The sequence below is a fragment of the Enterobacter sp. 148H3 genome (assembly GCF_034107425.1).
Classification (GTDB): domain Bacteria; phylum Pseudomonadota; class Gammaproteobacteria; order Enterobacterales; family Enterobacteriaceae; genus Enterobacter; species Enterobacter vonholyi.
The window spans coordinates 1-114266 of sequence record NZ_JAWNEI010000006.1; the positions used below are offsets into that span (position 1 = coordinate 1).

110 protein-coding genes, 2 tRNA genes, 1 other RNA gene and 1 pseudogene (1 of these 114 running past the window's edge) are annotated in these 114266 nt (G+C 55.6%); 69 read left to right on the forward strand and 45 right to left on the reverse strand.

Annotation, left to right across the window (positions count from 1 at the left end; genetic code table 11):
* Positions 1-268 precede the first annotated feature (268 nt).
* Positions 269-1180 carry a LysR family transcriptional regulator gene (locus USH94_RS10125; RefSeq protein ID WP_111965698.1) on the reverse strand — a complete coding sequence of 304 codons (912 nt, stop codon included), beginning with the start codon at positions 1178-1180 and terminating at the stop codon, positions 269-271.
* 175 nt (positions 1181-1355) lie between these two features.
* On the opposite strand from USH94_RS10125, the gene USH94_RS10130 reads away from it, so the two are divergent.
* From USH94_RS10130 to USH94_RS10165, 8 genes and pseudogenes are all read left to right on the forward strand, one after another.
* On the forward strand, positions 1356-2666 hold the full coding sequence (locus USH94_RS10130; protein ID WP_111965697.1) for a M20 family metallo-hydrolase: 1311 nt from the start codon (positions 1356-1358) through the stop codon (positions 2664-2666).
* Entirely contained in the window at positions 2666-4111 is a 1446-nt protein-coding gene (locus tag USH94_RS10135; protein WP_111965696.1) for a M20 family metallopeptidase, read from the forward strand. The genes USH94_RS10130 and USH94_RS10135 overlap by 1 nt, the downstream gene beginning before the upstream one ends.
* A gap of 41 nt (positions 4112-4152) precedes the next feature.
* On the forward strand, positions 4153-5679 hold the full coding sequence (gene abgT, locus USH94_RS10140; RefSeq protein ID WP_111965695.1) for a p-aminobenzoyl-glutamate transporter: 1527 nt from the start codon (positions 4153-4155) through the stop codon (positions 5677-5679).
* Between the two features lie 10 nt (positions 5680-5689).
* Entirely contained in the window at positions 5690-6205 is a 516-nt protein-coding gene (gene ogt, locus USH94_RS10145) for a methylated-DNA--[protein]-cysteine S-methyltransferase (RefSeq protein ID WP_111965694.1), read from the forward strand.
* 183 nt (positions 6206-6388) lie between these two features.
* The gene (fnr, locus tag USH94_RS10150; protein ID WP_006174991.1) at positions 6389-7141 is read left to right on the forward strand and encodes a fumarate/nitrate reduction transcriptional regulator Fnr; all 753 of its coding nucleotides are present in this window, start codon (positions 6389-6391) and stop codon (positions 7139-7141) included.
* 146 nt (positions 7142-7287) lie between these two features.
* Positions 7288-7470: a hypothetical protein gene (locus tag USH94_RS10155; protein ID WP_014883604.1), complete on the forward strand. Its 183-nt coding sequence runs from the start codon at positions 7288-7290 to the stop codon at positions 7468-7470.
* 321 nt (positions 7471-7791) lie between these two features.
* A pseudogene (locus tag USH94_RS10160) lies at positions 7792-8464 on the forward strand (SOS response-associated peptidase).
* A 275-nt stretch (positions 8465-8739) separates the two neighbouring features.
* A complete protein-coding gene (locus USH94_RS10165; RefSeq protein WP_111965693.1) occupies positions 8740-9045 on the forward strand; it encodes a transposase in 306 nt (101 codons plus the stop codon).
* A gap of 431 nt (positions 9046-9476) precedes the next feature.
* Here USH94_RS10165 and USH94_RS10170 read toward each other — a convergent pair whose 3' ends face one another.
* Complete coding sequence (locus USH94_RS10170) at positions 9477-9815, reverse strand: hypothetical protein (RefSeq protein WP_111965692.1); 339 nt, start codon at positions 9813-9815, stop codon at positions 9477-9479.
* Between the two features lie 819 nt (positions 9816-10634).
* Here USH94_RS10170 and uspE point away from each other — a divergent pair.
* The gene (uspE, locus tag USH94_RS10175; protein WP_032640084.1) at positions 10635-11585 is read left to right on the forward strand and encodes a universal stress protein UspE; all 951 of its coding nucleotides are present in this window, start codon (positions 10635-10637) and stop codon (positions 11583-11585) included.
* Positions 11586-11649: 64 nt separating this feature from the next.
* Here the strand turns inward: uspE and pntB are convergent, their stop codons facing one another.
* Both pntB and pntA read right to left on the reverse strand, forming a co-directional pair.
* Positions 11650-13038 carry a Re/Si-specific NAD(P)(+) transhydrogenase subunit beta gene (gene pntB / locus USH94_RS10180; protein WP_032668239.1) on the reverse strand — a complete coding sequence of 463 codons (1389 nt, stop codon included), beginning with the start codon at positions 13036-13038 and terminating at the stop codon, positions 11650-11652.
* 10 nt (positions 13039-13048) lie between these two features.
* Positions 13049-14578, reverse strand: coding sequence for a Re/Si-specific NAD(P)(+) transhydrogenase subunit alpha (gene pntA, locus USH94_RS10185; protein WP_111965690.1), 1530 nt, complete (start codon positions 14576-14578; stop codon positions 13049-13051).
* A 536-nt stretch (positions 14579-15114) separates the two neighbouring features.
* On the opposite strand from pntA, the gene ydgH reads away from it, so the two are divergent.
* The 7 genes from ydgH to tus all read left to right on the forward strand — a co-directional run bounded on the left by ydgH (position 15115) and on the right by tus (position 22091).
* Complete coding sequence (gene ydgH, locus USH94_RS10190; protein ID WP_111965689.1) at positions 15115-16059, forward strand: DUF1471 family protein YdgH; 945 nt, start codon at positions 15115-15117, stop codon at positions 16057-16059.
* A 185-nt stretch (positions 16060-16244) separates the two neighbouring features.
* Positions 16245-17627, forward strand: a complete 1383-nt coding sequence (locus USH94_RS10195) for an amino acid permease (RefSeq protein ID WP_111965688.1) — start codon at positions 16245-16247, stop codon at positions 17625-17627.
* 39 nt (positions 17628-17666) lie between these two features.
* Positions 17667-18389 (forward strand): dihydromonapterin reductase, encoded by a 723-nt coding sequence (folM, locus tag USH94_RS10200; RefSeq protein ID WP_111965687.1) that lies wholly within the window; start codon positions 17667-17669, stop codon positions 18387-18389.
* A 110-nt stretch (positions 18390-18499) separates the two neighbouring features.
* Positions 18500-19216 carry a two-component system response regulator RstA gene (gene rstA / locus USH94_RS10205; protein ID WP_111965768.1) on the forward strand — a complete coding sequence of 239 codons (717 nt, stop codon included), beginning with the start codon at positions 18500-18502 and terminating at the stop codon, positions 19214-19216.
* A 237-nt stretch (positions 19217-19453) separates the two neighbouring features.
* Complete coding sequence (locus USH94_RS10210) at positions 19454-19714, forward strand: hypothetical protein (protein ID WP_111965686.1); 261 nt, start codon at positions 19454-19456, stop codon at positions 19712-19714.
* Positions 19715-19789: 75 nt separating this feature from the next.
* Positions 19790-21088 carry a two-component system sensor histidine kinase RstB gene (gene rstB / locus USH94_RS10215; protein ID WP_111965685.1) on the forward strand — a complete coding sequence of 433 codons (1299 nt, stop codon included), beginning with the start codon at positions 19790-19792 and terminating at the stop codon, positions 21086-21088.
* A gap of 73 nt (positions 21089-21161) precedes the next feature.
* Positions 21162-22091 (forward strand): DNA replication terminus site-binding protein, encoded by a 930-nt coding sequence (gene tus / locus USH94_RS10220; protein ID WP_111965684.1) that lies wholly within the window; start codon positions 21162-21164, stop codon positions 22089-22091.
* On the opposite strand, the gene fumC is transcribed toward tus, so the two are convergent.
* Both fumC and fumA read right to left on the reverse strand, forming a co-directional pair.
* Complete coding sequence (gene fumC, locus USH94_RS10225) at positions 22092-23486, reverse strand: class II fumarate hydratase (RefSeq protein WP_111965683.1); 1395 nt, start codon at positions 23484-23486, stop codon at positions 22092-22094.
* Between the two features lie 137 nt (positions 23487-23623).
* Positions 23624-25270, reverse strand: a complete 1647-nt coding sequence (gene fumA / locus USH94_RS10230) for a class I fumarate hydratase FumA (protein ID WP_111965682.1) — start codon at positions 25268-25270, stop codon at positions 23624-23626.
* A gap of 199 nt (positions 25271-25469) precedes the next feature.
* Between fumA and manA the strand changes: the two genes are divergently transcribed.
* Both manA and USH94_RS10240 read left to right on the forward strand, forming a co-directional pair.
* Positions 25470-26645, forward strand: coding sequence for a mannose-6-phosphate isomerase (gene manA / locus USH94_RS10235; protein WP_111965681.1), 1176 nt, complete (start codon positions 25470-25472; stop codon positions 26643-26645).
* Positions 26646-26744: 99 nt separating this feature from the next.
* Positions 26745-28277, forward strand: coding sequence for a YdgA family protein (locus USH94_RS10240; RefSeq protein WP_111965680.1), 1533 nt, complete (start codon positions 26745-26747; stop codon positions 28275-28277).
* Between the two features lie 38 nt (positions 28278-28315).
* Here USH94_RS10240 and USH94_RS10245 read toward each other — a convergent pair whose 3' ends face one another.
* Together USH94_RS10245 and USH94_RS10250 are read right to left on the reverse strand one after the other, a co-directional pair.
* The gene (locus USH94_RS10245; protein ID WP_111965679.1) at positions 28316-29170 is read right to left on the reverse strand and encodes an alpha/beta fold hydrolase; all 855 of its coding nucleotides are present in this window, start codon (positions 29168-29170) and stop codon (positions 28316-28318) included.
* 15 nt (positions 29171-29185) lie between these two features.
* The gene (locus USH94_RS10250; protein WP_111965678.1) at positions 29186-30166 is read right to left on the reverse strand and encodes an MBL fold metallo-hydrolase; all 981 of its coding nucleotides are present in this window, start codon (positions 30164-30166) and stop codon (positions 29186-29188) included.
* Between the two features lie 108 nt (positions 30167-30274).
* Between USH94_RS10250 and USH94_RS10255 the strand changes: the two genes are divergently transcribed.
* Complete coding sequence (locus USH94_RS10255) at positions 30275-31171, forward strand: LysR family transcriptional regulator (protein ID WP_111965677.1); 897 nt, start codon at positions 30275-30277, stop codon at positions 31169-31171.
* Positions 31172-31173: 2 nt separating this feature from the next.
* Here USH94_RS10255 and USH94_RS10260 read toward each other — a convergent pair whose 3' ends face one another.
* Positions 31174-32202: a Mal regulon transcriptional regulator MalI gene (locus USH94_RS10260; RefSeq protein WP_111965676.1), complete on the reverse strand. Its 1029-nt coding sequence runs from the start codon at positions 32200-32202 to the stop codon at positions 31174-31176.
* Between the two features lie 178 nt (positions 32203-32380).
* On the opposite strand from USH94_RS10260, the gene malX reads away from it, so the two are divergent.
* From malX to add, 3 genes are all read left to right on the forward strand, one after another.
* Positions 32381-33973 (forward strand): maltose/glucose-specific PTS transporter subunit IIBC, encoded by a 1593-nt coding sequence (malX, locus tag USH94_RS10265; protein ID WP_111965675.1) that lies wholly within the window; start codon positions 32381-32383, stop codon positions 33971-33973.
* A gap of 48 nt (positions 33974-34021) precedes the next feature.
* Positions 34022-35194, forward strand: coding sequence for a MalY/PatB family protein (locus USH94_RS10270; RefSeq protein WP_111965674.1), 1173 nt, complete (start codon positions 34022-34024; stop codon positions 35192-35194).
* A gap of 96 nt (positions 35195-35290) precedes the next feature.
* Positions 35291-36292 carry an adenosine deaminase gene (gene add / locus USH94_RS10275; protein ID WP_111965673.1) on the forward strand — a complete coding sequence of 334 codons (1002 nt, stop codon included), beginning with the start codon at positions 35291-35293 and terminating at the stop codon, positions 36290-36292.
* 52 nt (positions 36293-36344) lie between these two features.
* Here the strand turns inward: add and USH94_RS10280 are convergent, their stop codons facing one another.
* The gene (locus USH94_RS10280; protein ID WP_111965672.1) at positions 36345-37385 is read right to left on the reverse strand and encodes an oxidoreductase; all 1041 of its coding nucleotides are present in this window, start codon (positions 37383-37385) and stop codon (positions 36345-36347) included.
* A 243-nt stretch (positions 37386-37628) separates the two neighbouring features.
* On the opposite strand from USH94_RS10280, the gene blr reads away from it, so the two are divergent.
* The 12 genes from blr to gstA all read left to right on the forward strand — a co-directional run bounded on the left by blr (position 37629) and on the right by gstA (position 47794).
* Positions 37629-37754: a division septum protein Blr gene (gene blr, locus USH94_RS10285; RefSeq protein ID WP_168112406.1), complete on the forward strand. Its 126-nt coding sequence runs from the start codon at positions 37629-37631 to the stop codon at positions 37752-37754.
* Between the two features lie 231 nt (positions 37755-37985).
* Entirely contained in the window at positions 37986-38201 is a 216-nt protein-coding gene (gene ydgT / locus USH94_RS10290; RefSeq protein ID WP_013096896.1) for a transcription modulator YdgT, read from the forward strand.
* Positions 38202-38287: 86 nt separating this feature from the next.
* A complete protein-coding gene (locus USH94_RS10295; RefSeq protein ID WP_111965671.1) occupies positions 38288-38728 on the forward strand; it encodes a DUF2569 domain-containing protein in 441 nt (146 codons plus the stop codon).
* Between the two features lie 76 nt (positions 38729-38804).
* A complete protein-coding gene (rsxA, locus tag USH94_RS10300) occupies positions 38805-39386 on the forward strand; it encodes an electron transport complex subunit RsxA (protein WP_063438368.1) in 582 nt (193 codons plus the stop codon).
* Entirely contained in the window at positions 39386-39964 is a 579-nt protein-coding gene (gene rsxB, locus USH94_RS10305; protein ID WP_032640037.1) for an electron transport complex subunit RsxB, read from the forward strand. Before rsxA ends, rsxB begins: the two co-directional genes overlap by 1 nt.
* On the forward strand, positions 39957-41978 hold the full coding sequence (rsxC, locus tag USH94_RS10310; RefSeq protein ID WP_111965670.1) for an electron transport complex subunit RsxC: 2022 nt from the start codon (positions 39957-39959) through the stop codon (positions 41976-41978). Before rsxB ends, rsxC begins: the two co-directional genes overlap by 8 nt.
* Positions 41979-43031 carry an electron transport complex subunit RsxD gene (gene rsxD / locus USH94_RS10315; RefSeq protein ID WP_111965669.1) on the forward strand — a complete coding sequence of 351 codons (1053 nt, stop codon included), beginning with the start codon at positions 41979-41981 and terminating at the stop codon, positions 43029-43031.
* Between the two features lie 10 nt (positions 43032-43041).
* Entirely contained in the window at positions 43042-43662 is a 621-nt protein-coding gene (gene rsxG / locus USH94_RS10320) for an electron transport complex subunit RsxG (protein WP_111965668.1), read from the forward strand.
* 2 nt (positions 43663-43664) lie between these two features.
* Positions 43665-44351: an electron transport complex subunit E gene (locus tag USH94_RS10325; RefSeq protein ID WP_023617347.1), complete on the forward strand. Its 687-nt coding sequence runs from the start codon at positions 43665-43667 to the stop codon at positions 44349-44351.
* Entirely contained in the window at positions 44348-44983 is a 636-nt protein-coding gene (gene nth / locus USH94_RS10330; RefSeq protein WP_008500570.1) for an endonuclease III, read from the forward strand. The genes USH94_RS10325 and nth overlap by 4 nt, the downstream gene beginning before the upstream one ends.
* A 591-nt stretch (positions 44984-45574) precedes the next feature.
* Positions 45575-47083, forward strand: a complete 1509-nt coding sequence (dtpA, locus tag USH94_RS10335; RefSeq protein ID WP_063409046.1) for a dipeptide/tripeptide permease DtpA — start codon at positions 45575-45577, stop codon at positions 47081-47083.
* Positions 47084-47188: 105 nt separating this feature from the next.
* Entirely contained in the window at positions 47189-47794 is a 606-nt protein-coding gene (gene gstA, locus USH94_RS10340; protein WP_111965666.1) for a glutathione transferase GstA, read from the forward strand.
* A gap of 87 nt (positions 47795-47881) precedes the next feature.
* Here gstA and pdxY read toward each other — a convergent pair whose 3' ends face one another.
* From pdxY to anmK, 5 genes are all read right to left on the reverse strand, one after another.
* Complete coding sequence (gene pdxY, locus USH94_RS10345; RefSeq protein WP_111965665.1) at positions 47882-48742, reverse strand: pyridoxal kinase PdxY; 861 nt, start codon at positions 48740-48742, stop codon at positions 47882-47884.
* Between the two features lie 66 nt (positions 48743-48808).
* On the reverse strand, positions 48809-50083 hold the full coding sequence (gene tyrS, locus USH94_RS10350; RefSeq protein ID WP_080327312.1) for a tyrosine--tRNA ligase: 1275 nt from the start codon (positions 50081-50083) through the stop codon (positions 48809-48811).
* Positions 50084-50209: 126 nt separating this feature from the next.
* The gene (pdxH, locus tag USH94_RS10355; protein WP_111965664.1) at positions 50210-50866 is read right to left on the reverse strand and encodes a pyridoxamine 5'-phosphate oxidase; all 657 of its coding nucleotides are present in this window, start codon (positions 50864-50866) and stop codon (positions 50210-50212) included.
* Between the two features lie 57 nt (positions 50867-50923).
* Positions 50924-51247: a C-type lysozyme inhibitor gene (mliC, locus tag USH94_RS10360; RefSeq protein WP_008500576.1), complete on the reverse strand. Its 324-nt coding sequence runs from the start codon at positions 51245-51247 to the stop codon at positions 50924-50926.
* A gap of 93 nt (positions 51248-51340) precedes the next feature.
* Positions 51341-52465 (reverse strand): anhydro-N-acetylmuramic acid kinase, encoded by a 1125-nt coding sequence (anmK, locus tag USH94_RS10365; protein ID WP_111965663.1) that lies wholly within the window; start codon positions 52463-52465, stop codon positions 51341-51343.
* 254 nt (positions 52466-52719) lie between these two features.
* Between anmK and slyB the strand changes: the two genes are divergently transcribed.
* Together slyB and USH94_RS10375 are read left to right on the forward strand one after the other, a co-directional pair.
* Positions 52720-53187, forward strand: a complete 468-nt coding sequence (slyB, locus tag USH94_RS10370; RefSeq protein ID WP_047348789.1) for an outer membrane lipoprotein SlyB — start codon at positions 52720-52722, stop codon at positions 53185-53187.
* A 198-nt stretch (positions 53188-53385) separates the two neighbouring features.
* On the forward strand, positions 53386-54747 hold the full coding sequence (locus tag USH94_RS10375) for a GGDEF domain-containing protein (protein WP_111965662.1): 1362 nt from the start codon (positions 53386-53388) through the stop codon (positions 54745-54747).
* A gap of 35 nt (positions 54748-54782) precedes the next feature.
* Here USH94_RS10375 and slyA read toward each other — a convergent pair whose 3' ends face one another.
* On the reverse strand, positions 54783-55223 hold the full coding sequence (slyA, locus tag USH94_RS10380; RefSeq protein ID WP_111965661.1) for a transcriptional regulator SlyA: 441 nt from the start codon (positions 55221-55223) through the stop codon (positions 54783-54785).
* 186 nt (positions 55224-55409) lie between these two features.
* On the opposite strand from slyA, the gene USH94_RS10385 reads away from it, so the two are divergent.
* The 3 genes from USH94_RS10385 to USH94_RS10395 are packed head-to-tail and all read left to right on the forward strand — an operon-like array spanning position 55410 to position 58542.
* Positions 55410-55646 (forward strand): DUF1656 domain-containing protein, encoded by a 237-nt coding sequence (locus tag USH94_RS10385; RefSeq protein ID WP_111965660.1) that lies wholly within the window; start codon positions 55410-55412, stop codon positions 55644-55646.
* A 2-nt stretch (positions 55647-55648) separates the two neighbouring features.
* Positions 55649-56509 (forward strand): HlyD family secretion protein, encoded by an 861-nt coding sequence (locus USH94_RS10390; RefSeq protein WP_111965659.1) that lies wholly within the window; start codon positions 55649-55651, stop codon positions 56507-56509.
* A complete protein-coding gene (locus USH94_RS10395) occupies positions 56509-58542 on the forward strand; it encodes an FUSC family protein (protein WP_111965658.1) in 2034 nt (677 codons plus the stop codon). The genes USH94_RS10390 and USH94_RS10395 overlap by 1 nt, the downstream gene beginning before the upstream one ends.
* Here the strand turns inward: USH94_RS10395 and sodC are convergent.
* The 3 genes from sodC to USH94_RS10410 all read right to left on the reverse strand — a co-directional run bounded on the left by sodC (position 58521) and on the right by USH94_RS10410 (position 60304).
* Positions 58521-59039 (reverse strand): superoxide dismutase [Cu-Zn] SodC, encoded by a 519-nt coding sequence (gene sodC / locus USH94_RS10400; protein WP_111965657.1) that lies wholly within the window; start codon positions 59037-59039, stop codon positions 58521-58523. The genes USH94_RS10395 and sodC overlap by 22 nt on opposite strands.
* A gap of 80 nt (positions 59040-59119) precedes the next feature.
* The gene (locus USH94_RS10405) at positions 59120-60016 is read right to left on the reverse strand and encodes an aldo/keto reductase (protein ID WP_111965656.1); all 897 of its coding nucleotides are present in this window, start codon (positions 60014-60016) and stop codon (positions 59120-59122) included.
* A 48-nt stretch (positions 60017-60064) separates the two neighbouring features.
* Positions 60065-60304, reverse strand: a complete 240-nt coding sequence (locus tag USH94_RS10410) for a DUF1289 domain-containing protein (protein WP_008500587.1) — start codon at positions 60302-60304, stop codon at positions 60065-60067.
* Between the two features lie 149 nt (positions 60305-60453).
* Between USH94_RS10410 and eptA the strand changes: the two genes are divergently transcribed.
* From eptA to rnt, 5 genes are all read left to right on the forward strand, one after another.
* A complete protein-coding gene (gene eptA, locus USH94_RS10415; protein ID WP_111965655.1) occupies positions 60454-62079 on the forward strand; it encodes a phosphoethanolamine transferase EptA in 1626 nt (541 codons plus the stop codon).
* A 41-nt stretch (positions 62080-62120) separates the two neighbouring features.
* Positions 62121-62720, forward strand: a complete 600-nt coding sequence (locus USH94_RS10420; RefSeq protein ID WP_111965654.1) for a TetR/AcrR family transcriptional regulator — start codon at positions 62121-62123, stop codon at positions 62718-62720.
* Between the two features lie 54 nt (positions 62721-62774).
* Positions 62775-63872: an alkene reductase gene (locus tag USH94_RS10425; protein WP_111965653.1), complete on the forward strand. Its 1098-nt coding sequence runs from the start codon at positions 62775-62777 to the stop codon at positions 63870-63872.
* Between the two features lie 100 nt (positions 63873-63972).
* Positions 63973-64380: a lactoylglutathione lyase gene (gene gloA, locus USH94_RS10430; protein WP_008500591.1), complete on the forward strand. Its 408-nt coding sequence runs from the start codon at positions 63973-63975 to the stop codon at positions 64378-64380.
* 95 nt (positions 64381-64475) lie between these two features.
* Positions 64476-65126, forward strand: a complete 651-nt coding sequence (gene rnt / locus USH94_RS10435; protein ID WP_111965652.1) for a ribonuclease T — start codon at positions 64476-64478, stop codon at positions 65124-65126.
* 44 nt (positions 65127-65170) lie between these two features.
* Here rnt and grxD read toward each other — a convergent pair whose 3' ends face one another.
* A complete protein-coding gene (grxD, locus tag USH94_RS10440) occupies positions 65171-65518 on the reverse strand; it encodes a monothiol glutaredoxin 4 (RefSeq protein ID WP_003832760.1) in 348 nt (115 codons plus the stop codon).
* A 338-nt stretch (positions 65519-65856) separates the two neighbouring features.
* Here grxD and USH94_RS10445 point away from each other — a divergent pair, with 338 nt between their 5' ends.
* Positions 65857-66630, forward strand: coding sequence for a C40 family peptidase (locus USH94_RS10445; protein WP_111965651.1), 774 nt, complete (start codon positions 65857-65859; stop codon positions 66628-66630).
* A gap of 122 nt (positions 66631-66752) precedes the next feature.
* Positions 66753-67334: a superoxide dismutase [Fe] gene (sodB, locus tag USH94_RS10450; protein ID WP_111965650.1), complete on the forward strand. Its 582-nt coding sequence runs from the start codon at positions 66753-66755 to the stop codon at positions 67332-67334.
* A gap of 38 nt (positions 67335-67372) precedes the next feature.
* Here the strand turns inward: sodB and USH94_RS10455 are convergent, their stop codons facing one another.
* Together USH94_RS10455 and USH94_RS10460 are read right to left on the reverse strand one after the other, a co-directional pair.
* Positions 67373-68539, reverse strand: coding sequence for an MFS transporter (locus USH94_RS10455; RefSeq protein WP_111965649.1), 1167 nt, complete (start codon positions 68537-68539; stop codon positions 67373-67375).
* A 163-nt stretch (positions 68540-68702) separates the two neighbouring features.
* On the reverse strand, positions 68703-68792 hold the full coding sequence (locus USH94_RS10460; RefSeq protein WP_008500596.1) for a YnhF family membrane protein: 90 nt from the start codon (positions 68790-68792) through the stop codon (positions 68703-68705).
* Between the two features lie 297 nt (positions 68793-69089).
* On the opposite strand from USH94_RS10460, the gene purR reads away from it, so the two are divergent.
* Complete coding sequence (gene purR / locus USH94_RS10465) at positions 69090-70115, forward strand: HTH-type transcriptional repressor PurR (protein WP_008500597.1); 1026 nt, start codon at positions 69090-69092, stop codon at positions 70113-70115.
* Positions 70116-70132: 17 nt separating this feature from the next.
* On the opposite strand, the gene punR is transcribed toward purR, so the two are convergent.
* Entirely contained in the window at positions 70133-71044 is a 912-nt protein-coding gene (punR, locus tag USH94_RS10470) for a DNA-binding transcriptional activator PunR (protein ID WP_045910323.1), read from the reverse strand.
* 114 nt (positions 71045-71158) lie between these two features.
* Between punR and punC the strand changes: the two genes are divergently transcribed.
* On the forward strand, positions 71159-72358 hold the full coding sequence (punC, locus tag USH94_RS10475; RefSeq protein ID WP_111965648.1) for a purine nucleoside transporter PunC: 1200 nt from the start codon (positions 71159-71161) through the stop codon (positions 72356-72358).
* Between the two features lie 298 nt (positions 72359-72656).
* The gene (cfa, locus tag USH94_RS10480; RefSeq protein ID WP_111965647.1) at positions 72657-73805 is read left to right on the forward strand and encodes a cyclopropane fatty acyl phospholipid synthase; all 1149 of its coding nucleotides are present in this window, start codon (positions 72657-72659) and stop codon (positions 73803-73805) included.
* Positions 73806-73837: 32 nt separating this feature from the next.
* On the opposite strand, the gene USH94_RS10485 is transcribed toward cfa, so the two are convergent.
* Positions 73838-74479, reverse strand: coding sequence for a riboflavin synthase subunit alpha (locus USH94_RS10485; RefSeq protein ID WP_095442481.1), 642 nt, complete (start codon positions 74477-74479; stop codon positions 73838-73840).
* Between the two features lie 225 nt (positions 74480-74704).
* Between USH94_RS10485 and mdtK the strand changes: the two genes are divergently transcribed.
* The 4 genes from mdtK (at position 74705) to USH94_RS10505 (ending at position 78104) form a co-directional block, all read left to right on the forward strand.
* Positions 74705-76078 (forward strand): MdtK family multidrug efflux MATE transporter, encoded by a 1374-nt coding sequence (gene mdtK, locus USH94_RS10490; protein WP_111965646.1) that lies wholly within the window; start codon positions 74705-74707, stop codon positions 76076-76078.
* 153 nt (positions 76079-76231) lie between these two features.
* Positions 76232-76308: transfer RNA gene (locus tag USH94_RS10495), tRNA-Val, on the forward strand.
* A gap of 4 nt (positions 76309-76312) precedes the next feature.
* A tRNA-Val gene (locus USH94_RS10500) sits at positions 76313-76389 on the forward strand.
* A gap of 119 nt (positions 76390-76508) precedes the next feature.
* Positions 76509-78104 (forward strand): FAD-NAD(P)-binding protein, encoded by a 1596-nt coding sequence (locus USH94_RS10505; protein WP_111965645.1) that lies wholly within the window; start codon positions 76509-76511, stop codon positions 78102-78104.
* Between the two features lie 28 nt (positions 78105-78132).
* Here USH94_RS10505 and USH94_RS10510 read toward each other — a convergent pair whose 3' ends face one another.
* Both USH94_RS10510 and USH94_RS10515 read right to left on the reverse strand, forming a co-directional pair.
* Positions 78133-78768 (reverse strand): carbonic anhydrase, encoded by a 636-nt coding sequence (locus USH94_RS10510; RefSeq protein WP_109844381.1) that lies wholly within the window; start codon positions 78766-78768, stop codon positions 78133-78135.
* 72 nt (positions 78769-78840) lie between these two features.
* A complete protein-coding gene (locus USH94_RS10515; protein WP_111965644.1) occupies positions 78841-79623 on the reverse strand; it encodes an MBL fold metallo-hydrolase in 783 nt (260 codons plus the stop codon).
* A gap of 125 nt (positions 79624-79748) precedes the next feature.
* On the opposite strand from USH94_RS10515, the gene USH94_RS10520 reads away from it, so the two are divergent.
* The gene (locus tag USH94_RS10520; RefSeq protein WP_003857665.1) at positions 79749-79889 is read left to right on the forward strand and encodes a hypothetical protein; all 141 of its coding nucleotides are present in this window, start codon (positions 79749-79751) and stop codon (positions 79887-79889) included.
* 92 nt (positions 79890-79981) lie between these two features.
* Here the strand turns inward: USH94_RS10520 and USH94_RS10525 are convergent, their stop codons facing one another.
* Positions 79982-80149 (reverse strand): hypothetical protein, encoded by a 168-nt coding sequence (locus tag USH94_RS10525; RefSeq protein WP_038419198.1) that lies wholly within the window; start codon positions 80147-80149, stop codon positions 79982-79984.
* Positions 80150-80394: 245 nt separating this feature from the next.
* Between USH94_RS10525 and USH94_RS10530 the strand changes: the two genes are divergently transcribed.
* Genes USH94_RS10530 through USH94_RS10545 form a run of 4 tightly spaced genes read left to right on the forward strand, consistent with a single transcriptional unit; the run spans position 80395 to position 83489 of the window.
* Positions 80395-81225, forward strand: coding sequence for an ABC transporter substrate-binding protein (locus tag USH94_RS10530; protein ID WP_181574052.1), 831 nt, complete (start codon positions 80395-80397; stop codon positions 81223-81225).
* A gap of 2 nt (positions 81226-81227) precedes the next feature.
* Complete coding sequence (locus USH94_RS10535; protein WP_111965643.1) at positions 81228-82043, forward strand: amino acid ABC transporter ATP-binding protein; 816 nt, start codon at positions 81228-81230, stop codon at positions 82041-82043.
* The gene (locus USH94_RS10540; protein WP_111965642.1) at positions 82043-82819 is read left to right on the forward strand and encodes an amino acid ABC transporter permease; all 777 of its coding nucleotides are present in this window, start codon (positions 82043-82045) and stop codon (positions 82817-82819) included. The genes USH94_RS10535 and USH94_RS10540 overlap by 1 nt, the downstream gene beginning before the upstream one ends.
* A complete protein-coding gene (locus USH94_RS10545; RefSeq protein WP_111965641.1) occupies positions 82803-83489 on the forward strand; it encodes an amino acid ABC transporter permease in 687 nt (228 codons plus the stop codon). Before USH94_RS10540 ends, USH94_RS10545 begins: the two co-directional genes overlap by 17 nt.
* On the opposite strand, the gene fumD is transcribed toward USH94_RS10545, so the two are convergent.
* From fumD to USH94_RS10565, 4 genes are all read right to left on the reverse strand, one after another.
* The gene (gene fumD, locus USH94_RS10550; protein WP_008500615.1) at positions 83470-83679 is read right to left on the reverse strand and encodes a fumarate hydratase FumD; all 210 of its coding nucleotides are present in this window, start codon (positions 83677-83679) and stop codon (positions 83470-83472) included. The genes USH94_RS10545 and fumD overlap by 20 nt on opposite strands.
* Before the next feature lie 110 nt (positions 83680-83789).
* Positions 83790-84602, reverse strand: a complete 813-nt coding sequence (locus USH94_RS10555) for a MetQ/NlpA family ABC transporter substrate-binding protein (protein ID WP_008500616.1) — start codon at positions 84600-84602, stop codon at positions 83790-83792.
* Between the two features lie 23 nt (positions 84603-84625).
* Positions 84626-85294 (reverse strand): methionine ABC transporter permease, encoded by a 669-nt coding sequence (locus USH94_RS10560; RefSeq protein ID WP_008500617.1) that lies wholly within the window; start codon positions 85292-85294, stop codon positions 84626-84628.
* The gene (locus USH94_RS10565) at positions 85287-86309 is read right to left on the reverse strand and encodes a methionine ABC transporter ATP-binding protein (RefSeq protein WP_045910313.1); all 1023 of its coding nucleotides are present in this window, start codon (positions 86307-86309) and stop codon (positions 85287-85289) included. Before USH94_RS10565 ends, USH94_RS10560 begins: the two co-directional genes overlap by 8 nt.
* A 400-nt stretch (positions 86310-86709) precedes the next feature.
* Here USH94_RS10565 and USH94_RS10570 point away from each other — a divergent pair, with 400 nt between their 5' ends.
* The 4 genes from USH94_RS10570 (at position 86710) to lpp (ending at position 91582) form a co-directional block, all read left to right on the forward strand.
* Positions 86710-88080: a pyridoxal-phosphate dependent enzyme gene (locus tag USH94_RS10570; RefSeq protein ID WP_111965640.1), complete on the forward strand. Its 1371-nt coding sequence runs from the start codon at positions 86710-86712 to the stop codon at positions 88078-88080.
* A gap of 11 nt (positions 88081-88091) precedes the next feature.
* A complete protein-coding gene (locus tag USH94_RS10575) occupies positions 88092-89237 on the forward strand; it encodes a trans-sulfuration enzyme family protein (RefSeq protein WP_111965639.1) in 1146 nt (381 codons plus the stop codon).
* 377 nt (positions 89238-89614) lie between these two features.
* Complete coding sequence (gene pykF, locus USH94_RS10580; RefSeq protein ID WP_029739779.1) at positions 89615-91036, forward strand: pyruvate kinase PykF; 1422 nt, start codon at positions 89615-89617, stop codon at positions 91034-91036.
* A gap of 309 nt (positions 91037-91345) precedes the next feature.
* The gene (lpp, locus tag USH94_RS10585; protein ID WP_010430241.1) at positions 91346-91582 is read left to right on the forward strand and encodes a murein lipoprotein Lpp; all 237 of its coding nucleotides are present in this window, start codon (positions 91346-91348) and stop codon (positions 91580-91582) included.
* A 60-nt stretch (positions 91583-91642) separates the two neighbouring features.
* On the opposite strand, the gene ldtE is transcribed toward lpp, so the two are convergent.
* From ldtE to USH94_RS10630, 9 genes are all read right to left on the reverse strand, one after another.
* A complete protein-coding gene (gene ldtE, locus USH94_RS10590) occupies positions 91643-92656 on the reverse strand; it encodes a L,D-transpeptidase LdtE (protein WP_111965638.1) in 1014 nt (337 codons plus the stop codon).
* 97 nt (positions 92657-92753) lie between these two features.
* Positions 92754-93170, reverse strand: a complete 417-nt coding sequence (gene sufE, locus USH94_RS10595) for a cysteine desulfuration protein SufE (protein ID WP_111965637.1) — start codon at positions 93168-93170, stop codon at positions 92754-92756.
* Between the two features lie 14 nt (positions 93171-93184).
* Positions 93185-94405: a cysteine desulfurase SufS gene (sufS, locus tag USH94_RS10600; RefSeq protein WP_111965636.1), complete on the reverse strand. Its 1221-nt coding sequence runs from the start codon at positions 94403-94405 to the stop codon at positions 93185-93187.
* Complete coding sequence (sufD, locus tag USH94_RS10605; protein WP_111965635.1) at positions 94402-95673, reverse strand: Fe-S cluster assembly protein SufD; 1272 nt, start codon at positions 95671-95673, stop codon at positions 94402-94404. Before sufD ends, sufS begins: the two co-directional genes overlap by 4 nt.
* On the reverse strand, positions 95648-96394 hold the full coding sequence (sufC, locus tag USH94_RS10610) for a Fe-S cluster assembly ATPase SufC (protein WP_014831592.1): 747 nt from the start codon (positions 96392-96394) through the stop codon (positions 95648-95650). Before sufC ends, sufD begins: the two co-directional genes overlap by 26 nt.
* Positions 96395-96403: 9 nt before the next feature.
* Positions 96404-97894 carry a Fe-S cluster assembly protein SufB gene (sufB, locus tag USH94_RS10615; protein WP_111965634.1) on the reverse strand — a complete coding sequence of 497 codons (1491 nt, stop codon included), beginning with the start codon at positions 97892-97894 and terminating at the stop codon, positions 96404-96406.
* Between the two features lie 8 nt (positions 97895-97902).
* Entirely contained in the window at positions 97903-98271 is a 369-nt protein-coding gene (gene sufA, locus USH94_RS10620) for a Fe-S cluster assembly scaffold SufA (protein ID WP_008500631.1), read from the reverse strand.
* A gap of 313 nt (positions 98272-98584) precedes the next feature.
* On the reverse strand, positions 98585-99313 hold the full coding sequence (locus USH94_RS10625; RefSeq protein ID WP_111965632.1) for a MerR family transcriptional regulator: 729 nt from the start codon (positions 99311-99313) through the stop codon (positions 98585-98587).
* Between the two features lie 188 nt (positions 99314-99501).
* On the reverse strand, positions 99502-100722 hold the full coding sequence (locus USH94_RS10630) for a diguanylate phosphodiesterase (RefSeq protein ID WP_111965631.1): 1221 nt from the start codon (positions 100720-100722) through the stop codon (positions 99502-99504).
* A 337-nt stretch (positions 100723-101059) separates the two neighbouring features.
* On the opposite strand from USH94_RS10630, the gene ycgZ reads away from it, so the two are divergent.
* From ycgZ to USH94_RS10655, 5 genes are all read left to right on the forward strand, one after another.
* Positions 101060-101299, forward strand: coding sequence for a regulatory protein YcgZ (ycgZ, locus tag USH94_RS10635; protein WP_029739771.1), 240 nt, complete (start codon positions 101060-101062; stop codon positions 101297-101299).
* Positions 101300-101303: 4 nt separating this feature from the next.
* On the forward strand, positions 101304-101624 hold the full coding sequence (locus USH94_RS10640) for a hypothetical protein (RefSeq protein ID WP_111965630.1): 321 nt from the start codon (positions 101304-101306) through the stop codon (positions 101622-101624).
* A gap of 29 nt (positions 101625-101653) precedes the next feature.
* Positions 101654-101932: a biofilm/acid-resistance regulator YmgB/AriR gene (locus USH94_RS10645; protein ID WP_023311323.1), complete on the forward strand. Its 279-nt coding sequence runs from the start codon at positions 101654-101656 to the stop codon at positions 101930-101932.
* 191 nt (positions 101933-102123) lie between these two features.
* On the forward strand, positions 102124-104274 hold the full coding sequence (gene fdhF, locus USH94_RS10650) for a formate dehydrogenase subunit alpha (RefSeq protein WP_111965629.1): 2151 nt from the start codon (positions 102124-102126) through the stop codon (positions 104272-104274).
* Positions 104275-104492: 218 nt separating this feature from the next.
* Positions 104493-105131, forward strand: a complete 639-nt coding sequence (locus tag USH94_RS10655; RefSeq protein ID WP_111965628.1) for a winged helix-turn-helix transcriptional regulator — start codon at positions 104493-104495, stop codon at positions 105129-105131.
* Positions 105132-105267: 136 nt separating this feature from the next.
* Here the strand turns inward: USH94_RS10655 and USH94_RS10660 are convergent, their stop codons facing one another.
* The 3 genes from USH94_RS10660 to USH94_RS10670 form a co-directional block, all read right to left on the reverse strand.
* Positions 105268-105462 (reverse strand): YdiH family protein, encoded by a 195-nt coding sequence (locus USH94_RS10660; protein ID WP_003857766.1) that lies wholly within the window; start codon positions 105460-105462, stop codon positions 105268-105270.
* Positions 105463-105547: 85 nt separating this feature from the next.
* Positions 105548-105958 (reverse strand): 1,4-dihydroxy-2-naphthoyl-CoA hydrolase, encoded by a 411-nt coding sequence (menI, locus tag USH94_RS10665; protein ID WP_023311321.1) that lies wholly within the window; start codon positions 105956-105958, stop codon positions 105548-105550.
* Complete coding sequence (locus USH94_RS10670) at positions 105955-109011, reverse strand: FAD-binding and (Fe-S)-binding domain-containing protein (RefSeq protein ID WP_111965627.1); 3057 nt, start codon at positions 109009-109011, stop codon at positions 105955-105957. The genes menI and USH94_RS10670 overlap by 4 nt, the downstream gene beginning before the upstream one ends.
* 199 nt (positions 109012-109210) lie before the next feature.
* Here USH94_RS10670 and ydiK point away from each other — a divergent pair, with 199 nt between their 5' ends.
* Together ydiK and rprA are read left to right on the forward strand one after the other, a co-directional pair.
* Positions 109211-110326, forward strand: coding sequence for an AI-2E family transporter YdiK (gene ydiK / locus USH94_RS10675; protein WP_045910283.1), 1116 nt, complete (start codon positions 109211-109213; stop codon positions 110324-110326).
* Positions 110327-110534: 208 nt separating this feature from the next.
* Positions 110535-110642: antisense sRNA RprA (rprA, locus tag USH94_RS10680), an RNA gene on the forward strand.
* A gap of 5 nt (positions 110643-110647) precedes the next feature.
* Here rprA and USH94_RS10685 read toward each other — a convergent pair.
* Together USH94_RS10685 and USH94_RS10690 are read right to left on the reverse strand one after the other, a co-directional pair.
* The gene (locus USH94_RS10685) at positions 110648-113023 is read right to left on the reverse strand and encodes a glycoside hydrolase family 3 N-terminal domain-containing protein (protein WP_111965626.1); all 2376 of its coding nucleotides are present in this window, start codon (positions 113021-113023) and stop codon (positions 110648-110650) included.
* Positions 113024-113026: 3 nt separating this feature from the next.
* Positions 113027-114266, reverse strand: partial view of an MFS transporter gene (locus USH94_RS10690; RefSeq protein ID WP_048977420.1) — the 3' portion only. Its footprint extends 161 nt past the window's final position; the window shows 1240 of its 1401 coding nt (coding positions 162-1401); its start codon lies beyond the right edge, outside the window; the stop codon is at positions 113027-113029.

Here is a 114266-nt window from a genome sequence, read left to right on the forward strand (position 1 = left end):
ATATTAACCTGATGAATATATATAGTATTTATAAAATGGATTTAAATCAGACTTAACTAAAATTTCAGCAAGAATGAAATAAGTGATTTGTGTTAAATTTTCGTAAAATCAAACACTCAACACCCTTCCATTTTGCGGAAAAGGTGTTATACCTAAATATACCTGCTTCATGGATATAATACTCAGGATTGGCGAAAGGACGCACTGCTGTGTGTACTGGAGGATCTGTCTGATGTCGGGCAGATCCTGTTTTTTTATTATCTCACTTTCACGCCACGATTATTTTTCTCGCTTCTCTCCTGAATTGCGTAATTAATGATTCAGCAAGGGGCGTCTGACGTGAATCACGGCGTTGAATTAAATAATATGCTGCTTTGGGAAGCGATTCGACAACCGGTAACATGACCAGGCGGTGCGCCAGAAGCGGGTCACAGCCTAACTCCTGCGGCAAAATGCTTAAGAAATCACTTTGCGCGACCAGGCTAATACAGGAAGAAAATGTTTCGCAGACCACACCAATTCGCGGTATTTGCGAGCGATGGCTAAATACCTCTTCTAACTGCTTATAATAACTTCCCCGCGGCGTCGGCATTGTCCAGTTATAATGCAGAAGTTCATTAATCGACGTTGCCCCCGTTGCCGGATGCCCTTCGCGACAAAATACCGCAAACGGCTTCTCGAAGAGTTTTTCAAACGTAAATTCCTGGTCGTAAGGTCCCTGATAATAGGTGTTAATGGTGAAGTCCAGCTCGCCCTGGCGTAATTCATTGATCATCGACACCAGCTGCCCTTCCATTATCCGCACCTTGACCTGCGGATGCTGCGCATGGAAGCGTGTGATAACGGCGGGCATAAGCGTGCGCGAAACGCTGGCCCCCATTCCGATGTTGATCTGCCCGGCCAGCTCACCCTGCCGCTGACGGATGTCATCCTGCGCGGCACGCAGCTCTTCCAGAATCAACCGGGCGCGCTGGTAAAAGCCCTCACCGCATTCGGTCAACGCGACGCCCTTACTCCTGCGCACGAAAAGCTGCGCCGCCATGCCCTCCTCCAGCTCTTTGATGGATTTGGTCAGCGCCGGTTGCGAAAGATTCAGCGTCCTGCTGGCACCGCGAATGCTGCCCTGACGCGCAACCTCAACAAACGCCCGGATTTGATGAAATTTAATCTGGAATGTCATAGCCCGACCGATAACCGTTGTTTATCAGAGTAAAGAAACTGTCATCTACTTTAATGGAAAGGGATGTGCGAGGGTAATTCCTGATCGGTTAAAACTGTGAAAAATCGGTTAGTGATAAGTAAAAACTATCACAGCGTGAAGCAGTTCACATATTTTAATGATGACAGGAACAGATATGGACACACTGGCGCAGTACATCCAGACGTTAACGCCGCAGCTGAGCGCGTGGCGTCGCGATTTTCACCATTTTGCGGAATCCGGCTGGGTAGAGTTTCGTACCGCCGCGAAAGTCGCGGAAATACTGGACTCGCTGGGTTACGCACTGGCGATGGGCCGCGACGTGGTCGATGCCGAAAGCCGGATGGGGTTACCCGATGACACAACCCTGGCGCGAGAGTTTGCCCGCGCGCGGGCGCAGGGCGCGCCTGAGAAATGGCTGGCGCCGTTTGAAGGCGGGTTCACCGGCATTGTCGCCACCCTGAATACCGGCCGCCCGGGCCCAACCCTGGCATTTCGCGTCGACATGGACGCCCTTGATTTAAGCGAAGCGCTTGACGACAGCCATCGCCCGTTCCGCGACGGGTTTGCCTCCTGCAATCCGGGCATGATGCACGCCTGCGCGCACGACGGCCACACCACGATTGGTCTGGGACTGGCACAGGTGCTTAAGCAGAATGAAGCCCGGCTCAACGGCACCATTAAGCTGATCTTCCAGCCTGCCGAAGAAGGAACGCGCGGCGCGCGCGCCATGGTTGCCGCCGGGGCGCTGGATGACGTGGACTATTTCACAGCCATTCACATTGGCACCGGCATACCTGCCGGGACGGTAATCTGCGGCAGCGATAACTTTATGGCCACCACCAAGTTCGACGTGAGCTTCACCGGCGTGGCCGCGCACGCGGGCGGTAAGCCGGAGGACGGTCGTAACGCCCTGCTCGCCGCCGCGCAGGCCGCCCTCGCCCTGCACAGCATCGCCCCGCACAGCGACGGCGCATCCCGGGTGAACGTCGGGGTGATGCAGGCGGGCAGCGGGCGCAACGTGGTCCCCGCGAATGCGCTGATTAAGGTTGAAACCCGCGGCGAAAGCGAAGCGATTAATCAGTATGTCTTTGAACGCGCGAAGGCGGTGATTACCGGCGCGGCGGCGCTCTACGGCGTGAGCGCGGAGATGCGCCTGATGGGGGCAGCCACCTCCAGCGCGCCGACGCCGGCCTGGGTTGATTATCTGCGCGAACAGGCGAGCCGGGTTTCCGGGGTTGTTCACGCCATCAATAAGGTGAAAGCGCCAGCGGGCTCCGAAGACGCCACGCTGATGATGGCCCGCGTGCAGCAGAACGGCGGCATGGCGTCCTATATGGTGTTTGGCACGGATTTGAGCGCCGGGCATCACAACGAAAAATTCGACTTCGATGAGCAGGTGATGCCTGTCGCCATCGAAACGCTGGCGCGAACTGCGCTTAATTTCCCGTGGACGCGAGGTGTGTAATGCAGGAGAACTACGCTTTTATTGCCGATGCGATCGACACGCGATGTCGGACGTTAGCCGATATTGCCGACGCGATCTGGGATCGTCCCGAAACCCGCTTTGAAGAGTTCTGGTCCGCCGAACGGCTGGCCAGCGAGCTGGAAGCAGAAGGCTTCACGCTGACCCGCGAGGCAGGCGGTATTCCAAATGCCTTTATCGCCAGCTTCGGCAGCGGAAAACCGGTTATCGCCCTGCTGGGCGAGTACGACGCGCTGGCCGGGTTAAGCCAGCAGGCACACTGCGCGACCGCGCAAACCGCCACGCCGGGGGCTAACGGCCACGGCTGCGGGCATAACCTCTTAGGCACCGCGGCGCTTGCGGGCGCGGTGGCGGTGAAAAACTGGCTGGAGCAGCACGGCGGCAGCGGAACGGTGCGTTTTTACGGCTGTCCCGGCGAGGAAGGCGGCTCCGGGAAAACCTTTATGGTGCGCGAAGGGCTATTTGATGACGTCGATGCCGCCGTCACCTGGCACCCGGAAGCCTTTGCCGGGATGTTTAACGTCAGCACGCTGGCGAATATTCAGGCCGCCTGGCGTTTTCACGGCGTGGCGGCGCACGCGGCCAACTCCCCCCATTTGGGACGCAGCGCTCTGGACGCCGTGACGCTGATGACCACCGGCACCAACTTCCTCAACGAACACATCATTGAGAAAGCGCGCGTCCATTACGCCATCACCGACACCGGCGGGATTTCCCCCAACGTGGTACAGGCGCAGGCCGAAGTGCTGTACCTGATCCGCGCCCCGGAGATGGCCGATGCGCAGCAGATCTACGAACGCATCGAGAAAATTGCCCAGGGCGCGGCGATGATGACCGAAACCACCGTCGAGTGTCGCTTTGATAAAGCCTGCTCAAGCTACCTGCCGAACCGCACGCTCGAGGCGGCGATGTATCGCGCCCTGCAGCACTACGGCACGCCGCAGTGGACCGAAGAAGAGCGAAAATTTGCCCGCGAGATCCGCGCCACGCTGACGCCCAACGATCTGCAAAACAGCCTGAAAAATATTGCCGCCACGGGTGGCGACGCGGGTAAAGCCTTTGCCCGTCGTCATCAGGCGACGCTGCTGGTAGATGAAGTCGCGCCTTACGCCGTCACCGACAACGTGCTGGCGGGTTCAACCGACGTGGGCGACGTCAGCTGGAAAATGCCGGTGGCCCAGTGCTTCAGCCCCTGCTTTACCGTCGGCACGCCGCTGCACACCTGGCAGCTGGTGTCTCAGGGGCGAACCTCTATTGCCCACAAAGGCATGCTGCTGGCCGGAAAAGTGATGGGCGCAACCGCGCTCAATCTGCTGCAGGACGCATCGCTGCTGAAAAAATGCCGTGAAGAGTTTGAACAGCAAATACAAGAAAAACCGTACGTGTGTCCGATCCCACGGGGCGTGACACCGTCACCTTTAAAATAAAAAAACATAACACAACACAACAACACTCCCGAGGAACGCCCATGAGTATGTCATCCATACCTTCGCATTCCCCATCCGGTAAGCTCTATGGCTGGGTTGAAAGGATCGGCAATAAAGTGCCGCACCCTTTCCTGCTGTTTATCTATCTGATTGTGATTTTGATGGTCGCCACCGCCGTGCTCTCCGCCTTTGACGTCAGCGTGCGCAGTCCGGCCGACGGCAGCCTGGTGGCGGTGAAAAACCTGCTCAGCGTTGAGGGGCTGCACTGGTTTTTACCCAACGTGATTAAAAACTTCAGCGGCTTCGCCCCGCTGGGCGCCATTCTGGCGCTGGTGCTGGGTGCCGGACTGGCCGAACGCGTGGGCCTGCTGCCCGCATTGATGGTAAAGATGGCTTCTCACGTCAGCGCGCGGTACGCCAGCTACATGGTGCTGTTTATCGCCTTCTTTAGCCATATCTCCTCCGACGCCGCGCTGGTGATCATGCCGCCGATGGGGGCGCTGATCTTTCTCGCCGTCGGGCGCCACCCCGTAGCGGGCCTGCTGTCGGCGATTGCGGGCGTGGGCTGTGGATTCACCGCCAACCTGCTGATCGTCACCACCGACGTGCTGCTCTCGGGCATCAGTACGGAGGCGGCGAAAACCATTGATGCGGCCATGCACGTCAGCGTGATCGACAACTGGTACTTTATGGCAAGCTCGGTCATTGTCCTGACGATTGTCGGCGGGCTGATTACCGATAAGATCGTCGAGCCGCGCCTGGGCAAATGGGAAGGCCGTAGCGATGAAAAGCTGGAGACGCTGAGCGAAACGCAGCGCTTTGGCCTGCGCGTGGCGGGGATTGTCTCGCTGGCTTTTATCGCGCTGGTGGCGCTGATGGTGGTGCCGGAAAACGGCATATTGCGCGATCCGGTTAAACATACGGTCCTGCCTTCGCCGTTTATCCAGGGCATCGTGCCGCTGATTATTCTGTTTTTCTTTGTCGTCTCGCTCGCCTACGGTATCGCCACCGGTAAAATCCGCCGCCAGGGGGATCTGCCGCAGCTGATGATCGAGCCGATGAAGGAGATGGCGGGTTTTATCGTGATGGTGTTCCCGCTGGCCCAGTTTGTGGCGATGTTTAACTGGAGCAACATGGGCAAGTTTATGGCCGTGGGCCTGACCGACGCGCTGGAGGCTGCCGGGCTAAGCGGCGTACCGGCGTTTGTCGGCCTGGCGCTGCTGTCATCCCTGCTGTGCATGTTTATCGCCAGCGGCTCCGCCATCTGGTCGATTCTGGCCCCGATCTTCGTGCCGATGTTTATGATGCTGGGTTTTCACCCGGCGTTTGCCCAGATCCTGTTCCGTATCGCGGACTCCTCGGTGATACCGCTGGCGCCGGTCTCGCCGTTTGTTCCGCTGTTTTTAGGCTTCCTCCAGCGCTATAAACCCGAGGCCAAACTGGGTACCTACTATTCGCTGGTTTTACCCTACCCGCTTATCTTTTTAGGGGTATGGCTGGTGATGCTGGTGGCATGGTATCTTGTCGGCCTGCCGATTGGGCCGGGAATATACCCGAGGCTGAACTGAAGGAATGAGGATGCTGAGATTACTCGAAGATAAGATTGCGACGCCGCTTGGACCGCTGTGGGTTATCGCGGATGAGACGTTCAATCTGCGGGCCGTTGAGTGGGAAGAACACAGCGACCGCATGGAAGAGCTGCTCAATATTCATTACCGCTTGCAGGGGTATGAACGTATCCGCGCCACCAATCCGGGTGGACTGAGCGACAAGCTAGCGGCGTACTTCGAAGGCGATCTCAGCATCATTGATACTCTGCCGACCGCCACGGCTGGCACGCCTTTTCAGCGCGAAGTGTGGCAGGCGCTGCGGTCGATTCCCTGCGGACAGGTCATGCATTACGGCCAGCTCGCGGAGCAGTTAGGTCGCGCAGGCGCTGCACGCGCGGTGGGTGCCGCTAACGGCTCTAACCCGGTCAGCATCGTGGTGCCCTGCCATCGCGTCATTGGCCGCAACGGTACCATGACAGGCTATGCCGGTGGCGTGCAGCGAAAAGAGTGGTTGCTGCGTCACGAAGGGTATCTCTTGCTCTAGTTCCCAGGCTTTTTGTGCTTAATTTTCTACCGGTTAGGCTAAAAATCCATAATCAAGCTGTGGAATTTCAAGAAGATGGCGACGCATTGTCGTCTCTTGTCCTTATTGAGGGGTTGTCAGACTTACGTACTTACCAAAAAGATGTTAAAATTGACCAATATCAATTAAGGCTTGAGCAAACCTATGATCCCGGAAAAGCGAATTATACGACGCATTCAGTCTGGCGGTTGTGCTATCCATTGCCAGGATTGCAGCATCAGCCAGCTCTGTATCCCGTTTACCCTGAATGAGCATGAGCTCGATCAGCTTGATAATATTATCGAGCGTAAGAAGCCTATTCAGAAAGGGCAGACGCTGTTTAAAGCGGGAGACGAACTGAAATCGCTCTATGCTATCCGTTCTGGCACCATCAAGAGCTACACCATCACCGAACAGGGCGATGAGCAGATCACCGGCTTCCATCTGGCGGGTGACCTGGTAGGCTTTGATGCCATCGGTACGGGCCACCACCCGAGCTTTGCTCAGGCACTCGAAACCTCGATGGTTTGCGAAATTCCGTTTGAAACCCTGGACGATTTGTCCGGCAAGATGCCTAACCTGCGTCAGCAGATGATGCGTCTGATGAGCGGTGAGATCAAAGGCGATCAGGACATGATCCTGCTGCTTTCTAAAAAGAATGCCGAAGAGCGCCTGGCCGCGTTTATCTACAACCTCTCCCGCCGCTTCGCCGAGCGTGGCTTCTCGCCGCGTGAATTCCGTCTGACGATGACGCGTGGCGATATCGGCAACTACCTGGGTCTGACCGTGGAAACCATCAGCCGTCTGCTGGGTCGTTTCCAGAAAAGCGGGATGCTGGCCGTTAAGGGTAAATATATCACTATCGAAAACGGTGAAGCGCTGGCCGTTCTTGCCGGGCACGCCCGTAACGTGGCGTAACACTCCGCATATTGATGACCAGACTGATAAATTCTTGTGATTTATTGGTCTGGTGTAATCACTTCCGTTTCAAGATATTTTCACCGTAGTACGTCCCCACACAGCGCCCGAAAGGTTCTCGTTGAGGTTATGAATTGAGAGAAAGTTTGTTTTTCGTTTCAGTCGTGATTGCCTCAGTGACCTTTATCTTCATCTGGATCATGCTTGTCGGCCCAATGAAGGGGGAAGAAAAAACCTACGTCCAGGACTCCACGACCTTTGCGATAGCAGTGATGGTGCTGCTGTTTATTGCGTTTATCGCGGTGACGACCACGGTGCTTTTCCTCTGATAAATTTTCATGACTTATAAATATGGTATGTAGACCCTTCAACATTCAATAAGTTATCAAAGAAAAATGACATTTTGGTTCGTTATCAGACGATAACGGAGAATGTAGGATAATCAAACGCCCTAAAAACTCCCCCCAGCAGCTCATTTCGCCGCCCAACATCCTCCAATTTTGCGTAGCTACTTCCCGTTTCGCAACGTGTCGCTTTACCTTCTCTCCCCTCAAGAGCATATTCGCCACCGATCCGTTTGTAAGACTTTACCAGCGCGCGACTTTTTCTCCCTGCCCTTTACTTTCATTCTGACTGACTGGAGTTTTTTTATGTGTGGAAGTTTTGCACAAGCCCAACCCCGTGAAGAATACCTGCTATATCTTGCCGACGAAGACGACCATGACATCGCATACGACCCGGAGCCGATTGGCCGGTACAACGTCGCGCCCGGTACTAAAATTCTGCTGCTGAGCGAACGCGACGAGCAGCTGCATCTTGACCCGGTCCTCTGATCCTACGCGCCAGGCTGGTGGGACAAAGCACCATTGATAAACGCGCGCGTCGAAACGGTCGCCACCAGCAGAATGTTTAAACCTCTGTGGCAGTATGGCCGGGCAATCTGCTTTGCAGACGGTTGGTTTGAGTGGAAAAAGGAAGGCGACAAGAAGCAGCCCCATTTCATTCATCGGGCAGGTGGCCAGCCGATATTCATGGCAGCGGTCGGCAGCACGCCATTTGAGCGTGGTGATGAATCAGAGGGATTTCTTATCGTGATGTCTGCAGCGGATAAAAGGCCTGGTCGACATTCACGACCGTCGTCCTCTGGTTCTGCGATCAGAAGCTGCCCGCAAGTGGATGCGGCAGGATATAGGCGGGAAAGAAGCTGAAGAGATTGCTGCCAACGGAGCAGTACCCGCCGACGAGTTCATCTGGAACGCCGTGACGCGCACCGCGGATAATATGAAAAATCAGGGGCCGGAGTTAATCGACGTGATCCTATAAAGAAACAAGAGAGCCACATGAATTCCGAAATGAGAGAATAGCAGGTGTTCGGAATGCATACGTACATAACGGTTTCTTGAGTCATAGGGCGCAGGTCACGTCAGCTGGCAATAAGGCTAGTAAACGATTCGATTTTTGCATGCGCTTTATAAGATTACGCAAATAATTCAATGTATTACACGTCATGTTAGGCTATTTTAGATTTCCCTATTTATTTGTATTGTATCTCCTATCTTCGGTTTGTATATTCATGCAGACAAACCAGGAGAATCGCCATGATTTACATTGAACGCCTTGAATTTATTCATAAAAGTGGAGACGTACTGTATCCCGTGAAAATAACCAGAAAATCATCGGGGAAAACAGCCTTCCACCTTGTGCCATTCGGTCTGGATAAGACTGTGGATCTTGTTGAGGTAGAAGATCCTTTAGAAGCCATTAGGCTGGTTATTGATGAGAGTCATTCCATTCGCTGCAGCACCCTAACCGCTACTATTACGGATAAAAATGGCAAGCGGATTAAGCGAACAGGCATATATAGCATTAACGGGGCTAACATTAGAGAATACAACGTCAGGTAATGGCGCAAAACGGGCCAGGGCATTAGCAAATTTTACCGAACTTTTAGCAGATCTGTATATTTTGTCGTATACAGCCGCGACAGCATTTATCGCTTCATCTGCCACTGCAGCTGAATGCCCTGCCCTCCAAAGTGGAGCATTCCTTTTTCTTGCTGCGTTAGTGCACAACCAGATTCCCGTTCTTTTGCAACCAAGATAGCTATCAATGCGGGGATGAAAACAATTGTCATTTGTAGTTTGGCACTGCCATTTCGATGTAATGGGGATCGCTAACTTCGGTAAATTTATCGACGTATCATGATAAAAGTTCAAGTACGTCCAAAAGTTATATGGTACGGCCTGTAAACGTTAGCCTGTCGAGCATCTCGTAAAGATACACACCATACCATTTAAATTTAATTAGCCTGGCTTAAGCTCTGGTCAGTTCGTTTTTAAAGCGGATGTTTTTTACGGTATTTTTCAATGACGTTTGGTTTACACGCGTCAACATTTTTAGGGTCGACTACGATTTTCTCAATCCCCGGATGTTCCTTCACTACTTCCTGATAAGCTTTCAGAACGTCTTCATTGAAAGGAGTAGGATCAGTTGCGTTAATCAATCCTTTTTTAATCTTAAAGTCTGGTTTTGCGGCTTCTTCTCTGAATTTAGGACTGCAAATTAGTTCGGCTTGATATGATAACACCTCATCAGACAAGGATTTCGTGTTATCAGTGGCATGAACTGAAAGGCTTACTGTAGTGATAAATAATGCAAGTACGATCTTTTTCATGAATTTTACTCGATTAAATGTGTCAGATAACTTCTATCATAAAAAGAAACATCAGACTAAGGCTGATCACCCTACTAAAATTTGGTATCATTATGATAATTATTCCTTGCACATCCTGTCCATGCGCCCTCTCCCTGGCTTACTGGACAACGACACCAGGAAATGCCGACGAATAAAAGCGGCTAAATTTATTTCGCTGCCACAAACCTTGGCTCGTAAACGGTTTCTCTTCCCAGCAAGCGATTGCTACATAAAGTGATGCTCTGAAAGAGCAGAACTCTTGTACAACCTATCTAAGATAAAACAGTAACCTGAAAATCGCCGCGAACATAGAAAAACCGAAACGCAGCGCCTCAGGACAGTATTGGTAACCGACCAGCGCTCGACAACAAAGGCAGGTTCTCTGTCCTACGGATGGAAGAATGGATTACGTAGGGCAGGAATCAGAGAACTGTCCCCATCAGTCGAGACACACCATGCCTGCTGGTCACTTTATGCATGTGCACATCCTTCGTTTGTAGCGACACCGAGGGGACATGAGGATTCACGGATGGTTTATGAGGTCGGTGCAAAGTGGAACGGTGATATGGATAGGGACCAGGTTGCTGTTATTAACAGGAGGATTCTTGTCAATATGCCCCTGACGCGCCCACATAACGATTTGAAGCCCAAGAAAATCTTTACATTCATCATGCAGCAGTACGAACCAATAAATTTGCATGATTTATTGATCTGGCAAAACCTCCCCTCTGTTTCATTCAGGATATATAGGTTACTCTTTTAATTACAGACTGTGGTGACAGTAGTAAGGAGACCTGTATGGCCAAGTATCAAAACATGCTGGTAGCTATCGATCCGAACCAGGACGATCAGCCGGCATTACGACGTGCTGTGTATTTACATCAACGGATTGGTGGCAAAATCAAAGCGTTTTTGCCGATCTATGACTTCTCGTATGAGATGACCACCCTTCTGTCGCCTGACGAGCGCACCGCTATGCGTCAGGGCGTCATCAGCCAGCGTACCGCGTGGATCCGAGAACAGGCGAAGTATTACCTGGAGGCGGGTGTTCCCATTGATATTAAAGTGGTCTGGCACAACCGACCTTTCGAAGCCATCATCCAGGAAGTTGTCGCCGGTGGGCACGATCTGCTGCTGAAGATGGCGCACCAGCACGACAAGCTGGAATCCGTGATCTTCACCCCGACCGACTGGCATCTGCTACGCAAATGCCCTTGCCCGGTCTGGATGGTTAAAGACCAGCCGTGGCCTGAAGGCGGGAAAGCCGTTGTGGCGGTAAACCTCGCTAGCGAAGAGGATTACCACAACTCCCTGAACGAGAAGCTGGTGAAGGAGACCATCCAGCTTGCCGACCAGGTCAATCATACCGAAGTGCACCTGGTAGGTGCCTATCCGGTCACCCCTATTAACATTGCCATTGAGCTACCTGAATTTGACCCAAGCGTGTACAACGACGCGATCCGCGGTCAGCATCTGCTGGCCATGAAAGCCCTGCGCCAGAAATTCAGCATTGATGAGAAAATGACCCACGTGGAAAAAGGGTTGCCTGAAGAGGTGATCCCGGACCTGGCGGAACACCTGCAGGCGGGGATTGTGGTGCTGGGTACTATCGGCCGGACCGGTATTTCTGCCGCCTTCCTCGGCAATACCGCCGAACAGGTGATCGACCATCTGCGCTGCGACCTGCTGGTCATTAAGCCGGATGAGTACCAGACGCCGGTTGAGCTGGACGATCCGGAAGACGATTAACACCTGACGCCGCCCGACAATAAAAAAACCGCCAAATTCGGCGGTTTTTTCGTTTCAGCGCAACTTACAGCGCTTTCAGAATCGCATCCACGCTGGCTTTGGCATCGCCAAACAGCATGTGGGTATTCTCTTTGAAGAACAGCGGGTTCTGCACCCCGGCATAACCGGTATTCATAGAACGTTTAAAGACGATTACGTTCTGCGCCTTCCACACTTCCAGAACCGGCATACCGGCGATTGGGCTACCCGGATCGTCCTGTGCAGCAGGGTTAACGGTATCGTTGGCACCAATGACCAGCACGGTGTCGGTGTCGGCGAAATCATCGTTGATCTCATCCATTTCCAGCACGATGTCGTAAGGCACTTTCGCTTCCGCCAGCAGCACGTTCATGTGGCCCGGCAGACGCCCTGCCACCGGGTGAATACCAAAGCGAACCTTGATGCCCCGCGCGCGCAGCTTCTCGGTGATTTCCGCAACCGGATACTGCGCCTGCGCCACCGCCATGCCGTAGCCAGGGGTGATGATAACGGAATGCGAGTTTTTCAGCATGTCTGCGGTATCTTCCGCAGAAATTTCACGGTGCTCACCCACTTCTTCATCAGCACTGGAAGAAGAGCCATCTGTCCCGAAACCACCGGCGATTACGCTAATGAACGAACGGTTCATCGCCTTACACATGATATAAGACAGGATCGCACCGGAAGAACCCACCAGCGCACCGGTGACGATCAGCAGGTCGTTGCTCAGCATAAAGCCTGCCGCCGCTGCCGCCCAACCGGAGTAGGAGTTCAGCATTGAGACAACAACCGGCATATCCGCACCACCGATGGATGCCACCAGGTGCCAGCCGAATGCCAGCGCGATGATGGTCATTACCAGCAACGCCAGCACCTGCAGACCGACGCTTTCGGTACGCACGAAGACCACCAGCAGAACAAATGACACCACCAGCGCCGCCAGGTTCAGCTTATGACGGTTTGGCAGCATCAGCGGTTTAGAGGAGATCTTCCCGCGCAGTTTACCGAACGCGACAATGGAGCCCGTGAAGGTCACCGCACCGATGAAGATACCCAGGAACACTTCAGTCAGGTGGATATTGACCAGAATCGGTTCCAGACCCGGTTCGTGATACAGGTAGCTGTTGAAGCCCACCAGCACCGCGGCCAGACCCACAAAGCTGTGCAGAATGGCAACCAGCTCCGGCATCTCGGTCATTTCAACGCGTTTTGCCAGACGAATACCAATCGCGCCGCCGATGATCATCGCCACCAGGATCCACGCTACGTTGCCGGTATCCGGCCCGAAGATGGTGGCAATCAGCGCAATCGCCATCCCGGCGATACCAAAGTTATTCCCCTGCTGAGACGTTTCGTGTTTGGAAAGCCCCGCCAGACTGAAAATAAACAGGATTGCAGCAACAATGTATGCGGCTGTCACTAATCCTCCAGACATATGCTACCCCTTAGCCTTTACGAAACATTTTCAGCATGCGCTGAGTCACGGTGAAACCACCGAAAATATTGATACTGGCGATCAGCACCGCGATAAAGCTCAGGAAGCTGATCCAGCCGCCGTGACCAATCTGCAGTAACGCCCCCACCACGATGATCCCGGAGATGGCGTTGGTTACCGACATCAGCGGGGTATGCAGCGCATGGGAGACGTTCCACACCACGTAGTAGCCTACGACGCAGGAGAGCGCGAAGACGGTAAAATGGCCGAGGAACTCTTTTGGCGCGACGTCAGCCAGCCAGCCGAACAGAATAATTACCAGCGCCATGATCGCGTATTTACGCCACGGTGAAGCCGGTTTTGCAGGTTCTTTTGGCTCAGGCGCCGCTTTTGGTGCCGCCTGAGGCTGAGCAGAAACCTGAATAGGCGGCGCAGGCCAGGTAATTTCGCCTTCACGGACCACGGTCACACCGCGCACCACCACATCGTCGAAATCAACGGTGACGTTGCCGTCTTTCTCTTTGCAGAGCAGCTTAAGCAGGTTGACGAGGTTGGTGCCGTACAGCTGAGAAGACTGCGTTGGCAGACGGCCCGGCAGATCGGTATAGCCGATCACCTTCACGCCGTTAGCGGTCGTGGTCACCTGATTCGGTACGGTATATTCACAGTTACCGCCGTTTTGGGCGGCCAGGTCGACAATCACGCTGCCCGGCTTCATGGAATCAACCATCTCACGGGTAATCAGCTTCGGCGCAGGTTTACCCGGGATAAGCGCGGTGGTGACAATAATGTCGACATCTTTCGCCTGAGCGGCGAAGAGTTCCATTTCGGCTTTGATAAAGGCTTCGGACATCACCTTCGCGTAACCATCGCCGCTGCCGGCTTCTTCCTTGAAGTCCAGCTCAAGGAATTCGGCTCCCATACTCTGAACCTGTTCCTTTACTTCAGGACGGGTGTCAAAGGCACGTACGATAGCGCCCAGGCTATTTGCCGCACCGATTGCAGCAAGGCCCGCCACGCCCGCGCCAATCACCATGACTTTCGCCGGAGGGACTTTACCCGCGGCGGTGATTTGACCGGTAAAGAAGCGACCAAACTCGTGGGCTGCTTCAACAATGGCGCGGTAGCCAGCGATGTTTGCCATGGAGCTTAAGGCATCCAGCGACTGCGCGCGCGAAATGCGCGGCACGGAGTCCATCGCCATTACGGTCACGCCACGGGCTGCCAGCTTCTCCATCAGCTCCGGGTTTTGTGCAGGCCAGATGAAGCTCACCAGGGTTGTCCCCGGGTTCAACAGCGCAATCTCACCCTCTTCCGGTGCATTGACCTTCAGAATCACCTGAGACTGCCAGACGTCAGCACCGTCGACCACTTCCGCGCCAGCCTTGATAAAGGCCTCGTCATCGAAACTCGCCAGTTTGCCCGCGCCGCTTTCAACCGCGACCGTAAAACCCAGCTTAAGCAGTTGCTCCACCGTTTTCGGTGTTGCCGCTACGCGGGTTTCATTGGCTAACCGTTCTTTTGGTACCCCAATACGCATAGTTTTCCCTTCCATCGGTTCTTGATGATGGTTTATCGATAAATGCCCGCGATTTGTATCAATTTTCACCATCGCACCAGCGACGAGATATGATTAACCCCGGAAAATAAAACAGTAACAAACTGTCTATAACCTACTGAAAATAGCGCCCGTGATCTACCGCCAGAAAACACTATTTCTTACTTTATCTGTGAAAAATAAGCGATCGGCGTCACTGACAGTGATATTTACCTTAAATTCATCGCCGGAACCGATAAATCGCGCAAGCGAAGCGGTAAAAACATGATATAGCGCCGTAAGAGAACAACTTATTAACATTAAATTAACTTGTAAAAGTCATATGCTTTATCAGTTTTACTTGTCAAACGCCTGTTTTTTTCAACATATCACTAAATGTTATCGAATAAGGTGATTTAGTGAGCACAGGCAGTGAAAAATGGCGCAGACAGCGACGGGTTTTAAATGCAATAATCGGGACCGTCTCAAATTAACAACAATACCAGTACATGGTTTGCGCAAGGCGAAGGATCATTTTTATGAAGCTTAAGAACACACTCCTGGCGTCCGCACTTCTTTCCGCGACCGCCCTGTCTGCGAATGCCGCAACAGAGTTAACGCCGGAGCAAGCGGCAGCGTTAAAACCTTTTGACCATACGGTCATTGTGGGTCGTTATAATTCTATTGGCGACGCCGTCGCCGCTGCATCAAAAGCTGCTGATAAAAACGGGGCGGCCTCGTTTTATGTCGTTGACCAGTCCGATTACGGCAACAGCGGTAACCTGCGCGTGACCATCGCGCTATTCAAAGACAATGCGCCAAAAGCTGACGCACCGAAAAACCGCGTGATCAACGGTGTTGTTGAACTGCCGAAAGATCAGGCGATTGAGCTGGAACCCTACGACACCGTCACCGTTCAGGGTTTTTACCGCAGCCAGCCTGAAGTGAACGATGCCATCACCAAAGCCGCGAAAGAGAAAGGGGCCTATTCTTTCTACATCGTGCGTCAGGTCGATGCTAACCAGGGCGGCAACCAGCGCATTACCGCGTTCATCTATAAAAAAGATGCGAAAAAACGTGTTCTGCAAAGCCCGGATGCCATCCCGGCGAATTCAGAAGCGGGTCGCGCGGCGATAGCGAAAGGCGGCGAAGCAGCGAAGAAAGTTGAAATTCCTGGCGTCGCAACGACGGCGGCCCCAAGCGCTGAAGTGGGTCGTTTCTTTGAAACGCAGTCCACGAAAGGTGGCCGTTACTCCGTTACGCTGCCGGACGGTACCAAAATTGAAGAGCTGAACAACGCCACTGCAGCACAGATGGTGCCATTCGACAGCATCAAATTTACCGGCAACTACGGCAACATGACGGAAGTCTCTTACCAGGTCGCGAAGCGTGCGGCGAAGAAAGGGGCGAAGTACTACCACATCACCCGCCAGTGGCAGGAACGTGGTAACAACGTGACCATCAGCGCCGATCTGTACAAGTAACAAAAGTCGTTTACGAAAGGCGGCGCAATGCCGCCTTTTTTGTTACTTTTTTTGAATTTCTGCCTCACGTCATTGCATGCTTTCGTTACACTCCGTAAAATCCCGCGCCTTAGTGTGATCCACCATTTTTATGCGCCTGAGCGAAATAATTATTCTGGATTTTGACCTTTCATAACAGGAAGCCAATGGAAAAGAAACTTGGCCTGAGTGCTCTGACTGCACTCGTTTTAAGCTCAATGCTGGGTGCGGGCGTATTCAGTTTGCCGCAAAATATGGCGGCAGTCGCGAGCCCTTCTGCGCTCATCATTGGCTGGGGCATTACGGGTGTCGGAATATTGCTGCTGGCCTTCGCTATGCTGCTGCTCACCCGCATTCGCCCGGATCTGGACGGCGGAATTTTCACCTATGCGCGTGAAGGTTTCGGCGAGCTGATTGGCTTCTGTTCCGCGTGGGGATACTGGCTGTGTGCCGTTATCGCCAACGTCTCCTATCTGGTAATCGTCTTCTCGGCGCTCAGTTTCTTTACCGATACGCCTGAGCTGCGCCTCTTTGGCGACGGAAATACATGGCAGTCTATTGTGGGCGCCTCGGTGTTATTGTGGTTCGTCCACTGGCTGGTGTTACGTGGCGTACAAACGGCCGCCAGCATCAACCTGGTGGCGACGCTCGCGAAGCTGGTTCCGCTCGGCCTGTTTATCGTTCTGGCCTTCATTGCGTTCCGTATGGACGTGTTTAAGCTTGATTTCAGCGGCGTTGCGCTGGGCGTCCCCGTCTGGGAGCAGGTGAAAAACACGATGCTAATTACCCTGTGGGTGTTCATCGGTGTAGAAGGCGCGGTCGTGGTTTCTGCCCGAGCCCGAAATAAACGCGATGTGGGCCGCGCCACGCTGCTGGCCGTACTCGCTGCGCTCGGGGTCTATCTGCTGGTAACGCTGCTGTCGCTGGGCGTGGTGGCGCGTCCTGAACTGGCTGAAATGCGTAACCCGTCAATGGCAGGGCTGATGGTGAAAATGCTCGGCCCCTGGGGCGACGTGGTGATTGCGGCTGGCCTTATCATATCCGTCTGCGGCGCGTATCTGAGCTGGACCATCATGGCGGCAGAAGTGCCTTTCCTGGCCGCGACGCACAAAGCGTTTCCACGCCTGTTCGCCCGTCAAAACCAAAACAATGCGCCGTCGGCATCACTCTGGCTGACCAACATCAGCGTTCAGGTCTGTCTGGTGCTGATCTGGCTCACAGGTTCAGACTATAACACCCTGCTGACCATCGCCTCGGAGATGATTCTGGTACCCTATTTCTTAGTGGGTGCGTATCTGTTAAAAATTGCCACACGCCCGGCGCATTATGTTGTGGGTGTCGGAGCCTGTATTTACGGCCTGTGGTTGTTGTATGCTTCCGGTCCTATGCATCTGCTGCTGTCGGTGGTGCTGTACGCACCGGGTCTGCTGGTGTTTATCTATGCCCGCCGTACGCATCAGCTGGAGAACGCGCTGAAACGCCGTGAGATGGCATTAATTGGACTACTACTGGTTGCTGCCCTACCGGCAACCTGGATGTTAATGGGATAGCATCGCCTTTCCCATTGTTGAACTGTAGAGGAGAATACGATGGGAAATGCACCGCTTCGCCCAATACTGATTACCGGTGGAGGCCGCCGTATCGGCCTCGCCCTCGCCCATCACTTTCTCAATCTTCGCCATCCGGTCATTGTCAGCTACCGTACGGAATACCCGTCGATTGAAGGGTTACGCAAAGCGGGGGCGGTCTGCATTCAGGCTGATTTTTCAACCGATGAAGGCATTCTGGCTTTCGCGGAAACGGTAAAAGCCACCACGACGGGGCTGCGCGCCGTGATCCATAACGCCAGCGCATGGCGTGCCGAAAAACCCGGTACGTCACTTAGCGAAACGCTCTCCTCCATGCTGCAGATCCACGTCAATGCCCCTTATCTGCTTAACCACGCTCTGCAGGACCTGCTGCGCGGCCACGGGCACGCTGCGGGCGACATCATTCATTTCACCGATTATGTAGTGGAGCGCGGCAGCGACAAGCACATCGCCTACGCGGCCAGTAAAGCCGCGCTGGATAACATGACCCGCTCGTTTGCCCGCAAGCTCGCCCCGGAGGTGAAGGTGAACGCCATCGCCCCGGCGATGATTTTGTTTAACGAAAACGATGATGCAGAGTATCGCCAGCAGGCGCTGAATAAGTCGCTCATGAAAATCGCCCCCGGCGAGAAAGAGGTCATCGACCTCGTGGATTACCTGCTCACCAGCTGCTACGTCACCGGAAGAACCTTTGCCGTGGACGGTGGCCGTCCGCTGCGCTAGTGAAAGCGAACAACAGCCAGAATTACGGAACCGGCGTTAATTTTGAAAGATTAATGGAAGGTTAAGGTTTCGCGGTGTATGTTGGCTTTTTTCACGAAAACAGACGCTGTATGAATAAGATTGTTTATGTTGAAGACGAACCCGAAGTCGGGCAGCTGATCGCCGCCTATCTGGGTAAACATGATATGGACGTCATTGTTGAACCTCGCGGCGATCGTGCCGAAGAGGTGGTCGTCCGTGAAAACCCGGATCTGGTGCTGCTGGATATCATGTTGCCAGGCAAAGACGGCATGACGCTCTGCCGTGACCTGCGCTCCCGTTGGGAGGGCCCTATTGTCCTGCTCACCTCGCTGGACAGCGATATGAACCACATTTTGTCGCTGGAGATGGGTGCCAATGACTACATTCTGAAAACCACACCGCCTGCCGTCCTGCTCGCTCGCCTGCGCCTCCATTTACGCCAGCACGCCAGCATCGAACGCGAAGCACCGGCGCCGTCTCTGACGCCGCACAAAGCGATGCGCTTCGGGACGCTGTCTATTGATCCGATTAATCGTCAGGTGCTGCTCTCTGGCGAACTTATCGCCCTTTCTACCGCAGATTTTGACCTGCTGTGGGAGCTGGCAACGCATGCCGGACAGATTATGGACCGTGACGCGCTGCTGAAAAACCTGCGTGGCGTGAGCTATGACGGAATGGACCGCAGCGTTGACGTGGCGATTTCGCGTCTGCGCAAAAAACTGCAGGATAACGCCACCGAGCCCTACCGCATTAAAACCGTGCGTAATAAGGGTTATCTGTTTGCCCCACATGCATGGGAAACCTGAGAAGATAACCTGACAGAAATGAAGGCATTGCGCGACGATGCCTTCTCTTTCGTACGTTTATTTTTACGTTTGCGCAACAATTTACTTGCTAAGCACGCGAACTATTCCATAATTACCTTCTCGACTCTCCTTTCTTCAGCTCGCCCCGCTCTTGCGATCGTTTTACTCATTTTCGCCGTGAAGCTTTCACGACATCTCTCCAATAAATCTTGAAATGAGGATTTAAGCCCATGACATATGTATAGCTACGGTCAGGTAGAAGCGATAAAAACCAATCTTGAGTGGATTGTTAATCAGGCAACCCTTAACCACGTCACCCCCTCAAGAACCGATCAAAAAGCGCTCTTTGACCTGCTGGAACTCATCCAGTCTTACGAAATACTGCTGGACCTCATCAGCGAATACGGGACGGATGTGATTGATACGCATATTGCTGAAGGACTGGCGATGACCGAAAAACTCATCGCCAAGGTAAAAAACAGCGCGAAAGCCATATAACACGCTCGACAGACGTGAAAAACTCGAAGGGTTTTCATGTATATTCTGCACATAGCGTTTTTGCGGTGAGATCCAATGAAAAAGCTGTTTGTGCAGTTTTATCTTTTACTGTTTGTCTGCTTCCTGGTGATGACCATGCTGGTCGGGCTGGTTTATAAATTTACCGCCGAACGTGCGGGCAGGCAGTCGCTGGACGATCTGATGAAAAGCTCGCTCTATCTGATGCGCAGCGAGCTAAGAGAGATCCCGCCACACGACTGGGCGAAAACCCTGAAAGAGCTGGATCTGAACCTGTCATTCGATTTACGCATCGAGCCGTTGAAAGATTTCGATCTGGACCCGCCTGCCATGCAGCGTCTGCGCGACGGGGACATCGTCGCGCTGGATGAGAAATACACCTTTATCCAGCGTATTCCTCGCAGCCATTACGTGCTTGCCGTCGGGCCGGTGCCCTATCTCTATTATCTGCACCAGATGCGTCTGCTGGACATGGCGCTGATGGCCTTTATCGCCATTTCGCTCGCGTTTCCGGTCTTTATCTGGATGCGCCCCCACTGGCAGGACATGCTGAAACTGGAATCCGCCGCGCAGCGTTTTGGCGAAGGGCATTTCACCGAACGCATTCACTTCGACAGCGGTTCCAGCTTTGAACGCCTTGGCGTGGCCTTTAACCAGATGGCCGATAACATTAATGCCCTGATAGCCAGTAAGAAGCAGCTGATCGACGGGATTGCACATGAGCTGCGCACGCCGCTGGTGCGCCTGCGCTATCGTCTGGAGATGAGCGAGAATCTGACGGAAGCGGAGTCTCAGGCCCTGAACCGCGATATTGGCCAACTCGAAGCGCTGATTGAGGAGCTGCTGACCTATGCGCGCCTCGATCGCCCGCAAAACGAACTGAACCTCAGCACGCCGGATCTGCCCGCTTGGCTGCAAACCCATATTGACGATGTTCAGAGCGTAAACCCGCAGCGCACGCTGTTGACGCGCGTCACGCCGGGTGATTACGGCGCGCTTGATATGCGCCTGATGGAGCGCGTGCTGGACAACCTGATGAACAACGCCATGCGCTACAGCGAAAGTACGCTGCAGATTGGGCTGGATTTGCAGGGAAACCAGGCCAGCCTGACTGTAGAGGATGACGGACCGGGGATTGCCCCGGAAGCACGCGAAACCGTGTTTGAACCGTTTGTCCGCCTCGATCCCAGCCGCGATCGCGCCACCGGAGGATGTGGCCTGGGGCTGGCAATTGTCTACTCTATCGCCCAGGCCATGGGCGGTACGGTGCATTGCGAGGAGAGCGAGCTCGGCGGCGCGCGTTTCTGCTTTAACTGGCCGGTGTACCATAACATCGCCCTTCCCGTCCCTGCCTGACTTCAAGCGCACGCTGGCCTGACCCGGCGTGCTGTGCTATATGATAAGTATGTTGTAACTAATGAGAGTGTATATGGCGACCTACGATCTCATCGAACGGCTGAACAGCACGTTCCGGGAAATAGAACACGAGCTGCTAACCCTGACAGAACGTTTGCAGACCTGCCGCCTGCTGGCCGCGCGCGTCTTCACCCTGCCCGAGGTGGTCAAAGGGGCCGAGCACGATCCGCTGGACACCATCGACGTGAAGCAGCACATCGGCAAGGCCGCACTGGAGCTGGCAATGAAGCACTATCGCCATCTTTTTATCCAGCAGCAGTCTGAACAGCGCAGCAGCAAGGCGGCGGTGCGGCTGCCCGGCGTGATCTGCCTGCAAACCGATGCCGCAGCGAGCGAAGCGCTGGAAAGTCAGATTACCCATATCAACAGCCTGAAAGCGGCATTTGAGAAAATCGTTACCGAAGAGTCGGGCCTGGCCCCCGCCGCCCGGTTTGAGTGGGTGCACCGTCAGCTTCCGGGGTTAATTACCCTGAATGCTTATCGCACGCTGACGGTACTGCGTCATCCCGCCACGCTGCGCTTCGGCTGGGCGAATAAGCACATCATTAAAAACTTCACCCGGGATGAAATTCTGGCGCAGCTGGAAAAGAGCCTGAAGACGCCGCGCACCGTCGCGCCGTGGTCGCGTGAGCAATGGATTGAGCGCCTGGAACAGGAGTACCACAGCATCGCCTCGCTGCCGGCGGATACGCGCCTCAAAATTAAGCGCCCGGTGAAGGTTCAGCCTATCGCCCGCGTCTGGTATTCCGGCCAGCAAAAACAGGTGCAGTATGCCTGCCCAACGCCGCTGATTGCGCTCTATGATGACGATCGGGGGGCCATAGTGCCGGATATTGGTGAATTGCTGAATTATGATGCTGAAAATGTCCAGCACCGTTACCGACCTCAGGCGCAGCCGCTTCAGCTGATTATTCCGCGGCTGCACCTGTACGTAGCGAGGTAATTATTTCAGGCTGCCAACCATCGCCTCGGGACGTACCCAGGCATCGAACTCCGCCTCCGTCAGATAGCCCAGCGCCAGGGCGGAGGCTTTCAGCGTCAGCCCCTCCTTATGCGCTTTTTTGGCGATCTCGGCGGCTTTGTCATAGCCAATATGGGTATTGAGCGCGGTCACCAGCATCAGCGATTCGTTCAACAGCTGGCTGATGCGCTCGCGGTTTGGCTCGATCCCCACCGCGCAGTGTTCGTTAAAGCTCTCCATGCCGTCCGCCAGCAGACGAATCGATTGCAGAACGTTGTGGATCACCATCGGGCGATAGACGTTCAGCTCGAAGTTGCCGGATGCACCGCCCAGGTTAACGGCCACGTCGTTACCCAGTACCTGGCAGCAGAGCATGGTCATGGCTTCGCACTGGGTCGGGTTGACTTTACCCGGCATGATGGAGCTGCCCGGCTCGTTTTCCGGAATGCTGATTTCACCGATGCCGCAGCGCGGGCCCGAGGCCAGCCAGCGCACGTCGTTGGCGATTTTCATCAGCGACGCCGCCAGCCCTTTCAGCGCGCCGTGGATGTGGACCAGCGCATCGCAGGTCGCCAGCGCCTCGAACTTGTTGGGCGCCGTGACGAACGGCTGCCCGGTGATGTTTGCCAGCTCCTCCGCCACGCGCACCGCATACTCCGGATGCGTGTTTAACCCGGTCCCAACCGCCGTCCCGCCGAGCGCCAGCTCCGCCAGATGCGGCAGGCTGTTCTCAATATGCTTAAGGTTGTGTTCCAGCATCGCCACCCAGCCGGAAATCTCCTGGCCGAGCGTCAGCGGCGTGGCGTCCTGCAGGTGCGTACGGCCAATTTTGACGATGTCGCGGAAGGCCTGCGCCTTCTCGTTGAGCGTAGACTTCAGGACGTTGAGCTGCGGGATAAGCTGCTCGCGGATAGCAATCACCGCCGCCACGTGCATGGCCGTCGGGAAGACGTCGTTAGAACTCTGGCTCTTGTTGACGTCATCGTTCGGGTGAACCTTACGCTCCATGCCGCGCACGCCGCCCAGCAGTTCGCTTGCCCGGTTCGCCAGCACTTCGTTCATGTTCATGTTGCTCTGGGTGCCGGAACCGGTCTGCCAGATAGCGAGGGGAAATTCATCGGGATGCTTGCCCGCCAGCACTTCGTCGGCGGCGTTGATGATGGCGGTCGCTTTGTCTGCCGTCAGCAGGCCTAAATCCTGGTTCACTTTCGCGGCCGCGCGTTTGGTGAGCGCCAGCGCCTGAATCAGCGAGACGGGCATTTTTTCAATCGAGATACGGAAATGCTCCAGCGAACGCTGGGTTTGCGCGCCCCATAGCTTGTCGGCCGGGACGTCGATGGCGCCCATCGAGTCTTTCTCATGGCGTACCGTGGTCATTACTTTCTCCTTGATAACAAAAGAGGGATAGCTCACATGCTTAAGGGATAAGTATTGATGACTTCTGAGAAACGGTATGGCGCTTTGTGCGCTCTTTTTGGTGTCGGGTGGCGGCTACGCCACCCGGTTTTTTCAATTTACTTCACACACGCCGAACACTGGGACGACTGGATCTGCTTGAAGAAATCGTTGCCTTTGTCATCCACGAGGATGAACGCCGGGAAATCTTCCACCTCAATTTTCCAGATCGCTTCCATACCCAGTTCCGGGTATTCCACGCACTCCAGGCTCTTGATGCTGCCCTGCGCCAGAACCGCAGCCGGGCCGCCGATGCTGCCGAGGTAGAAGCCGCCGTGCTTGTGGCAGGCGTCCGTCACCTGCTGGCTGCGGTTGCCTTTCGCGAGCATGATCATGCTGCCGCCGTTGGCCTGCAGCTGGTCAACGTACGAGTCCATACGGCCCGCCGTGGTTGGGCCTAACGAGCCAGAGGCGTAGCCTTCAGGCGTTTTCGCCGGGCCGGCGTAGTAGATCGGGTGATCTTTAATGTACTGCGGCAGCCCTTCGCCGTTGTCCAGGCGCTCTTTCAGCTTCGCGTGCGCGATGTCGCGGCCCACGATAATTGTGCCGTTCAGGGAAAGACGGGTCGAGACCGGATACTGCGAAAGCTGCGCCAGAATCTCTTTCATCGGACGGTTCAGGTCAACGCGTACCGCTTCCCCCTCGCCCGCTTTGCGCAGCTCTTCCGGAATATATTTGCCCGGGTTGTTTTCCAGTTTTTCGATCCATACGCCTTCGCGGTTGATCTTCGCCTTGATGTTGCGATCCGCAGAGCAGGAGACGCCCATCCCGACCGGACAGGAAGCACCGTGACGCGGCAGACGGATCACGCGCACGTCGTGGGCAAAGTATTTGCCGCCAAACTGCGCGCCAAGACCCAGGTTACGCGCTTCTTCCAGAAGCTCCTGCTCAAGCTGAACGTCGCGGAACGCCTGGCCGTGCTCGTTACCTTCGGTTGGCAGGCCGTCGTAGTATTTGGTTGAGGCCAGCTTCACGGTCTTCAGCGTGCTTTCAGCCGACGTGCCGCCAATCACAAACGCGATATGGTAAGGCGGGCACGCCGCGGTGCCGAGGGTGCGCATCTTCTCAACCAGGTAGTTCTTCAGCTTACCCGGGGTGAGCAGCGCTTTGGTTTCCTGATAGAGATAGGTTTTGTTGGCCGAACCGCCGCCTTTGGCGATACAGAGGAATTTGTACTCGTCCCCGTCGACGCTGTAGAGGTCAATCTGTGCAGGCAGGTTGGTGCCGGTGTTGACCTCTTTATACATGTCCAGCGCCGCGTTTTGCGAATAGCGCAGGTTATCTTCGGTGTAGGTGTTATAAACGCCGTGTGCCAGCGCCGCTTCGTCACCGCCGCCGGTCCAGACGCGCTGCCCTTTTTTACCGACGATGATCGCCGTGCCGGTATCCTGACAGGTTGGCAGAATGCCTTTCGCCGCGATATCGGAGTTACGCAGAAACTGCAGGGCAACGTACTTATCGTTTTCGCTGGCTTCCGGGTCGCTCAGAATATCGGCCACCTGCTGCTGATGCGCAGGACGGAGCATAAACGAGGCGTCGTGGAAAGCGTGCTGCGCCAGCAGCGTCAGCGCCTGCGGATCCACCTTGAGGATCTCTTGTCCTTCAAATTCAGAGACGGAGACGTGATCGCGGGTTAACAGGTAATACTCGGTCTGATCCTTACTGAGGGGGAAAGGATCCTGATAACGGAAGGGTTTATTCGACATTGGTCTCTCACTTACTGCTTCGGTCTGTTTATTCAGGGCAGATGTTCCGCTGCCCGGCTTAAAAGCGAGTCAGCTTATCCTACACAATTTTTTAACAAAAACTGAGACTAGTACGACTTTTTACATCCACAGGTTACTTCCATGAGGATTATTGCTTTAATACCCGGAGTTAATTCCACAATTGAATCAGGGCTTGATAATGCAAAAACTCATTAACTCAGTGCAAAACTACGCCTGGGGAAGTAAAACTGCGTTAACGGATCTCTACGGTATCGCGAACCCGAACAACCTGCCGATGGCGGAACTGTGGATGGGTGCGCACCCGAAGAGCAGCTCAAAAATTGAAGACGCCAGCGGCCAGGTACGCAGCCTGCGAGACGTAATTGATGCCGATAAAGCCGCGCTGCTAGGTGACAAAGTCGCTCAGCGCTTTGGCGAACTGCCGTTCCTGTTTAAAGTTTTGTGCGCTGACCAGCCGCTCTCCATCCAGGTTCATCCGAACAAGAAAGCCTCAGAAATCGGGTTTGCGAAAGAGAACGCGGCAGGTATTCCGTTAGATGCTGCCGAGCGTAACTACAAAGATCCTAACCACAAGCCGGAACTGGTGTTCGCGCTGACGCCTTTCCTTGCGATGAACGCGTTCCGCGAGTTTTCAGAAATTATCTCCCTGCTGCAGCCGGTCGCGGGTGCCCATAAAGCCATCGCGCATTTCCTTGAAAACCCGAACGCCGATGCGCTGAGCCAGCTGTTTGCCAGCCTGCTGAATATGCAGGATGAAGAGAAAACCCACGCCCTGGCGGTGCTGAAAGCCGCCCTGGACAGCCAGCAAGGTGAACCGTGGGAGACCATCCGCCTTATTGCGCAGTTCTATCCGGACGACAGCGGCCTGTTCTCCCCTCTGCTGCTGAACGTGGTGAAGCTCAATCCGGGCGAAGCGATGTTCCTGTTCGCGGAAACCCCGCACGCCTACCTTCAGGGCGTGGCGCTGGAGGTAATGGCCAACTCCGATAACGTTCTGCGCGCGGGCCTGACGCCGAAATACATCGACATCCCTGAGCTGGTAGCCAACGTGAAGTTCGTGGCGAAACCTGCCGCGGAGCTGCTGACTCAGCCGGTGAAAAACGGCGCAGAGCTGGACTTCCCGATTCCGGTTGAAGATTTTGCCTTTTCCCTGCACGACCTGAGCCAGGCCGAAACCGCCATCGCGCAGGAGAGCGCAGCGATCCTGTTCTGCGTGGAAGGCGAAGCGACGCTGCACAAAGGCGAACAGCGTCTGGTGCTTAAGCCCGGTGAGTCAGCATTCGTTGCAGCCAATGAGTCTCCGGTTAGCGTAAGCGGCACCGGTCGCCTGGCGCGCGTTTTCAATAAGCTTTAACCACTTACTGAATTTTTTAACAACTCTTGCTAAGCTAGTTGCAGGCTTAATATCTCCAGGCGGTTTTTACCGCCTGGTTTCATTTTAGGGATAGTCGCAATGAAAAAATCGGTCGTAGCGGTTGGAGTGATTGTAGCGTTAGGCGTGGTCTGGACGGGTGCTTCCTGGTTTACCGGGAAACAGCTGGAAGGCCGTCTGGCTGAGATGGTGGCGCAGGCTAACGGAGAGATTAAGCGCAGCGCGCCGGAGGCGGGCCTTGAGCTGAGCTACCAGAATTATCATCGCGGCGTGTTTACCAGCCGCATGCAGCTGGTAGTGAAGCCGGTTGCCGGTGCTGCAAACGGCTGGCTGAAACCGGGCCAGAGCGTGGTGCTGGACGAGGTGGTGAGCCACGGTCCCCTGCCGCTGGCGCAGCTGAAGTCCTTTAACCTGATCCCGTCGATGGCGTCCGTCCATACCGTGCTGGTGAATAACGACGTCACCAAACCGCTGTTTGACCTGGCGAAGAATGAATCGCCTTTCGACATTAATACCCGAATTAGCTATTCCGGTGACACGAGTTCCGATATTGCTTTGAAAGCGCTGAACTACGAAAAAGAGAATGAGAAAGTCTCCTTCAGCGGCGGTCACTTCAAACTTGACGCGGACCGCGACGGGAACGTGTTCTCCCTGACGGGTGAAGCGGAAAGCGGCCTGGTCAATGCAGTGAACGAATATAACCAAAAAGTTCAGCTCACCTTCAATAACCTGAAAGCCGACGGCAACAGCCGCATGACCGATTTCCAGGAGCGTATCGGCGATCAGAAACTGTCTCTCGACAAAGTCGCCATTGCTGTTGAAGGAAAAGAGATGGCCGTGCTGGAAGGCATGGACGTCAACGGAAAATCCGACGTTTCTAAAGATGGTAAGAGCATCAATACCCAGCTGGATTACACGCTGAAGAGCCTGAAAGTGCAGAATCAGGATCTGGGCACCGGCAAACTCTCGCTCAAGATCGGCAATATCGACGGTCAGGCGTGGCACGAGTTTAGCCAGAAATACAGCAAAGAGAGCCAGGCGCTGCTGACAGACGCCGCGCTGCAGCAAAACCCGGAAGTCTACCAGCAGCAGGCGATGGCGGTGCTGTTCAACAACCTGCCGATCCTGCTGAAAGGTGAGCCGGTGGTCACCGTTGCGCCGCTGAGCTGGAAAAACAACAAAGGCGAAACCAGCTTCAACCTGTCGCTGTTCCTGAAAGATCCGGCCACCGCAACGGGTGAGCCGCAGACGCTGGCGCAGGAAGTGGATCGCAGCGTGAAGTCGCTCGACAGCAAGCTGACCATTCCGATGGATATGGCAACCGAGTTCATGACCCAGATTGCGAAGCTGGAAGGCTACGGCGATGAAGACGCCGGCAAGCTGGCGAACCAGCAGGTGAAAGGCCTGGCGGCAATGGGCCAGATGTTCCGCATCACGAAGGTGGACAACAACACGATTTCCACCAGCCTGCAGTACGCCAATGGCCAGGTCACGCTCAACGGCGACAAAATGCCGCTGGAAGACTTCGTCGGCATGTTTGGTATGCCTGCTCTGGGAATGCCGGAACCGGCTGAACCGGCAGCGCCAGCCGAACCGGCGGCACCGCAGCAGTAAACAGCAAAACCCCTCGCATGAGGGGTTTTTATTGCCCGCTAGCTTTTCCATCCCGCCAGGAAATCCAGCAGAAGCGCGTTCACTTTCTCTGGCTGCTCCTCCTGCGGAAGGTGGCCGCACTCATCGATACCATGCGCCCGCAGGTTCTCCGCCATTTCGGCCCAGACGCTTTCCATATCGAAAAGCTTGCCGACCGCATGAAAATCATTACCCCACAGCGACATTACCGGGCAGGTGATTTTCACCTCAGCGTCTGCCATATCCTGCGCAATATCCTCTGCGTTGGCGCGATAGTCAGCCATAGCGCCTCGCACGGCCCCCTGTGCCTGATACGCCCGAACATAGGTATCAAACGCCTCGCCGCTGATGGTAGACGGATCGTAGGTCCAGTCCGAGAAAAAGTGGCGCAGCCAGATATGCTCCCGACCCGCAATCAGCGCTTCCGGCAGGTCTGGTACAAGATGAAACAGAAAGAACCAGTATGCACGCGCAATCGACGCATTCAGATCGCGCGCCACAATGCGCGTTGGCACGTTATCCATCACCACCAGTCGATCCACCAGTTCAGGGTAATCTTTTGCAAACCGCGTCGCGACGCGCGCGCCGCGATCGTGCCCCACCAGTACCACTTTCTGTAAGCCAAGCGCACGCATCAGTTCCCGGATGTCCCGCGCCATGTTGCGTTTATCATAGCCAGACGCAGGTTTATCCGTTTCGCCATACCCGCGTAAATCCGGCGCAATCACTCGGTAGTGCCGGGACAATACAGGTATCTGGTAGCGCCAGGCATAGTTTGTTTCAGGGAAACCATGCAGGAGAATAACCGGTGCGCCTTCACCCTCTTCGACCACATACTGACGGATACCGTTTGCCGTTACGGTGTAACTTTTCATGTTCATAACCTCATATTATTTCAGCAGAGGCACGTTGGCCGCACGTTGATAAGGACCGTAATTTACCGGGTTCCAGCTAAAACCCTGCTGCCCGGCGGTAATATGCCCGATACCGGGGAATGGCAGATGCGCTGCCGCCATCCACTCACCGTCTTTCGCCAGCGCGGTAAATTCCTTCGCCCGGGATGAGATGGCTTTTTTCGGATCGACATCGAAGCGAATAGACACTTCAGGGTGCGGGAACTGGACGGCAGGCGCATGGATCAGATCCCCTATGAAGTTGATAGCCGTCCCCTGCGACGCAAAGCGATAAACGGTACTGCCAGGCGTATGACCAGTGGCATAGGTCGTCTGGACTTCCGGGATCGGCGAAGCTGGCGGGACAAAGGTTTTTAGGTGCCCGGTGGCTTTATACGCAGACAGCGCATTCCTGGCGATAGCGAAATACTCCTTCGCGTTAGCCGGAGCGCTCGCTTCTTTTGCAGGGTCAAGCCAGTAGTCGGCCTCCCCCTGCGGTACGTAGACGGTGGCATTGGGGAACAGCGCCTTACCGTCTGCATCGCTCAGGCCGCACACGTGGTCAAGGTGCAGGTGGGTCAGGAAAATGGTATCGACCTGCTCAGGACGATACCCTGATGCGTTTATATTGCTGACCAGCTGGCCGGCCGTTTCCGACATGCAGTGGCCTCCTCCGCTGTCAATCATCACCAGGTGTTTACCGGTATTGACCAAAAACGCGTTGAAGGCGGTAGGCATGCGTTCTGCATCAATTTTGTGTTGAGCCAACAGTTCGCGAACCTTGTCGCCTGAGAGCCCGTGCAGTAGGGAAGGCGAAAGATCGTTATAGCCGTCGAACAGCGCCGTCACCTCATATTCCCCGACAGCCAGACGATAATACCCCGGGACCTGCTGTTTCACCTGCGCGGGGGCATCTGCCCATGATGTGCTTGCAAAGAGCAGGCCGCTGAACGCCAGAACCGTTTTCAACTTTTTCATCTTCACTCCAGACTGATATTTTTTCAGGTTGTGAAGAGACTATGGCAGCGTAACGATTAATAATGTAGACATGTACTTTGATAGGTCAGCATAACGAAAAGCGATACAATGAAGCTGGAAGACGTTGAAGTGTTTGTCGAAGCCGTCAAGGCGGGTAGCCTGGCGGGCGCCGCGCGTCGGCTCTCTGTGAGCCCTATGGCGGCGTCACGGTCTCTTAATAATCTTGAGGCGGAACTGGGGGTCAGGCTGGTGCACCGCACCACGCGTTCCCTCTCACCCACCAGCGATGGGGACGTTTTTTTACCCCATGCGCAGGCGCTGCTGGAAGATAAAAATAATGCGCTGGCCGATCTGTTTCCCGAGGGGACGCATCTTACCGGACGCCTGCGCATTACCGCCTCAGCGGGGTTTGGCCGTAAGATCGTTGCTCCCATGCTGACACGGTTTATGCAGCAACATCCCGCCCTGCAGGTCGATTTACTCGCCACTGACGAACAGGTGGATATTGTCGGAAAAGGCATAGACGTGGCGTTACGCATTGCGCCGCTGCGCGACAACCGATTAGTTGCCCATCGCCTGTGTCACAACCCACGGGATCTCTGCGCCAGCGCGGCGTATCTTGCCGCAAATGGCTATCCAAAATCGTTTAACGATCTGGCGGCACATAGCTGTCTGACCACGTCAGATACCGTCCACTGGTCATTCGAACAGGGCGAACAGCGCTACAGGCAAAAGGTGTCGGGTCGATTCTCCGCGAACTCTGTTGAGGCAATTTTCGAAGCCTGCCTTGGAGGGTTGGGCATCGCCAATTTATCTCGCTGGTACGTAGAACCGGCCTTCAGAGAGGGTAAACTCGAGCGGATCGTCCTTGAAGATGCCCGGCCGGAATCGCTGGCCGTTTGGGCGGTTTATCCGACCTCCAGGCTGATCCCGGCAAAAGTACGAAAATTTGTGGAAGCACTGGAAGCCGAACTGTTGCTCAGTCCGCTAACGCAACTCACCTGATACTATTTTACCGGCACCAGGCGCGCCGCCACAATCTGGTGCCCGGCCTGCACATCCGTATTTTCGATACGCTGCATGATTCTGTCCGCCAGGGTGTAACCCATCTCCCGCGCGGGGGTAGTGGCCCAGACGATCGGCAGATCGTCCAGCGCGTTTTCACCGACGTCGGCGAACGCCCCCAGCGCCACCTGGTGGCCGAAGAAGGTTTCCACCCCGCCCTCGCCGCTCTGACGCCCGGCGCGGATCAGGCCAAACCAGGCGCCCATAGCGATCACATCGTTATAGCAAATCACGGCGCTGATCGTCGGGCTGCTTCGCAGCAGCGCGCCTATCGCTTCCGCCGCCATCTTCTGGCTGGACTCACACTCCACGACCCACTCGCTGTGGAACGGCAGGCCGTATTTAATCAGCGTCGCACAGTAGCCGCCGACCCGCTCGGCGCGGGTCAGGGACGAGCTTTTTCCGCCCAGCCAGGCAATGCGCTGATGACCGCGACGAATAAGATGCTCGGTCAGCATTTGCGCGGCCTGCATGTTATCCGGACGCAGCGTATCGGCTTCGTCGAGGTAGCTGGCGCGCGAGGCAAACACCAGCGGCACGCCCTTTTCGGCGGCACGCTCGCACAGCTCGCTGCCCACGCCCGACGCCCCTGCGACGATCACCCCGTCCACCCCCTGGTTCAACAGCATATCGAGCCGGGAAAGCAGCTGATCGGCTTCGCGGCCGCCGTGAAGCAGAAAGACCATCCGCCCCTGCGCTTCAAGCGCTTCGGTTAACCCGGCCGTCAACTCCGCATAGAAAGGTGACGTCAGGTCACGAACGATCAGGCCAATCACCCCGCTTTGCCCCCCGCGCAGCGCCGACGCCTGGCGGTTACGCACAAAGCCCAACTGTTCAACCGCCTCGTTCACCCGCTGACCGGTCGCGGGAGAGATGCGCCCTTTTCCGCTCAGTACCAGAGAAACGGTGCTGACGGAAACCCCCGCCGCCAACGCGACATCGTTGATGGTGACTTTTTTCACTACGGCCATGTGTTGGCGTGACTCCCTGAAAATGAGATCGGTAAAACGTTTTATCAATACGTTATCTTTATACTACCAGTCAAAGCCTGAGAATGTGATTTAGCGCGCACTAAACTTTGATAAAACGTTTTATCTTCTCGCAGCATTGAGGCAGACAAACTGATTTTAACAATAAAGGAGTCGTTTTATGACGGCGAAAGCAGCACAAAAAATATCGCTGTGGGAATTTTTCCAGCAACTGGGTAAAACCTTTATGCTGCCCGTGGCACTTCTCTCGTTCTGCGGGATCATGCTCGGGATCGGCAGCTCGCTCAGCAGTAAAGATGTCATCACGCTGATCCCGTTCCTCGGTACTCCCGTGCTGCAGGCGATCTTTATCTGGATGAGTAAAGTCGGCTCCTTTGCGTTTAGCTTCCTGCCCGTCATGTTCTGTATCGCTATCCCGCTGGGCCTGGCCCGCGAGAACAAAGGCGTCGCGGCGTTTGCCGGTTTTGTGGGTTACGCGGTGATGAACCTGGCGGTTAACTTCTGGCTGACCGCGAAAGGCATTCTGCCGACCACCGACGCTGCCGTGCTGAAAGCTAACAACATTCAGAGCGTGATCGGTATCCAGTCTATTGATACCGGGATCCTCGGTGCAGTGATCGCGGGCGTGATTATCTGGATGCTGCACGAGCGCTTCCACAATATTCGTCTGCCGGATGCCCTGGCCTTCTTCGGCGGTACCCGCTTTGTGCCGATTGTGACCCTGGTGGTCATGGGTCTGTTTGGTTTGATCATTCCGCTGATCTGGCCGGTCTTTGCGCTGGGCATTAACGGTATTGGCCGCATCATCAACGGCGCGGGAGATTTTGGTCCGATGATCTTCGGCACCGGCGAGCGTCTGCTCCTGCCGTTTGGCCTGCAGCATATCCTGGTGGCTCTGATTCGCTTCACCGAAGCGGGCGGCACCATGGAGGTGTGCGGTCACGATGTGAGCGGCGCGCTGACCATCTTCCAGGCGCAGCTGAGCTGCCCGACCACCCACGGCTTCTCCGAAAGCGCAACCCGCTTCCTGTCTCAGGGTAAAATGCCTGCCTTCCTCGGCGGCCTGCCGGGTGCCGCGCTGGCGATGTACCACTGCGCGCGCCCGGAAAACCGTCATAAAATTAAAGGTCTGCTGATTTCCGGCGTGATCGCCTGCGTCGTGGGCGGTACCACCGAGCCAATCGAATTCCTGTTCCTGTTCGTCGCACCGGTGCTGTACCTCATCCACGCGGTGCTGACCGGTCTGGGCTTTACCGTTATGGCGGTGCTGGGCGTTACCATCGGCAACACCGACGGCAACGTGATTGACTTCGTAGTCTTCGGGATCCTGCACGGCCTCTCCACCAAGTGGTATCTGGTCCCGGTCGTGGCGGCGATCTGGTTCGTGGTGTACTACGGCATCTTCCGCTTCGCCATCACCCGCTTTAACCTGAAAACGCCAGGCCGCGATACCGATACGGCCACCAGCGTTGAGCAGGCGGTAGCCGGTACCGTGGGCAAATCCGGCTATAACACCCCAGCAATTCTGGCAGCGCTGGGCGGTGCGGATAACATTACCTCGCTGGATAACTGCATTACCCGCCTGCGTTTGTCGGTGGCGGATATGTCAAAAGTGGACACCAACGCCCTGAAAGCCAACCGGGCCATCGGCGTGGTACAGTTAAATCAGCACAATTTGCAGGTGGTTATCGGCCCGCAGGTACAGTCAGTGAAAGATGAGCTGGCTACCCTGATGCGAACAGTAGAAGCCTGATGCCTCAGCCCCCTCTCCATGAGGGGGTTTTACGTTAAGGATTAAAGCATGTTTGATTTCTCAACCGTCGTGGATCGACACGGCACCTGGTGTACGCAGTGGGACTACGTCGCCGACCGCTTTGGCGCGGCGGATCTGCTGCCCTTCACCATCTCGGATATGGATTTCGCCACCGCCCCCTGCATTACCGACGCGCTGCATCAGCGCATTCAACACGGCGTGTTCGGTTACAGCCGCTGGAAAAACGACGAATTTCTCGCCGCCGTCGCTCACTGGTTCCAGCAGCGTTTTAACAGCCGGATTGATACCGAAACCGTGGTTTATGGCCCCTCCGTCATCTACATGGTCTCTGAACTGATACGTCTCTGGTCAAACCCCGGCGACGGCGTGGTGGTACACACCCCGGCATACGATGCGTTTTATAAGGCCATAGAGGGTAACGCGCGTCGTGTTGTGGCGGTTGAGATGGAAAAGCAGGCAGCAGGCTGGCAGGGCAATATGGCGGCCCTCGAAGCGGCGCTGGCGAAACCGGAAAACAAAATTTTGCTGCTGTGCAGCCCGCAGAATCCGACCGGCAAGGTCTGGACGCGGGATGAGCTGACGCACATGGCGGAACTGTGCGCACGCTATGACGTGGCGGTGATCAGCGATGAAATTCATATGGATATGGTGTGGGGAGAGCATCGTCACACGCCGTGGATCGCGGTGGCGCGCGGGAAATGGGCGCTTCTCACCTCCGGCTCGAAAAGCTTTAATATTCCAGCGCTGACGGGCGCTTACGGCATGATCGGCGATGATGAGAGCCGTAACGGCTATCTCAGCGCGCTAAAAGGACGGGACGGACTCTCTTCCCCTTCCGTGCTGGCGCTGACGGCGCATATCGCCGCCTATCAGCAGGGGGAGCCGTGGCTGGATGCCCTGCGGGGTTATCTCGAAGCAAATTTGTCGTATATCGCGCAGAAAGTAAACCACGCTTTTCCGAAACTGAACTGGCAGCCGCCGGAAGCGACCTATCTGGCCTGGATCGATCTGCGCCCGCTGAAAATTGACGATCGGGCGCTGCAAAAAGTGCTGATCGAGCAGCAAAAAGTCGCCATCATGCCGGGATATACCTATGGAAAAGAGGGAAATGGCTTCGTACGCCTGAATGCGGGCTGCCCGCGAAGCAAGCTTGAGCAAGGGGTTCAACGCCTGATTGCCGGGATTAATACGCTCCTGTAATCAATTTGCGCAACGGAATATTCCCTTGCGCAAATAGCTTTTTACCCCGTTTTGTTTTTATAATATGGCGCACTTTAACCAGAAAAGAGTGCGACCATGATTGATACACGCCTGCCTTTAACTGATATTCATCGTCACCTTGACGGTAACATTCGTGCCCAAACCATCCTCGATCTTGGCCGCCAGTTCAATTTAACGCTTCCTGCTCAGACCCTTGAGTCCCTGATCCCTCACGTACAGGTGACCTCTAATGAACCGGACCTGGTCAGCTTCCTGAGCAAACTCGACTGGGGTGTGAAGATGCTGGCGTCGCTGGAGGCCTGCCGCCGCGTGGCGTTTGAGAACATCGAAGATGCCGCCCGCAACGGCCTGCACTACGTCGAGCTGCGCTTCTCGCCGGGCTATATGGCAATGACCCACAGCCTGCCCGTTGCAGGCGTCGTGGAAGCCGTCATTGAAGGCGTGCGCGAAGGATGTAAAACCTTCGACGTTCAGGCTCGCCTGATCGGCATCATGAGCCGTACGTTCGGTGAAGCCGCCTGCCTGCAGGAGCTGGAGGCGCTGCTGGCCCATCGCGATGCCATCACCGCCGTAGATCTCGCCGGTGACGAGCTGGGCTTCCCGGGCAGCCTGTTCCTCTCCCACTTCAACCGCGCGCGCGATGCCGGCTGGCACATTACCGTGCATGCGGGCGAAGCGGCTGGCCCCGAAAGCATCTGGCAGGCCATCCGCGAGCTGGGCGCCGAGCGTATCGGTCACGGCGTGAAGGCGGTAGAAGATCGCGCGCTGATGGATTTCCTGGCGGAGCAGCGTATCGGGATTGAGTCGTGCCTGACGTCTAACATTCAGACCAGCACCGTCGCATCGCTGTCGCAGCACCCGCTGAAAACGTTCCTTGAGCACGGCGTGCTGGCCTCTCTGAACACTGACGATCCGGCGGTACAGGGCGTGGATATCATCCATGAGTACAACATCGCCGCACCGCAGGCGGGTCTGAGCCGCGAGCAGATCCGTCAGGCGCAGATCAACGGGCTGGAGAGTGCCTTCCTGACGCCTGCAGAGAAGCAGGCGCTGAAAGATAAAGTGGCTCGCGGTTAACTCCGCTGCCGGGTGGCGCTAACGCTTACCCGGCCTACTAAAATATTTAAAATTATGCCAGACAGAGCGTCGCGCGATGTTTGGCAGATTCAATACCCAGCTCAATCAGCTCCATAATCTGTATCGCCTGGCTGGCCGGAACCGGATTTTCGCCCGTACCGTTCAGCGCATCGCGGATGCCCGCATAATAGGCCGGATAGTTACCCGGTATCGTCAGAAAGGTCTCCTCGACCAGCTCCTCGCCTTCCACCCGCGTCACTACGCCGTCGCGCATATCATAGCCCCAGTCTTCCTGCGGTAAACGTTCACCGCTTTTCAGCCGGTCTTCCTGCGGATCGAGACCAAACTTCACGTAGCTCCCGCGCGTGCCGTGCATAATATAGCGGGCCGACTCTGCGGCCGCGACCATCGTACCGTGGAGCACAATCCGCCGCTGCGGGTAACTCAGCACCGCGTGGAAGTAATCGGTCGTCTGTGCTCCGGGCCTGAGCTGGGCCAGATCGACCGTCATGCTCACCGGCAGACCAAAAAGATTGACGGCCTGATCCAGCAGATGCGGGGCTAAATCGTACCAGATGCCGCTGCCCGGACCGGCCTGCTCGCGCCAGCGGTTTCGTACCTGCGGACGGAAGCGGTCAAAGTGCGATTCAAAAAAGAGGATCTCCCCTAATGTGCCCTCACTGAGAAGCCTTTTTACCGTTAAAAAGTCGCTGTCCCAGCGGCGGTTATGGAACACCGACAGCAACCTGCCCAGACTCTTTGCCAGCGCATCCAACTCGCGCGCCTGAGACAACGTAACGGTAAAGGGCTTATCGACAACCACGTGCTTGCCGGCTTCCAGCGCGGCCTTTGCCAGTGGAAAGTGGGTGTCGTTCGGCGTGGGGATAACGATTAAATCAATATTCGGATCGTTGAAAAGGTGTTTTGGCTCAGAGACAACCGGCACGGAAGGCCAGTCTGTATGGACTTTAGCGGCATCGCTGCTGGATACCGCTGCCAGCGCCATCCCCGGCGTCCCGGCTATCAGAGGCGCATGAAACGTTTTGCTTGCATACCCGTAGCCGATAAGCCCAACGCGGATATTATCACTCATAGTGCCATCCTCTTTTATGACGTTCTTATTTCACACTGGCTAGCCTGGTATTACCACAGATTAATAATGTGCCATATGACTTAAAATAGCAGGTCGTACGGGTTGTTTTTGTTACATAGTATTAACCTACTGATTTTGTTTAAGGGAACCGTTCCCAAAGCGCTTGCGGCCGGGGAAACGTCGCTGTAACATTTGCACCCTGTATTTAAGGATAAAGTACAACTACGAATCATGACGTCAATTATTAATCGAATCATTGAATTAGCGGGATGGATTGTCCTTGGGGTTTCGGTCATTTTGCTGGGCGTTGCCAGCCATATCGATAACTACCAGCCGCCGGAGCCTGTCACAGTCGCCCAACCCAAGTAACCGGTTACCGCAATAAAGAGTGACATAATATGTCAGTTACTTATTGCCAGCCCTGGTGAACACGGTTAACCTTCTCTTCCAGGCATCGTCTGATGCCTGAATTTCAGCAAAGAAAACTCCTAATTTCGTCGCGTTACCTGAGTGGGCTGTTTACGTCTTTATTAATCCGTTTATTATTCGAACGAATTACCTTAACTGGTATTACTCACTTTTATATGGAAACTTATTAATATGACAGTTCAGGACTATTTATTAAAATTTCGCAAGATCAATTCGCTTGAGAGCCTGGAAAAACTGTTTGACCATCTGAACTACACCCTGTCTGATAATCAGGACATCATTAATATGTATCGTGCCGCTGACCATCGCCGTGCGGAGCTGGTTTCCGGCGGTCGTTTGTTCAACGTAGGTGAAGTGCCTAAGTCCGTATGGCGCTACGTTTTATAAGAAAGTAGCCATCCGCGCGAAATGTTATATACTCTCCGCCCTGCCAACTGGCTGTACAACATTTCGCGCAGATTATGGGAGAGTTCATGACCGCAACGCCTGGAGAACGCATTGGAGGCTGGTTAATCGCCCCACTGGCATGGCTGCTGGTTGCCTTATTAAGCGCATCACTTGCGCTGCTGCTTTATACCACCGCACTGATTACCCCTCACGCCATCCAGACCCTGATGTCGCAAAACGTGCTGAATATTGCTTTGTGGTTTGTGTCATTCGTTTTCGCGATCGGGATGTGGTACTACACGCTGTGGCTGACCATCGCCTTCTTTAAGCGCCGTAAGAATGTGCCTAAGCACTACATTATCTGGCTGCTTGTTTCGGTCCTGCTGGCGGTGAAGGCATTTGCTTTTTCGCCCGTTTCAGACGCGCTGGCCGTTCGTCAGCTGCTTTTCCCGTTGCTGGCCGCGGCGCTGCTGGTACCCTACTTCAAGCGTTCGAGACGGGTGAAAAACACCTTCGTGAACCCGTAATAACCCTACAGATAACCTGTTGTCGCCTGCGTGTGTTTGTCCGATAATAGGCGGCTTTTTTATTTCAGGCTAAATAATGACCGATTACTTACTGCTCTTTGTCGGCACCGTGCTGGTTAACAACTTCGTTCTGGTGAAGTTCCTTGGCCTGTGTCCGTTTATGGGCGTTTCCAAAAAGCTGGAAACGGCAATGGGCATGGGGCTGGCGACGACCTTCGTCATGACGCTGGCGTCCATCTGCGCGTGGTGGATTGATACCTGGATCCTCATTCCGCTGGGGTTAACCTATCTCCGTACGCTGGCCTTTATTCTGGTTATCGCGGTGGTAGTGCAATTTACCGAAATGGTGGTGCGCAAAACCAGCCCGGCGCTCTATCGCCTGCTGGGTATCTTCCTGCCGCTGATCACTACCAACTGCGCCGTTCTCGGCGTGGCGCTGCTGAATATCAACCTTGGCCATAACTTTATGCAGTCGGCGCTGTACGGTTTTTCCGCTGCAGTCGGTTTCTCATTTGTTATGGTTCTGTTCGCGTCGATTCGCGAGCGTCTGGCGGCAGCGGATATCCCCGCCCCCTTCCGCGGTAACGCGATTGCGCTGGTGACCGCAGGTTTAATGTCTCTGGCCTTTATGGGCTTTAGTGGTCTGGTGAAGTTGTAATGAGTGCTATCTGGATTGCCATCGCCTCTATTAGCGTTCTGGGGTTGGTGTTTGGCCTTATCCTGGGTTACGCCTCCCGCCGCTTCGCGGTAGAGGACGATCCTGTTGTTGAGAAAATTGATGAACTCCTGCCGCAAAGCCAGTGCGGGCAGTGCGGCTACCCGGGCTGCCGTCCCTACGCGGAAGCGGTAGGCATTCAGGGTGAAAAAATTAACCGCTGTGCGCCCGGCGGCGAAGCGGTGATGTTGAAAATTGCGGCCCTGCTTAACGTTGATCCGCAGCCCGTTGATGGCGATGCGGAGGTGCAGGAACCGGTCCGCGCGCTGGCCGTGATCGACGAAGCGAACTGCATCGGCTGCACCAAATGTATTCAGGCCTGCCCGGTCGACGCCATTGTTGGCGCAACGCGCGCCATGCACACCGTGGTGGCGGACCTGTGCACCGGCTGTAACCTCTGCGTAGCACCCTGCCCGACGCAATGTATCGAGCTGCGCCCGGTTGAAACGACTACCGAAAGCTGGAAGTGGGATCTTCAAACCATTCCGGTTCGCAATATTCCTGTGGAACAACATGCTTAAGTTATTTTCTGCTTTCAGAAAAGAGAAGATTTGGGATTTTGACGGGGGTATTCACCCACCGGAGATGAAAACCCAGTCTAACGGCACGCCGCTGCGTCAAATTCCGCTGGCCACCCGTTTCGTTATGCCGCTCAAGCAGCACATCGGCGCTGAGGGTGAGCTGTGCGTCAAAGAAGGCGATACGGTCCTTCGCGGTCAGCCGCTGACCTTTGGCCGCGGACGTATGCTGCCGGTGCACGCTCCCACCTCCGGTAAGGTGGTCGCCATCGCACCCCATACGGTGGCCCATCCGTCAGCGCTTTCAGAACTGAGCGTGATTATTGAAGCCGACGGTGAAGACCGCTGGATCGACCGTGATGGCTGGAGCGATTACCGCAGCCAGAGCCGCGAAGCACTCATCGAACGTATTCATCAGTTCGGCGTTGCCGGCCTCGGCGGCGCAGGCTTCCCGACAGGCGTCAAGCTGCGCGGCGGTGGCGATAATATTCAGACGCTGATTATCAACGCCGCCGAATGCGAACCGTACATTACCGCTGACGATCGTCTGATGCAGGACTGCGCCGCCCAGGTGGTGGAAGGCATCCGCATCCTGGCGCACATTCTGCAGCCGCGGGAAGTGCTGATCGGTATCGAAGACAATAAACCGCAGGCTATCTCGATGCTGCGCGCCGTGCTGGCCGGTAGCCACGATATCAGCCTGCGCGTCATTCCGACCAAGTACCCCTCTGGCGGTGCTAAACAGCTGACGCAAATTCTCACCGGCAAGCAGGTGCCGCACGGCGGACGCTCTTCGGATATCGGCGTGCTGATGCAGAACGTCGGCACCGCGTATGCCGTGAAGCGCGCGGTGATCGACGGCGAGCCGCTGACCGAGCGCGTGGTAACGCTGACCGGGGAATCGGTCTCTCGTCCGGGCAACGTCTGGGCACGTCTGGGTACGCCGGTGCGTCACCTGCTGGAGCAGGCTGAGTTTTGCCCGGGCAGCGACCAGATGGTGATCATGGGAGGCCCGCTGATGGGCTTTACCCTGCCGTGGCTCGATGTGCCTGTAGTGAAAATTACCAACTGTCTGCTCGCCCCTTCCCCGACCGAGATGGGCGAAGAGCAGGAAGAGAAAGGCTGCATCCGCTGCAGCGCCTGCGCCGATGCCTGCCCGGCGGATCTGCTGCCGCAGCAGCTGTACTGGTACAGCAAAGGGCAACTGCACGACAAGGCAAAAGCCCATAACCTGGCCGACTGCATCGAATGCGGCGCCTGCGCCTGGGTCTGCCCAAGCAACATCCCGCTGGTGCAGTATTTCCGCCAGGAGAAGGCTGAGATTTATGCTATCTCCATGGAAGAAAAACGCGCCGCGGAAGCTAAGGCACGTTTCGAAGCGCGCCAGGCGCGACTGGAGCGCGAAAAAATCGCCCGTCAGGAGCGCCATAAGCAGGCCGCGGTTCAGCCCGGCGAGAAAGATCAGGATGCGATTAACGCCGCACTGGCGCGCGTTCGTGAGAAAAAAGCGACAGCGGCGCAGCCTGTGGTGATCCCGGCCGGCGAGAAGCCTGACAACAGTGAAGCCATCGCGGCGCGTGAAGCTCGCAAAGCCCAGGCTCGCGCCCGTCAGGCTGAAAAAGCGCAAACGGTCCAGACGGATGCAGAGGTTGACCCGCGCAAAGCCGCAGTTGAAGCGGCAATAGCCCGCGCCAAAGCGCGCAAAGCCGGCGAGCAGAACGTGGTGGTTGAGCAGGAAGCGGTCGACCCTCGCAAAGCGGCCGTCGAAGCGGCGATTGCCCGGGCCAAAGCGCGCAAGGCGGCGCAGCAGACGCCAGCTGCAGAAACAGAAGCACCGGTCGACCCGCGTAAAGCCGCCGTCGAAGCGGCGATTGCCCGCGCTAAAGCGCGCAAAGCGGCGCAGCAGGATGAACAACCGCAGGCCGCCAACGATGACCCGCGCAAAGCCGCCGTGGCGGCCGCCATCGCGCGCGTTCAGGCGAAGAAAGCCGCACAGCAAGCAGTTAACGAGGATTAAATGGTTTTCAGAATCGCAAGCTCCCCTTACACCCACAATCAGCGCCAGACGTCGCGCATTATGATGCTGGTCTGCCTGGCGGCGCTGCCGGGCATTGCCGCTCAGTGCTGGTTTTTCGGCTGGGGAACCCTGTTCCAGATAATCCTGGGCTGTGCCAGCGCCTTAGCGGCGGAAGCCCTTGTGCTTAAGCTGCGTAAGGCGGCTGTCTCCCGCATTCTTGCCGATAACTCCGCGCTGCTGACCGGCCTGCTTCTCGCCATCAGTATTCCGCCGTTTGCCCCGTGGTGGATGGTAGTGCTCGGCACCGTGTTTGCCGTGATCATTGCCAAACAGCTGTATGGTGGACTGGGCCATAACCCGTTTAACCCGGCGATGATTGGCTACGTGGTGCTGCTGATCTCCTTCCCGGTGCAGATGACCAGCTGGCTGCCACCGCACGAGATTGCGGCCACGGTTCCGGGTTTTATGGATGCCCTGCACGTCATCTTTACCGGCCATACGGCACTCGGTGCGGATATGAACGCGCTGCGCATGGGCGTGGACGGTATCAGCCAGGCGACGCCTCTCGATACCTTTAAAACATCCCTGCATGCCGGGCACAGCGTTGAGCAGATCATGAAGTCCGCGATCTACAGCGGCATGCTGGCGGGCGCGGGCTGGCAGTGGGTCAACCTGGCGTATCTGCTGGGCGGCCTGTTCCTGCTGCAGCAGAAAGCCATCCGCTGGCATATTCCGGTCAGCTTCCTCGTGACGCTGGCGGTGTGCGCCACGCTGGGATGGGTCTTTTCTCCTGAATCACTGGCCAGCCCGCAGATGCATTTGCTCTCCGGTGCCACTATGTTAGGAGCCTTCTTTATCCTGACGGATCCGGTGACGGCGTCAACGACTAACCGCGGCCGCCTGATCTTCGGCGCGCTGGCGGGCCTGCTGGTCTGGCTCATCCGCAGCTTTGGCGGGTATCCGGACGGTGTGGCCTTTGCCGTCCTGCTTGCCAACATTACCGTTCCGCTCATCGACTACTACACGCGCCCTCGCGTGTATGGCCATCGCTAGGGGTTTCGCCATGTTAAAAACGATGCAAAAACACGGCGTCACGCTGGCTGTCTTCGCCGCGGTCCTGACGGGGCTAACGGCACTGGTTAATGCGCTGACCAAAACGACCATCGAAGAACAGGCCTCGAAGCAGCAAAAGGCGCTGTTCGATCAGGTGATCCCGTCCGATTTCTACGATAATGACCTGCAAAAAAGCTGCTTTGTGGTAGACGCGCCGCAGCTTGGGAAAGGCCCGCACCGCCTCTTTATCGCCCGCAAAGGGGATAAACCGGTCGGCGCGGTGATGGAAGCGACCGCGCCTGACGGCTATTCCGGCGCCATTCAGCTGCTCGTGGGCAGCGATTTCTCCGGTACCATCCTGGGCACCCGCGTGACGGAACATCATGAAACGCCGGGTCTTGGCGACAAAATTGAAACCCGTCTGAGCGACTGGATTTTGCACTTCGCCGGGAAAGTTATCCATGGCGAAGGTGACACCGCGTTTGCGGTGAAGAAAGACGGCGGCGAGTTCGACCAGTTCACCGGCGCGACCATCACGCCGCGCGCCGTGGTAAACGCCGTAAAACGAGCCGGGCTGTACGCTGAAACGCTGCCCGCGCAGATCAACAATCTTCCGGTCTGTGAGGAGTAATCATGAGCCAGGTTAAAGAGGTTATTGTCCAGGGGTTGTGGAAGAACAACTCCGCGCTGGTGCAGCTTCTGGGGATGTGCCCACTGCTGGCGGTAACGTCCACCGCCACCAACGCGCTCGGTCTGGGTCTGGCAACCACCCTGGTATTGACCCTGACCAACCTCTCCATCTCTGCGCTGCGACGCTGGACGCCGTCGGAAATTCGTATTCCGATTTACGTCATGATCATTGCGTCGGTGGTCAGTATTGTTCAGATGCTGATTAATGCCTACGCGTTCGGCCTGTACCAGTCGCTCGGGATCTTTATTCCTCTTATCGTCACCAACTGTATCGTCGTTGGGCGTGCGGAAGCGTTCGCGGTGAAAAATAGCCCCGCCATGTCGGCGCTGGACGGTTTTTCCATAGGCATGGGCGCCACCTGCGCCATGTTCGTGCTGGGCTCCCTGCGCGAAATCCTCGGCAACGGTACGCTGTTCGACGGCGCAGATGCCCTGCTGGGCGGCTGGGCCAAAGCCCTGCGCGTTGAAGTGTTCCACACCGATACGCCGTTCCTGCTGGCGATGCTGCCGCCCGGCGCGTTTATTGGCCTTGGCATGATGCTGGCGATAAAATACCTGATTGATGAGAAACGTAAGCGCCGCGCGGCTGAGCGCAGCGTTCTGGAAGGGACACCCGAGAAGGCTTCATGAATAAAGAAAAGCGGATTGCGATCCTGACCCGTCTGCGGGACGAGAACCCGCACCCGACGACGGAGCTGAATTTTACCTCCCCGTTTGAGCTGCTGATCGCCGTGTTGCTCTCCGCACAGGCTACCGACGTGAGCGTCAATAAAGCCACCGCCCTGCTCTATCCGGTCGCCAATACGCCGAAGGCCATGCTGGAGCTGGGCGTGGAAGGCGTGAAGTCGTATATCAAAACCATCGGCCTGTTTAACAGCAAAGCCGAGAACGTCATTAAGACCTGCCGGATCCTGCTGGAACAGCATGGAGGCGAAGTGCCGGAAGATCGCGCCGCGCTGGAAGCCTTACCGGGCGTGGGGCGTAAGACTGCCAACGTGGTGCTCAACACCGCGTTTGGCTGGCCCACTATTGCCGTAGATACGCATATTTTTCGCGTGTCTAACCGGACCAACTTCGCGCCGGGGAAAAATGTCGAGCAGGTCGAAGAGAAGCTGCTTAAAGTGGTTCCGGCTGAGTTTAAGGTTGATTGCCATCACTGGCTGATTCTGCACGGTCGTTACACGTGTATTGCCCGTAAGCCTCGCTGCGGCTCCTGTATTATTGAAGATCTCTGCGAATACAAAGAAAAAGTGTATCCCTGAATGTCACAATCCCTTACCAAAAGAAGGGCTACCAGAAGCCCTTCTTTTGCCCGCTATTTGTCCGCCTTTCGTTTACCCTCACCTGTCACTTCTTCGGTTGTTTAACGCTCAAACAGGTTAATAGTTTTTTCATAGCCAAAAATTTCTATACATCTGTGATCGCGATCACCCTGATAACTTCATGTTGTATTTTTGTTGTCAAAATCAGCCTAAACCCTTTATCTGACAAGACACTCTTCTTTTTTGGCCGACGATAAGACCATCTATTTTTCAGAATATGGGCTATATCACTGCCAGAAGCAGTAAATAGCAGAACATATCGCCAAACACCGGTCCTGACGGGGCTTTGCCAGTCGAAAAAACTACCTTTATACATCGTATAAAATTTAACGCTGAATAACATTTGCATGAACCGACGATTATACCACTTCAGATATATGTAACAGATTATTACAAACGTATTGCCAGATGGGGCAGGATAGTGAACATTACCCGCCGTTTCTCCTCCCAATATAACTATAAGGCGTATGGACTACGGCCATCACGCTATGAACACCCCCGTTAATATGGGATGTAAAAAAAGAGGTATATGTGTCTACTGCAAACAATAAACCAACAGATGAAAGCGTGAGTCTTAACGCTTTTAAACAACCTAAAGCGTTCTATCTCATCTTCTCTATCGAGTTATGGGAGCGTTTTGGTTATTACGGCCTGCAAGGGATCATGGCGGTTTACCTGGTCAAACAGCTGGGTATGTCTGAAGCTGATTCCATCACGCTGTTCTCCTCCTTCAGTGCCCTTGTCTATGGTCTGGTTGCTATCGGCGGCTGGCTGGGTGATAAAGTTCTGGGTACTAAGCGCGTCATTATGCTGGGCGCTATTGTACTGGCAATTGGCTATGGTCTGGTTGCATGGTCAGGGCACGATGCCGCTGTCGTGTATATGGGCATGGCAACGATCGCCGTGGGTAACGGTCTGTTCAAAGCAAACCCGTCTTCCCTGCTCTCTACCTGCTACAGCAAAGATGACCCGCGTCTGGACGGTGCATTTACCATGTACTACATGTCCATCAACATCGGTTCATTCTTCTCGATGCTGGCAACCCCATGGCTCGCCGCGAAATTCGGCTGGAGCGTGGCGTTTGCGCTGAGCTTCGTGGGTATGCTGATCACCGTTGTGAACTTCCTGTTCTGCCGCAGCTGGGTCAAAGACTACGGTTCAAAACCTGACTTCGAGCCTGTACACATGGGCAAACTGCTGGCCACCATCGTGGGTGTTGTTGTCCTCGCGGCAATCGCCACCTGGCTGCTGCACAACCAGGGTATTGCTCGCGCCGTTCTGGGCGTGGTTGCGCTGGGTATCGTGGTTATCTTTGCGAAAGAAGCGTTCGCCATGCAGGGTGCTGCCCGTCGTAAGATGATTGTGGCGTTCATTCTGATGCTGGAAGCGATTATCTTCTTCGTGCTGTACAGCCAGATGCCAACCTCACTGAACTTCTTCGCCATTCGTAACGTTGAGCACTCTATTCTGGGCATCGCGTTCGAGCCGGAGCAGTATCAGGCGCTGAACCCGTTCTGGATCATGATTGGTAGCCCGATTCTGGCGGCTATCTATAACAAGATGGGTGACCGTCTGCCAATGCCGCACAAGTTCGCAATCGGTATGGTACTGTGCTCAGGCGCGTTCCTGGTGCTGCCGCTGGGTACCAAGTTTGCCACTGACGCAGGCATCGTCTCCGTTAACTGGCTGATCCTGAGCTACGCGCTGCAGTCTATCGGCGAACTGATGATCTCCGGTCTGGGCCTGGCGATGGTTGCACAGCTGGTGCCGCAGCGTCTGATGGGCTTCATTATGGGTAGCTGGTTCTTGACCACTGCCGGTGCGGCAATCATTGCGGGTAAAATTGCGAACCTGATGGCTGTGCCTGAAAACGTCACTGACCCACTGGTCTCCCTGAACGTCTACGGTACCGTATTCATGCAGATTGGTATTGCGACAGCGGTGATTGCGGCGCTGATGCTGCTGACCGCGCCGAAACTGAATCGTATGACTCAGGACGACGACAAGACGGCTGAAGCGACCAAAACCGCTACTGCGTAAGATTATTGAGAAACGACTGAACAGAAGCCGCTAATGCATTAGCGGCTTTTTTTTTGCCCGTTCGCGCACTAACATAGCTGAAACCTCAGCAAAAAGGAGTTACCGATGAAACTGTTCTACAAACCGGGCGCGTGCTCTCTTGCTTCCCATATCACCCTGCGCGAGAGCGGCAAAGATTTCACGCTGGATGGCGTTGATCTGTTGAAAAAGCGCCTGGAAAATGGCGATGACTTTCTTGCCATTAACCCGAAAGGACAAGTTCCGGCGCTCCTGCTGGATGACGGTACTCTGCTGACCGAAGGCGTGGCGATTATGCAGTTCCTGGCCGATAGCGTGCCCGATCGCCAGCTGCTGGCACCGGTCAGTACCATTTCTCGCTATAAAACGCTGGAGTGGCTGAACTACATTGCCACCGAGCTGCACAAAGGCTTTACCCCCCTGTTCCGCCCGGATACGCCGGAAGAGTTTAAGCCTACCCTGCGCGCCCTGCTGGAGAAAAAGCTGCAGTACGTTAACGAATCGCTGAAAGACGAACAGTGGATTGGCGGGTCGCGCTTCACGATTGCCGATGCGTATCTGTTCACCGTGCTGCGCTGGGCTCGTGCGGTTAAGCTGAATCTGGAAGGGTTAGACCACATTGCATCGTATATGAAACGCGTGTCAGAGCGTCCTGCGGTGGCTGCGGCGCTGAAAGCGGAAGGGTTGAACTAACCGAGCGGCCTGTGTTGCCGGGTGGCGCTGCGCTTACCCGGCCTACAAAATCCACAGTCCCCCACGCGCAGCGCCACCCGGCATCTTTTAAAGCCTTGTGGCGCTGAAATAGTGCTCCGGCTTCGCGATACGATCCTGTGCCGCGACCACCTGCAGTTCATATTCCTGCATCTCTTTCGTCGCAATCATAATTTCGTACACTGCAGCAGTCACATGCTCCAGCGCATCGCGCAGCGTTGCACCCTGAAGCAATTTCACCAGCAGCAGGCCGCTGGTCACATCCCCCACGCCCACCGGCTGGCGCAGGCCAAAATCCACCAGCGGACGGCTGATGTGCCAGGCATCATCTTTCGTCACCAGCAGCATCTCAAAGCGATCCTGACTTAGCCCTGCGCGTGCGAGATGTTTTACCAGCACAACCTCAGGCCCCTGCGCGATCAGCTCGCGAGATGCAGTTACTGCCTCTTCTACGCTGTTAACCGGATGCTCGCAGAGGATCTCCAGTTCCACCAGGTTTGGCGCAATGATATCGCTAGCCGGCAGAGCGTGGCGGACGTGGAACTCCGCAACGCCTGGCGCCACGATGCAGCCTTTTTCCGGATGCCCCATAACCGGGTCGCAGAAGTATTTTGCCGACGGATTTGCGGCTTTCACCTGGCGTACGATGCCGAGGATATGCTCCCCCTGCTCCGCTGAACCAAGATAACCGCTCAGTACGGCATCACAGCGCTTGAGCTGGTCGATATCGGCAATGCCCTGCACAACCTCGGTAAGGTGCGAAGGCGGCATCACGCAGCCGGTCCATTTGCCGTACTGCGTGTGATTGGAAAACTGGACGGTATTGAGGGGCCAGACGTTGGCGCCGAGGCGACGCATCGGGAATTCCGCTGCGCTATTGCCAGCATGTCCAAAAACGACGTGGGACTGAATGGCGAGGATGTTCTTCATTATTTTCTTACCAAACCCTGAAAAAACAAAAGGGGCGTGGTTTCCCACGCCCCTGGAGACTGTTAATTACTTCCAGCAGACAAGGCAGTAGTTTTTCTTGCCACGACGCAGCAGCGTGTAGCGGCCATACAGACGATCGCCGTCAACGAAGGTGTATTCCGGGTCGGCCTGTTTCTCACCGTTAATGGTGATCGCGTTAGACGCGATGGTTTTACGCGCCTGACCGCGGGAAGGCTGCAGTTCAGAGTCCACCAGCGCCTGCATCAGGTCAGCCCCTTTCTCCATCTCAACCATTGGCACGCCGTCCTGCGCCAGCTGTTCAAAGTCCGCTTCGCTCAGATCGCTCAGGGTGCCGTTAAACAGGCTAGCGGTAATGCGTTTTGCCGCGGCCAGACCTTCTTCACCGTGAACCAGTTTGGTCACTTCATCCGCCAGCACGTACTGCGCGCGTGGCGCTTTACCGCTGTTCTTGTCTTCTTCTTCCAGCGCGTTGATCTCTGCGATATCCATGAAGGTGAAGAACTTCAGGAAGCGATAAACATCGGCATCCGCCGTGTTGATCCAGAACTGGTAGAATTTGTACGGACTGGTTTTCTTCGGATCAAGCCATACCGCGCCGCCCTCAGTCTTACCAAATTTGGTGCCGTCTGCTTTGGTAATCAGCGGAACGGTCAGACCAAACACCTGGTTCTGGTGCAGGCGACGGGTCAGATCGATACCGGAGGTGATGTTGCCCCACTGGTCAGAACCACCAATCTGCAGGGAAACGCCGTGCAGTTTGTTCAGGCAGGCAAAGTCATACCCCTGCAGCAGGTTGTAGGAGAACTCGGTAAAGGAGATGCCCTGGTCGTCACGGTTCAGACGCTGCTTCACGGCCTCTTTGTTAATCATCTGGTTAACAGAGAAGTGCTTGCCGATGTCACGCAGGAAGGTCAGCACGTTCATGCTGCCAAACCAGTCGTAGTTGTTCGCGGCAATCGCGGCGTTATCGCCACAGTTGAAGTCGAGGAACGGCGCAACCTGTTTGCGGATCTTATCCACCCACTCTTGCACGGTATCTTCGGTGTTCAGTTTACGCTCAGCGGCTTTAAAGCTTGGGTCACCAATCAGACCGGTCGCGCCGCCCACCAGGGCAACAGGCTTATGGCCCGCCATCTGGAAGCGTTTCAGGCATAACAATGGAACAAGATGCCCCAAATGCAAGCTGTCAGCGGTGGGATCGAAGCCGCAATAGAGCGCGATCGGGCCTTGCGCCAGTCGCTCTGCTAACGCTTCCTCGTCCGTCACCTGGGCCACGAGGCCCCGCTCTTGCAATTGTTTAATCAAGTTACTGCTTGCCATCAAATTCTCCATGTATAAACGACTGCACCTTTGCCGGTACACGACTTTTCGCCTGATGCGAAAGGACCCATAGAATAAAGCGCAAGCGCGGCGTGCGCTAGCGCTTAAATCAACAAATTTCGGGGATTACGGTGCCAGTCTGTCGATTTTCCAGCCGCCATTCTCGCGCTGGTATAAAAAGCGGTCGTGCAGGCGATGTTCGCCCCCCTGCCAGAACTCAATCTGATCTATCGGGATGCGGAAACCACCCCAGAAGCTCGGCAGCGGGATTTCACCCTGCTGGAACTTCTGCTTCAGCTCCAGGAATTTACTTTCCAGCACGCCGCGGGCAGAAATGCGGCTCGACTGTTTTGATACCCAGGCGCCAATCTGGCTGTCACGCGGGCGGCTGTGGAAATACTTCACCACTTCCAGCGTCGAAAGACGTTCCGCTTTGCCGGTCACCATGACCTGACGTTCCAGCATGTGCCACGGGAACAGCAGGCTGATACGCGGATTGTTTTCCAGATGGTGCGCTTTGCGGCTGCCAAGGTTGGTGTAGAACACCAGTCCTTTCTCGTCATAATGCTTGAGCAATACGATGCGCTGATAGGGTTGACCGTTTTCATCCACCGTCGCGACAACCATGGCCGTGGGGTCGGCGAGTTTCGCTTCGCAGGCCTGTTTCAGCCAGCGTTCAAAAAGCACGAGGGGTTCAGCGGGAAGATCCTGGCGACGCAGGCCGCCTTTGGTGTATTCACGGCGCAGATGCGCAATTTGCTGCAGTTCGTCGTTATCTGACATGGCGTTAGCTGACATTGAGAGTGGGTGGCGCTATTGTGCGCCGCCCATGTAAAAATCTCAACGCTTCGGATTTTCGAGCTGGCAATTGTTCAGCACAATACGGTCGCGTTTGTAGACCGTGGCGCTGTCGCCTTTCGACCAGAAGACATAGATACCGTCGGTGTAGCGGGCGCCCGAGGCCGAAATGCCCTGCTTCAGCGTCAGCAATTTATTGTCGTAAACAAAACTGGCTTCCTGGCGCGGATTGTTCAGCTTCACGGTCAGCGGTTTTTCGTCGCAGCGATACTCCAGCGTATCGGTCTGCATGCGCTCAACGAGCTGGTTATAGACGCTGCATCCTGACAGCAACAAAGGAGCGGCAATAAGAAGAAGTTTTTTCATGGGCGTATTCCGAAGACTTTCCTGGTCCTGGAGGGCATGGCCACCCTCCTGTTTCATTCCATTCTAACGGCGACGCACCGCGTTGAATTTCAGTTAACTCTGATTATGACGCGGATTTGCCGGGAAAATCGCCCCAAGAACGCTCGCCTCGCGAGCGCCGGTTACCGACGGTAAATTGCCCGGCAGCCCGGCAATGGTGCGCCAGGCAAGCCAGGCGAAGGCCAACGCCTCCATGTCATCCCCGCTGATGCCAGCCTCATCGGTCGTAGACACTTCGGTACCCGGCAGTAGCCCCGCAAGACGCGCCATCACCAGCGGGTTACGGCTTCCCCCGCCGCACACCAGCAGGCGTTCGCATCCGCCGCTGAGGAGCACCTGTTCGGAAATCGACACGGCCGTGAGCTCGGCAAGCGTCGCCTGGACATCCTGCGGTGCAAGCGCCGGGAATGACGCCAGCTGGCGCTCAAGCCAGCCAAAGTTGAAGTATTCACGCCCCGTACTTTTCGGTGCCGGTAAGGCAAAATAAGGGTCGCTCAGCATGGACTGCAGCAGCGGGATAATTACCTTACCCTCGCTCGCCCACTCCGCGTTTTTATCATACGGTTGACCGCACTGACGCCAGATCCAGGCGTCCATCAGCATATTGCCCGGGCCGGTATCGTAGCCGCGCACCGGCTGTCCCGGGATCAGCATTGACAGATTGGCGATCCCACCAATGTTGAGCACCATACGACGTTCTGAAGGGTGTGCCAGTAGCGCCTGATGGAACGCAGGTACCAGCGGCGCGCCCTGTCCGCCAAGGGCGATATCGCGACGACGGAAATCGCCAACCACCGTCACGCCCGTCTTCGCCACAATCTGGTTGTTATCACCGATTTGCAGCGTATGCGGGGCATCTCCTCCGGGCTCATGCCAGACCGTTTGTCCATGACACCCGATGGCCACCACATCCTGCGGGCGAAGATGTTCTTTCTGCATTAATGCCAAAACCGCATCCGCAAACAGCGCCCCCAGGCGCACATCAAGCTGTCCTAGCTGGGAGAGGGTCAGCTGCTGCCCCTGACAAATACTCAGAATATCCTCTTTCAGTGAAATGGGGATTGGCCAGGTCAGGCTCGCCTGCTGTGCCACCATGTTTTCGTCAATAGCGGCCAGAACGACATCTACCCCATCCAGACTGGTGCCTGACATCACACCAATGTAGCGACCCGATTTCATGCGCTTTCCTTACGTTGCGTGGGCTAAGGATACCCACTCAACCATAAACGGCGCAGCATTGCCATCGGGTGATAATATTTTTTAACAATGTCAGACGCCTAACGCGGGCGGCTCCTGTTTATCTCTCGTTAAGTCAAATTCAAGTACAATTTTCTTATTGTTAGTGCAAAGATATGAACTATGGCCCCTTATGCCATATAATTTAGCCATAACGGATGCCCCAATCGGGCGTTTTTGGTGAACAGGAGATTCAAATGATTTTACGTGTACTGGGCGTTTCGCTGATTGGTTTAACTCTGGCTGGCTGTGTGAATGACAGTTCACTCTCTGGCGACGTTTACAGCGCTTCTGAAGCGAAACAGGTTCAGAACGTAACTTACGGTACCGTTGTTAACGCACGCCCTGTACAGATCCAGGGTGGTGATGAAAACAACGTGATGGGCGCAATCGGTGGTGCCGTCCTGGGTGGTTTCCTGGGTAATACCGTCGGCGGTGGCACTGGCCGCTCGCTGGCGACGGCCGCAGGCGCCGTTGCAGGTGGTGTAGCTGGCCAGGGCGTACAGGGTGCGATGAACAAAACTCAGGGCGTAGAGCTGGAAATTCGTAAAGACGATGGCAGCACTATCATGGTTGTCCAGAAACAAGGCAACACTCGCTTCTCTGCAGGCCAGCGCGTCGTTCTGGCAAGCAACGGAAGCCAGGTGACCGTTTCTCCACGTTAATTAAAAATGGATGTGGTCATCGGACCACATCCATTTACAATATATATCACTCCCACAAATATATTTACAAAATAGATTCATCCCGCCAATTTTTAACCACATCATATATTGTTTTTGCGCAAAGTATTTCTCAGGCTAATTGAATAAACTCTCGCAATTACCTCACCCTAATTCATTATAAAGCCATTAAAAACGTATATGTTTTCGAATCATCGTTCTGTAAAGGGTCGTTATACCTCGTTCTGTCTGGGTTGTATTGTTGTGATTGGCATATTACACGCCCTGTTTTCAAAAATTGCCGAATGGGTACCTAGCTTCTCGTCTCATTTGTTCCCTACGCTCACCATTTTTTTGCTGGTGTTTAACCTGTTTATTGCCTTCTTTATGGCAATGAAATACTGGTGCGATCGAAAACGGTTGTATCTGGTAGCGATCGCTTTTGCCTTTGCCGGGTCGGCATCGCTGATGGTCGGGACGTTGTCCTGCTTTCCCGCCTGGCTGGACCTCTATCAGTTCAACGCTGTGAACTATAACGATGCGATGATCTTCTATATGTTCCGCCATCTTTTAATGGCGGTGCTAATAATCGTTTCGGCAATACTCTATACCACGCGCAATTGTCCCCTTTCACGACTGGCGCATATCCTTATTGTGGGCGGCGAGTTTCTCTTTACCGTCTTTGCAGTAGGGTTGGCCTGGATGTATTCCAGTCACTCTTCCTTTTTATCCATTGATCTGGTGGATAATGAAACCCGTGAATTTATGGTTCTCTGGAGCCACTTCATTAATATTGCATTAGTTGCACTCTGGGTGGTGACATTAGGAACGCTGATGTTTATTACGCGCATACGCAATTTATTCTGGGTGGGTGGTAATTTTCTGTGCGTCTGCTATATCGTCACGCTTACAATGCTGTTAGCGGGTGGAAATGTCGAAGATGTCTCCTGGTATCGCGCCCGCTTATTTGAAACTGTCGCCACGCTGCTGATCATTTTTGTTCTGCTCTACGATGTTTTCAGGCTGTATCGCGACTCGCACGTCAAGTATCAGCAGTCCTACCAGAACTCAATTCGCGACCCGCTCACGCGCCTTTATAACCGCAGCTATTTTTATGAAACATTGAAGCAGGCGCTGGATATCGCCAAACCCAGCCGGCCTGTTTCCGTCATCGTAAGCGATCTCGATCGCTTCAAGCGCATCAACGACACCTATGGGCATCTTCAGGGCGACAAAGTCCTGCAGTTTGTCGCTAACCTGCTGATGGATTCCGTACGCCCGCATGACATCGCGGCCCGTATCGGTGGTGAGGAGTTTGTTCTGATGCTGGCCAACACCTCATCAGAAGCAGCGCACCAGGTGGCGGAGCGCATACGGTTAAATCTGAGCAGCTTCGATAACACCAGCAGCGGCGGTCAACTACCGGAGCCAGTCACTATCAGCATGGGGGTGTATACGGCGACGTCACCCGCGATAGCCGCAGAAACGTGCGTGGAAAACGCCGACAAAGCGATGTATGAAGCGAAGGAGACGGGACGTAATCGTGTGGTCGTCTTTAAGTAAAAAAAGGCCTTGCTGCTGCAAGGCCTTGGTGTTTATTAGTCGCGAGAATGCAGCTCATGGATGTTTTGCTCAAGGCGAGCAATAAGGCTGATGAGCATTTCCAGCTCCGCGGGTGAAACGCCTGACAGGATTTCACCGCGCGTCCTGGTGATCACGGCTTCCATTTCCGTGATGATTGGCGCCGCTTTCTCGGTGAGTTTAATCCGCTTGGCGCGACGATCGCTGGCGCAGGTTTGCCGCGAGATCAACCCCTTCTCTTCCAGCTGGTCAAGCGTACGCACCAGCGACGGTTGCTCAATCCCTATCGCTTTTGCCAGCTGAATTTGCGACTGATCGGGCGGCAGCTGATGGATGTTGTGCAGCGTGACCCAATGCGTCTGTGTGAGTTCCAGAGGTTTCAGGCGATGGTCAATCAGAGCACGCCAGACGCGTACCAACCTTGCCAGATCAGAACCTAATGGCGATTCCAATTTCACCTCCTTATAATTAGCTTGCTAAGTTATTATACTGATTTTAGAATAGTGTGCAGCATTTGTATTGCCAAAACAAATGCAATACTGCATTCATCGAACTTAAAAGTATGACTTACACTGAATTGTGATGCTTCATCATACTAAGACAAGCCAACGCGGCATTCTGTTCACTGCAAAGGATTTCTGCCCGTGACGTTTTTTCATCGCTCAGAGGGGTTGCCCCTTCAGGACCTGATCTTCGGTGCGTCAGTCTATTTTCCTCCGCTGTTTAAGGCCGTTCTGGTGGGTTTTCTGCTCTGGCTCATCGCGCATCGTCTGCTTCGCGACTGGATGTACTCCGGTGAAATCTGGCATCCCATGTTGATGGATCTTTCCCTGTTTGCCCTTTCCGTGTGCCTGGGCCTTGCCGTTTTGACTGTGTGGTGAATATGTCCCTGAAAACGCTAAAGTACTTTTCCACCCTGTTTGTCCTTGCCCTCGCGCTGGTTGCGGGGTGGTGGATGTGGAATTTTTATATGCAGTCGCCCTGGACGCGTGACGGCAAAGTTCGCGCTGAACAGGTCAGCATTACTCCTCAGGTTTCGGGAAGTATCACAACGCTTTTAGTTAAGGATAACCAGTTTGTAAAAAAGGGGGACGTTTTATTCCGTATCGACGATACCCCGTACCACATTGCGATTCTGAACGCCCAGGCCCAGCTGGCAAAAGCCCAGTCGGATCTGGCAAAGGCCAACAACGAGGCCAATCGCCGCCGTCACCTGTCGCAAAACTACATCTCAGCGGAAGATTTAGATACCGCCAATATCAACGTGAAGGCAATGCAGGCTAACGTCAACGTGGCGGAGGCGACGCTGAAGCAGGCGCATTGGCAGCTGACCCAAACCGTGATTACAGCACCTGTCGATGGATGGGTGACCAACCTCTCCGCCCGCGTGGGGAATTATGCCACCACGGGACAACCGATATTCGCCCTCGTCGACAGTCACTCCTTCTACGTCGTGGGCTATTTCGAAGAGACCAAGCTTCGGCATATTCGCGAGGGCTCGCCAGCCGCGATAACGCTTTACAGCGGCTCTCAGAGGTTACAGGGTCACGTATCCAGCGTTGGCCGTGCCATTTACGATCAAAGCGTTGAAACGGATTCAGGTCTTGTGCCGGACATTAAGCCAAACGTACCGTGGGTACGTCTGGCCCAGCGCGTTCCGGTTCGCGTGGAGTTTGACCGTTTACCGCAGGACATTACGCTGGTGTCCGGCACCACCTGCACAGTCTCCATCGGAACCCGTTAATGAAGCTGCAGGGGATCGCCTGGCAAAACACGCCGTGGATGAAAGCGACGCGTCCACAGTGGCGCTACGCCCTACGTAACGGCATTGCCATGTGTCTGGCGCTGACCGTTGCCTATTACCTGAACCTGGATGAGCCCTACTGGGCGATGACGTCTGCGGCGGTGGTTAGTTTCCCAACGGTAGGCGGGGTGATCAGTAAAAGCCTTGGCCGTATCGCAGGCAGCCTGCTGGGCGCCACCGCAGCGTTAATTATCGCCGGGCATACGCTGAACGATCCGTGGCTGTTCCTGCTCAGTATGGCGGCATGGCTGGGGGGCTGTACCTGGGCCTGCGCCCATTTTACCAATAACGTCGCCTACGCTTTTCAGCTGGCGGGCTATACCGCCGCCATTATCGCCTTTCCGGTAGTTAACGTGCTCGACACCACCGAACTGTGGAATATCGCCCAGGCGCGCGTCTGTGAAGTGATTGTCGGGATCCTTAGCGGCGGCTTCATGATGATGATCCTCCCCAGCACATCCGACGGCACAACGCTTATCACTGCGCTAAAAACCATGCACACCCGGCTACTGGAACACGCAAGCCTGCTGTGGCAACCGGATAACAGCGACGATATCCGCCTCGCGCATGAAAAGGTTATCGGACAGATTCTGACGATGAATCTGTTGCGTATTCAGGCGTTCTGGAGTCACTACCGCTTTCGCCGCCAGAACACCCTGCTTAACTATTTGCTGCATCAGCAGTTGCGTATGACCAGCGCCATCTCCAGCCTGCGCAGGATGCTGCTCAACTGGCCGACGCCGCCTGAAAATACCCGTGCCGTCATCGAAATGCTGCTCGCGGCACTTTCGCGCCCGGATGCGGACATCTACACCGTTGCGAAGATCATCGCCCCGCTCGCCCCTGTTGATGAGTACGACTACCGCCATCGCGCCTTCTGGCAGCGCCTGAATTACTTCTGCCGTCTGTACCTGCGCAGCAGCCGCTGGATTATGGCCGTCGAGAATGCGACCCCATTGACGGAGTTCAACGTCCCCGGAAGCCCGGCACTTGCACGCCATACCGACTATCTTGAAGCGTTGTGGAGCGGTTTTCGCACCTTCTGCGCGCTGATGCTGGTGGGAGCATGGAGCATTACCACGCAGTGGGAGTCCGGTACGGCGGCCCTGACGCTTGCCGCCATCAGCTGCGTGCTTTACTCCGTCGCGGCCTCGCCGTTCAACTCACTTACTCTCCTGTTGCGCACGCTGGTGCTGCTATCGCTCTTCAGCTTCGTGGTGAAATTTGGCCTGATGGTGCAGATAAGCGATCTTTGGCAGTTCCTGCTGTTCCTGTTTCCCCTGTTGACCACCATGCAGCTTCTGAAGCTGCAGATGCCAAAGCTGGCGGGCCTCTGGGGACAGCTGATTGTCTTTATGGGCTCGTTTATCTCCGTAACGAATCCGCCGGTTTATGATTACGCAGACTTTCTCAATGACAACCTGGCGAAGATCCTTGGCGTGGGGCTGGCGTGGCTGGCTTTCGCGGTGTTACGTCCCGGCTCCGATGCACGCAAGAGCCGCAGGCATATCCGGGAGTTACGCAGAGGGTTTGTCGACCAGCTCAGCCGTAAACCACACATGAGTGAAAACGAATATGAATCGCTGGTTTATCATCACGTCAGCCAGTTGAACAGCAGCCAGGACGCACTTTCCCGGCGCTGGCTGCTGCGCTGGGGCGTAGTGCTGTTGAACTGCTCGCACGTGGTCTGGCAGCTTCGCGGGTGGGAAACACGTTCCGACCCGCTTTCGCAGGTTCGTGATGTTTGCATATCCCTGCTGCGCGATGTGATGAACGAGAGCGGTGTCCAGCAGCGACCGCTGGAAACCATGCTGAATGAACTGCAGCGGATCTGCGATACGCTTGCACAGCATCATCTGCCCGCAGCCCGTGATTTAGCCTCGATAATCTGGCGCCTGCACTGCTCGCTATCGCAGCTGGAACAGGCACCGCCACCGGGAACGATTGGGGATCAGATCACGCCGCATGCATAGCGTGCCCCTCCGCCGCCAAGCGGTTTAGGCTGATCGGACATATTGTCGCCACCGACATGGATCATCAGCGCTTTGCCTTTCACCTCATCCAGCTTTTTCAGACGCGGCGCGACGACGGGTTCGGTAGCTTTACCGTCGTTATTGACCACAAGCACGGGCAGATCGCCTAAATGCCCCATTCCATCCGGGCCTTCATGCTTACCGGAATGCTGGGGATCGAGGTGCCCCCCTGCCGCTTCCGCCGCCGACGGTTTACCTTCTTTTAAAGCGGGCTGACAGCTGCCTTTGGCATGAACATGGAAACCATGCTCACCGGGCGGGAGTGCTTTGAGGCTGGGAGCAAACTCCAGTCCTTTATCGGTTTCCGTGATTTTCACCGTTCCGATGGACTGACCCACACCTTGTGGGGTGACGAGATTCATTTCCACTTCGTCGCTGGCTGCCTGCGCCCCTGCGCAAACAACCAGCGTGATCAGTGCCAGAGCAAAACGCTTCATATGACCTCCGCGGGTTATTTTTTGCCCCTTAAGTGTATACCAGGGGCAAAGATTTCACCGGAAAGTCACCTTCTGGCGGTTTATGGCACGTCGTAACCCAGAGCGGCTTTGCGGATGCGGAACCACTGCTGGCGGGTCATCTGCAGCTCTTCAGCGGCCAGTGCAGAACGCACGCGTTCTATTTTGCCGGATCCGATAATGGGCAGCGGTTTTGACGGCAGGCGCAGGATCCACGCGTAAACCACCTGTTCGATGCTTTCCGCGTTCAGTTCGCGGGCGATCGTCTCAAGCTCGTTGCGCAGCGGCTGGAATTCATCATCATTAAACAGGCGTCCGCCCCCCAGGCAGGACCAGGCCATCGGGCGAATGCGCAGCTGTTGTAGCTGATCGAGGGTACCATCCAGCAGCAGCGGCTGGTGAACCGGGGAGATCTCAACCTGGTTTGTGGCCAGGGTAAACGGCAGACGAGACTGAAGAAGCGCAAACTGCGCCGGGGTAAAGTTAGAAACGCCGAAATGACGCACTTTCCCATTCTGATGCAGGTTCAGGAAAGCTTCGGCCACCTCGTCAGCATCCATCAGCGGGTCGGGGCGGTGGATTAACAGCAGGTCGATACGATCGGTCGCCAGATTGACCAGCGACTGCTCGGCGCTCTTGATGATATGCGCGCTGTCGGTGATGTAATGACCGAGGGCGTGTTCAGGTTTTGCCGTGGTGGCAATCCCACACTTCGTGACAATTTCCATGCGATCGCGCAGTGCCGGAACCAGCTTAAGCGCCTCGCCGAACGCGGCCTCGCACTGGTAGCCACCGTAAATATCAGCATGATCGACCGTGGAGATGCCTAAATCGAGGTGCTCTTCAATAAAGCTCGCCAGCTGGAGCGGAGACATATTCCAGTCCATCAGGCGCCAGTAGCCCATCACAAAACGGGAGAATTCTGGCCCCTGGGGGGCAAGGGTAATTCGCTGAACCATAACATTTTCCTCAAGGACGTGATGTCATGAGTATACGCAATTACCGTGTTAAAAAAGTGAAGGTTGCTGGGGTTCTTCGGTCTCACCCGCTTTGTTTGCGCGTATTTTGCGCAGAAGGCGCTGTCGACAGAGGCGTAGTACCTCCTGCTTTTGCGTGTCGCTAAAGTTTTGCCAGTTGAAACGCTCGTCACGGGTACGCATGCATCCACGGCAATATCCGCGTTCATCAACCTGACAAATACCCCGGCACGGGCTCTGGATGGGGAAAAACTCCAGCTGCTCTGCCACTCTCACCTCCAGATAGCCACTCTCACCTACAGTGAAGACGCTAAACGCGCCACGTGCAAGGCCTATATCACAGATTTGTGGCATTAAGGTTTCACTAATCTTCCCTCTCTATACTCGGCCCATCATGACAATAACAGGTTTACCGATCGATGTGGTCAATCAAAAAGTTACACTGTAACGACATTAAATTTACTCTGGGTTGTGCTCTCTTCTTTACGCTAATCAACGGGCTGTTTATCCAGCGCAGCTGGGCCATTATCGGCCCAGTCCATCTGCACGACTTCCTCTTTGCCGCCTCCGTACCGCTGGTGCTGTTTTGCGGCTGGGTGATTGTTTTTAGCCTGCTTAATATCCCGTATATCCGTAAACCGCTGCTGATTGTTTTAACCATCGGTTGCGCCGCTGCGACGTATTTTATGTACACCTACGGCGCGGTGATCGATCAGAATATGATTGTGAACGTCTTCGAAACCAACTCTCAGGAAGCGACCGCCCTGGTGACCCCGCAGATGATTCTGTGGATTGTTATCGCAGGCCTCGTTCCCTCGGTGGTGCTGGCTCTTACCCGCATTCGTACCGGGAAATGGTGGTATGCCCTGCTGACGCGGGTTGCCGCGATGCTCGGCGCTCTGCTGGTGATTATTCTGGTTGCCGCGCTGTTTTATAAAGATTACGCGTCGCTATTCCGCAATAACAAAAGCATCGTCAAAATGGTCACTCCGGCGAACTATGTCAGCGCCGTGGTGAAGTACAGCAAGATGCGCTGGTTTGCCGGCGATCAGACGCTGGTGCGGATTGGTGAAGATGCCCATAAAGGGCCACTGATTTCCGGTCAACAAAAGAAAACCGTTCTGGTGCTTGTCGTCGGCGAAGCGTCTCGCGCGGCAAACTACTCCCTGAACGGTTACGATCGTGAAACCAACCCGGAGCTAAAAAAGCAGGATGTGATTAACTTCCCGCAGGCCTCCTCATGCGGCACTGAAACCGCGGTTTCCGTTCCGTGCATGTTCTCCGGCATGACGCGCAGCAAGTACGATGCCGACCTTGCACACCATCAGGAAGGTCTGCTCGATGTGCTGAAGCATGCGGGAATCAATCTGCTGTGGCGCGACAACGACGGCGGGTGTAAAGGTGCCTGCGATCGCATCCCCCATACCGATATGACGCAGTGGAATCTGGATCAGTTCTGCAAAGATAAATCCTGTATTGACGACGTGAACTTCTACCGTCTGGACAACGTGCTGGATGGCGTGAAGCAAGATACGGTGCTGGTTATCCACCTGATGGGGAGTCATGGACCGGCGTACTATCGCCGTTACCCGGACAATTTCCGGAAATTCACCCCAACCTGCGACACCAATGAAATTCAGGATTGCGACCATCAGGCGCTGATAAACACCTATGACAACACTATCCTCTATACCGACAGCATGGTCAGCAAAACCATTGATGCGCTGAAAGCGCGACAGGCAAGCATGAACACCGCGCTGATTTATCTCTCAGATCACGGTGAGTCACTTGGTGAAAGCGGCATTTATCTGCACGGTACGCCGTACATGCTGGCGCCGGAGCAGCAAACGCATATTCCGTTTATGTTCTGGCTGTCACCTGATTATGCAAAAAACTTTGGCATCAACGGACAGTGTTTGCGTGACCAGGCAGCAAAAAATGCGGTTTCCCAGGACAATTTATTCTCAACCGTATTGGGTATGATGGACGTGAAATCAACGGTTTATCAACCGCAGCTGGATATACTGAGTGCATGTCGGCAGTAAACTCGCTTGCATTAGACCGAACGGTCTATTAGAGTGCGGCCATGAGCAGAAATACTGAACACGATACCCGCGAACATCTACTGGCAACCGGCGAGCAGCTTTGCATGCATCGCGGGTTTACCGGTATGGGGTTGAGCGAGTTATTAAAAACCGCTGAGGTACCGAAGGGGTCGTTTTATCACTACTTCCGTTCCAAAGAGGCCTTTGGCGTGGCGATGCTGGAGCGTCATTATGCTGGCTACCACCAGCGTCTGGCGACCCACTTTGCGTCGGGTGAGGGGAACTACCGGGATCGTGTTCTGAATTACTATCAGGAAACGCTGAACCAGTTCTGTCAGCAGGGCATTATCAGCGGATGCCTGACGGTCAAACTGTCTGCCGAAGTGTGCGATCTTTCCGAAGATATGCGCTCGGCGATGGATAAGGGTGCCCGCGGCGTAATCGCCCTGCTGGCCCAGGCGCTGGAAAAAGGTCGCGAAGAAAAAACGCTGGCCTTTTCCGGCGACCCCTTAATGCAGTCTCAGGTGCTCTACTCCCTCTGGTTAGGAGCCAACCTGCAGGCAAAAATTTCGCGCAGTGCCCTGCCGCTGGAAAGCGCGCTGGCACATGTGAAAAACAGTATTACTGCGCCAGGCGTATAACGGGCGCTTTTTATTTACCTTATTACTAGTCGACTGGTCTACTCAGGAGTCTTTATGTCAGCTGAAAAACTGTTTACCCCATTGAAAGTGGGTGCCGTCACGGCGCCAAACCGCGTGTTTATGGCTCCGCTGACCCGTCTGCGCAGCATTGAGCCGGGTGACATCCCCACCCCCCTGATGGGCGAATACTATCGTCAGCGCGCAAGCTCTGGCCTGATCATTACGGAAGCCACACAGATTTCTGCTCAGGCGAAGGGTTATGCGGGCGCGCCGGGCCTTCACAGCCCGGAACAGATCGCCGCATGGCAGAAAATTACCGCAGGCGTTCACGCTGAAGAGGGTCGCATTGCGGTCCAGCTGTGGCATACCGGTCGTATCTCTCACAGCAGCATTCAGCCTGGCGGCCAGGCTCCGGTCTCCGCTTCGGCCCTCAGTGCAAATACCCGCACTTCCCTGCGTGATGAAAACGGTAATGCGATCCGCGTGGATACCTCTATGCCACGTGCCCTGGAGCTGGATGAAATCCCGGGTATCGTTAACGACTTCCGCCAGGCAGTGGCCAACGCTCGTGAAGCCGGTTTTGACCTGATTGAGCTGCACTCCGCGCACGGCTACCTGCTGCACCAGTTCCTGTCACCGTCGTCTAACCATCGCACCGACCTGTACGGCGGCAGCGTCGAAAATCGCGCTCGCCTGGTACTGGAAGTGGTTGATGCCGTATGTCAGGAGTGGAGCCCGGATCGTATCGGGATCCGCGTTTCCCCAATCGGTTCTTTCCAGAACGTCGACAACGGTCCGAACGAAGAAGCCGATGCACTGTACCTGATCGAAGAACTGGCTAAACGTGGCATCGCTTATCTGCACATGTCCGAGCCGGACTGGGCCGGCGGCAAGCCATACACTGAGGCTTTCCGTCAGAAAGTGCGCGAACGTTTCCACGGGGTGATCATCGGTGCAGGGGCGTATACGCCGGAGAAAGCCGAAGATCTGATTAATAAAGGGCTGATTGATGCCGTCGCGTTTGGCCGTGACTACATCGCCAACCCGGATCTGGTTGCTCGTCTGCAGAAAAAAGCAGCGCTCAACCCGCAGCGTCCGGAAAGCTTCTACGGCGGCGGCGCGGAAGGCTACACCGACTACCCTTCACTGTAATCTCGCCATTGTTCATTGATAGCGGCGACAGTTCGCCGCTATACTAAAACATCGTTTCTGATCAAAAAGCTTTTTTATTCCATTGGTTAATGAGGAAATTATGCGCCTACTTCACACCATGCTGCGCGTTGGCGACCTGCAACGTTCTATCGATTTCTACACTAACGTCCTGGGCATGAAGCTGCTGCGCACCAGCGAAAACCCGGAATACAAATACTCGCTGGCGTTCGTGGGTTACGGCCCGGAAACGGATGAAGCAGTGATCGAGCTGACCTACAACTGGGGCGTTGACAGCTATGAGCTGGGCACGGCCTACGGCCATATCGCGCTGGAAGTGGATAACGCGGCCGATGCGTGCGAACGCATTCGCAAAAATGGCGGTAACGTCACGCGTGAAGCGGGCCCGGTAAAAGGCGGCACCACCGTGATTGCGTTTGTGGAAGATCCGGACGGTTACAAAATCGAGCTGATTGAAGCCAAAGACGCCGGTCGCGGTCTGGGCAACTGATCCCTCAGGGCGCAACGTGCGCCCGTAGTTTTACTGCATCACCCCGCAAAATTTGCCATAATGCGCTCTGCTTTTTCCCCATGTAAGAGACCCTGATGTCCGATAACGCTCAATTTAGCGGTCTGTGCGACCGTTTTCGTGGTTTTTATCCCGTTGTCATTGATGTAGAAACAGCCGGATTTAACGCTAAAACCGATGCGCTGCTCGAAATTGCCGCCATCACGCTGAAGATGGATGAACAGGGCTGGCTTACACCGGACACCACGCTGCATTTCCACGTTGAACCTTTCGAAGGGGCAAACTTACAGCCGGAAGCGCTGGCGTTTAACGGTATCGATCCGTATAACCCGCTGCGCGGTGCCGTCAGTGAATATGATGCGCTGCACGCCATTTTTAAAATGGTGCGTAAAGGCATGAAAGAGAGCAACTGCAGCCGCGCCATTATGGTGGCCCATAACGCCACCTTCGATCATAGCTTTACCATGGCTGCCGCGGAGCGCGCGTCGCTCAAACGCAACCCCTTCCACCCTTTTGTCACCTTCGACACCGCCGCATTGAGCGGCCTGGCGCTGGGACAAACGGTGTTATCTAAAGCCTGCATTACGGCTGGCATTCCGTTCGACGGAACGCAGGCGCACTCCGCTCTATACGATACGGAGCGCACCGCAGAGCTGTTCTGTGAGATCGTCAACCGCTGGAAGCGTCTTGGCGGCTGGCCGCTGCCGATGGGTGACAGCGAAGAATAAAAAAAAGCGACCTTATCTGGTCGCTTTTTTATTTGCACAGAAAATTACTCTGCGTCCGGCTCTTCCGTTTTGTACTTCGCCGCCGTCTCTTTGATCAGCTGCTGCAGTTCGCCGCGCTGATACATTTCAATCAGGATATCGCAGCCGCCAACCAGTTCGCCGTCAACCCACAGCTGTGGGAAAGTCGGCCAGTTAGCGTACTTAGGCAGCTCAGCGCGGATGTCCGGATTCTGCAGGATATCAACGTAAGCAAAACGCTCACCACAGGCTGACAGCGCCTGAACCGCTTGTGCGGAGAAGCCGCAGCTTGGCAGCTTCGGAGAACCTTTCATATACAGCAGAATCGGGTTTTCAGCGATCTGGCGCTGGATTTTTTCAATAGTGGTGCTCATGTCTTGCTTCCTTTAACTTCTGTTACGGCATTCGTCTGACATTGTAGCGGTTCAGACTGGCATCGGAAAATAACATTTTTGTCACGTTTATACATTCTACCCCGAGTCACGAAAAGTTGCATTGCAAATGGTGTTTACCCCTGCCGCATTCAGGGTTTTGCTTAGGGAGCGGGCAAATGTGCGACAGAACGATGAATTTTTTTGCACTTGCTAACGAAACACGATTGTAGATTGAAAAATGCTATTAACTTTCTGGCTTTTTATAGATTAGAATCGACGGGCTTTGTAAATCACACGCGGGTATTATTGATGACCTGCATTTATCAGGGGACTGCCCAGTGGCGCGGATAAATAAAATCTCGATCACGCTCTGTGCTTTACTGTTTACTTCACTCACTTTCACGCCAGTGGCAAACGCCTCTCAGCAGGCGCGGCATTCTGCTGTACAAAAAAACCATCTGGTGAAAGCCACAGAACGTAAGAAAAAAACCACCGCTAAGAACGACAAGAAAAAAACACCGGCTCAGACGAAACAGACCGCTTCCAGCAAAACAAAAACAAAACCTTCCCGCACTGCCCACTCTGCCAAAAGTAAAGCTTCGCAAACCGCCGCTAACCTCGTTACTGAAAAATGCATCACGCGTAAAGGCCATAAGGCGAAATGCACGAAGGTCACGAAAATTGCGGAAGTGCATAAAGTGCGCGTACAGAAAGCGCAAAAAACCGCAATGCATAAACTGATGGGGCAGATTGGTAAACCTTATCACTGGGGTGGGACTTCGCCGCGTACCGGTTTTGACTGCAGCGGCCTCGTCTATTACGCCTATAAAGATCTGGTCAAGTTCCGCATTCCTCGTACCGCCAATGAGATGTACCACCTCCGCGATGCCTCACCGGTTGACCGCGGTGAGCTGGAAAATGGCGATCTGGTGTTCTTCCGCACCCAGGGTCGCGGCACGGCTGACCACGTCGGCGTCTATGTCGGCAACGGGAAATTCATCCAGTCTCCACGTAGCGGTCAGGATATTCAGATCACCTCTCTCAGTGAAGACTACTGGGTACGCCACTACGTCGGCGCGCGTCGCGTGATGACGCCGAAAACCATTCGCTAACCCCTGCCCTGCCACACCCGTGGCAGGGTAAGTTCCTCTTTTGCATACCCTTTCAATTTGCTATCCTGTCCTTGTTGTCTGTGTGGTTATTGGCAACGCAAAATACAATAAGGAGAGAAGCAATGTCGTTCGAATTACCTGCACTACCGTATGCAAAAGACGCCCTGGCCCCGCACATTTCTGCGGAAACCCTGGAATATCACTACGGCAAACATCACCAGACTTACGTCACCAACCTGAACAACCTGATCAAGGGCACCGATTTTGAAGGCAAAACGCTGGAAGAGATCGTCCGCAGCTCAGAGGGTGGCGTATTCAACAACGCCGCTCAGGTGTGGAACCACACCTTCTACTGGCACTGCCTGGCGCCGAATGCCGGCGGTGAACCTGTCGGTGAACTGGCTAACGCCATCAACGCCGCATTTGGCAGCTTCGCGGACTTCAAGGCGAAATTCACCGATGCCGCCATCAAGAACTTCGGTTCAGGCTGGACGTGGCTGGTTAAAGAGGCGGATGGCAAACTGGCTATCGTATCCACCTCTAACGCGGGCACCCCGCTGACCACCAGCGCGAAGCCGCTGATGACCGTGGACGTATGGGAACACGCTTACTACATCGATTACCGTAACGCGCGCCCGAACTACCTGGAACACTTCTGGGCACTGGTTAACTGGGACTTTGTGGCGAAGAACTTCGCCGCGTAAAAGACACGCAGAAGGGTTCGCCCTTCTGCGTTTTTGGTTTATTCCGCAGCGCAGGCTGCTTCTGGCTGTTTACGACCCGACATCATCACCAACAGCAGGCCGAGCGCGGCAATGATTGCCCCCATCACCGGCACAAAGCTGTATCCCAGACCACCTGAAATAACGGCCCCACCGGCCGCCGCACCGAGCGCATTGCCCAGGTTAAAGGCACCGATATTGACCGAGGATGAGAGGCCCGGCGCTTCATGCGCAACACGCATCACGCGCATCTGCAGCGGTGGCACCACGGCGAACGTTGCTGCACCCCAGACGACCATCGCCATCGCGGCGCCAAACTCGTTACGCGCCAGCCACGGAATGGCGATCATGATGACAATCAGCAGGGTTAAGAAGCCCTTCAGCGTCCCGCTCACGGAACGGTCGGCAAATTTCCCACCGAGATAGTTACCGATCGAGAAGCCCACGCCAATCAGCACCAGCATCGCGGTCACAAATAGAGGCGTTGCGTGGGTGATATCGTGCAGTACCGGTGAAATATAGGTATAGAGGGTAAACATCGCCCCTGCCCCGAGAACGGTGGTAAGCAGCGCGGAAAGCACCTGCGGGCGCACCAGCACCGCCAGCTCCTTACGCACTTCCGGACGTTCTCCGGCGCTGCCTTTCGGCAGGGAGAAGAACAATGCCACCATCGCGACCACGCCCAGCCCGGCCGTCGCCAGGAAAGACATACGCCAGCCGATCGCTTCTCCCAGCCAGGTTGCAGCAGGAACACCGCCGATGTTAGCGATGGTCAGACCCATAAACATGGTGGCCACGGCGCTCGCCTGCTTGTGTTTTGGCACCACGCTGGCAGCAACGACCGATCCCAGCCCAAAGAACGCGCCGTGGTTAAGGCTGGTCAGAATACGCGACAGCATCAGCGTGGTGTAGTCCGGCGAAATGGCCGATAGCACGTTGCCGAGGGTGAAAATCGCCATCAGGAAAATCAGCGCATTGCGGCGCGCGCGATGAGAAAGCAGAAGCGTCATCAGCGGCGCTCCCACCATCACGCCGATAGCGTAGGCGCTGATCAACATGCCTGCCGCAGGGATCGAGACGTCCACGCCGCGGGCGATGACGGGCAGTAACCCCATCGGGGAGAATTCAGTGGTGCCAATCCCAAAAGCGCCAATCGCAAGGGCCAGCAGGGGAAAATTGATTTTCATGCGTCAACTCCGGATGCCGTGTCATGTGGTGACACAGAACAAAGAAGCGGAAAGCATGACATCAATCACAAAAAATGAGAAGTTAACAAAATGGCAAAAGATTTTTGCCAGAGAAGTAACAATCCGGGGAGTCGGGAGGGAGAAGGCTCTCCCTCCGCGTAAATCAGTGCAGCGCAGCCGTCAGACCGGCCGCAACAATCAGAGCCAGCACAACAACGGTGGTGAACAGCGAAAACTTAAGATCGGAACTCATCAATTTTTCTCCTTTTAATCCCCACACGAAAAGTGAGCTTGCTCATTTTTGCACAGATTACGTCAAAAATCTTCCTGGATTTATACTGATAACCACTTTACCTCTTCCCCTTTTCATCAAGATAGGACAAAATTCCACGCTAAATTTATTAGCGTACCGGCCATTGACCCCCTCCTGACGTCCCGTGTCGTTTTCCCGGCGTGCCGCAATTCAAGATTGCGTGATAAGGGTGAGAGAAGGCAAACGTTTACCTTCAAGTTTTTCAGGAGCTTAGGATATGGTCTGGAGTGACATTTAATGGCAACAATTAAAGACGTAGCAAAACGCGCAAACGTTTCCACTACAACCGTATCACATGTAATTAACAAAACCCGCTTTGTGGCGGAAGAGACGCGCAACGCCGTCTGGGCAGCGATCAAGGAGCTGCACTATTCGCCAAGCGCGGTTGCGCGTAGCCTCAAGGTTAATCACACCAAGTCCATTGGATTGCTGGCGACCAGCAGTGAAGCGGCCTATTTTGCCGAGATCATTGAAGCTGTTGAAAAAAACTGCTTCCAGAAAGGCTATACCCTGATTCTGGGCAACGCGTGGAACAGCATTGAAAAACAGCGTGCTTACCTGTCGATGATGGCGCAGAAGCGCGTTGACGGCCTGCTGGTAATGTGTTCCGAGTATCCGGAATCCGTGCTGTCGATGCTCGAAGAGTATCGCCACATCCCCATGGTCGTTATGGACTGGGGCGAAGCGCGTGCGGATTTCACCGACTCCGTTATCGACAATGCCTTTGAAGGCGGTTACATGGCCGGCCGCTACCTGATCGAACGCGGTCACCGCGAGATTGGCGTGATCCCGGGTCCGCTGGAGCGCAACACCGGGGCGGGCCGTCTTGCCGGTTTTATGAAAGCGATGGAAGAAGCGCTGATCACCGTGCCGGAAAACTGGATCGTGCAGGGCGACTTTGAGCCGGAATCAGGCTACCGCGCGATGCAGCAGATCGTCTCGCAGCCGCACCGTCCGACCGCCGTTTTCTGCGGGGGTGACATCATGGCCATGGGCGCGCTCTGCGCCGCCGATGAACTGGGTCTGCGCGTACCGCAGGATATTTCCGTGATCGGGTATGACAACGTGCGTAACGCGCGCTTCTTCACCCCAGCGCTGACCACCATTCACCAGCCGAAAGATTCGCTGGGCGAAACGGCCTTCAATATGCTGCTCGACAGGATCGTCAACAAGCGCGAAGAGTCCCAGTCCATTGAAGTTCACCCGCGCCTGATTGAACGCCGTTCCGTAGCGGACGGTCCGTTCCGCGACTACCGTCGTTAATCCCTTTACGGGGCCAGCTACGCTGGCTCCCGTAACCATTCCCGGTTTAGCGTTTCGCTGTCCCCCAGATAATCCAGCAGCCAGGCCATGGCGGGCGAGACATCATTTTGTTGCCAGGTCAGGCAGCAGGCCGCGTCCGGGAACGGATTTTCCAGCGTCAGTTCAACCCATTCGCCGGTATCAATGCGCGGACGCGCAAAATGAACGGGCACCATCGCGACGCACAGTCCGGCACTGAGGCACGTCGCCGACGATTCCCAGTCCGGAGCCACCACCCGCCGCTGGTTGTCCAGAAGCCAGGTGATACGCTTGGGCAATGAACGGGACGTATCCTCCAGCACCAGCGAGGGCCAGTTGCGCAGCGTATCGTCGCTAAGCGGCCCGTCCATCGCCGCCAGGGGATGATCGCGTGCCACCACGCATTTCCAGCTCAGCATCCCCATATCGCGAAAGGCGTAACGTCCCCCGACCGGGATCGCCTGTGTGGCGCCAATCGCCATCTCCGCCCTGCCGTCCGCCAGCGCATCCCAAACGCCGTTGAACACCTCCTGCGAGACCCGCAGCTCAACGTCAGAGAAGTGACGATAGAAATCGACAATCATCTGTCGGGTGCGTTCCGGCTTCACGATGTTATCCACCGCGATAGAAAGATGTCCCCGCCAGCCGTTGGCGATCTGCTGGCACTGTTCGCGGGTGATCTGCATTTTTTTGATAACAGAACGCCCTTCTTTCAAAAACCACGCCCCGGCGGGCGTCAATTCCACATCACGATGCCGCCGCTCAAACAGCGGAACCGCCAGCCACTCCTCCAGTTGACGCACCGTGTAGCTGATGGCCGAAGGGACGCGGTGCAGCTCCTGCGCCGCACCGCTGAAGCTGCCGTTACGCGCGACAGCATCGACCACTTCAAGAGAATAATCTGACCACATTTTCTGCCTGCAAAAAATTTGAATGCACCCGCCAAATATTAGCGTTTCACAAGCGGCTTTGCACTCCCTACACTCAGCGCCAATGTATACCTGCCTCCTCAGGAGAATAAAATAATGCAACCCAGGAACGGTTTTTTAGTCTGGCTCGGCGGCTTAAGCGTGCTGGGCTTTTTGGCCACCGATATGTACCTGCCGGCTTTTGCCGCGATGCAGGAAGATTTGCAAACCCCCGCTGCCGCCATCAGTGCCAGCCTGAGTTTGTTCCTCGCCGGTTTTGCTTTTGCACAGCTGCTCTGGGGACCGCTCTCGGATCGCTTTGGTCGTAAACCGGTACTGCTGCTGGGTCTGGCCATTTTTGCCGTGGGCTGCCTGGGGATGTTATGGGTACGCGACGCCACCTGGCTGCTGGTGCTGCGCTTCGTTCAGGCCGTGGGCGTCTGTGCCGCGGCCGTGACCTGGCAGGCGCTGGTGACCGACTACTACCCGGCTAACCGCACAAACCGTATTTTCGCCACCATTATGCCGCTGGTGGGCCTCTCCCCTGCCCTGGCTCCGCTGCTGGGCAGCTGGATCCTCGCGCACTTTGACTGGCAGGCCATTTTTGCCACGCTGTTTGCCATCACGCTGGTGCTGATGCTGCCGGCGTTTTCCCTCAAGCCTGCGCATAAAAAAGAGGCGCATGCCGACGCGAAGCCGATTACCTTCACCTCACTGTTGAGCGCCAAAGCGTATCGCGGGAATGTCCTGATCTATGCCGCCTGCTCGGCAAGCTTCTTCGCATGGCTCACCGGCTCGCCGTTCATTCTGCACGATATGGGCTACAGTCCGGCAGCCATCGGCCTGAGCTATGTTCCGCAGACAATCGCGTTCCTTGTGGGCGGGTACGGCTGTCGCGCGGCGCTGCAAAGATGGGAGGGTCAGCAGATGCTGCCGTGGCTGCTGGTGCTGTATGCGCTGAGCGTCATCGGGACCTGGGCCGTTGGCTTTATTCCGGGTGCCGGTCTGGCCGAAATTTTGATCCCGTTCTGCGTGATGGCCATTGCGAACGGGGCGATTTACCCTATCGTTGTGGCGCAGGCGCTGCGTCCATTCCCGCAGGCAACAGGCCGCGCCGCCGCGCTGCAGAACACCCTGCAGCTGGGTTTGTGCTTCCTGGCAAGCCTGGTGGTCTCGGCGCTGATTGCTACGCCGCTTTTGACCACCACCAGCGTGATGCTGTTCACCGTAGCGCTGGCGGTATTGGGCTATCGCATGCAGGCCTCCGCACAGCGTGAGCAGGATAACGGTGCTCAGGTGGAAACCTCGCATGCCTGATTGCGCCAGAAATCATGTTATATTTCAGTGATTAGGTTGCTAACAATTTTCTATTGAATCACCAAATTTTGAAGCCTATACTAAATTTGGTTCGATTAAATACGATAAATATTAAGTGTTAACGGGAGCCGGAGTGCTCCCGTTTTACCATGGAAGGCATTTCGGCAAGGGTTATCTCCCTTCCTCTGTTCTACGTCGGATACTAGCCTCGCGGTATTTACCGTGAGATTTCTCACAAACCAAAAAAAGCGTCTACGCTGTTTTAAGGTTCTGATCACAGTAGGGTGATGGAGAAGCTATGAGTTCATCGTGTATAGAAGAAGTCAGCGTTCCGGACGATAACTGGTCCCGGATCGTCAGTGAACTGTTAGGTCGAGCAGGCATCACTATCAATGGATCATCGCCATCCGATCCTCAGGTTAAACATCCCGACTTTTTTAAACGCGTGTTGCGGGAAGGGTCGTTAGGCCTGGGAGAAAGCTACATGGACGGCTGGTGGGAGTGTGAACGTCTGGATACCTTTTTCGCCAGCGTGTTGCGTGCCGGTCTTGAAAATCAACTCCCTCGCAACCTGAAAGACACCCTGCGCGTCGCCTCTGCCCGACTTTTCAATCTCCAGAGTAAAAAACGCGCGTGGATCGTTGGCAAAGAACATTACGATCTTGGCAACGATTTGTTCAGCCGTATGCTGGACCCTTTCATGCAATACTCCTGCGCCTACTGGAAAGAGGCCTCGACGCTTGAAGAGGCTCAGCAGGCGAAGCTGCGTCTGATTAGCGAGAAGCTGCAGCTACAGCCCGGCATGCGCGTGCTGGATATCGGCTGCGGCTGGGGTGGGCTGGCATATTTTATGGCGAAGCATTATGGCGTCAGCGTGGTCGGCGTGACGATCTCAGCGGAACAGCAAAAAATGGCGCGGGAGCGCTGCCAGGATCTCGATGTGGATATCAGGCTGCAGGACTACCGTGACCTGAATGAACAGTTTGACCGGATTGTTTCCGTCGGCATGTTCGAGCACGTGGGGCCAAAAAACTACGATACCTATTTTGAGGTGGTGGACCGGAATCTGAAACCGGACGGCATCTTCCTGCTGCACACCATCGGCTCTAAGCGGACCGACAACAACGTTGACCCGTGGATCAACAAATACATCTTTCCGAATGGCTGTTTACCGTCCGTTCGCCAGATTGCCAACGCCAGTGAACCCCATTTCGTGATGGAAGACTGGCATAACTTTGGCGCGGACTACGACACCACCTTAATGGCATGGCATGAACGTTTCCAGAAAGCCTGGCCAGAGATTGCGGACAACTATTCTGAACGATTCAAACGAATGTTTAGCTATTATCTGAATGCCTGCGCGGGGGCGTTTCGCGCACGGGATATTCAGCTCTGGCAGGTGGTATTCAGCCGTGGGATAGAACACGGACTGCGTGTCGCACGCTAAATAAAATAACCCCGGATATCCGGGGTTATTTTTTATTCTTCTTCGGCGGTCTTTATTATTGCGGCTTCTTTTGCTGCCAGCACGCGCTCAACCGTATCCACCACAGCCTGGGTCTGCGGATCGATTTCGATATTCACGCGATGCCCCAGTTTTTTCGCGCCCAGCGTGGTACGCTGCAGCGTTTCAGGAATTAAATGCACGCAAAAACGCGTTGGCGTCACTTCCCCTACCGTCAGGCTAATCCCGTCAATGCCAATAAATCCTTTATAGAGGATGTATTTCATTAATGACGGGTCCTGCATTTTAAACCAGATTTGACGGTTATTTTCCGAGGTCACGATTTTCGCCACTTCGGCGGTGGTCATGATGTGCCCCGACATAAGATGACCGCCAATCTCATCGCTGAACTTCGCCGCGCGCTCAACGTTGATGGTATCGCCTACCACCAGCTCGCCCAGGTTAGTGATCCGCAGCGTCTCTTTCATTAAATCAAAGCTAATCTGGTTGCCGTTAATTTCGGTAACGGTCAGGCAGCAGCCGTTATGGGCAATCGACGCGCCGGTTTCAATGCCCTCAAGCATATATTCCGGCAGCTCAACAACATGAGTACGGAAATTAGGTTTTTCATCAATGGACACCACTTTGGCAGTGCCCTGCACAATACCAGTAAACATGCTTACAACTCCTGTTTTTTCCGAACGGTGATGACACCGTTTAATCCCTCCACAATAACAGTTGGAAAAACAGGTTGCCAGCAGAGCGCATTTTCTGGCGATTTTTTCACTAGATAAATAGCTAAAGCCCGCTACAATAGCTGGCACCCCCCTGCATTTTCTTCTTGCTGCCAGTTTCGGCGGCTTTTTTAGTCTCTCATATAACTACAAAATAAAGGTGTTCACGTGCAGAAGTACATGAATGAAGCGCGCCAGCTATTGGCACTGGCTATACCAGTGATCGTCGCGCAGGTGGCCCAGACCGCAATGGGATTTGTGGATACGGTAATGGCGGGTGGCTACAGCGCCACCGACATGGCGGCCGTAGCTATCGGTACGTCAATCTGGCTTCCGGCCATCCTGTTCGGCCACGGTCTGCTGCTCGCACTCACCCCTGTAATCGCTCAGCTCAATGGTTCGGGGCGCCGCGAGCGCATTGCCCATCAGGTCCGCCAGGGCTTCTGGCTGGCAGGATTTGTCTCGGTGCTGATTATGGTCGTGCTCTGGAACGCGGGCCATATCATTCGCGCTATGCATAATATTGACCCGGCACTGGCGGATAAAGCCGTGGGTTATTTGCGCGCGCTGCTCTGGGGTGCGCCTGGCTACCTCTTCTTCCAGGTGGCGCGTAACCAGTGTGAAGGCCTGGCGAAAACCAAGCCCGGCATGGTGATGGGCTTTATCGGGCTGCTGGTCAACATTCCCGTTAACTATGTCTTTATTTACGGTCATTTCGGGATGCCGGAGCTGGGCGGCGTCGGCTGCGGCGTGGCGACGGCCGCCGTTTACTGGGTAATGTTCTTCTCGATGCTTACCTTCGTGAAGCGCGCCCGCTCCATGCGCGATATTCGTAACGAGCACAGATTCAGCACGCCGGACTGGAACATCATGACGCGTCTGGTGCAGTTAGGGTTGCCGATTGCCCTCGCGCTGTTCTTTGAGGTGACCCTGTTTGCCGTGGTCGCCCTGCTGGTCTCCCCGCTGGGCATTGTGAACGTCGCCGGGCACCAGATCGCGCTGAACTTTAGCTCCCTGATGTTCGTCCTGCCGATGTCGCTGGCGGCGGCGGTGACGATTCGCGTAGGCTTCCGCCTGGGCCAGGGCTCAACGCTCGATGCGCAAACGGCCGCCCGAACCGGACTGGGCGTCGGCGTCTGCATGGCGATCTGTACTGCGCTCTTTACCGTTGCATTACGCGAGCAGATCGCCCTGCTCTATAACGACAATCCGGAAGTCGTCACGCTGGCATCGCACCTGATGCTGCTGGCCGCGATTTACCAGATTTCTGACTCCATTCAGGTGATTGGCAGCGGCGTGCTGCGCGGCTATAAAGACACGCGTTCCATCTTCTTTATCACTTTCATCGCCTACTGGGTGCTGGGTCTGCCGTGTGGCTATATTCTGGCCCTGACCGACCTGGTGGTTGAGCGCATGGGGCCGGCAGGGTTCTGGATGGGCTTTATCATCGGCCTGACCTCGGCGGCGATTATGATGATGATGCGCATGCGCTTCCTGCAGCGCCAGCCATCAACGGTCATTTTGCAACGCGCTGCACGTTAACGACGCAGTAGCCGCCGCCTGGCGGCTACTTTCTCTTCACTTTGCGCGGTAATACAGCAATCGCGTGAAATCAGAGAGAAAATTGCATTTTCCCTCTTGCCACCTCGATGCTGTGCCGCTAATATTCGTCCCCGTTGTCACCGACAACACGTTGCGTTCATAGCTCAGTTGGTTAGAGCACCACCTTGACATGGTGGGGGTCGTTGGTTCGAGTCCAATTGAACGCACCATTCTGCGTCCGTAGCTCAGTTGGTTAGAGCACCACCTTGACATGGTGGGGGTCGGTGGTTCGAGTCCACTCGGACGCACCATTTCAGTCCTGAAATGGTGCAACTCCTCTTCTGATATCCTGAATTTTCCTAATCCCTTATTTTCTTCATTGTTCTCCTGCTACGCTTTTCCTATGGAAAAAAACACAGGAAACGTGTTGATGAAGAAGATCGCGATTATCGGCTCCGGCCCCACAGGGATTTACACCTTTTATCACCTGCTTAAGAACAGCACGCCGCTCTCCGTTTCCGTTTTCGAACAGGCCGATGAAGCCGGCGTGGGAATGCCCTATAACGACGACGATAATTCCCGGCTGATGCTGGCGAACATTGCGAGCATTGAAATCCCGCCCATTTTTATGACCTACCTCGACTGGCTCAAGGAACAGAGCGACGCCCATCTGTCGCGTTTTAAGGTTGATAAAGCCAGCCTGCACGATCGGCAGTTCCTGCCGAGGATCCTGCTGGGGGAGTATTTTCGCGACAGCTTTCGATCAATCGTAAAAGAGGCGAAAAAGCTGGGATTCCAGGTTGAAGTCCATGAATCAGCGAAGGTCACCGACATCAACCCTTCTACAACCGGCGTGACGATTTCGGTCAACGACCGCGCCCTACCGGATAAATTCGACCTGGCGGTTATCGCCACCGGCCACGTCTGGCCAGAGGAGGATGAAGCCACGCGCACGTTCTTCCCAAGTCCGTGGTCCGGCCTGATGGATGCCAGCATTCCCCCTTGCCGCGTGGGCATTATGGGCACCTCGTTGAGCGGTCTCGACGCGGCTATGGCGGTGGTGATGCAGCACGGTGAGTTTAGTAACGGTAAATTCATCCTCGACAACGGCAGCGAAGGGTTACACATTACGCTGATGTCCCGGACGGGCATTCTGCCGGAAGCCGATTTTTACTGCCCTATTCCTTACGAACCGCTGTCGGTTTTGACCGAATTCGTGGTGGAAAGTGAGATAGCCAAAGGACCGGATGGCCTGCTTGACCGCATTTTTGCCCTGATGGTCAAAGAGCTTCAGCTTGCCGATCCGGCATGGTGCGAGAAAATGTCTCTGCATACGCTGAATGCGGACACTATTCGTGAGGCCTGGTTTGAGGATCGTAAACGCCACGGCCCCTTTACCTGGGCGGAAGAGAATCTCAACGAGGTTGAACGCAACAAACGGGAACGCCGTACCGTGGCCTGGCGCTATACCGTGCTTCGGCTGCATGAAGTGGTTCAGGAGATCGTCCCCCATCTCGATGAGCAAGACGGCGAACGCTTCAGTCAGGGGTTGGCTCGGGTATTTATCGACAATTATGCCGCCATTCCTCCGCAGTCTATCCGCAGGCTGCTCGCACTTCGCGAAGCCGGCATCATCAGCGTGGCCGCGCTCGGTGACGACTACACGCTCGACGTTGGCAGCGATCGAACGGTGATAACCACAAAAGAGACCGTCTATCGTTTCGACGTATTTATTGACGCACGCGGACAAAAGCCGCTCAAAACGAAAGATCTGCCCTTCCCGACGCTGCGAAAACAGCTGGAAGCAACGGGAGATCGGATACCCGATATCGGCGAGGATTACACCTTAAAAGCGCCTGACACCGTGCGCGGACGCATCGCCTTCGGCGCGATACCGTGGCTGATGCACGACCGTCCCTTCGTTCAGGGGCTGGCGGAATGTGCTGAGATTGCAGAAGCGATGGCGAAGGCGGCTGAAAAACCCGCGTCGGGATCGCGGAGAAGGTTACCGTATATTGAGATCTGACAGGGCTTCCATGCCCTGCTGTCGGTAATTACTCGAAGAAGACTTCCGGGTTTTCCGACAGCGAAACGAAACTTTTCGTCGCTTTATCCAGCGCGAGGATTTCGCCGCTTTCAATATCGTACACCCAGCCGTGCAGTCGGATGGAGTTATTACGCAGGCCCACCGCAACGGACGGATGGGTCTTGATGTTGCTCAGCTGCGCAAAGACGTTTTCCTGCACCATCGCATTGACCTTGTCGATCGGCTTATCCCAGGTTTTCTTCTCAACCACGGCTTTCGCCGCGTCGGAATAGCGCAGCCAGTGTGACACCGCAGGCATCGGCTCCAGGTTCGCGTTATCGGCAATCGCCTTCATTGCGCCACAGTTGGAGTGACCACAAATCACGATATCCGTGACGCCCAGCGCCACCACGGCGTATTCGATGGTTGCGGACACACCGCCAGGCTCCGGTCCGAACGGCGGCACGATGTTGCCAGCATTACGAATGACAAAGAGTTGTCCTGGCTCTTGCTGGGTGACCAGTTCCGGGACCAGACGGCTGTCGGAGCATGAGATGAACAGCGCTTTGGGATTCTGGCTGGACGCTAAACTGCGGAAGAGTTCTTTACGTTGCGGGAAAATCTCTTTTTGAAAGCTGAGAAAACCTTCAATGATATGTTGCATAGCAATGTCTCTTTTATCTGTTTTAGTTTAGGCATGATCGAGATCACACTCGTAAAGTTTACCCATCGTGGTTTACTTCAGACAAGCAATATATTTCTGGCCCGACCGCTGCACGATCTCGTCCGCACTGGTCAGGATGTTCTGCCCTTCGAACGCGCCGTAAAGACGTTCAAAGGTTTTGCCTTCGAGATGACTCACCACCGACGCCACCGTTCGGGCCGGCAGCGGGAGATAATTCGGGTAGCTCCACATAAACGAGACGGCGTCTTTACCCGGCGTGACCTGCAGAATATCGCCAACCAGCAATACCCCGTCCCCCTCCTGCCAGTGCAGCACCGTTCCCCCGGCAAAATGCCCACCCAGACGCAGCAGGGTAACCGACGGGAAAATCTCCAGCGTATCCCCCTCCCAGAAATGAATGGCAGGGCTGTCGCGCATGACCCACTCTTTGTCGCTGGCGTGCAGGTACACCGGCGCATCAAACGCCGCAGCCCACTCCTGCATCGTGGTGTAATAGTGCGGATGTGAAATCGCAATCGCGCTGATGCCGCCAAGGGCGGCGATGAGGGTTTGGGTTGCGGGATCGAGGTTGGCGATGCAGTCCCAGAGGATATTACCGTGGGGCGTTTGCAGGAGCAGCGCCCGCTGGTTAATCGCAAACGCAGGAACCGTTTTGATACCGAATAATCGCGGCTCCAGCTGCTGCCATTTGTTGCTGTGCGCCGCGGTGACGGTATCGAGATCGGTCCACGCCTGCCCCGTGATGGGTACATACTGGCGTTCATCCTCACAAATCGGGCATCTGTCCGGCTGCGTATCGTAGGCGGTTCCACAGGTTTTACAGAGTGTAATCATGTGCTCTCCTCAGCGATAAAGCACTGAGTATGGCAGGGATTATCCTTATGTGCTGCGAGGTACATTGCTGGCTTTTTTTGCCCTATACTGTGCCAGTATCGAAAACTGAACAGAGCAGGTGCAACATGGAAATTGATCTCGATAACTTAGTCTTTAACGGTCTGGATGAAGCTGAAGAGCGTAATGCGGAACGTCTGGACGATGCAGACAAAAAAGCGCAGGCGATTGTCGCCGACGATGACTGCGGCGACGCCTGCAAGATCTAATAAAAAAGCACCGGTTTCCCGGTGCTTTTTTATTTCACTCGTTAAACGTCACGCACACCTCGTTCCAGTAGGTTTCGCGCGTGCGGCGCAGTTCAGCGTGACGTTTTATCATGGAACCACTCCGGGTCAATGTTGGCAACGTCTACGCCATACAGGCTGGCGACAGGCAGTATCGACTCAAGAACACGTTGCGCGCTGTTCTCCGCATTCGCTGGCCGGGCCGCAAAAAACCGCCGTAACGTGCTGATCCACTTTTTCATCGTCTTACCCTCTCTCGCCGTGTCTGACCTCAGTTAAGCACCCAAATCCCGTGCAGGGGAAATACCAAAATCCACTGTCTATGTGCAGGATCTGCAAATAGCACCCCGTCCTTTTCACGCTTCATTAACACCTTGTTCACTAATGCTTTTTTGCTCATAGCAAAGAACGATTTCTTATTTGGCGATAGCTTTCCCTTATGGGAGCGTAACGGGGTAAAACAAAAACAACGGGATGGCGAATGACTATGGCAGCAAATATGAAAGGGTTTACCAAACGGACACTGGTTCTGGGATTACTGGCGGCGGGGAGCCTGCTTTCAGCGCAGGCACAGGCCGATCAGCTGGCGGATATTAAGGCCGCAGGGGTGGTGAAAGTGGCCACGTTTGACGCCAACCCGCCGTTTGGCTCGATTGATGCCAAAACGCATGAGATCGTGGGTTATGACGTGGACTTTGCCAAAGCGCTGGCAAAATCGCTCGGCGTGAAGCTTGAACTGGTTGCCACCAATCCGGCCAACCGCATTCCGCTGCTGCAGTCCGGCAAAGCCGACCTGATCGTGGCGGATATCACCATCACCCCGGAACGCGCGCAGGTCATTGATTTTTCTACGCCTTACTTCGTTACCGGCCAGCAGTTCCTCGTTCCGGCAAAATCACCGGACAAGCTTGATGACTATAGCCGGGCGCGCATCGGCGCAGTCAAAGGAACGACGGGCGAGCAGGCGCTGCACCAGCGTTTCCCGCAGTCCCGCGTCCTCTCTTATGACGACATCCCGCTGGCGTTGACCGCACTGCGCAATGGCAACGTCCAGGCCATTACCCAGGACAGCACCATTCTGGCCGGCCTGCTGGCGCAGGCGCCGGACAAAGCCAACTTCAAAATCCTGCCCGACCTGCTCAGTAAAGAAGAGATTGGCGTGGGGGTGAGGAAAGGTGAAACGGCGCTGCTGAAGGCCGTTAACGACGAACTGGTTAATCTCGAGAAGACCGGTCAGGCGGCAAAAATCTATGATGCCTGGTTTGGTCCTGGCACCCCTGCTCCACAGCCGCGCGCCTTTAAAATAGAAGTCAGGTAATTATGCTCTCAGGTTTATTTTCACACTCCGCGGCCGGTGCCGCGGATTTTTCACATCTGGAACAGGCCAGCGTCGAGTTTCTTCATGTGGACAAACGCTACGGTGACCATCAGGTTTTAAACGATATTAACCTCACCATCACGCCCGGAGAAGTGGTTGCCATCCTCGGCCCTTCAGGCTCCGGTAAATCCACCCTGATCCGTCTTATCAACCAGCTTGAAACCCTGAGCGGCGGGGAGATTCTGGTCGACAACAAGCCTACCGGAAAGCTCTCCGGTACCGGGCTGCGTCAGCTGCGAAGCCGCGTGGGGTTTGTGTTCCAGCAGTTCAATCTTTATGCCCATCTCACCGCCAGCCAGAACATCACCCTGGCACTGGAGCACGTTCACGGCTGGAAGCCGCATCCTGCTCAGGAGCGTGCGCTGGCCCTGCTGGAGAAAGTCGGGATGCTGGAAAAGGCCCACCATTACCCGGCAGAGCTATCCGGCGGACAGCAGCAGCGCGTGGCGATAGCCCGCGCCCTCGCCTCTTCACCGCAAATCATTCTGTTCGATGAACCCACCTCCGCGCTGGATCCGGAGATGATTGGTGAAGTGCTGTTCGTGATGAAAGCCCTCGCCCACAGCGGGATCACGATGATCGTGGTGACCCATGAGATGCAGTTTGCCCGGGAAATCGCCGACCGGATTGTCTTTATCGACGGCGGGCAAATTCTGGAAACCGCGCCGCCGGCGCAGTTTTTCAGCCAGCCAGCGCATCCGCGCGCGCAGCGCTTCCTGCAAAAGGTGCTCAACCCGCTGCATCAGGAGCATCTGTAATGCCCGCGCTCGACTGGCAGGGGGTACTGACCGGACAGCCTCTGCAGTGGATACTCTCCGGATTCCTCACCACCCTGTGGGTGACGCTGGCGGGGATCGCGCTGGCCAGCCTGCTCGCACTGCTCTTTATGCTCCTGCGCCTGTCCGGCGGACGCGTCGGGAAAGCGATCGTCAGCGGCTGGGTATCACTCTTTCGCAATACCCCGCTGCTGGTGCAGCTACTGTTCTGGTATTTTGCCGCCTGGAATGGGCTGCCGCAGGCGTTTCGCGAAGCGGTCAACGCCGATCACAGCTGGTCGATTCTGCCCGGCGACGTCTGGTGGTTTACGCCCGAATTTTTATGCTCTGCCTGGGGGTTGGGCGTTTTTACCTCGGCGTTTTTAATCGAAGAGGTGGAAGCAGGATTGCGTTCCGTGCCCGCCGGGCAGCGGGAGGCGGCGCTCGCCCAGGGATTCTCCACGTGGCGCTTGTTTCGCTTCATCCTTCTGCCGCAGGGCCTGGCTAACGCCTGGCAGCCCGTTGTGGGCCAGTATCTCAATCTGATGAAGCTCTCCTCGCTCGCCAGCGGGATTGGCTTCGCCGAGCTCACCTATCAGGTCAGGCAGATCGAAAGCTATAACGCGCACGCGCTGGAGGCGTTTACCCTCGGTACCGTGCTCTATCTGCTGACCGGCCTGTCCATGGGGATGGTGCTGGTACGCCTTGGGCCACAGGCGAAACGTAAACGCCTGAACGTCGTGATCGCAGGGAGTGAAAAACATGATTGCCGGACTTAATGTCATCACCGATAACCTCGATTATCTGCTGTGGGGACGCGCGGCAACGGGTGAACCGGGAGGCGTACTGCTTTCGTTAATGATGGCAGCAGGCGCTGCGGTTATCGCGCTGCCTGGAGGAATTGCGCTCGCATGCCTGGCCTGGCGCTTTACCGGGCTCGTGCGAAAAGTCCTCTTTTTATGGGCAGAGCTGATTCGCGGTATCCCGCTCATCTTCGTAATTTTCTGGATGTGGTATCTCCTGCCGCTTATGACCGGGGGGGATCTGCCGGGGGCGCTGACCGTCACGCTGGCGCTGGCCTGGTTTACCGCAGCAACAGTAATGCACTCGGTCCTGGCCGGGCTGAGCGCGCTGCCGTCCGGGCAGTACGAGGCCGCGCTGTCTCAGGGCTTCAGCACCCAACAAACTCTGTTGCGCGTGCTGCTGCCGCAGGCGCTGAGGAATATTCTGCCGTCGCTGGTGGGGATTTTTATTAGCCTGCTGAAGGATACGTCGCTGGCGTTTATCGTGAACGTCCCTGAACTAACCACGGTGGCGGGACAGGTCAACAACCGGGTGCAAATCTACCCGGCGGCCATTTTTATCTTTACGGGCGTGGTTTACTACCTGCTCTGCTGCTCGCTCGAGCAGCTTGCGAAGCGCTGGCACCTTACCCGGCCAGCGCTTTAACCACCGTTTCCATTGCTTCGGTTGTCAATTCACTGCGTTTAACGCGCTGGTTCGCCAGCGCGGTACGCAGGACTCCGGCAATGACAATATGCTTTGGCTCCTGCCCTAAATCACGCATCTCGAGCACCACCTTTCCGACCACCCGGCACATCTCCTGGTACAGCGCTTCATCTTTGGTCACGTTACCCATCGTCATCACTCCATTGCCTTTTAAACGTTGAGCTTAAATGATTCTCCAGCCGGATACAAAAAAGAAGCCCGGCGAGAGACTCGCCGGGCTTCATCAGTAAAATCAGTAAATTAGTTGTTTACAGGAATAACCGCGCCTTTGTACTTGGTGCGGATCCAGTCCTGAATCTCTTTCGAGTGCAGCACGTTCACCAGCGCGACGATATCTTTCTTCTTCTCGTCACCGCGGTGTACGGTAATGATGTTGGCGTACGGGTTGTTTTCACCGCTCTCAACCGCAATCGGGTCGTGAACCGGATCCAGACCGGCGTCAATCGCGTAGTTGGCGTTGATCACCACCGCATCGCCTTCGTTGTTGTTGTACATCTGCGGCAGCAGAGACGCTTCAACGTTAGGCGTGAACTTCAGCTTTTTCGGGTTCTCGACGATGTCGCTGATGCGCGCAGTCACTTTATCGATGCCCGGCTTCAGCTTGATCACGCCCTCTTTCTCGAAGATGGAAAGAATACGCCCCTCTTCAGAAACCGCGTCACGCATGATGATCTTGCCGCCTTCCGGCAGGTCTTTCAGCGACTTGTATTTTTTGGAGTAGATGCCGATTGGCTCAATGTGGATCGCGCCCGCACTGACAAAATCGTAGTCCTTATCGCCCGCATGATCTTTCAGCACGCTGTTCAGGTAAGGAATATGCTGGAAATAGTTCGCGTCGATGTCATGACCCGCCAGCGCGGTATTCGGCAGAATGTAGTCCTGGAACGGTTTAATCTCCAGGTCGATACCCTGCTTCGCCAGAATCGGCTTTGCCTGCTCCAGAATTTCCGCATGCGGCGTGTTGGACGCGCCCACGGTCAGGGTGTCGGCCCAGGAGGCGAAGCTCAGGGCGCTCAGGGTTGCTGCGGCGATCAGTGTCAGTGTCTTTTTCATGATGTGGTTCCTGTGTGTATTTATTAGCGTTTATCTAACAGTGAAGTAATGACATCGCCGCAGAACTGGATAATGAAAACGATGATCAGAATGGTCACCGTTGCCACCAGCGTGACGTCACCATGGTTGCGCTGGAATCCTTCCAGATAAGCCAGATTTCCCAAACCACCGGCGCCAATCACCCCCGCCATTGCGCTGTAGCTCACCAGCGCAATCAGCGTCACCGTAATACCTGATACCAGTGCTGGTGATGATTCCGGCAGTAAAACCCGAAACACGAGCGTGCTCAGTCGTGCGCCCATCGAGCGCGTCGCTTCAATCACGCCTTTATCCACTTCACGCAGGGCGATCTCCACCAGGCGTGCGTAGAACGGTGCGGCACCCACTATCAGGGCCGGCAGCGCCGCGTTGGCGCCAAGAATGGTGCCGACGACGGTCTTGGTGAACGGGATCAGCAGCACAATCAAAATGATGAACGGAATCGAGCGGAACACGTTCACCACGATCGAAATCACGCTGTAGACCGTGCGGTTATGGAACAGACCGCCGCGCGCGGTTAAAAACAGCGCCAGACCCAGCACGATGCCCAGCACAAAGGTCGCCACGCCGGACAGCGCGGTCATGTACAGCGTCTCAAGCGTCGCCGCCCAGAGCTGATCCCACTTGAGATGCGGAAAGAGATTCTCAGCCATGTTTAATCACCTCGCCTTCAATATCACTGTGCTGCAGGTCGGCGAGGATATTGTTCAGTTGTTCGTCAGATGCCACGACGTGCACCCAGAGTTGACCAAACACGCCGTGAGCGGTTTGGGTCATTTTTCCGTGCAGGATGTTAAACGGCAGGCCGTAGCGCAGCGTCAGTTCGCCCACAATCGGCTTATGCGTGCTGTGCCCGGTAAAGGTCAGCCTGATGACCGTCCCTTCCAGATCGTTTGCCAGTTCGGTATTGAACGTTTCTTCTTCAGCGTACTGGCTCACCTGACGCACAAACTGCTGCGTAATCGGCTGCTGCGGATGGGTAAAGACGCTCAGCACGTCTCCCTCTTCCACCACCTTACCGTTCTCCATTACCGCCACGCGGTCGCAGATTTTGCGCACCACGTGCATCTCGTGCGTGATGAGCACGATGGTCAGCTTAAAGCGGCGGTTAATATCCAGCAGCAGATCGAGGATCTGATCGGTGGTCTGCGGGTCAAGCGCGGAGGTGGCTTCATCGCAGAGCAGCACATCCGGGCGATTAGCCAGCGCACGCGCAATACCCACGCGCTGCTTTTGACCACCGCTCAGCTGCGACGGATAGGCATGCTCGCGGCCTTTCAGGCCAACGAGTTCAATAAGCTCGGCCACGCGGGCCTTAATTTCGGCTTTCGGTACGCCGGCAATTTGCATCGAGAACGCAATATTCTCGCTGACCGTGCGCGACCACAGCAGGTTAAAGTGTTGAAACACCATGCTGATCTTCAGACGCGCCTGGCGCAGCGCTTCACCTTTTGCGGCAGAAATGTTCTGCCCGTTGATGGTTACGCTGCCGCTGCTCGGTTTTTCCAGCCCGTTGAGCAGGCGGATAAGCGTACTTTTACCTGCGCCGCTGTAACCAATGATCCCGTATATCTGTCCCTGTGCTATCGTCAAATTGACGTTATCAACGGCTGTGAGTGCCACCTTTCCGTTGTCAAAAACTTTCGAAATATTGCTCAGTACAATCATTCTTATTCATTATCCGTGCCGCCCGTGGCGGTTTAGCAGTATGGATGTCCAAACGATAGTAAACAGCCGTTACCCGCTTTTAAATGAACAAAAAAGAATGTGTTATAACTTTCCGAAATAAACAGCGGATTTACCGGGTGGGAAGCATTTAGACCAATTTCAGCAATGATTATCTGCCGGATGCATATCTGCTGGCGGACGGGCGCAAAAAACGGTCATTTTTGCAGCATTTTATCCCGATATAGCCATCCTCACATCCAGACAACTTTACGTCTTGCTGTCCTGCCATCCAGAAATGGCATTTATATTCCTTTCTGTTCTAAACGGCAGTGAATGGTTCTTTATTGAGAAAATTTCACCGCCCTATCATCCCGTCATGACATCCAGAAAGGAAAACATCATGACGATTTATCACTCCGTCACCGAACTGATTGGTCGTACCCCGCTGATCCAGCTGCATAAGCTTGATACCGGTCCCTGCTCGCTCTTTCTGAAGCTGGAAAACCAGAACCCTGGCGGTTCGATTAAGGATCGCGTTGCGCTGTCGATGATTAACGAAGCGGAACGTACCGGTAAGCTGAAGCCTGGCGGCACGATAATTGAGGCTACGGCGGGCAATACCGGCCTCGGCCTGGCCCTAATCGCCGCCCAGAAAGGCTACTCGCTGATTCTGGTGGTGCCGGACAAAATGAGCCGCGAGAAGATTTTCCACCTGCGCGCGCTGGGTGCCCAGGTGGTGCTGACCCGCTCCGACGTCAATAAGGGCCACCCGGCCTATTACCAGGATTATGCCCAGCGCCTGGCTAACGAACTTCCCGGCGCGTTTTACATCGACCAGTTCAACAACGAAGCCAACCCGCTGGCGCACCGCACAACCACGGCGCCGGAACTGTACGAGCAGCTTGACGGCAGGATCGACGCCATCGTCGTGGGCGTCGGCTCAGGCGGCACGCTGGGCGGCCTGCAGGCGTGGTTCGCCGAGCACTCTCCGCATACTGAATTTGTCCTGGCAGACCCGGCCGGATCCGTTCTGGCCGACCAGGTGGAAACCGGACGCTACCACGACGCGGGCTCCTGGCTGGTTGAGGGAATTGGCGAAGACTTTATTCCTCCGCTGGCCCACATTGAAGGGGTGAATCGCGCCTGGCGCATCACCGACCGCGAAGCCTTCACCACCGCGCGCGAGCTGCTGAAAACGGAGGGCATTCTGGCGGGCTCCTCCAGCGGCACGCTGCTTGCGGCCGCGCTGAAGTATTGCCAGGCGCAGACCACGCCGAAGCGCGTGGTGACCTTCGCCTGCGACAGCGGCAATAAGTATCTTTCGAAGATGTTCAACGACGACTGGATGCGACAGCAGGGGCTCATCACGCGTCCTCAGGCCGGCGACCTCTCTGACTACATCGCCCTGCGCCACGATGAAGGCGCGACCGTTACCGCGGCCCCGGACGACACGCTTTCCACCGTTCTGGCACGCATGCGTCTGTATGACATCTCCCAGCTGCCGGTGCTGGAGAACGGCAAGGTGGTGGGCATTATCGACGAGTGGGATCTCCTGCGGCATATCGGCGGCGACGGCGATCGCTTCGCACTGCCGGTGACGGCAGCCATGACGCGTCAGGTGGAGTTTCTTGATAAACACGCACCGGAAAGCGCCCTGCATGCCATCTTCGACCGCGGCCTGGTGGCCGTCATTAATGACAACGACCGTTTTCTCGGTCTGATTACGCGCAGCGACGTTCTGACCGCCTGGCGCAACCGTCTTAAGCAATAAAGGAACAGATGATGAAAAACCTGGCTACCCTGAGCGTCCACAGCGGCGAGTTCAACGACCAGCACGGCGCCGTCATGCCGCCGATTTACGCCACCTCGACGTTTGCGCAACCGTCACCCGGCGAGCATACCGGCTATGAGTATTCGCGCAGCGGCAACCCTACCCGCCACGCGCTGGAAACCGCGATTGCCGAACTGGAGGGCGGCACGCGCGGCTACGCCTTCGCCTCCGGCCTGGCGGCCATCTCCACGGTGCTCGAACTGCTGGATAAAGACAGCCATATCGTCGCCATTGATGACGTTTACGGCGGGACGTACCGCCTGATCGAAAACGTGCGCAAGCGCAGCACCGGCCTGCAGGTCAGCTGGGTTAAACCGGACGACCTCGCCGGGCTCGAGGCCGCCATCCGCCCGGATACGCGTATGGTGTGGGTCGAGACGCCGACCAACCCGCTGCTGAAGCTGGCGGATCTGGAGGCCATCGCGGCAATCGCCCGTCGTCATAACGTCATCAGCGTGGCGGATAACACCTTCGCGTCGCCGGTTATTCATCGTCCGCTGGAGTCGGGTTTCGATATCGTGGTGCACTCTGCCACCAAATACCTGAACGGCCATTCTGACGTGGTGGCCGGACTGGCGATTGTCGGTGACAACAAGGAACTGGCGGACAAGCTGGGCTATCTGCAAAACGCGGTGGGCGGCGTCCTGGATCCGTTCAGCAGTTTCCTGACGCTGCGCGGTATTCGCACGCTCGCGCTGAGGGTCGAAAAGCACAGCACCAACGCGCTGGCGATTGCGCAATGGCTGGAGCAACACCCTCTGGTCGAAAAGGTGTTCTATCCCGGCCTGGAGTCGCATCCGCAATATCAGCTTGCCCGCACCCAGATGGCCCTGCCCGGCGGGATGATTTCCGTCGTGGTAAAAGGCGATGCGCAACGCGCCGCCGAGGTGATTCGCAACCTGAAGTTGTTCACCCTCGCGGAGAGCCTGGGCGGCGTGGAAAGTCTGGTGAGCCAGCCTTACAGCATGACCCACGCGTCGATTCCGCTCGAGCAACGCCTGGCAAACGGCATTGTGCCGCAGCTGATCCGCCTGTCAGTCGGGATCGAAGATCCCAAAGACCTGATTGCCGACCTCAGCCAGGCGCTGCAAAAATAAGCAAAATGCGGCAGGTCCCTCACCTGCCGCTATAAGTTGTCATCATGGCTTAACGCCTTGATAACAATATTATGTGAAACTGCATAGATTATTTTTGAAACACCGTTTCCATTTTCCTTTTATCTTCAAATCAGCGTATAATGCGCGCCTAATCCCTGGTGAATGGTTTCAGCGCTTGGAATACAAAAAACAACGTACAACTTCTCCTCTCCTTCGTTGGGCTGTCACTCAGGCACACTTTCTTCTGCACGCTCATTTGATGTCTCCTATCCTTAGTGCGTGTCATATACTCTTTTGCAACACAGGTTTGACTCCGCGGCGGTGCGCCCCCGGAGCGAGATTTCCATATCCTTCCCAACTTAAAGACTAAGACTGTCATGAAAAAGACGAAAATTGTTTGTACTATCGGCCCGAAAACCGAATCTGAAGAGATGCTGACCAAAATGCTGGATGCCGGCATGAACGTGATGCGTCTGAACTTCTCCCACGGTGACTACGCAGAACACGGTCAGCGTATCCAGAACTTGCGCAACGTGATGAGCAAGACCGGTAAAAAAGCCGCGATCCTGCTGGATACCAAAGGTCCAGAAATCCGTACTATCAAACTGGAAGGCGGTAACGACGTCTCTCTGAAAGCTGGCCAGACCTTCACCTTCACCACCGACAAATCCGTTGTCGGCAACAGCGAAATCGTTGCAGTGACCTATGAAGGCTTCACCAACGATCTGTCCGTTGGTAACACCGTGCTGGTAGACGATGGTCTGATCGGTATGGAAGTTACCGCTATCGAAGGCAACAAGGTTATCTGTAAAGTACTGAACAACGGCGACCTGGGCGAAAACAAAGGCGTTAACCTGCCGGGCGTTTCTATCGCACTGCCAGCGCTGGCTGAAAAAGACAAACAGGACCTGATCTTCGGTTGCGAACAAGGCGTTGACTTTGTTGCGGCATCCTTCATCCGTAAGCGTTCTGACGTAGTTGAAATTCGTGAGCACCTGAAAGCGCACGGCGGCGAGAAGATCCAGATCATCTCCAAAATTGAAAACCAGGAAGGCCTGAACAACTTCGACGAAATCCTCGAAGCGTCTGACGGCATCATGGTTGCACGTGGCGACCTGGGTGTAGAAATCCCGGTTGAAGAAGTGATCTTCGCGCAGAAGATGATGATCGAGAAATGCGTGCGCGCGCGTAAAGTGGTTATCACCGCAACGCAGATGCTGGACTCCATGATCAAAAACCCACGCCCTACCCGCGCTGAAGCAGGCGACGTGGCAAACGCCATCCTCGACGGTACCGATGCCGTTATGCTGTCCGGCGAATCCGCGAAAGGTAAATATCCGCTGGAAGCGGTGTCCATCATGGCCACCATCTGCGAACGTACCGATCGCGTGATGAAAAGCCGTCTGGACTACAACAACGACAGCCGCAAGCTGCGCATCACCGAAGCGGTATGCCGCGGTGCGGTAGAAACGGCTGAGAAACTGGAAGCCCCACTGATCGTGGTTGCCACCCAGGGCGGTAAATCTGCTCGCGCCGTGCGTAAATACTTCCCGGATGCGACTATCCTTGCGCTGACCACCAACGAAACCACTGCCCGTCAGCTGGTGCTGAGCAAAGGCGTGATCCCACACCTGGTGAAAGAGATCGCGTCTACGGATGATTTCTACCGTCTGGGTAAAGAAGTGGCTCTGGAGCTGGTTGATCGTGGTCTGGCACAGAAAGGTGACGTTGTGGTCATGGTTTCTGGCGCACTGGTACCAAGCGGCACTACCAATACCGCATCTGTTCACGTGCTGTAATAATTCCTGAACGAATTAATTTGGATAAAAAGCGCCCTCCGGGCGCTTTTTTTATTCCTGGCATTAGCCAAACGCATTCAAAATGCAAATCGGGTTTTTCTATTTAATTGCGAATTATCTAAGATGAATCCGATGATAAATGCCTTTTTTTCCTTAGATTTTTGCCCGAAAAGGGCTGATTCGATGCTTCTTTGAGCGAACGATCAAAAATAGGTGTATTCCCATCAAAAAAATATTCTCAACCCAAAAAACTTTGTGTAATACTTGTAACGCTACATGGAGATTAACTCAATCTAGAGGGTATTAATAATGAATCGTACTAAACTGGTACTGGGCGCGGTAATCCTGGGTTCTACTCTGCTGGCTGGTTGCTCCAGCAACGCTAAAATCGATCAGCTGTCTTCTGACGTTCAGACTCTGAACGCTAAAGTTGACCAGCTGAGCAACGACGTGAACGCAATCCGTTCCGACGTTCAGGCTGCTAAAGACGACGCAGCTCGCGCTAACCAGCGTCTGGACAACCAGGCTACTAAATACCGTAAGTAATAGTACCTGTTAATAAAATGGCGCACATTGTGCGCCATTTTTTTTGCCTGCGTCAAACGGCTACTGCGTCACCTTCTCTCCTTCATCTTCCGCTACCGCAGCAGATACCCGGCTGTTCTGCACCGACAACACGCTATTGCTGGCTGACGGGCCGCTACCGGACGATACGATAACCGGGATCCCGGCACGACGTGACAGGGCTTTATCAATCAGCGCCTTATCGCTTCCCGCCTGAGACACAAAGGTCGCAAACTCGGAGGAATGGGTAATGGGCGAGACCTGCGGATTCTCCCCTTCTACCTGCGCAAGCGGACGGTGGACTTCAATATAGCGTTTACCATCCGGCTCAACGGAGAATTTCACGGGTTCATTAATAATCTGCACCCGCGTGCCCACCCGCACCTGTTCGAACAGGGCCTTAATGTCCGGGGCGTTCATCCGCATACAGCCGGAGCTGACCCGCAGGCCGACGCTGTCCGGCGCGCTGGTGCCGTGGATGAGATATTCCCCGTTGCCCACGCCTAAACGCAGCGCGAAGCGTCCCAGGGGGTTATTTGGCCCGGCAGGAACCACCGGAGGCAATTTGATGCCCTGCTCCAGAGAACGCGCTCTGATGCCCGGCGTGGGCGTCCAGGTGGGATTAGGGATCTTCTGGCTCACCCGCGTGGTCGTCACCGGCGTTTCCAGCCCCAGCTGACCAATGCCCAGCGGGAAAACCTGAACAATGTTTTGCCCCGGCGGGAAATAGTAGAGCCGAAGCTCAGCGAGATTCACCACAATCCCCTCGCGCGGCGTATCCGGCAACAGCATTTGCGACGGAATGGTAATGACGGTTCCCGGCGCAGGGTTAACCGGCGCAATGGTATTGTTGGTTTCCAGGATCACCTGCGCCGCCGTATTAAACCGACGGGCGATGGTCTGCAGCTTATTATCCCCTTCCTGTATCGTGTAGGTTTGATTTTGCCCAATCAGACGACTGCCTGCGGGCGGCAACGGATAGTCCATCGCGCGGGCCGAATTAAGGGCACCGAGCGAACTGAGGAGTAATAGAGTTATGAGAGACGCGCGCTTCATGCTGAGATTCCTTATTCACTGACAGAACGCCAGAAAGCTGAAAAACCAGCGAGGCGGGAACCACCTCGCGAAACAGAATGAATGCTGTTCTGTAAGTCTAGCTAAGGATTGAAGCTTTGGCGCGGATGGCGCGAATCATCGCTTCCAGTCCCTGAGAACGGGACGGGGTGAGGTGTTGGGTTAAGGCCATTTTTTCAAACCACGGGCGAACATCGAACGCGACAATATCCTGCGCCGACATCTGCTGATAAAGGCTAAAGACGACCGCAATAAGCCCTTTTACAATGGCGGCATCGCTGTCGCCGCGCAATTCTATCGTGCCGTCATCAGACTGCGTCATCACAATCCAGACCTGGCTCTGACAGCCCTGAATAATATTTTCCGGGCTGTGCGCCTCTTCACCGAGCGGCGGCAGACGCTGCCCCAGCTCGATGATATAAAGGTACTTCTCTTCCCAGTTTGCGCAACGCCCAAAGTTGCGCAGCAATTTGTCTCTGTCCGGCAGTTCTGCCATCGTTTGCCTCTCCGTTAGCCCAGCAGCTGGTGAATGCGCTTAAGCCCCGCCACCAGCCTGTCGACCTCTTCCGTCGTGTTGTACATCACCAGAGATGCGCGGCACATTGCCGGCACCTGGTAAAACGCCATCAGCGGCATGGCGCAGTGGTGCCCGGTGCGGACAGCCACGCCGTAGTTATCAAGGAAACTGCCCACGTCATAGGCGTGGTGTTTCCCGAGATTGAACGCGATCACCCCCTGACGATCGGCAGGCCCGTAGAGGGTCAAATCCGGCACGCTGGCAAGCTCCGCAAGCGCATAGTGCATCAGCAGCCGTTCATACTCCTGAATGGCATCAAGACCGATGGCAGAGACGTAAGAGACCGCCGCCCCCAGGCCGATAATCCCACCGGTGTTGGGCGTGCCCGCTTCAAAACGCCACGGCGCGCGCGCGTAGGTCGTGCCTTCCGTAAGGCTGACGGTGGCGATCATCGACCCGCCCCCTTCCCACGGCGGCATCGCCTGCAGAATGTCTTCTTTTACATACAGCACGCCTATCCCGGTCGGCCCATAGAGTTTGTGGCCTGAAAAGACGTAGAAATCACAGTCCAGCGCCTGAACGTCAACCGCGTGGTGCATCACTGCCTGGGCGCCGTCAATCAGGACCTTTGCGCCCGCCTGACGGGCTTTTTCCACAATCGCTGCCACCGGGTTTTCAGTCCCCAGCACGTTGGAAACCTGAGTAACCGCCACCAGCCGCGTGCGGCCATCCAGCAGTGCATCGAGCTGCTCAAGCTGAAGCGTCCCGTCAACGTTGAGCGGAATGACCCGCAATTGCGCACCAACGCGCTCGCAGAGCATCTGCCACGGCACGATATTGGCGTGATGCTCCATCTGGGTGATGATGATGTTATCCCCCGCGTGGACCTGCGCGTTACCCCAGCTGTTAGCGACAAGGTTGATCCCTTCGGTGGTTCCGCGCACGAAGACCAGCTCTTCCGGCGAACGTGCATTGAGGAAGGCGGCAAGCTGCGTGCGTACGTTTTCCATCCGCTGGGTCGCCTCGGCGCTCAGGGTATGAATACCTCGATGCACGGCGGCATAGCCATGGCGATAAAACTCGGCTTCGGCATCCACCACCTGATTCGGCTTCTGCGCGCTGGCCGCGCTGTCCAGATAGGCCAGAGGAAGACCGTTCACTTCACGGGTCAGAACCGGGAAATCTGCCCGTACTTTCTCGACGGGAAAACTCATGCTTCTCCTCCAGGCAGACGCTGACCGATACGCGCCAGCACCTGCTGTTTTAACTGACCATCGTGCAGCGCTTCCGTCAGTTCGGCGGCAAACGCATAGATAATCATTTTCTGCGCCGCCTGCTGGTCGATGCCGCGGGAACGCAGGTAGAACATCTGCTCGTCGTCGATTCGCCCGACCGTCGCACCGTGGCTGCACTTCACGTCGTCGGCGTAGATCTCCAGCTGCGGTTTGGTGTCCACCTCCGCCAGTCGGCCCAACAGCAGATTGTTGTTGGTCATCTGCCCGTCGGTTTTAATGGCGTGCTGCGCCACGTTAATCAGACCGTTAAACACCGCTCGCCCTTTATCACTGACGATGGTTTTGTGCAGCTGGCGGCTGTTGCAGTAGCCTTTGTTGTGCTCCAGCCACGTGCGCGTGTCGCACACCTCAGATTTAACCGGCATCGCCAGGCTGTTGATGCGCAGCGTGGTGTTTTCACCGTTAAGCTGCGTGCTGGTGTTGTGGCGCAGCACCGACCCGCCGAGCAGGAAGCTATGGCTGTACGCCGCCGCATCCTGGCCCAGGACAATGTCGTTATGGGCAAAGTGGTGGCTCTGCGCATTCTCAAACGCCAGCTTGATATGGTGTAGCTGGGCATTGCCCGCCACGTTCATCGTCAGACGCGCCCCGGTAAAGTGACGCGTCTCATTGAGGCTGACGTAATGTTCGATGATCGTGGCCTCGGCGCCCTCCGCCAGCTCAAGATGGTGACGATAGTGCACGGTATTGATTTCGTCGCCGTTCAGACCCTGAGTGATGTGCATCAGCAGCAACGGTTTGGCCGGACGCTGGTTACGCTTCACGCCGATATGCGTCACGCTGCGGGCCAGGCTTTCGGTCAGGTGCAGAAAGACCTCAGGCTGAACCGGGGCGCTCAGGGGCTGGCGATCGTCGTTTATCTCAATCTCAAATCCGCTCGCCTGAAGAGCGTCGCTCAGCTCCGGACGGAACTGACCGTCGACAAACACCAGGCGCACGGCATCAATGTGCACTGCCAGCGCGTCACGCTGCTCAGGAGTCAGATCCGCCAGACGGGTCACAAACTCGGCGTTCAGCAGGCCATCGAGCGGAGTATATTTCCAGTTCTCATGCTTACGCGTCGGCAGACCAAGACGCAGCATCTGCTGCAGATGCTGCTGCGCCTGCGCCGAGCGCGTGCCGCCCTGGGCTTCAAACAGCCGGTGCCACTGCTGGAGCGCATTACTGCTGTTCTGTAAGCCAGCCATAGCCCTGCTCCTCCAGTTGTTTAACCAGCGTGAAATCACCGGATTTGACAATACGCCCCTGATAAAGCACGTGAACGTAATCCGGCTTGATGTAGTCCAGAATGCGCTGGTAGTGGGTGACGATGATGAATGAACGCTTGCCGTCGCGCAGGGAGTTCACTCCGTCAGCGACAATCTTCAGGGCGTCGATGTCCAGACCGGAGTCGGTCTCATCCAGTATGCACAGCTCAGGCTCCAGCACCGCCATCTGCAGAATGTCGTTACGCTTTTTCTCGCCGCCGGAAAAACCGACGTTCACCGAGCGGGTCAGCAGATCTTCCGGCATTTTCAGCAGCTTGATCTTCTCTTCCATCAGGTCCTGGAAGTCGAAGCGGTCGAGCGCCTCCAGCCCACGGTATTTGCGCACCGCGTTGAGCGCAGTTTGCAGGAAGAACTGGTTGCTGACGCCCGGAATTTCGACGGGGTACTGGAAGGCCATAAAAATGCCCTCTCCAGCACGATCTTCCGGCGACATCTCCAGCAGATCTTTGCCGTTAAACTCGACCGAGCCGTGGGTCACTTCATAATCTTCGCGTCCGGCCAGCGTCGCAGAAAGCGTACTTTTTCCGGAACCGTTCGGCCCCATGATGGCGTGGACTTCGCCCGGCTTAACGTCAAAATTGAGGCCACGCAGGATGGCTTTATCTTCTACGCTGACCTGTAAATCTTTAATGCTTAACATGTGCTTTCCTTAACCGACGCTGTGTTCAAGACTAATGGCGAGGAGTTTCTGGGCTTCAACGGCAAATTCCAGCGGCAGTTCAGAGAACACGTCCTTACAGAAGCCGTTAACGATCATCGAGATGGCGTCTTCTTCGCTGATCCCGCGCTGCAGGCAATAGAAGAGCTGATCTTCTCCAATCCGTGACGTCGTCGCCTCGTGCTCAAGCTGGGCCGTATTGTTGCGGCACTCAACGTAGGGGAAGGTATGCGCCCCGCAGTCTGCGCCAATCAGCATCGAGTCACACTGGGTAAAGTTTCGCGCATTGGTGGCCGTCGGCATGATTTTCACCAGCCCGCGATAGCTGTTCTGGCTGTGCCCGGCAGAGATCCCTTTCGAGATGATGGTTGACCTGGTGTTTTTACCAATGTGGATCATCTTGGTGCCGGTGTCCGCCTGCTGATGGCCGCTGGTCAGCGCCACCGAGTAAAACTCGCCTATGGAGTTATCGCCGCGCAGGATACAGCTCGGGTATTTCCAGGTGATGGCCGAGCCGGTTTCGGACTGGGTCCACGACATCTTGCTGTTTTCGCCTTCGCACAGCGCACGCTTGGTTACGAAGTTCAGGATGCCGCCGGTATTGCCGTCGCCCGGGAACCAGTTTTGCACCGTCGAGTATTTCACCTCGGCGTCTTTATGGATAATGACCTCCACCACCGCCGCGTGCAGCTGATAGCTGTCGCGGACCGGGGCCGAGCATCCTTCGATGTAGCTGACGTAGCTGCCTTCATCCGCGACCAGAATCGTACGTTCGAACTGACCGGTTTTTTCGGCATTGATGCGGAAATAGGTCGAGAGCTCCATCGGACAGCGCACGCCTTTCGGCACGTAAATAAAGGTGCCGTCCGAGGCTACCGCCGCGTTGAGCGCCGCAAAGAAGTTGTCGTTAGAGGGCACCACGGTCCCGATGTACTTTTTCACCAGTTCCGGATGATCGTGAATCGCTTCGCCAAAGGAGCAGAAAATGATCCCCTGCTCTGCCAGCTTCTCGCGGTAGGTGGTCGCCACCGAGACGGAGTCGAAAATGGCGTCCACCGCCACCTCTTTCCCCTCACGCACGGGCACGCCCAGCTGGTTAAAGGCTTCTTCAACCTCTTTGCTGAGGAAGCTGTTTTCCGCGCCGGTTTGCTGCACCGCGCCGGGCTGTGAGGCGCAGGTGTCATCGCAGCTACCGCATGAGGGCGCGGAGTAGTAGCTATAGTCCTGATAGTTCAGCTTGTCATAATGCGCTTTCAGCCAGTGCGGCTCTTCCATCTCCAGCCAGGCGCGGAATGCGCTCAGACGAAACTCCAGCATCCACTCGGGCTCGTTACGTTTCGCCGAGATCGCCCGCACGACATCTTCGTTAATGCCTTTTGCCAGCTCATCGGTCTGCAGCTGGGTGAAGAACCCCTCTTTATAGTTGAGGTGCCCACCGCTCCAGGTATTTACTTCACTCGTTGCTTCAGTATTACGAGACATAGTACCGCCTATACCCCAAAGCTTTCGCCGCAGCCGCATTCGTTCTGGGCTTTCGGGTTATGAAATTTGAATAACTGGTTTAAGCCTTCGCGGACGTAGTCCACCTCGGTGCCGTCAATAAACGGCATAGCCTGCAGCGCAACGTACAATTTCGCACCGTCAGTCTCGAACACCAGGTCATCTTTTTCGGGTTCGGTGACGGTATCGAGCACGTAGCCGAAACCTGCGCAACCTGTCTGTTTGACACCTAAACGCACGCCGAGGATCTCGGGCTTTTTCGCCACCAGCTCGTGAATATGTGCCGCCGCCGCCGGCGTGAGCGTTAAACCGCGCCAGGCGAAATCGGCAGGATTAAAGGTTTCTGAATGCAGTTCCATAGGTCCACCTCATCTGATAAGCCATCAGGGCATAACACCATGTTAGTGATAACGATTATCACTTCAACCCTCTGTCAGCAGGGGCATTCGGCTAAACCGCCCTTTTTGCCTACTTTTATTAAGCATAGACCCTGTGAGAGGATGCAGTCAGGATGGATGTATTTGTTCAATGCATTGATTAATAATGCATTTCGTCGCAACGTTTATAACGCAGAGGAGAAAAGTAAAATATGCATCGGAAATGCCTATTTTTGAGATAGCTTTTGCTCAGAAAATGACAAAAACAAAAAAAGGCCCTTAAGGCCTCAGACAATCAGTGATGAAATGAGACAGCAAACCCCTGTTCACGCCAGTGGTCGAGCTGTTCCTGCTGGCGAGGCGTTGGGGATTTCCCCGTCCAGACGAAGATTTTTTGTCCCGGGAAGAGTTCAGGGCGCGGCGAATCAATAGGTTCCGCCAGGACGTCTATGTGCCAGCCCTTCTGCGATAAGCGCGCGGCTTCCAGCCACAGGTGGGTGCGGTCATCGCATTCCCAGCCAATAAGAAGCGCGTCTTTACCGGCTTTTTTGCGGGATTCCGCCAGGCTTGCTGTCGCGAATTCGATCAGGACGCCGTCAAACAGGCTCGCCATGTGACGCACGGTGTTTTGATCCTGATTCATGCGCTGCCGGACGGGAGAGAGAATATTGTCAATCAACGCATCTATCGCGTGATCGCGGCGGAATTCGCCGATTTTGGCGCGCAGCTTTGCCGGGCTGGCATAGCGCAGAACGGTCATCATCTCTTCCTGGAACGAGACCCAGTTGCCCTGAGTCAATACTTCTTTGTTTTCCAGCAAGGCTTTAACTTTTCCGACCGAGACGCCGCTTTTCATCAGGCGTTTGATCTCTTCAATACGCAGGATATCTTCATCGTCAAACTGACGATGGCCCCCTTCGCTGCGCTGCGGCTTCAACAATCCATAACGGCGCTGCCAGGCACGCAGCGTAACGGGGTTGATACCGCATCGTTCGGCCACTTCGCCGATACTGTAATAGGCCATTAACTCCCTCACGCTCAGAACTTCCATACCTAACTGCACCAACCTTATCAGATTGTACACACCATTTGTATAACTAAGACCGCATTTTGAACGGGTGAACGGGCTGCTCCTCCGTTCACCTGTTAATACATTGTTGTATAAAATTTGCCGTTCGTACAGCTAACTCTGTCCGATTGTGTACAGCTTTATCAGAACTCGAATTTTTTCTCCGGCCACGCTATAGCCGGAATACCGCCGTGTCGCGGGCTGGCAAAAAGATGTCCCTGGAACTGGGAAATACCCGCGGATTCCAGCCACATCCACTCTTCAGCCTTCTCTACTCCTACCGCGCAGAACTGGATCTCAAGCGAGGAACAGCATTTGATAATCGCCTGAATAATGGCCTGTCGGGGGCCACTTTTATGCACGTTCGCCACCAGATCGCGATTAATCTTAATTCTGTCAGGCTGGAAGTGGGCCAGCAGCTGCAGCCCGGCAAAACCGGCGCCAAAGTGATCGATCGTCACGCTGATACCCGCGCTTTTTAACTGCCTGACCGAATCCGTGAATTCATCAAAACGGGAAATGGCTTCGCTCTCGGTGAACTCAACCACGATTTGCTCGGGTACAAACCCATTTGCTTCAATCGCGGTGAGCAGAAAGTCCACGGCGTTGGGAATGTTAACCAGCGTCATAGGCAGCAGGTTCAGGGATAACGTCTGGTCCTGTAACCCCAGCGCGCTGGCCATGGAGAGCGCCACCTGCTTGCTTTGCAAATCAGACGCGTACACTTCCTCATTCGGAAGGCTGGCGAAATAAGCCCCTGGCGAGTCGCCGGACGGGGTGCGCAAAAGCGCCTCCCAGGAGACAACCTGCTGCATAAACGGATCGACTATCGGCTGGAACGCGAAGCTGCAATCCGCCCCCTTCGCGACCACCTCAGGCTGTGCAGACAAACGCGTTTCCTCGCGAACGAACTCCCAGGAATCCGCAGGCGGCAATTCAAAATAGTTCGCTTTTTCCGTGGCCTCGACAAAGGTGCGGAAAAACTGCAGCGGGCGGTCGTTATACGTCAGCTGATAGCGTGTCGTCCCCCTGTTGAGCACCTGCTGCAGCACTTCGTCCCTGTCGAAGTGGCGCAAATCAAAAAGCTCCATACCCACGTTGCCAAAACGCCGGACAGGCCCGTGATCGCGCATTAACTCGACCACGTTATGGTGGCGCGGATCGTTGCAGATCTGCTCATAGATAGCAGAGACGTGTTCCACTGGCCCTTCAAGCAGCTGAAAAAAATGAGTGCCGTTAAACAGCAGGATCCCCGTGACGTTGGATTGCCGGTTTTTACTATTTGCTGCAGCGACCATGGCTTCCAGCGCTTTCACTGGAACGTCCTCGCAGATATGGCTGCGGTAAATGATGGTTGTGAGCATGCGATTCCTGGGGTTAGGGTTTTGGCCACAAAAAAGGTGGATAAGTATCATTTATAGCACATTCATTGCCTGACAAATAATTTACATCTCAATCATTTACGGCAGTTAATGAAATATTTTTCTGCGCTGTACAACTTACCAGTGCCAGACCTTTTTGTACAATATATCCTGTAACATTACCGGTTCATGTCAACCAGTCAACTCACTGAAAATAAAGGATTTTATAAAATATATCATAAAAATATTAAAAATTTGTACATTTTATATGTACAGATTTAGGAATTGTGTATACCTTAATTGTAACGTTAGTGATTACAAAATTTTACAGGAGCGAAACATGCAGCAGAAAGGTTACGCCACAGATTCCGCAGCAGCGATCGCACAGTACTTCGAAAAGGCCGCCCTACCTACTCAACAAGAGACGCTGGGCCAGGTAGTTGTCGAAATCCTCAGCGACGGGCGAAACCTCAATCGCAAATCGCTCTGTACCAAACTGCTCAGCCGCCTCGAAAGAGCCGATGGGCCAGAAGAGGAAGAGCATTACCACATGCTGCTTGGTCTGCTCTTCGAACGGTAAGGTTATGAATAGCAGTGACGCAGACCGACTGATTGACACGCTTATCGGTGAAGCCGTTCTTTCTCTTCTGAAAGAGCGGGGGCCAGTGACAACCGAAGGCTTGATGCAGCGTCTGCGGAGCATGAAAGAACATGAAAAGGATCCCCGGCGGCGGGAGACACTTGAGGCGGTGATTGCCGAAATTGGCTCAAACAGCATCGCCTTTACACGTCGCAGAACCGCGCAAGGACGAACGAAAAGAGAGGGACCTCTCAACGATAACAGAGACAATGTAGTGCCGTTATTTGGAAGTGGAAAACCGTCCGACCCCAAAAAAATACATTGACTGCAATTTTACAGCTACGGTGAGAACAAATGAGACAAAATATTCAGCTTCAACCCGAATACCACTCTGCTTTTTTAGACAGTGCGCTGTCGGAATACTTCCGTCACGCAGGCGATCGTTTTGCTGAAGAGTCCGCTGTTTTTTCTACTGCAGTACGCTGTGTTCTGGCCTCCGAGGGGCATCTGTCTAATAAGGCGATCATCCTCTGGCTCATTCAGACGCTGGAAGCCACTCACGACGTGGTTCAGGCGGATGTGATTCGCAAGACGCTGGAAATCGTGGTGGGTTACACGATGGACGATCTCTAAGTTCCAGCTCGCCGCGCCTCCTGACGTGTCATCGTCAAAACTGACGAACAGCTTGACGATGACACGTGCCCTCCCCGCATAACTCCCTGTAATACACGCAAAGACAACCTGGCACGCTTCCTGCTTACCTCCGCATACGGGACTGGGTTTTCCAGTCAACTTTGCTTCATTTCTTAACAGGTCTGTTATTGATGAAAAAGATCGCCAGCGTCTGCCCGTACTGCGGTGCAGGCTGTAAATTGAACCTTGTCGTTGAAAATAACCGTATCATCCGTGCCGAAGCGGCAGAGGGCGTCACAAACCAGGGCACCTTATGTCTGAAAGGCTTTTACGGCTGGGACTTCCTCAACGATACCCGTCTGCTCACCCCTCGCCTCACCCAGCCCATGATCCGCTACCGCAAAGGCGAAGCATTCACCCCCGTTACCTGGGAAGAGGCGATCCGCTACACCGCCCACAGGCTCAGCAGTATTAAAGCGCAGCACGGGCCGAGGTCGATCATGACCACCGGTTCCTCTCGCGGCACCGGCAATGAAACCAACTACGTGATGCAGAAATTTGCCCGCGCGGTGCTGAACACCAACAATGTGGACTGCTGTGCGCGCGTCTGTCATGGCCCGTCCGTCGCCGGTTTACAGGAAACGCTCGGCAATGGCGCAATGAGCAACTCAATCAATGATATTGAAAACTCAAAATGCCTGCTGGTGTTTGGCTATAACTGCGCGGACTCCCACCCTATCGTTGCCCGCCGCGTGCTGAAAGCACGTGAGAACGGCGCAAAAATTATCGTCTGCGATCCGCGGCGCATTGAAACGGCACGCATTGCCGACCAACATCTGCAGCTGAAAAACGGCAGCAACATGGCGCTGGTTAACGCCTTTGGCTATGTGTTGCTTGAAGAGGAGCTATATGACAAAAGCTACGTGGCGCGCTTTACGGAAGGGCTTGAGGCCTACCGACAAACGGTAAAAGACTATGCGCCGGAGAAGGTCGAACATATCACTGGCATCCCCGCCCGTGACGTCCGCCAGGCGATGCGCACCTTCGCGGCGGCCCCTTCCGCAACCGTGATGTGGGGAATGGGCGTGACCCAGTTTGGTCAGGCCGTTGATGTGGTCAAAGGGCTTTCCAGCCTGGCGCTGCTGACCGGCAACCTCGGCCGCCCTGCCGTCGGCGTCGGGCCGGTACGCGGTCAAAACAACGTCCAGGGCGCCTGCGACATGGGCGTTCTGCCGAATATGTTCCCCGGCTATCAGGATGTGACCGATCCTGCGGTCAGGCAGAAATTCGCCGATGCCTGGGGGATTGACGTCAACAAAATGGACGATCGGGTCGGGACGCGCATTACCGAGGTGCCCCATCTGGCGCTGGAAGGCAAGGTAAAGGCCTACTACATCATGGGGGAAGATCCGCTTCAGACCGAGGCCGATCTCGGTCTCGTTCGCAGCGGTTTTGAGGCGCTCGACTTTGTTGTGGTTCAGGACATCTTTATGACCAAAACGGCAGAAGTGGCGGACGTTCTGCTACCGGCCACATCCTGGGGTGAGCACGGCGGCGTCTTTACCTGTGCCGATCGCGGCTTCCAGCGTTTTGGCAAAGCCATCGAGGCCAGCGGCAACGTGAAGCGCGACTGGGAAATCATCAGCCTGCTCGCCACCGAGATGGGCTACCCGATGCATTATGACTCCAACCAGCAGATCTGGGATGAGATGCGCGAGCTGTGCCCGCTTTTCTACGGCGTGACGTATGAAAAAATGGGCGAGATGGGCCACGTGCAGTGGCCCTGCCCGACCCTGGATCACCCCGGCACGCCGTACCTGTACAAAGACAATCAGTTCGACACCCCGAGCGGTAAAGGGCAACTCTTTGCCGCACCGTGGCGCGCGCCGGCTGAAATCCCGGATGCAGATTTCCCGCTGGTGCTGTGTACGGTACGCGAGGTGGGACATTATTCCTGTCGCTCCATGACCGGGAACTGCGCCGCGCTGCAAAGCCTGGCCGACGAGCCGGGCCGGGTGCAAATGAACCCTGCCGATGCAGAAAAGCTGGGCATTACTGACGGGCAGCTGGTCTGGGTACGTTCACGCCGCGGCAAAGTGATTACCCGCGCCAGCATCAGTGAGCGTATCAACGCCGGAGCCGTTTACATGACCTATCAGTGGTGGATTGGCGCCTGCAACGAGCTGACCCAGGATAACCTCGATCCCATCTCCAAAACGCCGGAAACGAAGTACTGCGCGGTGCAGCTGGAGGCGATAGAGGATCAGCGTTGGGCGGAGGACTATGCAGCGTCTGCATATCAGTCCATGAAGTCTCGGTTGATGAGTGCGGCGAACGTCTGAGGAAAATGCCGGGTGCGCTATGCGTACCCGGTAATAGTTAACGCATCTCTCACTATCTCCAGCATTTCGAAATCCTTTGTTTTTTCATGCTGTGACATCCTGCATATCCGGCGTGCCGCTGAAATACTTAGCAGCAGGGCTGCTTGAAACAGACTCAGCAGGATCCACGCTATACTGAACCGCATCACTATTGACAGGTTTAATGGATAGGCGTGCACATGGCTGATGAGATGTCCCAGACGTTAATATTCGATTGTTCTTCATCCACACAACTACTGATCGATTATCTAAAACAGGGTGCAAATCTGAAGAAAGTGCTCCCCCGCCGTCGATTAAATTTTGTAGCTGGCGACGAACGCCTCTGTTATATCCTCCTCAACGGTCGCGTCATGATTCACCGTAACAACGACGATTTAGCTATGGCAACGGTTAAGGCGCCCGCTTTGCTCGGTCTCAGTAATCTGCATTACGCTCAGATGTTCGGTTACATCAAAACCTTTAATCACTGTGAGATCGTAACCCTTAAAATGGATTCTGTTTATGACATTATCAAGCATAATGGACTATGGGAGCCGCTGGCTTATCACCTGATGGGCCTTGCAGGTAAGCTATTTCATAGCTACGAAGATATAACCGGACCTTCCGCATACAATATTGTCCGCGCCCAGCTTTATGCACTCTCAAACGAAGAAGAATCATTCAGGCAGAACATTACTGCAGAAAGGTATATCCGGGATAAAACCCACCTGTCCCGTAGCGGCGTCATGCGTATTCTTTCAGCTTTAAAAGAAGGGGGTTATATCGAAGTTGAAAGAGGTGTGCTAATCAATATGGGGAAATTGCCTGAAAGATTTTAATCTCACCGGCATGTGATGGTCCGGACGGAAAATGAGCTGACCCGGACACTATAGCCGTCTTTTAACAACGAGTCCCCCGATACTGAATTACAGACACAAAAAAGGCCGCACTCGCGGCCCTTTTATTCTTAAGTGCTCAATGGACGTGAACGCCCAACCGCCAGGCAAAGTAGATCTCTTCTTTTAGTTCATTCGAAGAGAGCGCCAGCAAATCTGTAAACTCCAGCTCAAGCTGTTTCAGCTTTTTCAGGTACTGCGCCGGAGACAGGTTGCTCTTATCGCGACGTAAATATTCAATTGCCAGCTGCGTTGGGGTTATTTCAGTATCCATGATGTCCTCGCTTATGTACAAAACCTGACCAGTATATCACAACCATCTGGCTAGTTTTTGACCAAAGGCAAAACATCTGAAAACTTTACACAACCGCCGTGGTCAGCCGCGACGAGCAGCACAGGCGATCCTGCTCATCGAGAATATCTATCTGCCACACCTGATGGCGGCTACCGGCGTGCAGCGCGCGGCATACACCGCGCACGCGCCCGCTGCGCACCGAGCGGATATGGTTAGCATTCACCTCGAGTCCGACAACCTTCTGCTCCCCTTCGGTACAAAGATAGCCCGCCACCGAGCCCAGCGTTTCGGCCAGCACGACGGACGCTCCGCCGTGCAATAAACCAAACGGCTGATGGGTGCGACTATCGACGGGCATGGTGGCTTCAATCTCATCGTCGCCAATGCGGATGAACTGGATATCCAGCAGCCCCACCATATTTCCCTCGCCCATGGCGTTCAGCGCCTGCAGCGTCACGGCACGTTTCCAGATCATCCAATTATCTCCAGTAAAGCCTGCAGTGGGTGACGTACACCGTTACCTTCTACTCGTTTCACCTGGCTGCGACAGGAGTAGCCCGTCGCCAGACAGCGGTTTCGCGGTAAACGCTGCATCGCCTGATGCCAGGACAGCTCATAGATGCCGAGCGAGTTGGCGTGGTTTTTCACTTCGTGTCCGTAGGTGCCGGCCATTCCACAGCAGCCGACGCTGACGCTCTCCAGCTTCGCGCCGAAGCGGGCAAAGACGGACGCCCACTGCGCGGGCGCGCCCGGCAGCGCGGTGACTTCCGTGCAGTGTCCGAACAGATACCACGGTTCCCCGCTGACATCCTGAACCGCCTTATCTTCCAGCGCCACCGGCAGCCACTCGTGCACCAGCATCACGTTGAAATCACCGCGCTTGTCGCCGAGCGTCTGCTTATATTCATCGCGATAGCAAAGCACCAGCGCCGGATCGACGCCGACCATCGGTATCCCGAGTTGCGCCACGCGGTTTAAGAAGTCAGCCGTTTTCTGCGCGGTCTTTGCAAAGCGCGTCAGGAAGCCCTTGATGTGCTGCGCCTTGCCGTTGGGTGAGAACGGCAGAACCACCGGCTGATACCCCAGCTTTTCCGACAGGCGGATGAAATCCGCGACCACCTGCGCATCGTAGTAGCTGGTAAACGGATCCTGCACCACCAGCACCACCTTCGCTTTTTGCTCAGGCGTGAGTGCCTCCAGCTGCTCCAGGGTCATGTTCGCCGAGCGGTGACCGACGAGCTGGCGCTGCAGAGACGGCACCGACAGCAGCGGCAGATCGATCATACCGATATGTTTTTCGGAGAGCTTGCGCACCAGCGGCTGGTTGATAAAGAAGTTAAAGGTCTTCGGCGCGCGCGCCATCAGCGGCGCGTAGCTTTCTACCGTTGCCACCAGATGGTCGCGCACCGGGCGGAGGTAGCGGGTGTGATACAGCTGCAGGAAGCGCGAGCGGAATTCCGGCACGTCGATTTTAATCGGGCACTGGGTGGAGCAGGCTTTACAGGCCAGACAGCCGGACATCGCCTCTTTCACCTCATGGGAGAAATCATACTCGCCCTTATTGGCATGCCAGCTGTTGCGGGTGCGCTCAATCAGCGAGCGCAGGCTGGCCCGTTTTTCCGGGAGCTGCTGCTCCAGCCCGAGCGGATCCACCCCGCGATCGGCCAGCAGACGCAGCCATTCCCGCACCAGCGTCGCCCGCCCTTTCGGCGAGTGGATGCGGTTGCTGGTGATTTTCATCGACGGACACATCGGGCTTTTCACATCAAAGTTAAAGCACAGTCCGTTGCCGTTGCACTCCATCGCGCCGCGCCAGGAGGAGCGCACCGCAATCGGGATCTGTCTGTCGTACGTGCCGCGCTTGACGGCATCCACCTGCAGCATTGGCGCGTCCACGCCTTCAGGAGGGCAGATTTTGCCCGGGTTGAGGCGGTTATGCGGGTCAAACGCCGCTTTCACCTTGCGCAGCTCCGCGTAGAGCTGTTCGCCGAAGAATGCCGGGCTGTATTCCGCGCGGAACCCTTTCCCGTGCTCCCCCCACAGCAGGCCGCCGTATTTGGCGGTTAAGGCCACCACGTCGTCGGAGATCTGCTTCATCAGGATCTCCTGCTGCGGGTCGCACATATCCAGCGCCGGACGCACGTGCAGTACCCCGGCGTCGACGTGGCCAAACATGCCATAGCTCAGGCCGTGGCTGTCCAGCAGGGCGCGGAACTCGACGATATAATCCGCCAGATGCTCAGGCGGCACGCAGGTATCTTCGGCAAAAGGAATCGGCTTCGCCGCCCCTTTCGCATTGCCGAGCAGGCCCACGGCTTTTTTACGCATCGCATAGATACGCTCAATCCCGGCCAGATCGTTACAGAGCTGCCAGCCGATCACGCCGCCTTCCCCCTGCGCAATCAGCTCATCCAGCCGCTGGCAGAGCGTGGTGACCTGGCGCTCAATCAGCTCCGCGTCGTCGCCGGCAAATTCCACGATGTTGAGACCGAGCATCTCTTTATCCGGCACGTCGGTAATGAGATCGCTGACGGAATGCCAGACAATATCTTCCCGGGCCAGGTTGAGCACTTTGGAGTCGACCGTCTCCACCGAGAGCGCTTTAGCTTGCACCATAAACGGCGCATTGCGCAGCGCAGAGTCGAAGGAGTCATATTTGACGTTCACCAGACGACGTACTTTCGGCAGGCGGGTGATATCCAGCCGCGCCTCGGTGATAAACGCCAGCGTCCCTTCGGAACCGGTCAACACGCGGGTTAAATCGAACTGGGTCAGGTCGTCGTTAAAGACGTGACGCAGGTCGTACCCGGTCAGGAAGCGATTTAGTTTGGGGAACTTATCGAGAATAAGCTGGCGGTTGTCGCGGCAGCGCTCCAGCACGGTACGATAGATGCGTCCGCTGGCGGTGTTATCTTTGCCCAGCGTTTCCGCCAGTTCGACCGGCATCGGCTGCGTATCGAGAATATCGCCGCCCAGCAGAACGGCACGCACGCCCAGCACGTGATCGGAGGTTTTACCGTAGACCAGCGAGCCCTGACCGGAGGCATCCGTGTTGATCATCCCGCCGAGGGTCGCGCGGTTACTGGTGGAAAGCTCCGGGGCAAAAAAGTAACCGTAAGGCTTGAGGTACTGGTTAAGCTGATCTTTGATAACGCCCGCTTCGACCCGCACCCACCCCTCTTCCGGGTTGATCTCAATGATGCGGTTCATGTAGCGCGACATATCAACAATGATGCCCTGGTTCAGCGCCTGACCGTTGGTCCCGGTGCCGCCGCCGCGTGGCGTAAAGACCAGCGAGGCAAAGCGCTCCTGCGTTGCCAGCCGGGCGATAAGCGCGACGTCGGCCGTTGAACGAGGGAAAACCACGGCATCGGGAAGAAGCTGGTAAATACTGTTATCGGTCGCCATCGTCAGCCTGTCGGCATAGTTCGTGGCGGTATCACCTGTAAAACCCTGTTGCTCCAGTGCTTGCAAAAAATTAAGCACCAGCTGAACGACGCCAGGTGCCTGAGAAATCTGTGGGATCATGACTGTCGACCCTAATTAGAGTTGTATGAAATCGTTTGCGTGTATCTTAAAAGTTTTATCACATTTTTTTCTTATAATCTCTGCTGAATTACAGGCAAAATCCGCCTGTCAAAAACCGCTGAGATCATTAATGATTAAAGAGACGCGGTTTTCCGTTCCCGCCAGTTGTACTGGCGTTCTTTTAAGGAAAGTTTCATTTATGGTCAATCTTCGCCAGCCCAGGGATGTTGCGCAAATTTTGCTGTCGGTGCTGTTTCTGGCCCTCATGATTATTGCGTGTCTGTGGATTGTTCAACCCTTTATTCTCGGCTTCGCGTGGGCTGCGACCGTTGTCGTTGCCACGTGGCCTTTGCTGCTGCGCTTGCAGAAGCTGCTGTTTGGCCGCCGCGGGTTAGCCGTGCTGGTCATGACGCTCCTGCTGTTCCTGCTGTTTATTATTCCGATTGCACTGCTGGTCAATAGCCTGGTGGATTCCAGTGGCCCCGTTATTCGCGCCATTAGCAGCGGTGACCTGACGCTGCCGGATCTCGCCTGGCTGAACAGCATTCCGGTGGTGGGCGCCAAGCTCTACAGCGGCTGGCATAGCCTGCTGGAGATGGGCGGCAGCGCGCTAATGGCAAAAGTCCGCCCGTATATTGGCACCACTACCACCTGGTTTGTGGGTCAGGCGGCGCATATCGGCCGATTTATGATGCACTGTACCCTGATGCTGCTCTTCAGCGCCCTGCTCTACTGGCGCGGCGAGCAGGTGGCTTTAGGCGTTCGTCACTTCGCCACCCGCCTGGCGGGCAAACGCGGTGACGCTGCGGTACTGCTGGCTGCGCAGGCCGTGCGCGCGGTTGCGCTGGGCGTGGTGGTGACCGCGCTGGTGCAGGCGGTGCTGGGCGGTATCGGTCTGGCGATTTCCGGCGTACCGTACGCCACCGTATTCACCGTTGTCATGCTGATGACCTGTCTTGCGCAACTGGGACCGCTGCTGGTGCTGGTTCCTAGTATTATCTGGCTCTACTGGACGGGTGATACCACGTGGGGAACGGTGCTGCTGGTCTGGAGCTGCGTGGTCGGCACCATGGATAACGTCATTCGTCCGATCCTCATCCGCATGGGTGCAGACCTGCCGCTGATCCTGATCCTCTCCGGAGTCATTGGCGGACTGATTGCCTTTGGCATGATCGGCCTGTTTATTGGCCCGGTGCTGCTCGCCGTCACATGGCGTCTGTTCTCCGCCTGGGTGCATGAAATTCCGCCGCCGGGAACCGACCCGGACGTGATTCTGAGCGAACTGGAAGAGCTGGAAGAGAAAAACACCCATTAAGTTTTTTGCCGGGTGGCGCTAACGCGCACCCGGCCTACATTCTCTCTCACAATACTTTAGCAGCGTTAAAGTATTTATTCGTTGCACACTGGTCAGACCCGCTATTCATGCACTCATTCTGCTCTTAACCTCAAGAAATCTTTACGTCTCTTTAACTATTGAGACGAATCCGATCGACGCTCAAAGATGACATGCCTACTATTAGCACACGGTTATAAATCAACACCTTGATTTATAAGCATGGAAATCCCCTGAGTGAAACAACGAATTGCTGTGTGTAGTCTTTGCCCATCTCCCACGATGGGCTTTTTTTTATCCTGACTACGCGCGCTTAACTTCACAGGTACTGAGCATCCGCCACTCCGCTGGCAGCACCCGCGTTTCCCCGGTCACATTGACCGTCACCGCCTCGCGGATATCCGCCGACGATGCGCCAACCTGCAGTTCAAACTCGCCCGGCTCAACGATGCGCTTCCCGTCCCGGCGGGTAAAGTTGAACATCTCAACCGGTAGCGTAAAGTTGAGCGTGGCGGATTCGCCCGGCGAGAGCGTGACGCGCTGGAAGGCCTTCAGCTCCTGAAGCGGCCGTACCTGGGTGGCGACCTTATCCCTGACGTAAACCTGCACCACCTCGCTGCCGCTGCGCTCCCCGGTATTGGCGATATCTACGCTCAGCGTCACCTCGCCGTCAACCGGCACGCTGCTTTCGGCGAGGCGGGCTGCGCCCCAGCTAAAGGTCGTCCAGCCGAGGCCGAAGCCAAACGGATAACGTGAACCGAAGTGAAAAGCAAACGGCGTGCCGCCGCTTTTGAGCTTGTGATTGTAGTAATACGGCATGGCCCCGGCGCTTTTCGGCACGCTCACCACCAGACGGCCCTGCGGCTCTGCGCGTCCCGTTAGCACGTCCGCAATCGCCCAGCCCCCTTCCTGCCCCGGCGCCCACGCCACCAGCAGCGCCGCGACCTTATCCTCCAGCCCCTGAAGGTTGTACGGGCGCCCGCCGGTCATCACGACGATCACCGGTTTGCCCGTCGCCACCAGCGCTTCCAGCAGCTGTTGCTGCACGCCCGGCAGGTTCAGGGAATCGGTATCGGAACCTTCCCCCACGGTGCCGCTCTGGAACAGCCCGGCGAGATCGCCCACGCAGGCGACCACCACGTCACTCTCCTGCGCCGCGTCCACGGCCTCGGGGATCAGGGCGGTACTCTGCGACACCGGCGACTGCTGCATCGGTTTGCCGCCGCTGTCGCCCGGGAAGACCGGCGCCCCCGCCATCCGTTTCTCGATGATGTGGCACCCTTTGGCATAGCGGACGTTCGATGCACCGAGATACTGTTCCAGCGCCGCGCGCGGGGTCGTGACCTGCGAGGTCTCTTCCACCATATCGCTGATGATCAGATGTACCGGGAAGCTGTAGCCGCTGAGTAACGCCAGCGGATCGTCTGCCGTCGGCCCCACCACCGCCACGCGGGGCTTACCGCCGAGCGGTAAAATACCGTTGTTTTCCAGCAGCGTGAGCGATTTCGTCGCCACCTCCCGCGCGATCTGGCGGGTCTTGTCGTTTTGCAGATCGATACCGTTCTCATCCGCGTACGGGTTTTCAAATAGCCCCAGACGGAATTTTTCCGTCAGCACGCGCGCCACGATCTCATCCACTTTCGCCATAGAGATCAGCCCGCGCTCAACGGCGTCTGCCAGATGCCGCGCACAGTCGTCTTTCGGCAGCTCAACGTCCAGCCCCGCGTTGAACGCCAGCGCGGCGGATTCCGCCGCATCGTGGGAAATCCCGTGATGCTGGTGCAGCAGGCTGATGCCGCCGTAGTCCGCGACAATAATCCCGTCGAATCCCCACTGTTCGCGCAGGACGGTAGTCAGCAGGAAGCTGTCGCTGTGCCCCGGCTGATTGTCGATATCGTGATAGGCGGGCATCACCGACCCGGCATTGGCCAGCTTCACCGCCATTTCAAACGGCAGCAGGAAGGTGTCGTTCAGCTCGCTGAACCCCAGATGTACCGGCGCATGGTTGCGCGCCCCTTCGCTGAACGAGTGGCCCACGTAGTGCTTGAGCGTCGCCAGCAGGTCGCGCTTATCGCCCTGTAAGCCTTTCACGTAGGCGGTCGCCATCACGCCCACCAGCCACGGATCTTCCCCGAAGGTCTCTTCGGTTCGCCCCCAGCGCACGTCGCGGGAAACGTCCAGCACCGGCGCCAGCCCCTGCAGACAGCCGACGGATCGCGCCTCTTTACCGATCTGCTCTGCCGCGCGCTGTACCAGTTCAGGATCCCAGGTGGAGCCGTAGTTCAGCGACGACGGGAACAGCGTAGCGTCTTTGCACAGCAGCCCCACCAGGCACTCTTCATGGAACAAGGCCGGAATGCCGAGGCGCGTCTCCTCCATCATCATCCGCTGCAGGCGGTTCGCGGCGCGCACGCCGGTTTTCGCGTCAACGATATGGGTACCGAGCGGACGGGTGATCTGCCCGACACCCAGCTTTAACCGTTCGCCTAGCGCTGCCTGCTCGCTCACGCCGGCGAATTCATCGCTGAGATCGCTGCGCTCGCGGTGGTTACCGTTTTCATCGAGGATCAGCCAGTACGCGTGCATCTGGGCGAACTTCTCTTCCGGGGTCATACGCGCCAGTAAATCGGCGACGCGCTCGTGCACGGGACGTCCCGCGTCCTTATAGATAGCTGTCATGTTTTACTCCTGTAGTGCGGAAGGGGTTGCCGGGCTGAGCTGCCCCGCTTCGGGTCTGACCTCACGTTTGCTGGCCAGCTCACGGGCGATGGAATCAACCAGCCGGCTGTTGAGCTTGTAGATGGCAAGCAGCGCGACCATGCAGAGGAACAGCGCGCAAGGGATAAGGGTGAACAGTGCGTTGATGGTCGAGAGAACGCCTGGCGCCTGGGTTGCCTGTCCCGGCGCGTAATCCACCATGCCAAGCACCCAGCCGACGACCGCGCCGCCCAGCGCCAGGCCGAATTTGATGGCAAACAGCGCGGTGGAGAAGACCAGCCCGTCCAGGCGGCGGCCGCTGCGATGCTCCTCGTAGTCGACCACATCGGAGAACATGGTCCACTGCAGCGGCGTGGTGAGGTTTTGAATAAAGCTAAAGACGATGTTGAGGCCAAAGATCAGCCACACCTGCGAAGGCGGCAGGAAGAAAATCAGCGCACCAAAAATCACGAAGGAAATTATCGTCCACTGATAGGCGCGCACGCGGTCAAATTTTCCCAGCAGCCGTTCAGATAATAATGCGCCGCTTAGGGAGGCCACCATGCCGGAAACAATAAAGGCAAAAACCAGATCCGGGCGCAACAGCACATAGTTCACGTAATACATCGTGGCGGAACCGCGCGTCACCACCGCCGTTAACAGCAAAATATTAAACAGGAACACAATACGCCACTGGCTGTTCCCGGCCAGCAGTTTTAAATCGGTGAGCATCGAGCCGGAGGTATCATTGCGCGGCGAATAACGCTCGCGGGTCATCAGGAAACAGCAGAAGAACAGAACGATTCCCAGCAGGCCCATCAGACTCATGGCATAGAAATAGCCTTTCTGCACGTTGCCCTGGCCTAACAATGAGACCAGCGGCAGGGCAATAACCGTCACAATCAACCCGCCGATAAACGACAGGCCAAAACGCCACGACTGCAGAGAATGACGCTCGCGCGGGTCCAGCGTCAGCGCGCCGGGCATGGCGCAGTAAGGCACGTTAATCGCGGAGTAAATCAGGCTTAAAATTGCGTAGGTCACGCAGGCATAGACGATTTTTGCCGTTGGACCAACGTCCGGCACATAGAAGGTGATCAGGCAGCTCACGCCAAACGGGATGGCAAACCACAGCAGCCAGGGACGGAAACGTCCGTGACGCGTCTGTGTGCGGTCAACCAGCGCGCCAATGCACGGGTCGACAAACGCATCGACCACGCGCACC

Coding starts and splice junctions, on each gene's coding strand:
- USH94_RS10125 (WP_111965698.1), bottom strand. CDS start 1,180: ATGACATTCCAGATTAAATTTCATCAAATCCGGGCGTTTGTTGAGGTT.
- USH94_RS10130 (WP_111965697.1), top strand. CDS start 1,356: ATGGACACACTGGCGCAGTACATCCAGACGTTAACGCCGCAGCTGAGC.
- USH94_RS10135 (WP_111965696.1), top strand. CDS start 2,666: ATGCAGGAGAACTACGCTTTTATTGCCGATGCGATCGACACGCGATGT.
- abgT (WP_111965695.1), top strand. CDS start 4,153: ATGAGTATGTCATCCATACCTTCGCATTCCCCATCCGGTAAGCTCTAT.
- ogt (WP_111965694.1), top strand. CDS start 5,690: ATGCTGAGATTACTCGAAGATAAGATTGCGACGCCGCTTGGACCGCTG.
- fnr (WP_006174991.1), top strand. CDS start 6,389: ATGATCCCGGAAAAGCGAATTATACGACGCATTCAGTCTGGCGGTTGT.
- USH94_RS10165 (WP_111965693.1), top strand. CDS start 8,740: ATGATTTACATTGAACGCCTTGAATTTATTCATAAAAGTGGAGACGTA.
- USH94_RS10170 (WP_111965692.1), bottom strand. CDS start 9,815: ATGAAAAAGATCGTACTTGCATTATTTATCACTACAGTAAGCCTTTCA.
- uspE (WP_032640084.1), top strand. CDS start 10,635: ATGGCCAAGTATCAAAACATGCTGGTAGCTATCGATCCGAACCAGGAC.
- pntB (WP_032668239.1), bottom strand. CDS start 13,038: ATGTCTGGAGGATTAGTGACAGCCGCATACATTGTTGCTGCAATCCTG.
- pntA (WP_111965690.1), bottom strand. CDS start 14,578: ATGCGTATTGGGGTACCAAAAGAACGGTTAGCCAATGAAACCCGCGTA.
- ydgH (WP_111965689.1), top strand. CDS start 15,115: ATGAAGCTTAAGAACACACTCCTGGCGTCCGCACTTCTTTCCGCGACC.
- USH94_RS10195 (WP_111965688.1), top strand. CDS start 16,245: ATGGAAAAGAAACTTGGCCTGAGTGCTCTGACTGCACTCGTTTTAAGC.
- folM (WP_111965687.1), top strand. CDS start 17,667: ATGGGAAATGCACCGCTTCGCCCAATACTGATTACCGGTGGAGGCCGC.
- rstA (WP_111965768.1), top strand. CDS start 18,500: ATGAATAAGATTGTTTATGTTGAAGACGAACCCGAAGTCGGGCAGCTG.
- USH94_RS10210 (WP_111965686.1), top strand. CDS start 19,454: ATGTATAGCTACGGTCAGGTAGAAGCGATAAAAACCAATCTTGAGTGG.
- rstB (WP_111965685.1), top strand. CDS start 19,790: ATGAAAAAGCTGTTTGTGCAGTTTTATCTTTTACTGTTTGTCTGCTTC.
- tus (WP_111965684.1), top strand. CDS start 21,162: ATGGCGACCTACGATCTCATCGAACGGCTGAACAGCACGTTCCGGGAA.
- fumC (WP_111965683.1), bottom strand. CDS start 23,486: ATGACCACGGTACGCCATGAGAAAGACTCGATGGGCGCCATCGACGTC.
- fumA (WP_111965682.1), bottom strand. CDS start 25,270: ATGTCGAATAAACCCTTCCGTTATCAGGATCCTTTCCCCCTCAGTAAG.
- manA (WP_111965681.1), top strand. CDS start 25,470: ATGCAAAAACTCATTAACTCAGTGCAAAACTACGCCTGGGGAAGTAAA.
- USH94_RS10240 (WP_111965680.1), top strand. CDS start 26,745: ATGAAAAAATCGGTCGTAGCGGTTGGAGTGATTGTAGCGTTAGGCGTG.
- USH94_RS10245 (WP_111965679.1), bottom strand. CDS start 29,170: ATGAAAAGTTACACCGTAACGGCAAACGGTATCCGTCAGTATGTGGTC.
- USH94_RS10250 (WP_111965678.1), bottom strand. CDS start 30,166: ATGAAAAAGTTGAAAACGGTTCTGGCGTTCAGCGGCCTGCTCTTTGCA.
- USH94_RS10255 (WP_111965677.1), top strand. CDS start 30,275: ATGAAGCTGGAAGACGTTGAAGTGTTTGTCGAAGCCGTCAAGGCGGGT.
- USH94_RS10260 (WP_111965676.1), bottom strand. CDS start 32,202: ATGGCCGTAGTGAAAAAAGTCACCATCAACGATGTCGCGTTGGCGGCG.
- malX (WP_111965675.1), top strand. CDS start 32,381: ATGACGGCGAAAGCAGCACAAAAAATATCGCTGTGGGAATTTTTCCAG.
- USH94_RS10270 (WP_111965674.1), top strand. CDS start 34,022: ATGTTTGATTTCTCAACCGTCGTGGATCGACACGGCACCTGGTGTACG.
- add (WP_111965673.1), top strand. CDS start 35,291: ATGATTGATACACGCCTGCCTTTAACTGATATTCATCGTCACCTTGAC.
- USH94_RS10280 (WP_111965672.1), bottom strand. CDS start 37,385: ATGAGTGATAATATCCGCGTTGGGCTTATCGGCTACGGGTATGCAAGC.
- ydgT (WP_013096896.1), top strand. CDS start 37,986: ATGACAGTTCAGGACTATTTATTAAAATTTCGCAAGATCAATTCGCTT.
- USH94_RS10295 (WP_111965671.1), top strand. CDS start 38,288: ATGACCGCAACGCCTGGAGAACGCATTGGAGGCTGGTTAATCGCCCCA.
- rsxA (WP_063438368.1), top strand. CDS start 38,805: ATGACCGATTACTTACTGCTCTTTGTCGGCACCGTGCTGGTTAACAAC.
- rsxB (WP_032640037.1), top strand. CDS start 39,386: ATGAGTGCTATCTGGATTGCCATCGCCTCTATTAGCGTTCTGGGGTTG.
- rsxC (WP_111965670.1), top strand. CDS start 39,957: ATGCTTAAGTTATTTTCTGCTTTCAGAAAAGAGAAGATTTGGGATTTT.
- rsxD (WP_111965669.1), top strand. CDS start 41,979: ATGGTTTTCAGAATCGCAAGCTCCCCTTACACCCACAATCAGCGCCAG.
- rsxG (WP_111965668.1), top strand. CDS start 43,042: ATGTTAAAAACGATGCAAAAACACGGCGTCACGCTGGCTGTCTTCGCC.
- USH94_RS10325 (WP_023617347.1), top strand. CDS start 43,665: ATGAGCCAGGTTAAAGAGGTTATTGTCCAGGGGTTGTGGAAGAACAAC.
- nth (WP_008500570.1), top strand. CDS start 44,348: ATGAATAAAGAAAAGCGGATTGCGATCCTGACCCGTCTGCGGGACGAG.
- gstA (WP_111965666.1), top strand. CDS start 47,189: ATGAAACTGTTCTACAAACCGGGCGCGTGCTCTCTTGCTTCCCATATC.
- pdxY (WP_111965665.1), bottom strand. CDS start 48,742: ATGAAGAACATCCTCGCCATTCAGTCCCACGTCGTTTTTGGACATGCT.
- tyrS (WP_080327312.1), bottom strand. CDS start 50,083: ATGGCAAGCAGTAACTTGATTAAACAATTGCAAGAGCGGGGCCTCGTG.
- pdxH (WP_111965664.1), bottom strand. CDS start 50,866: ATGTCAGATAACGACGAACTGCAGCAAATTGCGCATCTGCGCCGTGAA.
- mliC (WP_008500576.1), bottom strand. CDS start 51,247: ATGAAAAAACTTCTTCTTATTGCCGCTCCTTTGTTGCTGTCAGGATGC.
- anmK (WP_111965663.1), bottom strand. CDS start 52,465: ATGAAATCGGGTCGCTACATTGGTGTGATGTCAGGCACCAGTCTGGAT.
- slyB (WP_047348789.1), top strand. CDS start 52,720: ATGATTTTACGTGTACTGGGCGTTTCGCTGATTGGTTTAACTCTGGCT.
- USH94_RS10375 (WP_111965662.1), top strand. CDS start 53,386: ATGTTTTCGAATCATCGTTCTGTAAAGGGTCGTTATACCTCGTTCTGT.
- USH94_RS10390 (WP_111965659.1), top strand. CDS start 55,649: ATGTCCCTGAAAACGCTAAAGTACTTTTCCACCCTGTTTGTCCTTGCC.
- USH94_RS10395 (WP_111965658.1), top strand. CDS start 56,509: ATGAAGCTGCAGGGGATCGCCTGGCAAAACACGCCGTGGATGAAAGCG.
- sodC (WP_111965657.1), bottom strand. CDS start 59,039: ATGAAGCGTTTTGCTCTGGCACTGATCACGCTGGTTGTTTGCGCAGGG.
- USH94_RS10405 (WP_111965656.1), bottom strand. CDS start 60,016: ATGGTTCAGCGAATTACCCTTGCCCCCCAGGGGCCAGAATTCTCCCGT.
- eptA (WP_111965655.1), top strand. CDS start 60,454: ATGTGGTCAATCAAAAAGTTACACTGTAACGACATTAAATTTACTCTG.
- USH94_RS10420 (WP_111965654.1), top strand. CDS start 62,121: ATGAGCAGAAATACTGAACACGATACCCGCGAACATCTACTGGCAACC.
- USH94_RS10425 (WP_111965653.1), top strand. CDS start 62,775: ATGTCAGCTGAAAAACTGTTTACCCCATTGAAAGTGGGTGCCGTCACG.
- gloA (WP_008500591.1), top strand. CDS start 63,973: ATGCGCCTACTTCACACCATGCTGCGCGTTGGCGACCTGCAACGTTCT.
- rnt (WP_111965652.1), top strand. CDS start 64,476: ATGTCCGATAACGCTCAATTTAGCGGTCTGTGCGACCGTTTTCGTGGT.
- grxD (WP_003832760.1), bottom strand. CDS start 65,518: ATGAGCACCACTATTGAAAAAATCCAGCGCCAGATCGCTGAAAACCCG.
- sodB (WP_111965650.1), top strand. CDS start 66,753: ATGTCGTTCGAATTACCTGCACTACCGTATGCAAAAGACGCCCTGGCC.
- USH94_RS10455 (WP_111965649.1), bottom strand. CDS start 68,539: ATGAAAATCAATTTTCCCCTGCTGGCCCTTGCGATTGGCGCTTTTGGG.
- USH94_RS10460 (WP_008500596.1), bottom strand. CDS start 68,792: ATGAGTTCCGATCTTAAGTTTTCGCTGTTCACCACCGTTGTTGTGCTG.
- purR (WP_008500597.1), top strand. CDS start 69,090: ATGGCAACAATTAAAGACGTAGCAAAACGCGCAAACGTTTCCACTACA.
- punR (WP_045910323.1), bottom strand. CDS start 71,044: ATGTGGTCAGATTATTCTCTTGAAGTGGTCGATGCTGTCGCGCGTAAC.
- punC (WP_111965648.1), top strand. CDS start 71,159: ATGCAACCCAGGAACGGTTTTTTAGTCTGGCTCGGCGGCTTAAGCGTG.
- cfa (WP_111965647.1), top strand. CDS start 72,657: ATGAGTTCATCGTGTATAGAAGAAGTCAGCGTTCCGGACGATAACTGG.
- USH94_RS10485 (WP_095442481.1), bottom strand. CDS start 74,479: ATGTTTACTGGTATTGTGCAGGGCACTGCCAAAGTGGTGTCCATTGAT.
- USH94_RS10505 (WP_111965645.1), top strand. CDS start 76,509: ATGAAGAAGATCGCGATTATCGGCTCCGGCCCCACAGGGATTTACACC.
- USH94_RS10510 (WP_109844381.1), bottom strand. CDS start 78,768: ATGCAACATATCATTGAAGGTTTTCTCAGCTTTCAAAAAGAGATTTTC.
- USH94_RS10515 (WP_111965644.1), bottom strand. CDS start 79,623: ATGATTACACTCTGTAAAACCTGTGGAACCGCCTACGATACGCAGCCG.
- USH94_RS10520 (WP_003857665.1), top strand. CDS start 79,749: ATGGAAATTGATCTCGATAACTTAGTCTTTAACGGTCTGGATGAAGCT.
- USH94_RS10525 (WP_038419198.1), bottom strand. CDS start 80,149: ATGAAAAAGTGGATCAGCACGTTACGGCGGTTTTTTGCGGCCCGGCCA.
- USH94_RS10530 (WP_181574052.1), top strand. CDS start 80,395: ATGGCAGCAAATATGAAAGGGTTTACCAAACGGACACTGGTTCTGGGA.
- USH94_RS10535 (WP_111965643.1), top strand. CDS start 81,228: ATGCTCTCAGGTTTATTTTCACACTCCGCGGCCGGTGCCGCGGATTTT.
- USH94_RS10540 (WP_111965642.1), top strand. CDS start 82,043: ATGCCCGCGCTCGACTGGCAGGGGGTACTGACCGGACAGCCTCTGCAG.
- USH94_RS10545 (WP_111965641.1), top strand. CDS start 82,803: ATGATTGCCGGACTTAATGTCATCACCGATAACCTCGATTATCTGCTG.
- fumD (WP_008500615.1), bottom strand. CDS start 83,679: ATGGGTAACGTGACCAAAGATGAAGCGCTGTACCAGGAGATGTGCCGG.
- USH94_RS10555 (WP_008500616.1), bottom strand. CDS start 84,602: ATGAAAAAGACACTGACACTGATCGCCGCAGCAACCCTGAGCGCCCTG.
- USH94_RS10560 (WP_008500617.1), bottom strand. CDS start 85,294: ATGGCTGAGAATCTCTTTCCGCATCTCAAGTGGGATCAGCTCTGGGCG.
- USH94_RS10565 (WP_045910313.1), bottom strand. CDS start 86,309: ATGATTGTACTGAGCAATATTTCGAAAGTTTTTGACAACGGAAAGGTG.
- USH94_RS10570 (WP_111965640.1), top strand. CDS start 86,710: ATGACGATTTATCACTCCGTCACCGAACTGATTGGTCGTACCCCGCTG.
- USH94_RS10575 (WP_111965639.1), top strand. CDS start 88,092: ATGAAAAACCTGGCTACCCTGAGCGTCCACAGCGGCGAGTTCAACGAC.
- pykF (WP_029739779.1), top strand. CDS start 89,615: ATGAAAAAGACGAAAATTGTTTGTACTATCGGCCCGAAAACCGAATCT.
- lpp (WP_010430241.1), top strand. CDS start 91,346: ATGAATCGTACTAAACTGGTACTGGGCGCGGTAATCCTGGGTTCTACT.
- ldtE (WP_111965638.1), bottom strand. CDS start 92,656: ATGAAGCGCGCGTCTCTCATAACTCTATTACTCCTCAGTTCGCTCGGT.
- sufE (WP_111965637.1), bottom strand. CDS start 93,170: ATGGCAGAACTGCCGGACAGAGACAAATTGCTGCGCAACTTTGGGCGT.
- sufS (WP_111965636.1), bottom strand. CDS start 94,405: ATGAGTTTTCCCGTCGAGAAAGTACGGGCAGATTTCCCGGTTCTGACC.
- sufD (WP_111965635.1), bottom strand. CDS start 95,673: ATGGCTGGCTTACAGAACAGCAGTAATGCGCTCCAGCAGTGGCACCGG.
- sufC (WP_014831592.1), bottom strand. CDS start 96,394: ATGTTAAGCATTAAAGATTTACAGGTCAGCGTAGAAGATAAAGCCATC.
- sufB (WP_111965634.1), bottom strand. CDS start 97,894: ATGTCTCGTAATACTGAAGCAACGAGTGAAGTAAATACCTGGAGCGGT.
- sufA (WP_008500631.1), bottom strand. CDS start 98,271: ATGGAACTGCATTCAGAAACCTTTAATCCTGCCGATTTCGCCTGGCGC.
- USH94_RS10625 (WP_111965632.1), bottom strand. CDS start 99,313: ATGGCCTATTACAGTATCGGCGAAGTGGCCGAACGATGCGGTATCAAC.
- USH94_RS10630 (WP_111965631.1), bottom strand. CDS start 100,722: ATGCTCACAACCATCATTTACCGCAGCCATATCTGCGAGGACGTTCCA.
- ycgZ (WP_029739771.1), top strand. CDS start 101,060: ATGCAGCAGAAAGGTTACGCCACAGATTCCGCAGCAGCGATCGCACAG.
- USH94_RS10640 (WP_111965630.1), top strand. CDS start 101,304: ATGAATAGCAGTGACGCAGACCGACTGATTGACACGCTTATCGGTGAA.
- USH94_RS10645 (WP_023311323.1), top strand. CDS start 101,654: ATGAGACAAAATATTCAGCTTCAACCCGAATACCACTCTGCTTTTTTA.
- fdhF (WP_111965629.1), top strand. CDS start 102,124: ATGAAAAAGATCGCCAGCGTCTGCCCGTACTGCGGTGCAGGCTGTAAA.
- USH94_RS10655 (WP_111965628.1), top strand. CDS start 104,493: ATGGCTGATGAGATGTCCCAGACGTTAATATTCGATTGTTCTTCATCC.
- USH94_RS10660 (WP_003857766.1), bottom strand. CDS start 105,462: ATGGATACTGAAATAACCCCAACGCAGCTGGCAATTGAATATTTACGT.
- menI (WP_023311321.1), bottom strand. CDS start 105,958: ATGATCTGGAAACGTGCCGTGACGCTGCAGGCGCTGAACGCCATGGGC.
- USH94_RS10670 (WP_111965627.1), bottom strand. CDS start 109,011: ATGATCCCACAGATTTCTCAGGCACCTGGCGTCGTTCAGCTGGTGCTT.
- ydiK (WP_045910283.1), top strand. CDS start 109,211: ATGGTCAATCTTCGCCAGCCCAGGGATGTTGCGCAAATTTTGCTGTCG.
- USH94_RS10685 (WP_111965626.1), bottom strand. CDS start 113,023: ATGACAGCTATCTATAAGGACGCGGGACGTCCCGTGCACGAGCGCGTC.